The organism is Spirosoma harenae (genome assembly GCF_054776975.1).
The window spans coordinates 1-115,343 of sequence record NZ_BAAHBD010000017.1 but is presented as its reverse complement, the minus strand read 5'-3'; the positions used below and the strand labels follow the sequence as shown (position 1 = coordinate 115,343).

The following is a 115,343-nucleotide window of genomic DNA, read 5'->3' as shown; positions in this document are numbered from 1 at the left end:
ATTAACACCAACCGGAATATCAGCGGATGCTACTCGAGTACTAAGAACGTGATATTGTAGGATAGATTTCAGCAAATCGGTAGATGCAGCATTAATCGCAGCCACATCATTGTATCCTAATAATTTAAAAGCAGCATCGGTCGGCGCAAAAACAGTGTATGTACCGGGCTGGCTCAGCATTCCATCCAGACCTGCTTTTGTAAGGGCTGCTTTGAGTAAGGTAAATTGGCCACTCGTATTAAGTAAATCGCCGATTGTCGAAAGCGTTGGTGTGTTGTTTTCCTCTTTTGTACAAGCCGAAAAAAAGCTGGTCAATACGATAAGGAGTGAGAATAACAAGCCCCAGGGTTTCACAACGGACGCATGTTTTGATTTGTGCATGATGGTTACTAATTGGTTAAACGTATCCAAATCAGGTTATTTGTTTTCCAAAGAACGACAATCGACTGGTTTTGTTTGAGATTCAATCCATCCTGCTGACCATTTGCCCGTTTCAATTTTCGGTCGTTGGTTTGCAAAAAATCTCTGATTCCTGACTTATTTACTCTTTACTCAATGCCTCAGCCCAAATTTGCCCGCGAGTCTGCAACCATTATGACCGAAATGGTATTACCCAACGATACCAACACGCTCAACAATCTGATGGGTGGGCGACTCCTGCACTTCATGGACATTGCCGCAGCTATTGCGGCTCAAAAACACTCCAATCGAATTGTCGTAACAGCTTCAGTCGATAACGTTTCGTTCGCCGAACCTATTCGCTTAGGCAACATCGTGACCATAAAAGCACAGGTAACGCGCGCGTTCAGTTCGTCGATGGAAGTGTACCTTGAAGTGTGGGGCGAAGACATTCCAGCGGGTATTCGGGTCAGTACCAACAGCGCTTTCTACACATTTGTCGCCGTCGATCAGAGTGGTCGCCCGATTGAAGTACCGGCAGTTATTCCGGAAACCGATGATGAAAAAGATCGATACGCCAGTGCCTTACGCCGACGGCAACTCCGACTCGTATTGGCCGGGCGCATGAATGCACAGGATGCGACGGAGTTACGGGAATTTCTCAAAGTCTGAACCAGGTTCACAGTCAGTTCAATCACATAAATCCCGGTTCTAGTTCGGCATTTTAAACGATTGCCAGGTTACCATTTGCCATTGTGGTCCCTTCCGGACGTACACAGAAGTGTATTTTAAATGCGTATTGATGGTTTCGCCATTATTCATCGCTTTTACCATGCAGATACCATTGATAATCGCCGTATTGCCATATACGCGCACTTTCTGATCTTCGACATCAATAGCGTCATATTTCGATTTGCCATCGCGGATGGATTGAATATAAGACTCTTTAGAATCGCTGTTCCCGTTCGAATGCGTGTACACCAGATCGTTTCCCAGCACTTTATCCAGATACGCATAATCTTTACTAACCTGAGCGGCAAATCGTTTTTTCTCAGTTTCGGCCACCGTTTTTCCCTCGGCAGAGAGCGCAGCCGACGATGATGCAGCGGCTGATGGCGATACGGGCGTTTGCGCCACGGCGCAGTACATCGAGAAAAATAAGCCGAATGTCAGGAGGAATTTCATAGAAGTGAATCTGAGATTATTTAGAACTAAATCAGTATCCTTCAAAAGAACACCATCGATGCATTCTACCTTTCGGCAATGTCCATAAAAAAACCGGCCAACCAGCCGGTTTAATCAATTAAACCCCGAAGCCCGATATCATCAACATACCGGTTCAAAAGTCTTACTTTAAGGTCCCTGAAATATTACCAAGTCTGGAAATGGTCAATCCGCTTTGTAACGTTTCAGTGGTCGTATTGATCACAATCGTCTTATCAACAAACTGCCCCTGTGCTGTGTATTTAGCATCGTTAATGGTTTTACCATCAAACGTAAGAGCTTCCGTACTTTTATCGACAATAGTAAACGTCGCATTCGACAATTCAGCAGTCATCGTCTGTTTCGTAGATCCATTAAAGACTAGATCAAGTGTTACCTGATTGGCGTTCTGTGCTTTCGATACGGTCACCTGTATAGTACCGCTTTCCCGTCTGGACTCATACGAATTATTGACCAGTGTTGAGGCCTGATAGCCTCCATCATATACCCCCAAGTATTGTTCACGAGGGTCGACGTTGTCACCGCCCCCCATATTTTTACAGGATGTTACCAGACAACCAATAGCGATCAGGGCAATGAATGTAGAACGAAAGGAGCGGAAGGCGTAATAAGTAGCCATGGTTAGTTATAAGTATGGGTTGTTAATACTTACCGACTATCAAACGTCGTGCCATGTTTTTAAGTATAACCCTAGCTAAAAAGTGTGCGTTTATGGCTAAAAAACGAAGCAATTTTTTATTCCAATAGCTTATTATTGACTTTCACATTTTTGAGAATAAATCCGCTGACTACATTTTTATCAATAGCTATGTTTTTACTTTCTACTGCAAAGTTTTCGAATGTAAAATTCGAAAGTTTATCCCGCCTGGAAACTGCCACGTCAAAAAATGTATCACAATTGAGATTAATATTTTTCAGCGTCACATGGTTAGCGTAGGAAATCGGCTCGTCTTTGCGACCCTGTAAGTCGAAGAACTGCGTCCAGGGCTTTGCGTATAAAAGACTATGCGCCTGGCCTTTTATGTTTTCTACACGAATGTATTCGTATAGTTGTGGTGTATCGGGCCGCATTTTGAGCCACAACACCCGACTCGCTTCGCTGACATGGCAGTTCCGCATCACAATATTTCGGTTATGAATTGCCTCACTGCCGCACGTCAGCGCCGAATGGCAGAAACCAAATTCACAGTCTTCAATAATGATGTTCGTATTAGCACCATTGCTAGGCACCCGATCTGCCCAGGGGCCTTTGCCGCCTTTTAAGGCAATTGCATCATCATTTACCGACATATAGCAACCTTTGACGAGAACATTGGAACAGGCATCAATATCAATTGCATCAGTGCTTGGGGCTTTTACGGGTTTGTAGGGTGAATAAATATGCGCATCCAACACTTTCACATTCTGGCATTGGTAGTAATGGCTCGTCCAGAAACCCGCATTATGCAGCTTTACGTCCTGTACCTGAACGTTATTGCATTTCCAGATAAATACCAACCGAGGTCGCGAAACTTCCAGGTTCGTACAGTTCGGATTCTCTTTACGTCGTTGCCAAAAAGCTTCCCAGAAACGTAACCCATTTCCATCAATTTTCCCTTTCCCTGAAATCGTAAATCCATCGACCTGATACGCATTGACCAAAGCCGCGAAGTAATCCAGACTTTGCCCTTCCATTCGAGAAGGCAATTTTGGATAGTCAGCGATACTGTCAGAACCTTTTAGTACGGCTCCTTCTGATACGTGCAAATGGGTTTTGGGTTTAAAAAATAAAGCCCCACTCATAAATGTACCTTTAGGAATCACCACTACCCCACCGCCCTTTTCAGCCGCGGTATTGATAACTTTCTGTATGGCTTCCGTTTGCACGATGGTACTGTCGGCTTTTACACCAAAGTCCGTAATCACGTACGACTTCCCAAGTTGAGCAAGGCTTACCTTTTTGACATCTGTAAACCAGTTACTGATTGGCGCCCCATCGGGGAAAGAGGCCTTTCCTATTGTTTGGGCTACAATCTGCGCGCTTACGACAAGCGCACCCGTGAGCAAGAAGACTATTCTTTTCATTTGACAAAATTCTGGTCGCAGGATTTATGGCTGTTAAAACAGCAAGATGCACCACTTTACTGGTTCGCCCGTCCTGTACTTTCGGGTGTTTCTAAAGGTCGTATATTTTAATAAAAGTACTTGAAAGGCAGGATTATTAATATTCTAGAATAAATGAGGATTTTCTTTATGTTTATTTCTTTTAGTCGTACGATATACTCCCTTCAACACCTTTATGCAAACCAAGGAAATAACCAGTAATAATGAAGTTAGTAGTCTATACCGGAATTATGTCCTGGTGATGCTGACGCTGGTATACGTCTTCAATTTTGTTGATCGGCAGCTTCTGGTTATCCTACAGGAATCAATCAAAAAGGAGTTACACCTGTCGGACACTCAGCTTGGGTTGCTCTCCGGGTTTACGTTTGCACTATTTTATGTTACGTTGGGCATTCCAATTGCCCGACTTGCTGACAAAACCAACCGCAGGAATATTGTGGCGGCATCCCTGGCCTTATGGAGTATTATGACTGCTTGTTCGGGCCTGGTGCGGAATTTCGTCCAGTTGCTATTAGCCCGTATAGGCGTGGGCGTTGGAGAAGCCGGTGGAAGTCCTCCAGCCCATGCGATGTTATCCGATTACTTCCCGCCAGAAAAACGAGCTACGGCACTTTCAATCTACTCGACAGGCATTTATTTCGGGATATTGGTCGGCTTTTTAATGGGGGGATATTTGAACCAGCATCTTGGTTGGCGCACCGCTTTTTTTGCAGTAGGTATCCCTGGGGTTATTTTTTCAGTCCTCTTTTACGCATTGGTGAAAGAACCTCGACGTGGAGCGACGGATACGAATCCAACATTGACAGTTGAGTCGCCCTCCTTGCGTGATGTACTGAAGCGGTTGTATGCAACCAAAACCTTCGTGTATCTGGCGTTGGCTACGGGATTGCATGTCTTTTGCCTGTATGGTGTAAATAATTGGGCGCCTTCTTTTTTGGCAAGGCTGCACGGGATGAAAAACGCAGAAATAGGCGCTTTGCTCGGACCAATCTTCGGCATTGGTGGAGCCATCGGTTCGTATGCCGGTGGGGCGCTGACTGACCATTTCGGGAAAATAGATAAGCGACGGTACCTGAGAATTCCAGCTTATGCCATTATCATCTCGATTCCCTGTATAACAGGTGCTCTTTTTCTAGAAAATACAACCTATTCACTAGTCTGTCTGGGCTTAACCGCGTCGCTACAAAGTCTGTATTTGGGGCCATCCATTGCTGTTTCTCATAGCCTTGTCCCATCATCGATGCGTTCGCTTACGTCTGCAATCCTGTTTTTTGTACTCAATCTGGTTGGGTTGGGTTTCGGACCATTGACAGTTGGCATCATCAGTGATCGGCTCGCTCCGACTTTGGGTAACGAGTCATTACGATGGGCTATGTCGATCGTAATCGTTATCAGTGTTGGATCGACTACGCTCTTTTTGGCAGCGGCAAAAAAACTAACGAACGATCTCAACTTAATACGTTGACACGACAACATTACATTACTATTCCTACTTCAAAGCCATGAATCGTCACCTAATCGTTTTATTGATTCTGTTTATTGGTCTTGTTTACGAAACTGCTGCGCAAATCCAGTCAAAAGCAAAAGTCTTAACCGAAGCGGCCCCGGCGGCTGGTGGATTTTCGGCTGAACGTCTAGCCAGATTGGAGGCAAGTATGCAGGATTGGGTTAAGCAGAAGTGGGTAAACGGTTCAGTTGTATTAATAGCTCGACATGGCAAAATCGTTTTTTACAAGGCGCACGGATATAATGATCCAACCACGAAAACACCTGTCGACAAAACCGGCATCTTTCGGGTGGCTTCGCAAACGAAAGCACTCACTACGGTGGCCGTTATGATGCTTTGGGAAGAAGGAAAGTTCTCGCTGGACGATCCGGTTGCCAAGTTCATTCCAACCTTCGCCAATCAAAAAGTACTGGCCACCTTCAACGCCAAGGATACGACTTACACAACCGTTCCGGCGAAACGCCCCATCACGATTCGCGACCTGCTGACCCATACATCAGGCTTGGGCTACCCAGCTATCGGTCCTCCATCAGAAGTCGCCATTTATGCAAAAGCGAATATGACAGGCGGAGTTGGCGTCAAAGGGCAAACGCTGGCTGATGCCATGACCCGTCTAGGTACTTTGCCACTCTTTTTTCAACCTGGTGAGCAATGGAAATATGGATTGAATATGGACGTGTTAGGCTATTTGATTGAGAAATGGTCTGGTATGAACCTGGAAGAATTCTTTTTGAAACGGATTTGTCAGCCCCTGGGCATGAAAGACACCTATTTTAATGTACCTTCTGAAAAAGCTTCCCGGCTGGTCAACTTTTTCCAGGGCGATTCCGCAGGAACGATCAAAAAGCAGGCATCGGTTTTTGGCGGAGCGCTCGACATGAATTATCCGCTTCAAAAACACAGTTATTTTTCGGGCGGTGGCGGTATGTCAACCACCGTTTACGATTACGCTGTTTTCCTACAAATGTTGCTAAACGGCGGGGAATATAACGGCGTGAAGTTATTAGCCCGCAACACAATTCGCCTGATGACCATGAATCAAATTGGTGACCTGAGCCCCAATGTCGGTGACCATGCTTTGGATAATAAATTCGGGTTTGGTTTCTTGGTTATTTCTGACAATGGAAGCAAGTTCACCCCCAGCCAAGCCGGCACCTATTCGTGGGGTGGCGTGTTTTCAACTTCGTATTGGGTTGACCCTAAAGAAGATATGCTTGTGTTGATCTACCGAAATATGTGGGGACCATATGTATCCAATACCGACAAAGCTTTCAAGCCTTTGGTTTACCAGGCAATTAATGATTGATGACCATAAGTCACAAAACCACCTTCAAAATAGTTTTTTTTCATAGAAAAAATAAGACAAAAAGAATCACAATTAGTTATCTGATAATAAAAATTCGTCAGCTAACTATGAATATCGCTCGACTCTGTAGTAGCTTTCTTTTGGTGATTGTATGGCTCAGTGGTTGTCAGAAGAAAGATGACCCTCAAGCAACAAACTGCCAACCACCGACTACCCTTGTTGCCAAAGCCCCCTGCGAAAGCGGATACCAAGGCGCTCAATTAGTGGCGTCGAATTATACTGCAGGATCGTCGACTCAGTTTATCTATTATATTTTCGTTCAAAAAGATACCCTCTCTAGTGATCTGACCAAGAGTTCTTATGCCAATGCGTCCAATGAGCGAATCATTATCGATCAAACTATTCTAAAAGATGCGCCTAAGTTTGTCGTACAAGTGACGATCAATTGTAATGGAAAAGATTTACCGTCTAGATTTTTTTCCTTTGTAAAACGACCTACCGCCAATTCGGGCTGTTATGTTTGGGCCTCGCAGAATCAGTAAGCAGTGTAAGTCTAAGTAGATTGCCACTCAATTCGTTACAAAATTCTTTCTAAAAATCCCTTTATACCAGCACACCTGAACGGGCCAGATTTCCTATTTTTACCAAAGGAACAAAATCAGCTTTAATCCATAAATCTGATAAATCCCGGTTCAGATATGCAATTTTCACATCTCCACTGCCATACCCAATACTCCCTTCTCGACGGACAAGCTGACATTAAGAAGCTGATTAAGAAGGCCAAAGCTGACAATATGCCTGCCGTAGCCATCACCGATCACGGCAACATGTTCGGCGTATTTGAGTTTGTGGCCGAGTCTGCCAAACAAGGTATCAAACCCATTGTGGGATGTGAATTTTACGTAGTAGATGATCATACGCGAAAGCAGTTCACCAAAGAGCAAAAAGACGTTCGGTACCACCAATTGCTGCTGGCAAAGAATCCACAGGGCTATAAAAACCTGGCGAAACTATGCTCGCTGGGGTATATGGAAGGCTTATATGGCAAGTATCCACGCGTCACAAAAGCCCTGATTGACCAGTACAAAGAAGGGCTAATTGCGACGACCTGTTGTATTGGCGCAATTGTCCCAAAAACCATTCTTAAAAAAGGCGAAGAAGCGGGTGAAGCCGAATTCAAATGGTGGCTCGACCGCTTTGGCGAAGACTATTACGTGGAGTTACAACGCCATGAAATTCCTGACCAGATTAAGGCGAATGAAGTATTGGTGAAGTTCGCCCAGAAATACAATGTAAAAATTATTGCGTCGAACGATTCGCACTACGTAGACCGGGATGACTGGGTTGCTCACGATATTTTGCTTTGCGTGAATACGGGCGAAAAGCAGAGTACACCGTCGATGAAAGAATTCAACGACGACGAAGTAATGCCCAAAAATACCCGTTTCGCATTCTTCTCGGATCAGTTCTACTTCAAGAACACGCAGGAGATGAGCACGTTGTTTCACGACCTTCCCGAAGCCATCGACAACACCAACGAGATTGTCGATAAGGTTGAGGTCCTGAAGCTCAAGCGCGATATTTTACTTCCGAACTTCCCGATTCCCCAGGAATTTCAGATTCATACTGACGACGTTGCCAACCAGTGGGAATATCTGAAGCATTTAACGTACGAAGGAGCTCGCAAACGATACGGCGAGATCGAAAGTCACGTACAGGAACGTCTTGATTTTGAATTGTTCACGATCAAAACAATGGGTTTCGCGGGTTACTTCCTCATCGTATCTGACTTCATCAAAGCCGGCCGTGACCTTGGCGTGATGGTGGGTCCAGGGCGGGGAAGTGCCGCCGGAAGTGCAGTAGCCTATTGCATCGGTATCACCAATATTGACCCGATCAAATACGACCTCCTCTTCGAGCGATTCCTGAATCCTGACCGGAAATCAATGCCCGATATTGATACCGATTTTGACGATGAAGGTCGTCAGCGGGTAATCGATTATGTAGTCGATAAATACGGGAAACAGCAGGTTGCCGCGATTGTGACGTATGGTACGATGGCCGCGAAATCAGCTATCAAAGACGTTAGCCGGGTAATGGATTTGCCCCTTTCCGACGCCAACGCCCTTGCGAAGCTTGTGCCCGACAAGCCGACGTACAATATGACGCTCAAACGAATATTTGAGGACCCTATTGACGGACCGGGGGGCTTAGCGGGCGTTATTCAGCCAGACGAAGTTGAGAATGTGAAGCGCATGCGGGCGCTCGAAACAGGTGATCAATCAGTCGGTCGGACGATGAAATTGATCGATACGGAGAAAGTACAGAACGTGTTACAACAAGCGCGTCGGCTGGAGGGAACGGTTCGCAATACGGGCGTTCACGCGGCTGGTATCATCATCGCGCCCGACGATCTGTCGAATATTGTACCGGTTTCGACATCGAAAGATACCAACCTGATTATCACGCAGTACGAAGGGAAAGTAATTGAAGACGCGGGTGTAATTAAGATGGACTTTCTGGGGTTACGCAACCTCACCATCATCAAAGAATGTTTGCGGCTCATTAAGCAAAACTATGGTGGTTTTTATGTCAACGGTGTCGAAACCGACATTGATGATATTCCGCTTGATGATCCAAAGGCTTACGAACTGTTCCAGCGTGGTGAAACGAATGCCATTTTCCAGTTCGAATCCGACGGGATGAAAAAGCACATGAAGGACCTAAAGCCCGACCGCTTTGGTGACCTCATTGCCATGAACGCTCTCTATCGGCCGGGACCTATTGCTTATATTCCGAACTACATTGCCCGGAAACACGGTCGTGAGGAGGTCAAATATGATCTTCCCGAAATGGAGGAGTTTCTGGCGGATACATACGGAATTACAGTCTATCAGGAGCAATTGATGCTACTGTCGCAGAAGCTCGGCAACTTCACCAAAGGGGATGCTGACGTCTTGCGGAAAGCGATGGGTAAGAAAGACCGCGCCACACTCGACAAGATGAAGGGTAAGTTTATGGATGGCTGTTCGGCCAACAAACTCCCTCTGAAAACCTGCGAGAAAATCTGGACCGACTGGGAAGCGTTCGCATCGTATGCCTTCAATAAATCGCACTCGACCTGTTATGCGTTCGTTGCTTATCAGACGGCCTACCTCAAAACCTATTATAAGTCGGAGTATATGGCGGCTGTATTGACCAGCAGCTTAGGTAACATTGAAAAGATTACATTCTTCCTTGAGGAGTGTAAAAACATCGGCATCCCAGTACTCGGCCCTGATGTAAACGAATCGGAACGGGTATTTGGCGTCAATAAAAACGGTGAAATCCGGTTCGGGCTGGGAGGTATTAAAGGTGCAGGTGATGCCGCCGTCGAAGCCATCATTGAAGAGCGAAATGCTGGTGGTGCTTACAAGGATATTTTCGATTTTGCCATTCGGGTAAACCTCCGTACCGTCAATAAGAAAACCCTTGAATCACTGGCCTATGCCGGTGCTTTTGATGCGCTGGACGAATACCACCGGGCGCAGTATTTCGACGTACCGCCCACGGAAACCAGCCCGTATCTGGAAAAAATTATTCGCTACGCCAATAATTATCATGCTGAAAAAGCGGCCGCTCAACAGTCATTATTTGGCGCCATGATGGGTGGCGAACCGATGCTGGCTCGCCCAAAAGCGCCGACCGTACCGGAGTGGAACCAGATCGAAAAATTGAAATTTGAGAAAGATGTCGTCGGTTTCTATATCACCGGACATCCCTTGGATGAGTTCAAGCTTGAATTAGAGGGTTTCTGCAACTGCACCTTAGACAAAATTTACGAGATTAAGGCTCCTGAAATTAAAGTAGCCGGTATTGTCTCAGCAATGCAAACGAAGATTGCTAAAAATGGTAATCCCTTCTGTATCTTCAAGATAGAAGACTACAATACTTCCATTGAACTAGCGCTTTTTGGCGATGACTATGTGCGTCTGGGGCAATACATTGATGTAGGCCGCTTTCTGCACATTACGGGTAAAACGCAAAATCGCTGGAACTCGGATAACCTGGAATTTAAGCCAACAACGATTCGGCTATTAACCGAAATGCGTGAAAAATTCTGCAAAGAAGTCCGCGTATCACTCACATTAGATTCGTTGAATGCACAGTTAATCAGTCAAATCAATGATCTGGTTAATGCTCATCCAGGCACCTGTAATTTATCACTAAATGTGGTTGACCCTATTGAGCGAATCGAAGTCAGTCTACAGGCACGCACATTAAAAGTCTTCCCAGCTAACACGTTCCTACGGGCATTGGAAGCCATGGATGGAGTGACGTGTAAGGTGGCATAGAGAATGAACTAATCGGCTTGAAACGGGTTTATGTGGATGAAACAAGTTCAACTAATAAACTATTTTCACTCATGGCAGCAGGATCACTTGCCGTAGAAGCAACCGACGCGAACTTCAACGATCTCATAAATTCTGACAAACCCGTTTTAGTAGATTTCTGGGCCGAATGGTGCGGTCCCTGTCGGATGGTTGGCCCCGTTGTGGAGCAACTTGCCGGTGAATACGAAGGGAAAGCCGTTGTCGCCAAAATGGACGTCGACCAACATTCGCAGGTTCCAGCTAAATTTGGTATCCGCAGCATCCCAACTCTGATGATTTTCAAAAACGGTCAACTGGTTGATAAAGTAATCGGTGCCGTTCCTAAAAATGTGCTGGAGCAAAAACTGCAAGGTGCCATGGAGCCCGCAGCGATATAATTCCTGGTCTTTTCCATAAAAAAAGTGCTCCTGAATATTCAGGAGCACTTTTTTTATGCTTTTGTCATTCTGACGTCAGAATGACAAAGAAAATTATACTAACATCCGCATTGGATCTTCTAGCAATTGTTTTACTGTTTGTAGGAAAGCAGCTCCCGTTGCGCCATCGACAACACGGTGATCGCAGGAGAGCGTTACTTTCATGACGTTCGTTGGTTTGGCAACCTCACCTTCAAATTTCACGGTTTGCTTGATCGTACCAATCGCCAGAATGCAGGAATCAGGTGGGTTAATGATCGCTGTGAATTCGTCGATACCAAACATACCCAAATTAGAAATTGAGAATGTGCTGCCTTCCCAATCTTTTGGCTGAAGTTTTTTGTCTTTCGCTTTTCCAGCCAAATCTTTCACTTCGCCTGAAATTGTCGAGAGCGTTTTCTGATCGGCGTTGCGAATAACGGGTACTAATAAGCCTTCGTCAACGGCGACGGCCACACCGATATTTACATACTTGTATTTGCGGATTTTGTCACCTAACCAAGACGAGTTCACGTTCGGATGCTGTTTCAATGCCAGCGCAGCGGCTTTGATAACAAAATCGTTGAAGGATACTTTCACTGGGCTAACGGCATTAACCGTACCTCGCAATTCCATCGCCTTGTCCATGGTGATTTCCATAGTCAGGTAGAAATGCGGAGCGGTAAACAGGCTTTCGCTCAAGCGACGAGCAATTGTCTTGCGCATCTGGCTCACTGGCACATCTTCGTATTCGCCAGCTGGCGTTGGAACTTGTGGTGCAGCTGCCGGAGTTGAGGCTGGGGCTTGTGCAGGTTGTGCCACCGGTTGAGTCGGTGCAGGTTTAGCAGCCGGAGCCGTTCCAGGAACAAACGATTCTACATCGCTTTTCACGATACGCCCTTCTGGCCCCGAGCCTTTTACCTGAGCCAGATTGATGCCTTTCTCAGCCGCAATGGCTTTCGCCAGCGGTGACGCTTTTAATCGGCCGTTCGATTCTGATGCATCACCAGCAGCACCGCCATACGACAAATCCGTATCGGCATTAGCAGGTTCCGAAGCTTGTGGATTTTGCTGAGCCGTTGCGCTTCCGCCTTCGCCTGTAGCGGCTTCATTACCAGCTGGAGCGCCGGAGCCGCCTTCAAGTAATACTTTGAAATTCGCTCCTTTCTCCCCAACAACGGCAATGATATCGTCTACGGCAACGGAAGCACCTTCTTTCACACCTACGTAAAGGAGTGTTCCTTCTTCATAGGCTTCAAGATCCATCGTCGCTTTATCGGTTTCAACTTCGGCTAATACATCGCCCGATTTTACCGTATCACCTTCTTTTTTATGCCAGGCGACGATGGTTCCTTCGGTCATGGTATCGCTCATTTTCGGCATCCGAATGACCGATGCATTTACCTTCTCCGCTGGCGCTGCCGAAACGGCTTTCTGATCCGGTAGCTTAGTAGCTACTTCGCCTGATGCGCTGTTAGCGGGTGCAGGGGCTGGCTCTGGCTTAGGAGCCGCCGGAGTTTCCTGGCTTCCTCCACTTGATCCGTTGAGTAACGCTTTGTAATCTTCGCCATCGGCACCGATAACGGCAAGTACGCCGTCTACAGGCACTGAAGCTCCTTTTTCAACACCGATATAAAGCAATGTTCCTTCTTCATACGATTCGAGGTCCATCGTGGCTTTATCGGTTTCAACTTCGGCCAGTATATCGCCGGATTTTACTTTATCGCCCACTTTTTTGTGCCACTCCGCAATGACTCCTTCGGTCATGGTGTCGCTCATTTTGGGCATTCGAATTAATTCAGCCATAAGTTAGCTATGTGTATATCGGGTTATACAAAAATGTCGGCCGAACCGCTGACGCGGTGCAGGGCCAAAATTAGGAAAAAACAGTGATGAGTGATGAACGATGGGTGATAAGTGATGAATGAAAAATAAAAATGATTACAAATTACTTATCACCCATCGTTCATCACTCTACCCAAAGCACTAATCCCTTTAAATACCCCCCTTCGGGATGAAACAAACTGACAGGATGATCGGCAGGTTGGCTCAGGTGATGTAATACCCGTACCTGTCGGCCGGCTTCAATGGCAGCAGCTACAATGGTATTGTAAAACAATTCCCGATCCACAACCTGAGAACACGAAAACGTGAACAAAATTCCCCCTTTTGCTACCCGGCGAAAGCCCTCTGTGTTCAGTCTTTTATAGCCTTGAACGGCTTTGTGTCTGGCGGACAGACTTTTAGCAAATGCGGGTGGATCAAGTACAACAACATCATATTGGTGATCGTGCGCCTTTAAATAGTGCAACACCTCTTCGGCATAGGCCTCATGTCTAGTCTCGTGATCGCCAAAATTAGCGTCAACGTTCCGATTCGTTAGGTCGATGGCTTTTTGTGATACATCGACCGAATGCACCAAACTAGCTCCCGCTTTAAGTGCATAGACCGAAAATCCGCCCGAATAGCAGAAGGCATTGAGCACTTTTTTACCCTGCGCATACTGCGCTAATAAGGCCCGGTTATCGCGTTGATCGAGGAAAAATCCGGTTTTTTGACCTGTGATCCAGTCAACCAGAAACGTATTGCCATTTTCCTGTACGGCATGTGGCACAGGGGTTCGGCCAAACAGATAGCCATTAATGACTGTTGCTCCATACTCATTAGGTAACGTATCCGAACTCTTGTCATACACAGCTTTAAGTTCATCTCCAAAAACTACCTTAAGTGCTTCGGTAATTAATTCGCGTTCGCGATGCATCCCAATGGAGTGAGCCTGCAATACGGCAACGCCATTATACATATCAATAATCAAACCTGTGCATCCATCCCCTTCACCATGAACCAGTCGATAACAGTTGGTATCCCCTACCACAGTTGCTAGACGAATGGTTCGGATATGGGTTAATTTTTGGGTCCAGTAGGCAACATCAGGTATAACTGGCCCTCCTGCATTAGCCGCGAACGAAAAAATACGAACCGCAATACTGCCATCGTGGTAATGACCAGTGGCCAGGTATCGTTGCTTACTATCAAATACCTCAACTACATCGCCGTCGTTTACATGCCCTTCATATCGACTAATCGCCCTTGAGAAAATCCAGGGGTGAAATCGTCGAACAGCTTCATCACGCCCGGCCTGTAGAAATAATTTCGAAAACGTCATGCACAAAGATAAAGAGTGAAATCGGGCCGCCGAAGCGGAGCGAAAGAGCGAAAGATTGCTTTATCAACATTTTTTTCAGTCTTTCATTCTTTTACTCTTCCGCTCTTTCTTTTTCTTCATCTTTGCATTTTAAACCTGCAAACTTTTTTTCAACCTATGCAAAGACGTAGTTTCCTTAAACAGTCTGGTCTGCTCACCGCAGGTGCTTTCGCCCTCGGCCAATCTTTATCGTCGGCCGCTGATTTACTGACTAATGCACCATCTAAGGTAATTAGCCCTTTTGGCGCCCAATTATACAGTGTCCGCGATATGATGCCTAAAGACGCCAAAGGTGTTATGACGCAACTGGCGCAGATGGGGTATAAACAATTTGAAAGCTACAGCGGTCCTCAAGGCTTTTTGTGGGGTATGGAGCCTAAAGAGATCAAGTCATTCCTTGATGGTCTGGGCGTAAAAATGGTCAGTACGCACTTTAATTATCGAGGTGAGGTGGATAAACCGGACCAACTCAAGAAGAGCATCGAAATGGCACATGAAGCCGGATTAACCTATCTTCTCTGTCCTTTTTATGGTCCACAAAAAACCTGGGACGAATGGAAAAAAGTAGCCGATCAGTTCAATATGGTTGGCGAGCAGGTAAATAAGGCAGGTTTGAAATTCGGTTACCACAATCACGATTATTCCTTCCGTCCTCTTGATGGTAAGCTTCCCCAGGAGTTTCTACTGGAAAACACCGATCCCAAACACGTTATGTTCGAGCTGGACTTATGCTGGATTGATGTAGCTGGTGTCAATACAGAAGAGCACCTCAAAAAGTACGGCAAGCGCTATGAACTTTGTCATGTGAAAGATTATACTGTAAAGGATGGCAAACCTGTTCAGAACGATCTTGGGAAAGGGGCCGTAGATTTCAAAAAGACGCTACGCATCGCCATGAATAGTGGCATTAAATACTTCTTAGTAGAACAGGAACAATATCCTGAATCGTCGATTATCAGCATGAAAAATGATGCTGAGTATATGAAGACACTGAGTGTCTGAACCGGAACCGGGATTTATAGGATGTAAGGATTAAACGGATTTTGTTTTCAGCGGAAGCACTTTATTGAAGTAAAAAACAAAATCAGCGGAATCAGTTAAATCAAATAAATCCCGGTTCTAATTATTCTTCTCTCGCCGAAAACAATCGCTTCAACCAACTCTTTTTCTCTTCAACTTCTTCTCTTTGCTCATCTTCGGTGAGCTGGTATTTTGCCAATGCTCGTAAATCAGGCTGGCCAGCATCGACCCAACAAGTGTACCAGAAATCGCCGACCATTTTGATCGACGCTCGCATTTGGCGTTCCACTTGTCCTTTCAATTGCGAATGATACTGTTGCGAGAAATCAGCCGAATAAACTTTGGTTGTAATCCCATTTCGCTCTTCAAATCCGAATTTTCGGGTCTCTCCTACTTCTTCAGTAAGTTTTCTCTCAAATCTTAAAACCGAATCCAAAGCAGCATTAGCATTGAATACAGCTCGCCAGGCTGCTTTTTGCGGTGAATAGACATATTCAGCCTGCCCAACCAGAAAATCATAATCCACACTAAATAACTCTGGTAAACGTGATTCCCAAAAACCATGAATTCCCTGCTGGTTCGTCAGTTGTCCATTATAGTTGCGCGTAGTGTGTAGCGGCACGTTGGCGTCGGCAATATAATGGCCCAGGTCAGCCGCGACGCGTAGTATTCGCCGGACGTTTCGCTGTTTGAAAGCTTCTGTGAGTTGATATTTCGACAGTTGAATTTGCCAGGGTACTATGCCGTGTAGAGCCAGCGTATCAGCGCCATAGCGATCCGTTGCCTCTTTATAGTAGCGTGGTAGTGTACCTGTTGTCGTATCAGCATACGCATCTAAGTCAATAAAATGCCGGGGAGCTTCTCCAACCACAGCATACCGACGTTTGTCTGGGTTTACTGCATTATCTGTCAGGTAGTTTATGTGTTTTTTAAAGAATGGCATCATCTCAATTGGCAATGTAAAAACGGCCAATCGGTTGATCTGTTGGTGTGCGTAAAAACCCCAGGCTGGACGATGTTTCTCCGGTTTTATCGGATTAGCTAATGCACCATTTACTAAACTTTGAAAAAAAATTATGGCCAAAACTATTGACCAAATAAAACAATTGTACATTTGGTAAAACATGGTACTTTACAGACAAAATATTAAACTATTCAACTAAAGCACCATGTCATTCAAAATAAAATTCCGAAAAACAGAATAAAATCAAATAATCATGAATGCGAAGTCAAAGGGATATACCCTCATCATTGTGTTGCTGTGTGCTTTTGCTTTAACAATCTATGGTGCATACTCACCCGCTCGAAAAGCCCAGAAACAGCAGATTGTGTGTATAAAATTTAAAAAAGGGGTGGAATCGCAAGCTGTTGAACAGCATATGGGCAGTTTTGCAGCGCTAAAGCACGAAATTCCACAGATCATCGGTTATACGTCTGGCAAGACAATTATGCCAAATCAGGCCGTTTCAGACTATGACGTAGTACACTACCTTACGTTTCAGTCAATCGACGATATAAAATTGTTTGAGAAGAGTGAAGCCTATAAAGAGTTTGTGAAGCAGAACCAGGGAATCTGGGAAAAAACGTTGATTGTCAACGCTGATATCCGACAATAAAAATTGAACTTTACAAAGAATTTCGGCTGGGGCTATTGGTTGTTCCAGCCGAAATTCTTATTTTTGCGCCCTCATATCGCGACAACGATCTCATTTATATACCAATGGCAAACCATAAGTCATCAAAAAAAGCAATCCGGTCGAGTGCCAAGAAGCGGTTGCAAAACCGATATCAGCATGTAACGACTCGGAACATGGTGAAAAAACTCCGTACCACAACCGACCACGCAATGGCAGTTGAACTGTTCAAGTCGGTTTCATCGGCTCTGGATAAACTCGCTAAACGCAACGTCATCCACAAAAACAAAGCAGCTAACAACAAGTCGAAACTGGCTCGTTTGGTTAACAGCCTGAAAGTCGCTACCGCGTAATTAATTACTACTGTATTGACTACCAGCTTCGTAGTCGAAGTGATTAATTAGCCGCACTTGTGCTGAAAAGGACCCTGTGAACCTTACCTCTTTGTGGGTAAGGTTTTTTTGTGCATTTTGTCAACGAAAATCCATTCGTAACATACTTGCACTTATGAATTACCAAACTTCCGGCACGATTCAGAGTTGGGCTGAAGAAGACCGTCCCCGAGAAAAATTGATGCTGAAAGGCAAAGCTGCCCTGTCCGAAGCAGAACTGATTGCGATTTTAATTAACTCTGGCACAGTCGATCTGACAGCCGTCGACGTAGCGAAAATCATCCTGAAAAGTGTTGGCAACAATCTCAACGACTTAGCTAAACTTAGCATTAAAGACCTCTCGAAATTTCGGGGCATCGGTGAAGCCAAAGCGATTAGTATTGTCGCAGCGCTGGAATTAGGTCGCCGACGCAAAGAACAGGATCGTCCACAACGGGCACGGGTTACCTGTTCGCGCGATGCGTACAATGAAATGATCCCGCATTTGATCGACAAACCTCACGAAGAGTTCTGGATTCTGTTAATGAATCGCGCCAATGAAATTCTTCGGCCGGTTCAAATAAGCTCAGGAGGTGTAGCGGGTACAGTAGCCGATCCGAAGATTATTTTTAAACAAGCCATCGAACATCTGGCTTCGTCGATGATTCTGTTTCACAATCACCCATCAGGCAATCTAATTCCTTCACAAGCGGATAAAGATCTGACCCGTAAACTGAAAGATGCCGGACGCATTCTGGATATTCCCATCCTCGATCACCTCATCTTCACCGATAAAGCGTATTACAGTTTTGCCGACGAGGGAATTTTGTAAGGAAGCTTATTTGATACTCAGGCCACGCATGACCTCTGCCCGACTCAATTCCTGTATCTGGCCTGATTCCATACCTTCGGCAGTTAGGTTTTCGATAGCCCAACGTACCAATCGAAGCGTTGGGAATCCAACGGCAGCAGTCATTTTGCGAACCTGTCGGTTCTTCCCTTCATGAAGCGCAATAGATAGCCAGGATGTAGGAATGTTAGCGCGATACCGAATTGGCGGATTACGCTCAGGCAGAGCAGGTTCTGCAATCGATTTTGCATGAGCAGGCAATGTATGGTAGGCTTTTCCATCAACCGAAATCGTAACACCATTCGAAAGTTGTTGGCAAGCTTGCTCTGTCAACGCTCCATCCACTTGTACATAGTACGTGCGATTATGGCGAAATTTCGGATTCAACAATCGATGATTTAATTGCTTATCGTTGGTCAATAGCAACAACCCTTCGCTATCCGCATCTAGCCGACCGACGGGATATATATCCTTCGGAAAATCATAGTCCAAATCGGCTAACGTCGGTTTATCGCCCTCCCGAGAAAACTGCGACAGCATCAGGTAGGGTTTGTAGATGAGGAAGTATTCTGAACCAGGATTCATGTGATTAAACTGACTGACTATGATTTTGTAGATGTAGATGAGCGCTTCTTTGAAGCAAATACAAAATCAGTTTAATCAGTTCAATCATAAAAATCCCGGTTCAGACAATGATAACCACACCGGACAGTGATCCGCATGAACGGCGTCTGGGAGCATGCGGCAGTCAGTTATTTGGTCGCGGAGGTTATCGGTTACGGAAGCGTAGTCGATACGCCAACCTTTATTGTTTACTCGAGCGCCCGCCCGGTAGCTCCACCAGCTATAGCCTACTTCGCCAGGATGTTTATGTCGATAAGCGTCGGTTATGCCTGAACCAAACCAGCTGTCCATCCAGGCCCGTTCTTCCGGTAGAAATCCGGTTGTGTTTTTGTTACGAACAGGATCGTGAATATCAATAGCATTGTGCGCGATGTTATAATCGCCAACGACTATAAGCTTAGGTCGGGTTTTACGAAGGTTGTCGATGTACTCGTAAAAATCGCGCAGGAATTCCATCTTCACACCTTGCCGTAATTCACCTGATGTTCCTGAAGGAAAGTAGCAATTTAACAGAGTGATATCGCCAAAGTCGGTACGAAGGATTCGGCCTTCGCAATCGTAAACGGGTAATCCGCAGCCCAAAACAACATTCGTGGGCGCTATCTTCGAAAACGTCGCGACGCCCGAATAGCCTTTCTTTTCGGCAGCATGCCAATGATATTGGTAGCCCAACTGCTCAAATACGGACAGATCGACAACATCGGCGGTTGCCTTCACTTCCTGAAAGCAAAGAATATCAAATTCATGACCTGAAAGCCAGTCAATCAGGCCATTCCGCATAGCCGCCCGAATGCCGTTGAGATTATAAGAAATAAGTTGCATTCTATTTAACAGCCTATATTTTGCAGGATTCCAGCCAATATGACTTAGCAAAATATAAACGAGGTTTGGGTATATCTGGGTAAGTAATCCTGGATTCTTTAAGCCAATTAAAGACTAGGCAAAAAATCGCTCGTCAACTGACATAAGATTCCAATCGTCACAAATAGCACGAATATTTTGCGTAATCAGTGGGTCTAAATCAGTAGGAGTTAATTTAAGCTTAGAAGAATCACTCATACATTAACCAGTTCGTCTTCCTTCGCCAGCGTCGTCTTTTTGTCTGTAAATAATAGCACAAAAAGAATCAAAACAACAGCTGCAATACCCGCTGGAACGAGCCAGACTTTGAGCCAATCTTTCGTACCATCTGGACGGGTATACATATCAAGAACAATACCCGAAATTTTAGAACCAATACCCATACCAATTCCGTACGTAGCTAATGAAATAAGTCCCTGCGCCGACGATTTGATTTTTTCACCCGCTTTGTTGTCAGTATAAATCTGGCCTGTTACGAAGAAGAAATCATAGCAAACACCGTGTAGCACAATAGCAATGTAGAGCATCCATTCGGTCGAAGCGTCACCGTAACCGAAGCAGACAAAGCGCACGATCCAGGCGATTAGTCCGACAATCAGCATTTTCTTAACGCCTAATCGGGTGTAAGCCAGCGGAATCAAAAGCATAAAAATTACTTCCGATGCCTGTCCAAGCGACATTTTATTTTCTACGTTTAGCATTCCGCCATCCGTAAGCGACGGATTCGCCATAGCGTAGTAGAACGAGAGTGGAATACAGATCAATACCGACGACAGGAAGAAAATCGCAAACGAACGATCTTTAAATAGTTTGAAAGCATCTAGTCCCAAAATCTGCGAGAAGGAAGTAGACGTTGTCGCTTTGGGAGGAGTGTCGGGCAAGAAAAACGCGAATACGCCCAACACAGCCGCTGAATACATCGACAGTTGGAAAATCGTCACTTTATCACCGAAACCATAGTAACCCACAATATTCGTTACAACAATCCAGGAAACAGTACCTAATACGCGAATACCCGGAAACTCTTTCTCAGGACTGGTCATCTGTTGCATAGCAATCGATGAAGTTAGCGCAAGCGTTGGAGCAAACGTTAGGCAATACCCTAGAATTAGGTAAAAAAAGTTAGCGGGATCGGTATTTTGGGTGATAAAATAGAGTAGTACAGCGCCCAACAGATTCAGAACGCCCAATACTTTCTGAGCGGCAAAATAGCGGTCAGCAATCATACCGACGAAGAAAGGCGCAATAATCATCGCCAGCGAAAAAGCCGCATACGCATTACCGACCTGATCGCCAGTCGCTTTTAATTCGGTTAAAAGATATTTACTCATCTGACCATACCAGGCTCCCCAGACAAAAAACTGGAGGAACATCATGATGGAAAGTTTGACGCGGGTCGCAGACGACATTGGAGATATACGAATTTAAGGTTTTACGCTATGAAGGTAGAAAACGACTGTCAGCCCTGCAAGCCGATTGACCGCGAAAGTTGCCGATTGTGCAGTAAGTAATCCACATAAGAAGACTTCTTCGGATTATTGCCTGGCTAATAGAATAAACCAGGCTGGGTTAAGTAATTATAAAATTAGCCTTCGTCTGATACCAGTTGACAAGTTCTCAATAAGGGATTAGTCAGCAGCGTTAATGAAGTAGTATATAGCCAATTTTTTACCTTTGACACAGTTTCTTACTAAACTAGTTCATGAAAAAACAATTGATGACCCTCGTTGCTCTGGTAGCAATTCCGGCTTTATCTTTCGCTCAAACAGCCGACGAAATCGTTAACAAAAACATTGCGGCTGTAGGTGGTGCCGATAAAGTGGCTGCCATAAAAACAATACAGTACGATCAGAATATGAACATTATGGGCATGGACATGAACGGTAAAGCAAGCATTGTAATCGGCAAGTCTTTGCGCAATGATATTTCGGTTATGGGCCAACAGATGACGACGGTTATTGACGGTGATAAAGGCTGGTCGATTAATCCAATGCAAGGTGGCAGTTCTCCTCAACCACTTCCCGAAGATCAGGTAAAAATGCAGAAAGGCAACGCTATGATCGTTGGTACCGATTTAGCTTCGGCCAAAGCGGAAAAATATCCAGTCGAGTTGGTTGGTAAAGAGAAATTCAACGAAAAGGATGTCTTCAATCTGAAAGTGACACGACCAGAAGGTGTTGCCAATTATTATGTGGATGCAACTACCTATCAGCTTGCTGGTATGAAAGCTACCGTTAATGTTCAGGGCCAATCTGGAGAGATAAAAATCAACTATGGGAATTACAAAACAATTGATGGGCTAACGATTCCGATGTCGCTTGAACTCAGTAATCCGAGCATGCCAGGACAATTGACGATGACGTTATCAAACATGGTGTTTAATCCAACCATTGATCCGTCGATCTTTGCAATGCCTAAGTAATCGGGCTTTTTCTTTCTTCTAAAAAAAGAGACGTATAAACTGCGTCTCTTTTTTATTACCCAATTATTCACTGCAAATAGTGAGCTTTGCCAAAGCTAATAGCGATATTTGAACTTCATGCAACCTAATTTTTATGAGACAATTATCGCTACATACAACAACCTTCAGCGCATTTACTTTGCTGATGGGCGTTGCTGCGGCACAAAGCCAACCCTTATCCGGGTTCATTCCCGCCCGACAGGCCACGCAGGTTAAACTCGAGACAGAGTTTAAGAGTAAACAATCTTCCGCAGCTTTCAAGAATCACCTCGAAAAGTTAAGCAGTGTACCGCACATTACGGGCTCGAAGGAAAACGAGCAGGTACGCGACTATATCGCCGAAACGATGCGCAAAGCGGGTTGGCAAGTTGATATTTATCCGCACGATGTATTGCTGCCAAAAGGACCGGGCGAGATTGCCGTCGAACTCGTAGAGCCAATCCGGCAACCGCTGAATATTCGGGAATTTTTATTCAAGGAAGATAAATACAGTAGCGATCCTCGGTTGACTCCGGGCTACAACGCCTGGTCGGGTTCGGGTGATGTGACAGCCGAAGTGGTATACGCCAATTATGGTCGAAAGGAAGATTTTGAGCAACTGAAGTCGATGGGCATTTCGGTCAAAGATAAGATTGTGCTGGCTCGCTATGGCGGTAATTTTCGGGGCTATAAAGCGCAGTTTGCTCAAGCTGCCGGAGCCATTGGCGTTATTATTTTCACCGATCCTGCCGATTCGGGCTATATGCGCGGACTGACATTTCCCGAAGGACCGTATTATAGCGAAAGCGTAATTCAGCGCGGTTCGTTGATCACTACCCCCTACACGGGCGACCCACTCACGCCCGGCGAAGCTGCCTTGCCTTTGGACGCGAAAAACACGCCCAAACGAATGGATATAAAGGATGTGGTATTGCATAAAATTCCAGTGACACCCCTCCCCTACGGCTCTGCTACAGAGATTTTGAAGCGTATGACGGGTGTGCGACCAGTTCCAGCTGGTTGGCAAGGCGGATTGCCTTATACGTATCGGCTCGAAGGCGGATCGGCGCTTAAAGTACGGCTGATGGTAAAGCAGGAAAAGGCGATTCAACGTATTTATCAAGTCGTTGGTACGTTAACGGGTGCAGAGTTTCCAGACGAATGGATCATTGCCGGCTGCCATTACGATGCCTGGTCTTATGGTGCAACAGATCCCAACTCAGGTACGGCTATGTTGCTAAGTATGACCGAATCGCTCGGAAAATTGGCTAAAGCCGGTCAACGTCCGCGTCGTACGATTAAAGTCTGCCACTGGGATGCCGAAGAACCGGGCGTAATTGGCTCAGCCGAATGGAGTGAGCAATTTCGTGATGAACTGACGCAGAAAGCAGTCGCTTATATGAATTATGATGCTGCCGTATCAGGCCGAACCTTTGGTGCCAGTGCATCACCATCAATGAAAAAGCTGATTATCGAAGCCACGCAATCCGTGCAATACCCTGATTCAAATAAAACGGTTTATCAACACTGGATGGCTCAGAAGGCCGCTGGTAACCCAACCCGCGTAACAGGCTCATCGGCTCCAGCTATTCTGGCTGGCGAACCGACGATTGGTAATCTCGGCGGTGGCTCGGATCACATTGCACCCTACATGCATATTGGGATTCCCTCATTAAGTGCAGGTATGGAAGGCCCTACGCTCTACCATTCGCAGTACGACGACCTGTATTTCTACGACAAATTTGCTGATCCAACCTACAAAATGGGGCCAATGATGGAGCAAGTAGTCGGCACCATGACATTGCGTTTGGCGAATGCAGACTTAGTTCCTTACGATTTAGCCCGTTATCCGGCCGATCTGGAAATTCACTTGAAAGCTGCTGAAAAAGCAATTCAATCGTATGCACCCAACTATTCAATAGCCCCTATCCTGGCGACAGTCGCTGATCTGAAAAGGAATGCTGATGCTTGTGAAACGGCTCGTCAGAACTACCTAAAAACGGGGCGTACCGACAAATTGGTTGAGTTAAATAAAGAGTTGCGTCTGCTGGAACGTTCTTTCATCGATCCGAAAGGCAATGCGTTCGGCGGCTGGTATAAATCGTTATATGCTTCATCTGATCCCAACAGCGGTTACGCATCCTGGATGTTACCAGGGTTGCTGTATGAAGCTTCACTCAAATCGACAGCTAATCTGCCTGATTTAGAAGCGCGCTATAAGAAAGCGATTCAGACGTTAAGTGATAAGTTACTGGTATTATCTCAAGGAATGGGTTCACCTTCGTCTGTTGGTGGAGGGAAGTAATTTGTTTCAGGTTCTAAGTTTCATGTTTATTTAAGGAGCTTGGAACCTGAAACTGTCAAGTCTAAGCTTTAACCGGTGGTTTAGCGTGCTCAGGTTTCAGGACCACGACATCCCGAACAATACCACCCCCGTTAATTTTCTCAACCATCTTGTCCAAGAGGGGATTTGCCCAGTCGGGAATGTATTTATCCGTGGTTTGGATCAGTACTTTAGGGAAGTCGTAGAGGGCACGACCTAAACCGAATTGTACGGCCGCTCGTTTCATCGCATCGCTAATGCCGCCCTTGATCGGCTCAACGTTTGTTCGGCTGGCACCGTCCGTTTTCCGAACGATCTCACCACCCGGTAAAACAACTGTGATCGTGCAAAGGAAGCCGCTTTCTATTTCTTTGATTTCATTCTGCCAACCTTCCCAGCCAAATTGCTCATCGAAACGTTGCATCACACAACGGTTAGTAATATACGGCACCACGACAATTTTCTGGCCGTCTTTGGTCTGGCTCTGTACGCGCCACTCGATTTCCTGCGCGGTAAGCGGGGCAGTTAATACGTTTAATTCCATTTTTATTGTTGTTTACTTATTGTTTGTTTATTCCACTAACTTCAGCAATTCATTTAGTTTCAATAATGCCTCAATTGGTGTCAGGCGATTAACGTCAATCGCACGGAGCTTTTCTTTAATGGCTTCGGACTTTGGATCGCCTGCTTCGATGATTCGTAAAGCGAGTTCTCGCTCTTGCGGTACAGCTTCGCGAATCTTTTCTTTGTTCGCTTCCCGTCCGTGCGATGATTCCAGCTTCTTCAAAATCTCGGTGGCTCGGCTCACAATCTGAGCGGGCATACCAGCCATCTGCGCTACGTGAATACCAAAGCTATGCTCGGAACCGCCTTCTTTCAGCTTACGCAGGAAAATGACTTTATTACCCACTTCCTTTACGGCTACGTTGTAATTTTTGATCCGCGAGTTATCCGCAGCCAGATCGTTCAACTCATGATAATGGGTGGCAAACAAAGTCTTGGGGCGACAATCGGTTTTGTTATGCAAGTATTCCGTAATCGCCCAGGCAATCGAAACGCCATCGTAGGTACTCGTTCCGCGACCAATTTCATCCATTAACACTAGGCTTCGTTCGCTAAGATTGTTCAGAATACTAGCCGTTTCCGTCATTTCGACCATGAACGTACTTTCTCCTCTGGAGAGATTGTCGCTAGCTCCTACTCTCGTAAAGATTTTATCGACAATCCCGATTTCAGCCAGCGACGCTGGAACAAAACTACCCGACTGCGCCATCAGTACAATTAACGCCGTTTGTCGCAACAACGCCGATTTACCAGCCATATTCGGTCCGGTAATGATAATGATCTGCTGGGTTTCGTCGTCCAGATAAATATCGTTCGGGATATACGGCTCGCCTGGTGGCAGTTGCTGTTCAATAACCGCGTGACGGCCATCTTTTATAGTCAGTACTTTACTTTCGGTAATCTGCGGACGAACGTATTTATTTTTGACCGCTACTCGTGCAAAAGAAGACAGCACATCCAATACCGACAAGGCACGGGCATTCTGCTGAATAGCGCCAACATATTCACCAGCCGCCAGAACCATCTCATTGAACATTCGAGCTTCGATCTGAAAAATCTGCTCTTCGGCGTTCAGGATTTTATCTTCATATTCTTTCAGTTCAGGCGTGATGTAGCGTTCGGCATTTACCAACGTCTGCTTCCGAATCCAATCTTCTGGCACACGGTTTTTGTGGGCGTGGGTTACTTCCAGATAATAGCCAAATACTTTGTTATAGGCTACTTTCAATGAAGTAATGCCCGTCCGCTCCACTTCGCGCTCCTGCAATTGCAACAGATAATCTTTACCCGAATAAGCAATTGCGGTCAATTCATCTAACTCAGCATTAATACCTGGCTTAATCATGCCACCCTGATTTGAAAGGGCCGGTGGATCTTCGCGAAGCTCCGTTTCAATTCGGTCGAGCAGGAACGATACGGGATTGAGCTGATCAGCGTATTTTTTTAAGGCAAGTGATTCATTCTGCGACAAGGCCGTAATCAACAGCTCTTTAATTGGCAAAACATGTTGTAGCGACCGTTTGAGCTGCAACAACTCGCGAGGGCTAATCCGTCGAACTGCTACTTTGGAAACCAGACGCTCTAAATCACCAATCTGCCGCAGATGTGCCACCATTGCCTCAGATAAATCGATGTCGGCAACGAGCAAATCAACCATATTTAATCGCTCGTCGATCAGGGCTTTTTCTTTTAGCGGTAGGCTTAGCCATTTACGGAGCAATCGCGCGCCCATTGGCGTCACTGTCTGATCAAGAATCTGGATCAAAGGAACGCCACCTTCCTGTTGCGCTGCCGTTAGTTCGAGATTGCGAATAGTAAACCGATCCAGCCAGACATACCGATCTTCTTCGAGTCGGGTGACGCGGGTAATGTGCTGAAGATCTTTATGTTCGGTTTCATTTAAATAATGTAGAATTACACCGGCAGCAATAATTCCATCAGGTAGTCCTTCAATGCCGAATCCTTTCAGGGAAGTTGTCTGAAAATGCTGTTTCAGGAAATTATAGCCAAAATCATACGTAAACGCCCAATCCTCGAGGGTGTAGGTATGAAACTTGTCGCCGAAGAGCAAGCCGAACTCCTGCCGATTTCGCTTGCAATACAAAACCTCCGATGGATTGAAACTTTGCAGCAGTTTATCAACATACGCTGCGTTGCCCTGCGAAGCCAGAAACTCTCCCGTCGAAATGTCCAGAAACGATACGCCAAACTGGTCTTCCGGATGGCCGGACCCTCCTTTACCAAAATGCACCGCTGCCAGGTAGTTATTTCGTCGGGTATCGAGTACATTATCATTGAAGGAAACACCGGGTGTTACCAATTCAGTAACTCCTCGCCGAACAATTCCTTTTGCTAATGCAGGGTCTTCCAACTGATCGCAGATGGCAACTCGTTCACCCGCTCGAACGAGCTTTGGCAGGTGTGTATCAAGCGAATGATGCGGGAAGCCGGCCAACTCTTCGTTAGAGCCACCATTGTTCCGTTTCGTAAGTGTGATACCCAGAATTTTACTGGCTTTTACAGCATCTTCGCCGAATGTTTCGTAGAAATCACCGACGCGAAAAAGCAGCAGAGCGCCAGGATATTTAGCTTTAATCTGATTATATTGGCGATTAAGGGGCGTTTCGTTTTTCTTACTTTGTGGCTTTGCTGGGGTGGCGGTTTTCACTGAATTCTGCGGGTATGTACTAAACAAATATAGTAAAATTTGCCGAGAAAATGGCTGTTTTTCGCCTTATTACGCCCCATAAACTTCTAAATAAATGAATGCTGTATGATACCTTCTACCGAACCTGTATTACCCATTAAGGTCAGTTTCAATCCAATTATTCGAACCTATTTCTTACTGTATGTAGCTTTTATTCTGCTCGTTACTATTATCGGTATTGTTCTGCTTCCTATCTGGCTGCTTGGTGTGGGGCAATGGTGGAGTCGCCATTATTTTCATAATCTGGAATGTGAATTAACTGAGCGCTCGTTACGCTTCCAGAAGGGAATTCTGGTGCATGTCGAGAAAACCATTCCGCTCGAAAATATTCAGGATGTTACGTTTGTTGCGGGGCCGCTGTTGCGGTATTTCGATCTTTGTATTTTAAAATTTGAGACGGCCGGTCAAAGTCCTAACCAAGCCCACAACATGGAACTGATTGGCATCATAGATGCCCAGACTTTTCGGACGCAAATTCTCGAACAACGACAAAAATTAATCGCCACTCGAAGCAACCAATCTCATCCCGTCAATACAGATCAGGCGCTTCTTACCGAAGTCCGTGATACACTACGCGATATTCGACAATTATTACAAGACAATCTTAACCAAACCAATGCGTAAACTTTTTCTTGATGAACTGAATCGTTTATCCGTCGATGATTTTAAAGCTGCCGAAAAATTTCCCTACTGCCTGATTCTGGACGACATCCGTAGCCTGAATAACGTTGGTTCTGTATTCCGCACCGCCGATGCTTTCCGAGCCTCTAAACTTTATTTGTGCGGAATTACCGGCCAACCTCCCCATCGTGACATTACCAAAACAGCATTGGGTGCCACAGAATCAGTCGATTGGGAATACATATCTGACGTAGGCGAGTTAATAGAGCGATTGCAGGTTGATGGCTGGGTTGTGGCCGCTGTTGAACAAGCCGAAGGAAGCACATTGTTAAATGATTTCGTACCTGAATCTAACAAATCGTACGCTTTTGTGTTGGGTAACGAGGTAACGGGTGTTCGCGACGAGATTGTCCAATCGGCGGATATAGTCCTTGAAATACCTCAATTTGGAACGAAACATTCGCTCAATATTGCCGTGACTGCAGGGATAATTTGCTGGGATTTTCTCCAGAAAACGTAACAAAAATTTAACATTAGGCTTTAGTTTATCGCTAAAAATTCGTATTTCTTTGTAAATTTTTCCTACCAATCAGATGGCAAACAAAACCATAAAAACTAAGCAAAAGTCGCTGGCTTCGGAAATTGTCAGTTCAATTGAAACCAAGCTCACTGAAGCAGGAGCAGCCACCAAAAAAATGAAAAAGTCGATTGAGCGATCGGCTGACAAACTGGCCAAGAAACTCGCCAAATTGATGCATAAAGCGGAAAAGAAAGCCACAAAACCCGCAAAAAAAGTAAAGAAAACAGCCGACAAAGCGAAGAAAAAAGTAGCGAAGGCGGAAGCAAAAGCCGAACAAACAGCGGCTAAAGCAATCGACACAGTGGCTAAAACAGCAACAACAGCTGCTTCGAAAGCTCCTCGCCCTGCGGCTAAACCGGCTGCCCCCAAAACAACGGCCGCTAAAGCACCAGCCGCTCGCCCTAAAGCTACCACACCAGCCCCCCCTGCCGAAGCAGAAGCTGACAAAGCCTGAGGAAATACTAAACGAATATTCTTTTATTTATGACGAGAAAGCCTGCTTTATGTAGGCTTTTTTTATTATAATCCTTGCTTTTTAGCCTATTTTCTTATGACATTTACAAAGTTAGCCGCATCGGATTTTCGGATACATACGTATATAATCTGATACGATTCCTGAACAACCCATAATTGTCAGCGTTATGCTGCACCGTTCAACTACTTTTCTTCTCACAGCGATTGCCTTTCTACTCCTCGGCATCATGGCTGGGCTTGTATATAGTAGCTGGACTTCCACACCAGAAAGCACACAACTAATGGCCTCATCGCTACAATGGCTGGCACTCTTCGGACTCCTTTTAGTATTTCTGGCCTTACTAGGCTATCTGTTCTGGCGTCAGCGACAACAACCGGTGGCTCAGACGGAAGTTCTCCATACCATTGTTCATGAGTTCCAGACACCCATTACTGCCATCCGAATGGCTGTCGACATTCTGGATTCACCCATTGCCCGAGAACATCCTGAACGTACAGAGAAGTATGTACGTATTATTCGTGAAGAAGCGCAACGGCTTCAGCAACAGGTAGAAACCATGCTAACGTTAGCCCGTGCCGATCGGAACACCCTTATTCTAAACACCGAGCCAGTTCAAATTCATCAACTACTCCAATCGGTAGCTGAGCGACATGGTGATTATCTTACTTTGCATTTGTGTGGTACCGAAACCCACTTACTAGCGGATCGGCTTCACCTGACCAACGTATTGTATAATTTACTGGATAACGCGGTAAAGTATAGCGAGAAAAACCCTGTTATAACGTTATTGACCCAAACAGATACTGATGGCCTCACAATCACGGTACGTGATCAGGGCGTAGGTATTCCCCCTAAACAAGTTACGCAGATTTTTCAGCCCTTTTTCCGGGTCCAGGAGCGCAATCAGCCCAGTGTAAAAGGATTTGGTTTAGGGCTGAGTTATGTGCAACGAATTATCCAGGCACATAACTGGACGATCTGGGTAAAAAGTACGTTGGGTCAAGGCACCGAATTCATGATTCAGGTACCAAACACATCGATCTTACCCCCTAAGGAACATACTCATTAATAGGCTAAACTAGTTTCAGCCGGACCTTCGGAGTCGTTTAAGGTCCACGTTTCTTGTCAAGGCAACTACCTAACCCGTAAAACGTAAAACTTAAACGACTCCGAAAGCCCGGCTGAAATTAATTCTAACTCAGAACCGCCTATTTCGCGCTAATTCCCGCTCCTGTTTTCGTCACTTTCATAACGCCATTCATGATGCGCCAGTGACCTGGAAATGTGCAAACGAATGGATAATCGCCGGGAGTTTCCGGAGCCGTGAATTTGAGCCGATACGTTTGATCAGGATTCACTAAAGGCGTAGCGACAAGTACCTGAGCAATAGAAGGTACATAGTTTTTCTCAGCACCGTCTTTTGCCGTAATCATTTTATCGGCAGCGGCCCCAATGATCTCCATACTTTTGGGTTTACCGATTACCAGATTGTGCTGCATCGCGTCGGGGTTTTCGAGCACAATTTCGACTTGCTTACCGGCTGTCACTGTAAACTCCTTCTTATCGTAGCGCATTTCTTCCCGAACCGTTTTGATCCGCACCACTTCAACGTTTGGATCAACAGGCGCTTCTTTGGTAATACCCCATACTTCATACAAACGGTTGAGACGATTGCTGTTATCACCTGATACAGAACTACTCAGGCTGGCCAGGAATGATTTGTCAGCATCCCGAACATCGGCTTTCTGTTTGGGGTTCCAGCCTTCCGATACGCCTTTAACTATCGCTTCGCTTTCGGCTGAGGCCAATTTCTGTGTTTGACGGAGGAGTGCAATAACCGAATCGATTGGGGCTACGGATACATAACTGCGAGTAGCACGCTCCAGTACGTACGCACCTATGCTTTGCGGTGCCCGATAGGTCAAGGTATGCGTAGCGTTGTTGTTCTGCTCGTTTCCTTCCGCAATTTTATTCTCCCGATCGAGCATAGCAGTGACTGTATATTGCCCTGCCCGCTCAAACATCACCCCCATATCGCCAACCCACGGCCCGTTGTTTGCCTTGCTGATCGTGACGGTTTCACCTGGTTTAATGCCTGTATCGTGCGTCACACTCACAAAATCAATTTTCGCTCCGTCAGCACTTCCTTTCGGTCCTTCTACCCGAATCGACAACGGAATCGGCGTTCCTGCTGGAATCGCTACTCCGCCTGCATTCGTCACATCAACAAATAATTGCGCTCGTTCGCGTACCGATGGCGATTCGGGTGTTGTCCGAATGGCTTTAATAACGAGATCAGGTTTATCGCCAGACGGGGTAGTCGAAGCCGTTGATTTGGTTGACGCTGTGGCATCGTTGTGCGCATGGGCACTCATATCATGGTTGTGCGTATTTTGCGCTGGCGCTGCCGATGCTACCTGTTTCATATATTGCTTCAGCAAATGTCCGTTCTGAGCGGTCAGCGTGCTGGCAAACGCTTCAGGCAGCCAACGGTCGTTCACCTCGGTCGCTTTGTTTAGTCTGGCGAGAACCATTTCCTGTACTTCTGGCAATTTTACCCAATCCTTCTCTGATAGAGCCAGCAATGTATTTAATACAACTAAAGGTTCTTTATCATTTAGCAGATCATACTGTTTGATCGTATGAACGGTATTGGGGACCATTGGCAAAACCTGTATGGCTGTTTTACGGACACTCGCGCAGGGATGCTGCAAAGCTGTTTTAATACCATCAAATACAGTAATCTGCTCTGGAGTTAGCGATGTTCCCAGATTAGTAAACACTAGTCCTTTCAGGGTCCACAACGCATGAATCGCAGCTGGATTATTGCCAATTTCATCAAGCGATTGATCCTTAACTAAAGCCACCAGTTGCGGAACTACGTCTTTATTATTCCGTTCGATGAGCAGTCGCTGAGCGGTCGTACGCCAGAACATATTATTGTTTTTCAGCGCAGCCACCAGTTCTTGTGGGCGATCTTTGCTCAGGGTCATGGGCGTATAAGCTGGCGCGTTCTTGTAGCCAACTCGGTAAATCCGACCGTGGGTAAAATCGCGCAGGGGCGTTTCGTAAGCATTTCCTGAGCCATTGGTAGCTCCCTTCGGCGTAGGATTGTGCTGAATGATATAACTGTACCAATCGACAACCCAAACGGCTCCGTCTGGCCCCACTTCGGCAAATACAGGAGCAAACCACTCATCGGCACCTGCCATCAGGTTAAAGCCCTCGGTATCTTCAAAGTCGGTACCGGTTTTCTTCATCACATTTTGGTGCAGAATATGACCTGTTGGTTCCGAAACAAACGCAATGTTGTTCCAATACTTTTTCGGGAAAGCACGGGCGGTATAAAAATTATGCCCCGCTGCGGCCGTAAATCCACCGAATACATCCACCTGACGCACTTTTTCCGTAATTGGCTTCATGTCTTTGTGCGTATCAGTACTTCGGCTTCCGTTTTCGCGCAAATGAGGAGCGCCATGAAAATACTGGTTCGGAATGGCCATGTACCAACCATGCGAGTTATTCGCAGTAGAACCGAAGATGTCGCCGGTTTCGGTGAAACCCAATCCCCAGGTATTGTTCGATGTAGCCGTTACGTATTCCAGTTTCGATCCGTCGGGCTTGAATCGGAAAAAGCCCTGGCCAAATTTAACGCTATCGGCCCCAACTTTTCCTTTGAAACCCGAATACCCAACGCTCCCCCAAATCCAGTTATCAAATCCGTAATGCAGGTTGCTTGGCCCAGCGTGGGTATCGAACGTGCCGAAACCTGTAAAAACAATTTTCTTCACATCTGCTTTGTCGTCGCCGTTTGTATCCTGTAAAAACAGCATGTGGGGGGCCTGCGATACGTATAAACCGCCGTTGGCAAAGGCCATGCCCGTAGGAATGCTCAAGCCTTCGGCAAAATTGGTGAACTTATCCGCCTTGCCATCTTTGTTTGTGTCTTCGCAAATGACGATATAATCCGAACCGCCTTCCGGTTTACGCTCGTTAGGATAGTCCTTGGTAATCAGCACAAACAGTCGACCACGCTCATCCCACGACATAGCAATCGGGTGCATGACATTGGGTTCGTGCGCAAACAAGTCCAGCGTAAAATCGACTGGAACCTGAATGTGCTTCATCGATTCCTCCGGAGAAAGGGGCTTCTGCTGCAATTGGGCGCCAGGGCGTTTTTCATAGTTCGGAAGTACTGCTTCCTGATAGGCAAAAGCTTGCGGTTTCAGGTCGTCATGGAGTTTTTTAACCTCGTCACCAACGGCCCATAAAATACCCCGTTCCAATAGTTGCTGAAAACCGGGCTGGCTCCAGGTCCGTTCATCGTGTCCATACGCTGTATAAAAAACCCGCCCTTTTCCGTATTGACGCGTCCAGGTGTAGGGTTCTTCTTTCTGGTCGGGTTTATCTTTTGCCTGATCCGCTTTGATTTCGCGAACAGCCAGCACATTGTTATCTGCCTGAAGATGACTATGCAAATAGGTTTCGTCGAAGGCTTTAAACGACTGCAAACCCATCATAATCGGATGGTTAGGCTGCGTAGTCCGGGTTTGAATCGTATCCATGCGGTGCCGCCAGAACTGACCGCCTACTACTTTATCAACGTATTCAGCCGAGTTGCGGAAACAGTACGATGCGCAATGGACAGGAATCAGGCCTTTACCCGATGCAACATAATCCAGCAACGCTTTCTCCTGCGGCTTGGGAATACTATCCCAGTTGGCAAAAATCAACAATCCATCGTACTTATTGAGATTGTCAGCATTCAGGTCTTCCAGCTTATCCGTATAGGTAAAGTTGATTCCTTTATTGCCTAAAGCTGCCATAATTTGCGGCACACGCTCGATGGGTCGATGGTGGCCATTATCGCCCAAAAACAGGATTTCGATCCGGCGTGGATTAGCCCTGCCGGTACTTACCTTGCTAGCTTTTCCGCTGGTCTGACTAACTGATGTTTGTGAGCCTGATTGACGGGCACATTGGGCGTAAAGGATCGTTAGCCCAATGAGTATGAGTAGTTTTTTCATAGCCTTATTCCGGCCAGCAAGGCCGGTTATTCCTACAGGTTAAAATCTGGCAATTGTATCAATTTCCCCCCCTGAAGCGCCGATTCATGCGCCAGAATACCCACGCTTGTCCAGTTGGCCGATTGAGCCGCATTAGGGAACGGATCACGGTCTTCTACAATTGCCGATATGAATTCATTGACCATGTGCGGGTGTGAGCCTCCATGACCTCCGCCCTGCGTGAAAGACAGGTGCTGTGTCTCATCAGCATCGTACACGCCTTTGGTTGTAAATCGCTGAATGGGTTCGGGCAATAGATGAGCGTAATCCGGAACCGTTACTTTTTCGGGAATTTCTGGCTCTGGTTTTTTAGCCGTATGAATTACCGGTTGCTCATCTTCAATCAGTTGCCACTCAAACGATTTTTTATCGCCGTACACTTCAAAACTTTCGCGGTATTGCCGCGCTACATCAAATAACGACCGATACACATAGGCCGATAAATCGCTGTCTTTAAATTTAATATGCGCTGATTCAACGGCAAACGGTGAGTTGTGAATCTTCGCCAGTTCTTCCCGAATAGTTCCCGATCCAAAACACGATACATAATCAGCCTGAAGTTTCAGCAATCCAGCAACGGGGCCGACACAGTGCGTGGCGTAGTGCATCGGTGGCAGACCGGGCCAATAATCAGGCCAGCCGTCCATGTCCTGCTGGTGGCTCGCTTTCAGGAACTGTACTTTACCCAGTTCTCCCTTCTCATACAACTCCTTGACAAACAGAAACTCGCGGCTATACACCACCGTTTCCATCATCATGTATTTTTTTCCCGACTCCTTTGTTGCTTTCACAATTTCCAGGCAATCTTCCACACTCGTAGCCATCGGCACCGTGCAGGCAACATGTTTCCCGGCCCGCAACGCTTTCAGGCTCTGTTCGGCATGATTAGGGATAGGCGAATTGATGTGTACCGCATCGACTTCTGGATCAGCTAATAGCTCGTCGTAATTGCTGTAGCGTTTTTCAATTCCATACGCATCGCCAATCTTATTCAGGTTCTCGACGTTGCGCTGGCAAATAGCATACATGTTTGCGTCTGGGTGACGCTGATAGATGGGAATAAATTCGGCCCCAAACCCGAGACCCACGATGGCAATGTTAATCATAAATGATTGAATTGTTGAATGATTGAATTACGATCCGCCGTAGCGGTAAATGACTGAGGCTGAACGATTACGAATTCAATCATTCAACAATTCAATCATTCGGCTATTTATAAAGGCCAGCCCATCCACCGCCAGCTGTTCGGGCGATTGGAACATAGGCCGGAAAATATGGGTGGCAGCGGCTAGTGACGGCGGATTGGGTCCGAAGGCTTCAATGGCGATTGGCCCTTCATATCCCACTTCCTCTAATACGCTGAATACTTCATCAAAATTGATATGGCCTTGACCCGGTGTAGAACGGTCATTTTCTGAAATCTGAACGTGAACCAGATAGGGGGCGCACAGTCGGATTGCATCGGCTATATTTTTCTCTTCCATGTTCGCATGAAAGGTATCGAAAGCTGCCCGACAATTTGGGTGATTGACCGCCTGTACATAACGAACCAGATCGTCGGTGCAGGTGAGCAGGTAAATTTCGAACCGATTCAGATACTCAACGGCTAACGTAACGTCTTTTGTCTGAGCATATTCGGCGATTTCACGCATGGCGGTGACCGACCAGTTCCATTCTTCAGTCGTCGCCGGCTTACCCGTAAACGTTTTAAAACCAGCGTACATAGGTCCCATCAGAATGCGCGCACCAACGGCGGCCGCTGAATCAATAATCTGTTTAAGGTACACAATACCTGCCTTCCTTACTTCTTCATCAGGACTAATCAGGCTAACTTCGGGTGCGCAAATGGTACAGGCCTGAACGCCTAACTCCAGTTCGGCTAGTTGTTTGCCCAACTGCTGCCACTTTTCCAGATTGCCTCCACTGATGGGTACTTCAACAAAATCAAACCCACTTTTTTTTAGGAACGATAATGTATCAGCTAAATCTTCGTCCATCGTCGCCGTCCAGACGAACATGTTCATTCCTATCTTATTCATATTATGTCTCTAAAAAATCAAACAAATTTAAACAGTAGTACCGTTACGAGTCTAGCTTTTATTGGCTAATACTAACTCTATTTTCACATAAACTGGATAGCATAATCGTTTTTTGTGTTAAAAAGTAGTAGTTGAATGAAACAGCCCCTCCGAAAAGATATCGAACCCGTTGCGGCTTCCTTTACCGTAAAAGAACTGGTCGCTCCTCACTTCGACCCGAACTGGCATTTCCATCCGCATTACCAGTTATTTTTGGTTGAAGAAGGACGCGGGACGCGCTTTATTGGCGATTCGATTAAACCGTTTGGTCCTGGTGATCTGGTTTTTCTGGGTCCTAATCTCCCGCATCTCTGGCGCAGCGATCAGGTTTATTTCGACAAGCAGTCGGGGCTTACCACAAAAGGGATTGTCGTATACTTTACGGATGATTTTCTGGGCGAGAGTTTTTTCCAAAAGCAGGAAATGCTTCCCTTGCGGCAATTGCTGGATCGTGCCCGGCAAGGGCTGGAATGGACAGATCCGATTCGTAGTCGGGCTCAGCAAGCTCTGAAAAATCTGGCTATACAACCCGTTACGTTCGACCGTGTACTTAGCCTATTGACGTTGCTCAATGATCTGTCAAATGCGACTGATTACCAGTATCTGACTAGCTCGGGATATACGAATACGGTCAAACCAACGGAAACCGACCGTATGCAACTGGTTCATGACTATGTCCTTAGCCATTTTGCTGACGAAATCAGTCTGGATCGTGTGGCGGATCTGGCCGGGATGACCTCACCCGCTTTCTGTCGATATTTCAAAGCGCGGGCGAATAAGACGTTCTCCGAATTTGTCTCAGAAGTACGCATTGGCCATGCCTGCAAACTACTCATGAGCGGCAAGCTCTCAATCACGCAGATTAGTTTTGATAGTGGTTTCCGTACGCTATCGAATTTTAACCGGCAATTCAAGGACATAACTGGTCAAACCCCTTCCAATTATGTAAAAACGTATCGCCAATTTTAGTAACACCTGTTAGCTGTTTCAGGCATTCCATTAAATAACAACGACCCACTTTCACCTGAAAGTGGGTCGTTGTTATTTAATTCAATTAGTTAATAAGCAACTCTCGTGCTTTCTGTTTGGCCTACGGATACACCCTCCTGAACGAACGAAATTAAGTCTTCATTCAGGCGATCTTTTGACGTTACAAATAATCCATGTGGCTCTCCTTCGTAGACAATATATTGCGCTGTTGGCAAGGCGTTGGCTGTCCGTTCGCCCGATGCTTCAATGGGCACCGTTTTATCGGAATCACCGTGAATAATTAGAGCTGGCACCTGAATCTGAGCCAGATCATCTCGGAAATCGGTTGTGGAAAATGAGCTAGCACAGTCCAGTGTGGCTTTGTGCGAGGCTACATAGGCTCGGGCAAAATCGCCGTCAAGGTGGGCCTGGCTAACTGGCTGGCTAACCAGATTAACGCCATAAAACTGTTTGCCAAACGTTTTTAGAAAATCAGCCCGATCTTTCCGTAGGTTGGTTTCAATTTCGTCAAAAACTTCCTGATCTACGCCATCTGGATTATCGTCCGTTTTCAACAGATAAGGAGTCACGGCACTGACAAAGGCAACTTTTGCCACCCGAGCCCCTCCGTGTCGACTCATATATCGAGCCACTTCACCCCCACCCATCGAGAAACCTACCAGAGTTACATTTTGCAGGTCTAATTCGTCGAGGACAGCTTTCAGATCATCGGCAAGCGTATCATAATCATACCCATCCCAGGGCTGAGACGACTTGCCAAATCCACGACGGTCGTAAGCCACCACGCGAATACCATGAGCAGGTAATTCGGCTAATTGATAATCCCACATTTCATGAGCCAAGGGCCAGCCATGAATTAATACAACAGGTGTTCCTCTGCCCAGATCCTGATAAAAAAGTTTTACGTCATTACCTGACGCATCCGTGCCCGCTTTGATGTAGCTCATAACGTGATCAAATTTGTTGAGTTAAACTTTGTCTGTTTATTCGACTTATTTAGTAGAGAACTTTAGGTACGGAGAATAGTTTGTAAAGGATTTTTGAATTACCCATTTTTAACATAAAATTATCACTTGGGAATGAAGCAGTCCTTAGTCAATCGGTTAACCAATCAGCCGGGGGCTTTACCACATCTGCTAGCCAACTTGACGGAAGCGCAAATTCGCCAACGTCCTCAATCAGATAAATGGTCGATTTTCGAGAATTTAGCCCATCTTGGCCGGTATCAGGAGGTTTTTATGGAACGACAGCAACGTATCCGTACAGAAGATACGCCTTTCTTCGATCGCTACATTGCTGATAATGATCCGGATTTCCCCAGTTGGACGCAACTCCCTTTTTCCGTCGTAGTAGATCAATTTCACAAGACGCGAACAACACTTAACAAATTTCTAGGTGAGTTACCAGCAGAAGAGCTGAATCGTATTGGATTGCATCCGGCTTTTGGTCCAATGACTGTAGAAGGCTGGACCGAATTTTTCCTGCTCCACGAAGCCCATCATTTTTTTACGATTCTGAAATTGGGAGGTCCCTTACGGCCGAAGCAATTGCCGATGGGGTTGTAATTCTCCTTACCCCTGCCCCTTTCTTACAGCGGGAGGAGGGTGTTCTTCTGCTACTTATTCACCATCTACCGTTCGATGTCACTCCGAAAATACCTATTTCGGGGTATTGTGCCACTCTCGTTCAACGACCAACTTTGCTTCGTTTCTGGTTCTAATCCACAAATGGAAATTATCGGCACAATACCCGATGAACACTTCTATTCACACCATTTTTTACTCTTATTCGTCGATTAACTTTTTTCATAATCGGTTAGAGGACGTATGACAAACAAGTGTTTGTACTTACGTAGAGTATTAGATAAGGCAACCTTCCTATTTAATTAGGTAATCTTTGTCGAAAACCTAATCTCGAACTCTCTGTATGTTTCTTTTCCCGAAAATCTGCCAATCAGCGGCTCGTTCGTCTGGATTGCTGTTGATTGGATTGATCGCTGGGTCTACTCTGTTTGCCCAGCAGCCCAAAGCAAATGATTCGACCACTCCACTGCATCTACTGAAGCCGGATTATCCAACACCATACGGTCAACCCAAAATCGAAGAGGTAACGACTGTATTGCGCCGAATCCATAATTATCTGGATGCGAATACGCCTACCCAACTCATTGATAAAGAGACGAAGAAAGACATTCCATCGGGAGGCACATTTAATCCAAACGCCATTTTCAAACCGGGTGATTTTCGGCTGATTAGCTACGAGTGGGGGGTTACATACATGGGTATGCTGTTGGCCAGCCAGGCAACGGGCGACGGGCGCTATGCGGATTATACGACCAAACGGATTCAGTTTATTGCCGACCAGTTGCCTTATTTTCGGGCGCAGGTAATGGCTGATCCACAGGCGAATACGCCTATGCGTTCGGTGCTGGCTCCCCATGCCCTCGACGATGCCGGAGCCATGTGTGCCGCCATGATTAAAGCAAGTCGGGCAGGCGGTGTGAAAGCCGACCTGCGCCCAATGATCGACAATTACATCAATTACATTCAGACGAAAGAATTTCGGCTGACCGATGGTACACTAGCCCGTAATCGCCCTCAGCCCAATACACTTTGGCTCGATGATTTATTTATGAGCGTTCCGGCGCTGGCGCAGATGGGTAAACTTACCGGCGAACGAAAGTACTACGACGAAGCCGTAAAACAGGTCACCCAGTTTGCTAAACGAATGTTCAATCAGCAGAAAGGGCTTTACATGCACGGGTGGGTCGAAGGCATGACGGTTCACCCCGAATTTCACTGGGGCCGCGCCAATGGCTGGGGAATTCTGACGGCTGTTGAATTATTGGATGTGTTGCCAGAAGACCATCCAGGTCGTCCGGCCATTCTGGAGTTACTAAGAGCACACGCAAAAGGATTAGCCGCGCAGCAGTCGGGTTCGGGTTTCTGGCACCAGTTGCTCGACCGGCATGATTCGTATCTGGAAACCTCAGCAACAGCGATTTATACGTACTGTTTTGCACGAGCAATCAACAAGGGTTGGCTCGATCCGCTGGCTTATTCAGCGGCTACGTTGCTGGGCTGGAACGCCGTAGCCACGAAAGTGAATACTACTGGTCAGGTAGAAGGGGTTTGTGTCGGTACGGGGATGGGTTTCGATCCGGCTTTTTATTACCACCGACCTATTAATCCGTATGCAGCACATGGCTATGGTCCTGCTTTACTGGCGGGCGCAGAAGTAATCAATATGCTGAAAAAACATACGTTCGAAATCAACGATAGTTCGCTGCAATTGCTTCAGAAGAAATAAGGGAATCGTAGGAATCATTGCCAAACTTTAAAATGGTTGATTCCAACACTGATCGACTGGCCATCGGGGTGAATTCCGCCCCGATGGCCTACAATAATACCAATTTTACCTTTCCTACCTGATTCAACGGATTTATCAAAAAGAATCCGGCCATTCACGCAGACTTTTAAGCGCTTACCAAATCGTTCAACGCGCAGTAGCTGATTATTTTCGCTAGAAATGAATCCGCCCAGACCGAATCGCTCTTTATCATACGCTTTTACATACAAATGATTGGGCGACGAATAAGCTGCTTGATAGTATGCAGGATTCAGATTACCGGCTGGTTTGACGTCCCAACAAATCCCAGCGTAGGCAATATCCCCCCAAATTCCAATCTGGATTTCCGCTATGAAATCATTAAAATCTTCAGTAGATGTGATAAAGTACTCCTGTGGATTCTGGCTTCTATATACTGTTCCGGAGAAATCAAGTTTGTTCGTTTCAAAGTTGAAGTACCTGACAGTCGGGTAATTAAAATCAAGTTTTTCAAAACCTTTGCGGGCAAAGTCCTCATCAATAACGAGTTTCATACCTGATTTTTCATGCTCGATTTCGTCATGGAGTATGGCTTGTTCTCTAACAAGTGCGGCTTGCGTTTCCTTATCCTCAACTTTTCGGGCAGCATCCATAGCGCGTTTCCTCTTTAATGCTTCCACATTCTCTGGCTTGTTCGCCCATTGGACAAACAAATAGCCAAAAACGAGGATCACCAGGAATGCGATTGCAAAAATTTTCATGATGAAACAGAACAGTCAACTGTGAATGACGAAACTCAATTGCACTCGACTTTTAAACAGGCTATGACTGCCTGCGGAATCCCTTTCAATTTTTTGCAGGCGTAGTCGCCTTCCGACAGCGCAATCATTTTCCATTTGCCCTTGCCTAATTTCAGTATCTGCCCAGCCCCTTGTGCCGTTTCCTGTTTATCTCCGTTCAACAGATTAAGACTTACTTCGGCATAATTGCCACAAATTCCACCGCCAGTCACCTCCGCCTTCCGTTGGCTGACAACCTTAGTCGTTTTGAGTTCGGCCATGTATTCGACTTTCCCAATTTTGACCAATAGGTAAACGTCATCATCTGTATGCGCACCGGGCTGACTTGCTTCTTTGACAAGATGAGTAATCAACAACGATTCGTTGGGTGTCTGCCCCTGCCCTGTTGTGCGAAAACCGAGAATTAATGCGAGAAATAAGCTTATTGTACAAACGCAAAAGGTAGTTTTCATTGGTTTTCTGATCACATTATCCGTGTACTGGCTGTTGACGAAATTGAAGCTCGAGGATTGACTGAAGTTGGCGAAGCTGGCTCAGTCGCCGGGACAATACTTCTGACGAAGGGATTCCGTTTACCGTTGTTAATTGAAAAAAATGATTATCTGCCGTAAACAAGGCAACCGTCCGCTGGGCTATTTCGATGTGTGTAATATCCTTATTGTCAAGAAGAAACTGCTGAAGGGAGGGCGTCAGCAATGTTCGAAAATCAACTTCAGAATGCGCCGTTATTCGAAATGCCTGATCCAGTTCGATCTGGTTCGTTTTAAATACGTGTTGGTTAGTCGGTGTGATCGGGCCAAACAGGATCTGCCGGGTATAGATACAAGTTGTAGGATGAGAACTGGAAAGTGTGGCCATCAATACCAAAACAGGATGCGTGGCTCTCCCTCTTCGTTCGCTATAAACAAGGGCTGACACCGTCGTATGCGCTTCTTTTTTTGAAGCGGCATAAACAGTCTTTTCAATGCCAGTGTTCTGGCAAAATTCTGGCAAAAACCGATACGATTCGTGGAGAGTTGGGTTGGTAAAGATGCGTAGCCCTGCCGCTTGCAGCACTGATGGAAACGTCTTTATCTGCTGCAGTTTAGAGCGACTTCGCCAACTGGTATACACGAAAACGCATATAAGGGCGACGGCCGCCAAGATTATCCAGGTTGTCTTTAAAGTACTTTCATCCATTGGTTTACAGCGATTTCAGAGCCATTGGCTTTAAGCAACTGGCATCAGAACGTAAACCTATAACTTTCCTAACGTCAGCACAGGGCTTCTTTACGTCGGGCGGGTTTGGATTTATAATTGGCGAATGTAGATTACTCAGGGAAAATTCCGAGACCGGAGCTGTAGGAAAAGAGGTAACCTTACTTATTTGACAATCAGGCAGGTGAGTTCAGGAGAGTTAACTAAAAAATACGTACTTATTTTGTATAATACGTTTTATCATAGGTTTTGCAGGATAAGCCCACCAGACTTCTGATGGGCTTATTTTTTGCCCATACTCTAGATTTTTACCGCTTGCCGGGCCAGTAATTTCCAGCTGCCTTTCTGCTTAATCCAGACTAGCAATACCGATAATTTTACCTGACCAGGTTTTCCTTTATCTAGTGTTTCGCCCACTAGTTTATGGCGCACCAGCGCTGTATTATCCGTTACTGAAATCGTCTGATCGGATAATTCAATACTAACAAAATCAGACGCGCCACTTACAAGAGCATCAACAAACGCATTTTTGTCTTCGATTTTTCCAGCCGAATGACCATAACTTAACTGATCCGCAGCCAGCGCTTCCAGTTTCTCCTTATCAGGCGAAATCATAAGCTGTCTTAACTGTTCAACTGCCTGAACGACAGCATCCTGATCTTTGGGTTGTGTTAAACTAGTTAATGAGAACGTACCGCAAAATGTAATAATAGCAAGCGCAATAAACTTCATAAGCATTGGGGATTTTGATTAATCACATTGGTAAAACGGTTAAGAGGATTATGGGCAGATACAATCAAAATGGTACTGTGAGAACATTTACTTTAAGTAGGTATGGAAGCTTATGGAGGGATTCGCTGAGTCAATCGCCGGTTGCCGGGATTGTTTTGGGGGGCAAAATTAATTAAAATTCTCCTTCGCCCGGCTCTTTCATTTTCTTTTTAGCCTGACGCAGTCGGTAATTAAACGTCAAATTGAATTGTCGAAGTCGCCCTTGCGAATTGCTTTCGGTGTAAAAGTTAGCTCCCTGAGTAATAGAGCGGTATCGACGGGAATTAAACACATCGATTACATTAAATACGATGGTCGCATTATTTTTCAAAATATCCCTGCTGAACGAAATATCAAGTGTCGCAATTGCCTGGCGAGTGCCTTGCGGGGTCTTCTGAGGAGCTTCATAGTTGCCTCTTAACTGAGCCTCCGTATTTTTCCAGAATGTAAACCGTGACGACATGCGAGTAAACCAGCTGTAGGTATCGCTCTGGTAGCTGGCATCCAGATTACCTCCATTCGTAATGGCTCGAAAAAAGTTAATACTCCCATCGAGTTTCCACCATTTATAGAGTGCATACGAACCGGCAAATTCAGCACCGTACGAATCCTCCGTGGCTAAATTTTCGGGTCGCGTAGTTGAATATCCTTGATCGTTCACACGTCGGATCCGGATGATTTTACCTGTAGTATAGCGATAATAAATCGACGAGCTGAGCGAGCCTTTCTCAACGTACTTTACATGCCCCAGCTCAAACGCATCGGTGAATTCAGGATTCAGATCGGGATTACCACTGAAAAAATTCCGACTGTCGCTAAACGTCATGAATGGACTCAGGTCATTGTATTGCGGACGTCGAACCCGACGGCTATAGCTAATCTGCAATGCATGTTGGTGCGGTAGATCATAAGTTGCATGCACGCTTGGGAACAGATTGGCATAGCTTCGCGGATTTACATCGTTCGTCTGTTTGAGGGTCGTAGTTACGTCAGTCCATTCTGCACGCAACCCCATTTGATAGGAGAACTTGCGAATCTTGTTTCCTACAATTCCGTACAGCGCATTGATCTTTTCCTGATACAGAAAATCATTGGTCAGATTAGGCAATTGAAACCAGCTTCCATCCGAATTCTGCTGCGTAACCGTGTAATCGTTTGTCATATCACGGGTACTGCTCCGTAACCCTGCTTCCAGCTTTCCGTCTTTGCGAAAGGGCCGCACATAATCGATTTGTACCAGCAATTGTTTTTCCGTTTCGTCGTTAACGGCGCGTTGCAGCTGGTTCGGAATACCCGATGGAGCGCCATTGGCTAAAAACGTTTGCTGCGTAAAATACTGATCCGATTTTTCCCAGTTGTCCAGATACCGTATATCCGCTGTCAGTTCGTGTCCTTCGCGCGCAAATGTCTTTTTATAACTTAACACATATTCCGAATTGGGTTCGGTTTCCGTTTCATCCTGTGTTCGGTTCGTCCGGCCGGTCGGGTTGGAGAGATTTTTTAGATAGTCCAGATAATGAATATCCGAAAAGCGTTTTCCTTTGCTGATTCGCCAGGTGTAGGAAGCCGTCAGGATACTTTTGGGGCTGAAAAAATAATCGATACCGGCGCGGGCATTATTGTTTTCTCCCTTCAATTGGCTAGTTGAATTTTGTTGCGAAATAAAGGTTGAATCGTTGCGGTAAACTTCCTGATAAATAGAATTTCGTCCGGGCGTATTCCGGTAAGAAGCCGTGTAATTCACAAAGAAATTCAGGTTTTTTCGCCGATAATTGACATTGGCAGCAGCCCCAAAATTGGCCGGATACCCCGTAATGACATCGAACGATCCATTGAATCCTTCTTTGCGTTCCTTCTTCAACACGATATTAATGATACCGCCCATGCCCTCAGCTTCGTAACGAGCCGATGGATTGGTTATCACCTCAACCCGCTCGATCATGCTGCCCTGTAATTGCTGTAAACCAGCCCCACCTTTAATACTAACCAGGCCAGAAGGTTTTCCGTCAATTAGAATGCGAACGCTGTTACTACCTCGCAAACTAACATTTCCATCACCATCGACGGCTACGGATGGAATGTTTTTCAAGATATCCGATGCTGTTCCACCCGCATTGGCAAGGTCTTTTCCGACATTGAAAATGCGCTTATCCAGTGATACTTCCATTTGGCTTTTCTCGCCAACAACTACTACTTCATCCAATCTTTTTGTGGTAGTTTTCAGCGTCGATGGCCCAAGTTGCAAATCCTGATCAACGACGTGTATATCAGGAATAGTCTTCTCCTGGTAAGATACAGCACTGATTTTCAGATAGTAACTACCCGGTTTAACGGCTATTTCAAATTTACCCGCTTCATCAGATACAACACCCGATACAGGTGTTTTCCCGGAAGCCTGAAACAATGCCACTGTAACAAAAGGAACAGGTTTATTCTCATCATCCACAAATGTCCCCCGAATCCGGTGTTGATGTTCCGTTTTAGAAGTTTGCGCAAAAACCAGCGAAGGAAATAGGACAAGAAAAATGCAGAATCGAAGAAAAGTTGAAGGCATAGTTAAGCAGTCGTGCTCAGGCTTTCCTCAGGAAAACTTGAGTATAGAAATCAGACAAGAAATTGACGATTGAAATTGTAGGTACTACACAAAGGAATATCTTCCGGTTATCTACCAGTCGCAAATAGGATTTTTCCAGTTTACTTACGGAAGGATATAGACGATCAGCGAACGGGCACCGTGCGCTCCGATAACCAGACTTTGTTCAATATCAGCCGTCTTAGAAGGCCCACAGATAAAGGTGCCAAAGCCCGTTGTATCGACTTTCAATAATTTGTATGCATCATGCATATTCGCCACCATCGTCGATTGCCGGATCACCATCACCAGATACTGCGTAATCATTGGAGCGACCCGTTGCGGCAATTGATGTTCATCGACCCAAATCGCTCCATTCTCAGCAACGGGCAAGGCTCCTTCAATAATCGCCAGATTCAAATCAGCCAATTCGTGTGGATCGACAACATCTAGCGTTCGATCAGCTAGTTCCGATAGTTCGGGAATGGTAGTCGCTACGCTCGTCATGCCGGGATAGTGTTTTGCTAGGTCGGCTTTAATCGCTTCGTAATCTGGAACGATGACCGCCTTTCCGCCCACAAACGTCAGAATATCAATAAACTGCTGCGTCAGATCGGGAAACGTAGAGGTAAACGTAAACTGAGTTGGTTGTGGTCGTAGCTCTGGTTGGTTGGCCTTAATATTTGCCAGAATTTTTTCGCGGGAGGTCATGACTTCTTATTGTTGATATACCAATCGCGGAAGCTTTCGGCGGGTGGTTCGGGCATTTCGCGTTGGTTGTACCAAGGATTAAATCGATTTTCAGCAACCGCAGGTGTAAACCGCAATACTCCGCGACCTACTTTTCCTGCGATCCGAAACAATCGGGGCGATTCCAGTACGGTAGCCATGGCTTTCATCGCTGCGCCTTTTCCGCTGGTTCCGTAGCCGTCTTTCATCAGCACCTGCCGCCATTTATAGAGCTGGTCGTGAATATCAATTTTCACCGGACACACATTGGAACACGAGCCGCAAAGCGTTGATGCAAAGGGCAGATCGGCATTCAGTTTCATATCCAGATTCGGTGCCAAAATCGAACCGATTGGCCCGGCTACAGCACTATGATAGCTATGTCCACCTGATCTCCGATAGACTGGGCAGGTGTTCATACAGGCAGCGCAACGAATACATTTGAGCGAATTACGAAAATCCGGTCGCCCAAGTTGACGACTACGCCCATTATCGACAATCACGATATGCATTTCCTGACCGAGTCTTGGCTGATGGAAATGGCTGGAGAAGGTTGTAATAGGTTGCCCTGTTGCCGAACGCGCCAACAGACGGAGGAAAACGCCTACATGCTCGGCCAGCGGAACGATCTTTTCAAAACCCATAGCGGCAATGTGTACGTCGGCCAGATGCGCACCCATGTCGGCGTTTCCTTCATTCGTGCAAACGACAAAACCACCCGTTTCAGCAATCGCAAAGTTGACACCCGTCAGGGCAACTTTGCGGGTCAGAAACGTTTCGCGCAGGTGTTGGCGAGCGGCTTCGGTCAGGTATTGCGGATCCGTCGCGCCTTTTTCCGTACCCAAATGTTCGTGGAAGGTTTCCCCTACATCGGCCTTGGTGAGGTGAATGGCGGGCAGAACAATGTGCGAAGGCGGCTCTTGTCGCATCTGCACAATTCGTTCGCCTAAATCGCTATCAATCACTTCAATACCGTGCCGAATCAGGTAATCATTCATGTGGCATTCTTCGGTAAGCATCGACTTCGATTTCACCATCCGAGTTACCCCAGCTTTCTGGATAATTCCGTGAATGATCTGGTTATGTTCGTCGGCATCAGCAGCCCAGTGTACCGTAATGCCATTGCGTTTGGCATTTTCTTCGAACTGCACCAGTAAATCGTGCATGTTCGATAATGCATAATTTTTTATTTGCGAAGCAGCTTCACGCAACTGCTCCCATTCCGGGATTTGATTAGTGGCTCGATCCCGCTTCGTTCGAACAAACCAAAGCGTTTCGTCATGCCAGTCAACCCGTGGCTCATTTTTATTGAACTGTTCCGCAGCCGTCGCGTGATCTAAATTGAGCTGATTCATATCTGTTTCAACTTGAAACACCAAAAACGTTTATACCGTTGCCGTTAGAATTTCGGCTATGTGTTTTATCTGTACGTTTGAATTGGCACGTTTTAGAATGCCTTCCATATGCATCAGGCACGACACATCGACGCCTGTAATGTAATTGACGCCGTGACGAAGGTGATCCGCCACACGATCTTTCCCCATTTTCGCCGATACGGCTTCTTCCGTTACGCAAAACGTACCGCCAAATCCGCAGCATTCGTCTCGTCGATCCAGTTGCACCAACTCCAATCCATCAACCATATTGAGTAACTGAACAGGTTTAGAGAAAGGCGCAGCGACTAATTCCGACATTTGCGCCAGTCCCAGTCCGCGTTGTCCGTGGCAACTTTGGTGCAACCCAACCCGATACGGGAAAGTGGCCTCTAATTTCGAGACTTTTACGACGTCGGTTAGAAATTCAGTTAGTTCGTAGATGCGAGAGCGGATCGCCGAAGCTTCGGTTTCATTTGACGAGTGCAGGTGATGCTTGATGTGTAGCGAACAACTTCCCGATGGCGAAACGATATACTCATAGCCAGCAAAATTGCGCACGAAATTGTCATTACAGCCGCCCGTCAGATGTTCGTAGCCTGAATTAGCCATTGGCTGGCCGCAGCAGGTTTGCTGTAAAGGATACTCAACGTCGCAGCCAACTTTTTCCAGCAATTTCAGCGTGGCAATCGCCACATGCGGATAAAACTGGTCGATGTAGCACGGAATAAATAAGCCAACTTTCATAGATAAATCAAACAATAGCCAGGCTCTTCGCCCTCCCTTTCGGTACAACCGATGGATACTAAACGAATAAAGTCGGATTCACTACAAAAGTACCGCTCTTACAACGTAAAGCCTTCCTGTACTGTCCTATAAATGTTTTTTTAATGACTTAGCTAAAAAATAACGTAGAATAGCAAAAGGTGCCGTCTTTTCATAAACTTGCAGGTAGATTAAAAATTAGTAAGCCCTACATCATACATGATCAATCTATTCCCAACCAGAGCCGTGACGTTCAGCCTCATAGTGCTGATAACTGCCAGCTTTGGCGCAGCTGATACGTCTGTCTTTTCGCCCGACTATATCAAAAGTACTATGTTGAAGGTGGTCGATTGGCAATTGAAGCATCCGAAACATAAAGCCAACGACTGGACAAATGGCGCTTTTTACGCGGGTGTCTATGCCGCCTACGAAACCACAAAGTCGCCTGTCGTATTGGATTCGCTGATGGCGATGGGTAAGCGGATGAAATGGCAGCCCGGTTCGCGCTTCGATCATGCCGACGATATTGCCATTTCTCAGACGTATATCAACCTCTACCGTCTCAAAAAAGACCGCCGGATGATTCAACCGACGATTGATACAGTACAGAAAATGAGTCGGTTCCCTGGGCGAGAAGTGGAGCTTCATAACATTACGTGGTGGTGGTGCGATGCCTTATTTATGGCCCCACCCGTGTTAGCTAAATTAGGAACAACCCTAAAAGATCCTTCCTACTATACGCTGAATGATAGCCTGTTCCGGCAAACTTACAAGCTCCTCTTCAACCCAGAAGAACATTTGTTTGCCCGCGATGCGACGTATTTGTGGAACACGGCTGGTCAGGGGAAAAAAGAAAGTAATGGCAAAAAGCTTTTCTGGTCGCGGGGAAATGGCTGGGTTATGGGCGGACTTGTTTTGCTCTTACAGGAACTTCCTAAAAACCACCCAACGCGCGATTGGTACGTGGATTTATACAAGGAAATGGCCGCTCGGTTAGTATCTCTTCAACAAGCAGATGGCCTCTGGCGATCAAGTTTGCTCGATCCCGATGCGTATCCAGGTGGCGAAGGCAGCGGTTCTGGTTTCGATTGTTATGCGTTGGCCTGGGGAATCAATCAGGGAATTCTGGACAAGAAAACGTATTTACCTGCCGTTCAAAAATCATGGGTAGCACTCAATACGCTGGTTTCGCCCGAAGGTCGGGTTGGTTGGGTTCAGCCAATTGGGGCCGATCCGCGTCGAAATTTTAGTGCCGATAGCTGGGAAGTTTATGGGTCAGGGGCTTTCTTGCTGGCCGGATCGGAAGTTATTAAGATTCGGGGCTTGCGAAAACTCTAAATCTCTGATAAATACAAAATCTCAATGTATTACTCATTAAAAATTTTGTGTGTAAATCAACCATAGGCGGTAGTTTACCCTCATTTTTTAATCTGAATTTTAACTTAAATAATTTTTGGTAACGTTCCCGAGAACGTTTGCATAGAAAAAGTTAGATTATTTCTTCTTTATGTCTACTTTTTTTTAGAAGCTTATGAATAGATTGGATCATAGGTAATTAGCCGCTGCTTAGCCAATACCTGTGAAAAATCCACTAATTATGGAAGTATGGTAGCTAAATTTTCTCCCTCCGCCCTAACGAAACGTCAACCACAGGATGGTTTCGTGGATATCTATCGTAACACATCCGTTCCGACCTACAAACTTCAGTTTAACCCGAAAGACAAAACCCCTAAGTATAAACAGATTGTCCAGTCAGTAATTACCGATATTGAGCGAGGGGTCTTAAAAAATAATGAGCAGCTTCCATCAATCAGCGAATTAAGTGTGGAATACTATCTGGCGCGCGATACGGTGGAGAAAGCATACCGCGAACTTCGGGAGCATGGCTACATCATATCGGTGCAGGGAAAGGGCTATTATGTGCAGACGAATACGACGCCCAAACTAAAAATCCTGCTGATTTTCAATAAACTTAGCTCGTATAAAAAGATCATTTATTACGCGTTCCTGAAAGCCCTCGGCGATAAAGCGACCGTCGATCTTCAGATTCATCACTATAGCGCGTTTCATTTTCGGGAAATCATTGAGAAGAATCTGGGCAAGTACAACTATTACGTAGTGATGCCCCATTTCACGCAGGATCTGGACAAAGCGGATTACATGCGTGTGCTGGAAACCATCCCAACCAATGAGCTGGTTTTGCTGGATCGCGACGTTCTGGAGTTAGCCAACGCTCCGTTAACCGTCTATCAGAATTTCGACAAAGACATCTGTGAATCGCTGGAAAACGCACAGGATTTGCTGGCGAAATATCAGCGAATGGTATTGATCATGCCGGGTGATGGAAACCATCCAATTGAAATTGCGCACGGTTTCCGCTCATTCTGCGTGAACTACAATAAAGAGTTTTCTATTAAAGAGAGCGCCTGTCATGAGAGACTCCAGTCGGGTACGGCTTATGTTGTTATTGAGGAAACGGATTTGTCGGAAGTGGTGAAGAAAGCTCGTCAATCGAAGTATGAGCTAGGTAATGAAATTGGCATTATTTCCTTTAATGAAACAACGCTAAAGGAGTTGCTAAACATTACAGTCGTCACGACAGATTTTGAAGCGATGGGGTACACAGCCGCTTCTCTCCTGCTTGATAATAAGCGCATTAAAGTAAAAAACCCATTCTACATGATCCGGCGCGGATCGTTGTAATTAATTAGTGAATGAGTGAATGAGTATACCGGATGGTATTTACTCATTCGCTCATTCACTAATCCTTCCATACACGACAAAGGCGCACAGCAATAAGACAACTAGATTGAGCAGCACATTCTGGGATTCATGACGACGGTAATGAATTACACTTGCTGGCAGCATAATAGTCCCTAAACAAAGAGCTGCTATTGGTGTCAGCAAGGGCATTATCCACGTATACCACGGAATGAGTAAACCCAATACGCCAATCAACTCTGAAATACCAATAAATCGAATGACGGGGATGGCGAGATGCTCAACACCCGTTTGCCCCATCGCTACTAATTGCGAAGCTGTTCGGGTCGATTTCATCCAGCCTGAGTATGTAAAGACAACAGCTAAAAACCCCTGAGCAATCCAAAGCGCAGTATTCATAATCGCGTTCAATTTTTTGTTAACAAAACTGAACATCGCCAGGAAGCAATCCTTTGATAATTATCAAAAAAGGACCGGGATTTTTGGGATTGATTTGATTACACAGATTAGTCCAATCCGTGTTCTACATTCTAGAAAAGTACTTTCCCTTATGCTAAATCTGCGCTCGCATCCGGCTCAGGGTTTCGGGCGTCATACCTAAATACGAAGCTATCATGCCTAACGGCACTCGTTGTATGAAACTGGGATTGAGACTCATCAGCGTTTGATATCGTTCTAAAGCAGTCGCAAAATGTAACTCGTCGAAGCGTTGTTGTACTAGCAATAAACCATGGCTAACCAGCAATCGCCCTAACCGTTCAATTTCATGATATTGCGAATAAAGTCTTTCCAGATCTGTATGCGGAATCGCCCAAAGTACCGACGGTTCCAGCACTTCAACAATACGGCGGTCGGGTTGCTGGGTAATGAAACTACTGATCGAAACGGCAAACTGACCCTCGGCGCTTAACCAATCAGTAACGTCTTTCCCATTTTTGTAATAATAAGTTCTTGTCAGGCCAGTTTCGATAAAATATACGTATCGGCAAATGGTATTCGCCTGAATCAATATATGGCCTTTCGGAAATTCGAATCGACGAAGAACGTTCCGCAAAGCTTCCTGCCCAGTTTCTGACAAGGGCGTGAATTGACAAACAGCTTCGAGAAACGCATTCCGTTCCATAGAACTTATTGAAGAATAAAGAAATCGTACAAGGTTCGGGTTACTTCAGCAATCGTCCGTTCGCGAGTGGGACCGTCTTTTTTAGACGATTTCACAAAAACAGAAATAGCTAGATGCCCCGCATTTCCGGGCAACGTAATAATACCGACATCGCTGGCAGTCAGGCCAATTGTACCTGTTTTGTGCAGCACTTCCGTATCCGGTGGAAGCGCTCCTTTTAATCGGGCAAAGCCTGTTTCGCAGCGTTTCATGATGTCTAGAATCAGGGCTTTGCTATCGGGTTTGAGAATGGGTTGGGTATACAATTTCGTTAACAAAAGTGTCATTGCTTCGGGTGTCGATGTGTCTCGAATATCATTCTCAAACGCAACGTAGCTGGCTTCGCGCGTTTCAGGCTTGCTCAGTTTAGCCAGTGAATCATACCGTGCAGGCGACCACCCCTGATTCATATCCATCGGAATACCTACGCAATCTGCAATGAGCCAGGCCGTTGGGCGATCTACCCGCAATCCTTCGATACCCAGTCGCTTCAGACAGGCATTCACAGCCACTGGCCCACCCGCCAATCGCAGACAAATATCAGTTGCACTGTTGTCGCTAATCAGCAGCATCAATTCCATTAAACTTCTGGCTGATAAGGCAACTCCCGGACTAGTCGAATTGGGCCAGTTGAACCGATCCGTCAACATGCCGCTTCCGGGGTGCAAATCATTTTTTGTCAGCGTAACAAGCTGATCGAGATTGAGGCTTCCACTATCGACACGGGTCAGGAGCTGTGTCGCAATGGCTACTTTATACGAGCTGGCCATCGGAAAAGGCTCTTTCCCATTCTGCTTGACCGTTTTGCCACTTTCAAGATGCACAGCGCAAATACCCACTTTTCCCCCTGATAATCCGGATAACCGTAGGAGTTCCTGCTCAAGTTTTGCCGGAACCACAAACGCGGTTTCTGTAGTAGCTGGTTTTGTCGATTTTTGCTTTTGCGCTATCGACAGGTGAGCGGAGAAAAGGAGAAGAAGAGGAAGAAGTTTTGTAGAATAACTCATTGATAAGTCGGCTGTATTGGCTTTGTATGGCTCAATATAGTATTTTGATGAGTTTTGCACAATTGCGCGATCTTGCCCTTAACGAGTCAAAATTACCCCAAAGGTCATGCCTATTCATATTCGTCATGAACAGCCAAACGATGTAGATACGATTGAAAAGCTTACCCAAGCGGCATTTTTATCGGGACTGCACTCAGATCATACTGAACAATTTATTATCAATGCCTTGCGACGTGCTGGACAATTGACAATTTCTTTAGTGGCCGAAGAAAATGATGTAATTCTTGGTCATGTAGCCATTTCACCCGTTACAATTTCGTCAGGAGCTACAGGCTGGTACGGTTTAGGGCCAATCTCGGTATGGCCTGACCAACAACATCAGGGTATCGGATCTACATTGGTAAACGCAGCGCTTACGGAATTGCAGCAATTGGGCGGAGCTGGTTGTGTATTGGTAGGTGACCCGGCTTATTATAGGCGATTTGGATTCAAAACCAATGCTGATCTTGTACTGCCAGGAATCCCTGCCGAGTATTTTCAAGTTCTATCTTTCAGGGAAGAAGTACCTATCGGGACAGTACGCTACCACGACGCATTTAATGCTCAGGAATAACTACTCTAAATAACTATCTGTAACAGAGCTCCTAAGAATCACAACCGCTGGACGATTATGGTTATTTCTTTGAAAATCGGGGAAACTATAATTCACCCCGCTTCACCTCGAATAGCGAAAACAGCCCCTTCCAATGTTTCGTTGACGCGAATCTGACACGCCAGTCGACTGTCGGATTCGGCAGCGGGCAAGGTATCGAGCATATCTAATTCAGCGTCTTGTGCAGGAGGTAAAGCCTCTAATCCAGCCAAGACCTGGACGTGGCAGGTCGCACAGAGGGCCATGCCGCCACAGGTCGCCAGAATGTTATAGTCCGAGGCTTTCAGCACTTCCATCAGGCTCAGGTTAATGCCTTCGGGAATTTCCAGGTTTTTCCGCTCTCCGTTGCGGTCTTCAATAGTGAATGTAATCATGGTAAAAAAGTCGTTAGCCGACTGATTTTAAAAAGTCGGAACTCCGTTTACAGTCGTGTATTTAAAGCTTAGTTTCTGATTGGGATACACGTAGTGAAAGGCGCTCTGGCACATAAGTGCGGCTTCGTGAAATCCGCACAGAATTAGTTTAAGCTTGCCGGGATAGGTATTGATATCGCCAATTGCGTAAATGCGCTCGACGTTGGTAGAATAATCAGCTGTATTAACCTGAATAGCAGACTTCTCAATTTGTAGTCCCCAGTCAGCGATTGGTCCCAGTTTTGGCGTCAATCCAAATAGTGGAATTAAGTGATCGGCGGGGAGCGTAGTTACCGATTTATCTTTAGCCGTAATGCTGATTTCTTTCAGGTGGCCATTGCCATTAATGCTCGTAATATTCGATTGTAGCAATAGCCGAACACGGCCCTGACGAGCTAATTCTACTACTTTCTCCGCAGAATCAGGCGCTCCCCGAAACGAATCGCCCCGGTGAACCAGCGTGATTTCCTGCGCGATATCGGCCAGAAAAATAGTCCAGTCGAGGGCAGAATCTCCACCGCCAGCCAGCACAACCCGACGATCGCGGAAGGCTTCGGGGTTCTTAACCATATAGGCAACACCCTTTCCTTCAAACCGTTCCAGGTTGATGATTTCAGGTTTGCGCGGTTCAAAACAGCCCAGTCCACCCGCAATAACGACGACTTGAGCATGTACAGCCGTACCGTCGTTGGTTGTAATAATAAGCGAATTATCCTCCTGTCGTTCCAGCGTCTCGACTCGTTCGCCCAACGTGAAACTGGGTTTGAACGGTGCAATCTGATCCATTAAATTATCGACCAGTGTTTGCGCTTTAACTTCTGGATAGCCCGGAATATCGTAAATTGGTTTCTGTGGATAAATTTCCGAAAGTTGCCCGCCTACCTGCGGCAAAGCGTCGATCAGGTGGCAGCGCATTTTCAATAAACCCGCTTCAAAAACGGCAAACAGCCCCACTGGCCCTGCCCCTATGATGCAAATATCCGTCGTTATCATGTCGTCTTTACCCTAATTAAGTTCGTCTCTCATCCGGTGTTCAAGGCAACCGTGTGAAGGACTGATGCTGGGGCAAAAGTAGAGGTAAACGATTGGTCACTTACATCATAAATCGTGATGCAGTATAACGAAACGGAATGGATTCGAGAACAAATCTATAAGGTCTTCAGCGACCTTATAGATTTGAAAATTACCGTGTCATGCGATAAATCATCAGGGCAGCACGCTGAATGAGGAGGGGAAATTCTTTTATGTTCATCGTTTCTTCGATGCTATGAGCGCCCTTGCCTGATGCACCCAATCCATCCAGACAAGGCATGTATTTGGCAACGAACGACACATCGCCAGCCCCCCGCGCTCCCGGATCAAAAGCCGACACGGGACCAAGTCCCATATCCCGGCTAATTTTATCGACCTGTTTTCGCAGTTCGTCATTCGCGGCCGTTGGTTCCATACCAGGAATACCGTCGGTAAACGAGATCGTTGCTTTGGTCAACGGCAGGCTCTTCTCCACAATTTCGCGCATTTTAGCGCGGGCTTTTTCTTTCTGATCTTCCGTCAAAAATCGTAAATCTCCTTTCACTAAAGCCGTACCGGCTACAATATTTGTTTTTCCATCAACCGTAGCTTTCGCCGTTTTTTCGTCATATTTCACTTCGGCTCCGCCCACAATCAAACCGGGATTGAAAGTCAGGTATTGCTCCTGCCCCAGTGTTCGTCGGAACTCGGTCAGAATACGGGCGGCTTCGTAAATAGCACCGTAACCCAGGTCGCTAAAAATTCGTGAGGAATGACCAGAACGCGCTTTTACGTTCAGTGTCCAGCCACTCGCTCCCCGTCGACCAGTAGTAACGCTGCCAAGTCCCTGTGCTGTTTCGAAAGCTAAGGCTACATCGCATTTTCTGGCGCGTTCAATGAAATCCCGGCGGCTCTCAGGCCCGCCCGAACTTTCCTCATCGCCTGTAAAATAGATGGTAATTGAGGTGTCGTCGAGCAACTTCTGTTCATGCAACGCTTTCAAAGCAGCGATCACGACGACATCGCCCCCTTTCATATCGTTCACGCCCTGCCCCGTAACGGTCGTATCGTTGACACGTTTGTAGGGCTCCATCGGCAGGCTTTTTTCAAATACCGTATCGAGGTGCCCGATCAAGAACAGTTTCTTTCCTTTTTTACCCTGGCGAGTTGCTACCAAGTGACCAGCCCGATTAAGCGAATCTGGTAATGTAACCCACTCCGTTTTGAAACCCAGTTTTTCGAACTCATCAGACATAAGTTTGCCAACCTGCCGAACGCCTTCTTTATTCAGTGTACCACTGTTGATGTTGACTACCTTTTCCAGAAAAGCTTCGGTCTCTGACATTCGGCTTTTTACACTGTTTATAACAGCGGTTTCAACCTTGGAAAGCGACTGTGCTGAAGCGCTAAAACTGACAATAAGTAAGACGAGGAAGATCTGTTTCATAGCGAATTAATTACGGAGAACGCCTAAACTATGAAAAATTTCTTCTCGAAAATTTGCTCATTTAGTTTAGTCCAACTTTTACTTTGTTCCTTTCTACGAATTACGTGACAACTACTGATATTAGCCTATAAGCCAGCATTTCCTGTGGAGTTTAGAGCCATTCTACCTATATTCGATGCGCAAATCGATCATTCTCCAAATGATCATTTCAGCTCACTCATCAAACCGTATTCATGAAAAAAGCTTTCCTCGCAATGACAGCCGTGTGCCTGGCAACTGTCAGTTTGTACGCGCAACCTACCCAAAAACCAGCGGCTACCGAAAAGCCGGCCGCCAAAGAAGACAAACCATCGGCTTCCTCTCGAAGCTTAACCATTGACACGCAAGTTGTTACCAATGGCCAGGTAACAATCAAAGGGCAAAAAGTGCCTTATAAAACAACGGCGGGTACCCTTCCCGTTTGGGATGAAGAAGGTAAAACCGTTGCAGGCGTGTTTTTCACGTATTTCGAACGGTCAGACGTTACCGATCGGTCGACACGTCCACTCGTCATTTCGTTTAATGGTGGCCCTGGCACAGCGTCGGTATGGATGATGATTGGTTATACAGGGCCGCGCATTCTGAAAGTCGATGATGAGGGCTATCCCATTCAGCCTTACGGGATCAAAGACAATCCAAATTCCATTCTGGATGTCGCTGATATCGTGTACGTTGACCCTGTCAATACCGGCTTTTCGAGACCTGCGAACAAAGATGTTCCAGCGCCTAAACTGTTCTTCGGCGTTAACGCTGACATTAAATATCTGGCCGACTGGATCAATACGTTTGTAAGCCGTTATAACCGCTGGGCATCACCAAAATATCTGATCGGCGAAAGCTACGGTACTACGCGCGTATCCGGCCTGGCGCTGGAATTACAGAAAACCCACTGGATGTACCTGAACGGCGTTGTTCTTGTTTCGCCAACGGGTCTGGGTATTGAGCGGGATGGGCCGGCACAAGGGGCCCTGAAACTCCCTTATTTTGCTGCTACGGCCTGGTATCATAAAGCGTTACCAGCTGATTTACAGAAGAAAGATTTGACTGAGGTATTACCTGAGGTCGAAAATTTCACCATTCAGGAATATTTGCCAGCGTTGGCAATGGCCGGTTCCTTAACCGATCAGAAACGGAAAGAAATTGCGGCCAAAGTAGCCCGCTACTCAGGCTTGTCGGAAACGTCCGTGATGCAACAGAACCTCGATGTGCCAACGAATTTCTTCTGGAAAGAGCTTCTGCGAAGCAAAGGCCAGACCGTTGGCCGTCTGGATTCGCGTTACCTGGGTATGGACAGCAAAGATGCGGGAGTTAGCCCTGAATATAATTCAGAATTGACGTCATGGCTGCACTCATTTACGCCCGCCATCAACATGTTTATGCGCGAGGAGCTTAATTACAAAACAGATCTGAAATACTACATGTTCGGCCCGACGTTCCCGTGGGACAATACGAACAACCACACAGGCGAAGATCTGCGTCAGGCAATGGATCAAAATCCATATCTGCATTTGCTGGTTCAATCGGGCTATTACGACGGCGCCTGTGATTATTTCAACGCCAAATACAGCATGTGGCAGATCAACGCCAGTGGCAAGCTGAAAGATCGGATGGATTGGGAAGGCTACCGGAGCGGACACATGATGTACCTCCGCAAAGAAGACCTGGCCACCAGCAACGAAAACCTGCGGAAATTCATCCAGAAAAGCATCCCAAAAAACAGTGCTCCTGCTAAATATTCTGGTAGCAAGTAGGCTTGTTTATAAACTATGAATGTCGAATCAACTTCCCGAAGGTTTGCGCTTTCGGGAAGTTTTGATTCTAACCAATCCTTTCATCATGAAACGATTTAAGAAAATAGCGATTGCCGTGGTCATGATGATTGTCTGGTTAGTGATGTTCGTTATGGTTATTCCGATGAAAAGCAGCAGAGGCCAAGTGGCAACTGTGCTGATTTGCCTATTGATTAATAGCGCATTAGGGATTTACTACAGTTTGATCGACAATCGGCCGACTACCTTTCGGGAATGGCTTAAACACTAAAAATTAATTTACTGGCAGGACTTTTATGCCCATGTCGTCGGAAAGCATCGATACATTCATTCGGTTTCGGCACGAGCTGCACCAACATCCGGAAGTCTCTGGTAAGGAAATTGAAACGCAAGCGCGAATCAAGGCCTTTGTGCGGCAGTTTGCCCCCATTTCATTAGTGGATGTGGGCGGAACCGGTGTATTGCTACAATATGGTACAGATGATAACGGCCCCGTTACGCTGATTCGGGCGGATACGGATGCGCTGCCAATTCAGGAAGTCAATTCATTTGAACACAAATCCCAGAATGAAGGGGTTTCCCATAAGTGCGGTCACGATGGACATACTGCGATTCTCGCTCGGCTGGCGTCGTTATTGGCTCAAAAACCTATTCTGAAAGGAGTCGTTTATTTGCTCTTTCAACCCGCCGAAGAAACTGGAAAGGGCGCCGAAGCCGTACTCAACGACCCTGCTTTCGCTGGTATTCGTCCCGATCAAGTGTTTGCTCTGCACAATTTACCCGGCTATGAAGAAGGCATTATCGTGTGCAGACCTGGTCCCTTTACAGCCTCTGTCCTTAGTGTAATCGTTACATTTACCGGCAGAGTTTCGCACTCAGCCGAACCCGAAAAAGGCATAAATCCAGCCTATTTAATGGCCGACTTCATCCTACGTTCGCGGCAATTACAACACGTTGATCCAAAGGCAGACGATTTTACGCTTATCACGCCGATTTACACGACAATGGGTGAAAAATCGTATGGCGTATCGGCAGGATATGGCGAAGTTCATTTAACCCTACGCACTCGAAACGCCAAACGGATGGAATGGGTGACGGAGGAATTACAAACGTTACTCGCGAAGCTTTCCGAAGGTACTGGAATTGAGATAGCTACATCATATACCGAAGCGTTTTTCGCCAATGAAAACGATCCTGACTGTTTTGAACACATTAAACAGAGTGCGCAGAAACTAGGCTATCCATTTATCGAAAAACAGGAGCCGTTTAAATGGGGTGAAGATTTTGGACTATTTACTCAACATCACAAAGGAGCCATGTTCGGCATCGGCAATGGAATCCTCTCTCCTGCCCTGCACAACGACGACTACGATTTCAACGATAACCTGATCGAACCAGCCGCGCGACTATTTTTAGAATTAATTGATAATCAGCTTACTCAGTAATCACTTCCTCTCCTAAGAATATGACCTCCATATCGCTATCCAGGAATCCTGCTGTATCAATCTGGCTCATCGCCTTTCTGCTGCTCATCAGTAAAAGTTGGGCACAATCGATAAACGCCATTCCAACTGACAGTATCGATGCCATCATCAAGACACACATGGATAAAGATCATATTCCGGGCGTTTCGATTGCCGTAGTCAGGCAAGGAAATGTAATCTTGTCAAAGGGATATGGAATGGCTAATGTCGAGCTGAATGTACCGGCGAGCCCGCAGAGTGTGTATGCCATTGCGTCGGTCAGCAAGCAATTTCTGGCAACGGGAATTATGATTCTTGCCCAGGAAGGGAAACTGAAATTAGACGATGATATTCATAAATATTACCCCGACGCGCCCGAAACCTGGAAGGGAATTACACTGCATCATCTCTTATCACATACATCCGGTATTGTTCGGGAGGCACCAGCGTTCGATCCTGCGAAAATCCAGCCTGATTCGGTTGTTGTCAAATCTGCTTTTCCATTACCATTACAGTTTCCAATTGGTACGAAGTGGCAATACTGTAACGTAGGCTATTTTGCCCTCGCTGACATTATTCGAAAAGTATCGGGTCAGTCCTGGGCGACGTTTCTGAAACAACGTGTGTTCACGCCCACAGGCATGACTGCCACCCGCACAACGACTCTCAGCGAAGTTATTCCAAATCGGGTTGACGGCTACGAATGGGAAAAGGATCATTTTCACCGGGCGATTCCGTATCGAGCATTGCGGCCTAGCGGTGCTTATCTGTCAACGATCGTGGATTTAGCGAAATGGGATGCGGCTCTGAATTCCGATAAAATTCTGACCGAAGCCAGCAAGAAACAGATGGTAACACCTTTTGTCCTAAAAGACGGCACACCCTACCCGTATGGATTAGGCTGGCGAGTCGATAAACTATTAGATACCCCCTGGATTCATCACGGCGGCTCATTGCCCGGTTTTAGAACGGAATATGCCCGTTTTCCGCAAGCAGGTTTATCCGTTATTGTCCTGACTAACAGCGACGATGCAAAGCCTGAAGCGATCGCTAAAGAAATTGCTACATTATACCTGGCTCCTCGTCTGGAAAAGCGGTGAGTGGCAAGTAATCTTGTCAGTAACCCATCCGGTCGAGCGACCTGTGAGGACACAGGTCGCTCGACCGGATGGGTTACTTTGGCTGACGCATAAGTGGACTGTGAGGACACAGTCCACGGGGATGTAATAAGTCTCACGCTCAGATCGATTCCATAACAATCATAACTGGCGTCATACCGCCCGCCTTCTCTTTTATTGACGAATCATTCACCGCTTTCCGGGCGTATATATAGTACACTTGAGGATTCCAATTCATCGGCATGACCACTGTAGCTGCGGGTTCGAAAAGGTTCTTCAGCTTTTACAAAGCCCGTTCGATCATAGCGGCTGTAATAGAGTAAGATGCCTTCTTCAGTCAGCGTTTGAGCTGCTGTAACCAGCGCTGGTGTTGTACTAACGCCAATGTTGACGATATAAAATCGTTTCGGTCCATACGCAGCCAAACTTCGTACGATCTGGACAACTGTCGCCGTAGCCGTTTCAAAATTGATACTGGTCGAGCCGGGGTACTTGAGGAAAGCCGGATAAAATCCGTAACTCACAATGGGAGTTATAAGCACTTTTCGTTGACGGACAATTTGCTTCGTTAGGGCTTCTGCCTGTAAGTAATCGGTCAATAAAGGTAGATGCGGGCCGTGTTCTTTTGCTCCTGCACCCAGCGGAATCACTATCACAGCATCGGGTGTCAGCAGTGTTTGAGCCGTAGTCCAGCTAATGTCTTCCAGATAAATTGCTTTGTTGGCGGGGTCGCGTTTCTACGCAATTCCATTCCAGGCAATCAGTAAAAAGAAATTAGTACACAGTATTTCATTATTATCGGGCTTATGGCGGTGTACGTCAACAGACCCAAAATACAAACTTCTGCTCATAATCAGCCTTCTAACTACATCTTCTTCCCTATTCGTTCGGATATAGGCTTTTCATGTAGCTCACAGATTTAGCGATCATTTGGTTGAGCACATCCTCATCAACATCGCTCAGTTTTTTTAGATAAATGCATCCCTTACCGGTTTTATGCTTGCCTAATTTTTGTACTAGTTCGTCGCGCTCTGCGAAGCTGGAAGCAAGGTAAAGGGTGATGGCATTCGCTCTGGGCGAGAAACCAACTAAGGGGGCATCCCCTTCGCGGCCGCTGTCATATTTGTAATGATACGAGCCAAATCCGATGATGGCTGGCCCCCACATTTTGGGTTCGAATCCGGTTTGCTTTTCCATTAGCTCAGCGATCCGAAAACAATCGTTCCGCTTCGTTTCATCCGACACCGAATTGATAAAATCAGCAACGCTACTTGTTGTTTCAACTGTTTTATTCTGGGCCATACATTAAAGGGGTAAAGGGTAGGTTGACTTTGAGGTTATTCCGGTGAATCTGTTCGAAATTTTTCCTTTTTTATCCTTAACTAAATGGTACGCTTTTGTCACTCCAACGACAGAATGCTTCATTCGTTAAGGCGCTGGCGTACACCTGCCTTTCACTGCGCGAGGAACTATGTTTTACGGGCGTACGGAGTACGGTTGAGTGCAAACGTAGCCCATCAAGCCACTTTTCGAGCGAAGCGAGGTCAGCGGTTTTATGCTTGCTTGCATCGATGACTTCGAAGGCCCACACTAACCCACATCTTCCCAAAGCTCAATGTTATTCCCTTCAGGATCAAGAATATGAACAAATTTACCGTAATCATAAACGGCTATTTCATCAACGATGGTCACACCTTCGCTTTTTAGCTGCTCAACCAGCTCTTCAAGATGCTCGACGCGGTAATTGATCATGAAGTCCTTTTTGGATGGCTCAAAATAGGTGGTGTTTTTGTCAAAAGCACCCCAAACCGTCGACCCTTCTTTACTCGGATCATCGGCATCGCGCCATTTAAACTGCGTACCGTACGAATCCATCGGTAATCCCAAATGTTGAGCGTACCAGTCTTTCATTTTCTGAGGGTCGTCGCATTTAAAGAAAATACCGCCTATTCCGGTTACTTTTTTCATATATCTGATTTTAAAAAATTGACATAACAACTGCTCATCAGCCCAAACCGCTAGTTTGCTTCAGCTGACAGGAATTCTCTTTTCCGCAACAAACCAGCACTGATCAGGGTGATAATGAGACCAACCGGAAAAATTTCCATAAAGGTCATATCGAATCGAATCACCGGGTTCTTGTAAGCTTCGGCGCTCTGCTGAAACTCGGCCATTTTTTTAGCAATGTCTACGGCAGAAGCGCCACTAGTTTGTAAAGCTTTCTGCATATGACGACCATACAATACCATAAAATCGGAAAAGATGGTATTGTAGCAAATTTCCCAGGTGATGCAGTACAGCAACGATGCAATCAGGGTAATAAAAAGGCCTATTTTAAATGCCGTTCCAAACGAAATAACTCCGCCCAGATGATTGTCGCGATAGGACTTTATCCCGAAGAAAATCAGGGATAAGGCGATAACCATGGTCGTATACCCTACCCATATGCTATTGTCGAATGTAATGACCTCGCTTTGCCAGAGGGGAATCGTAACGGCAAACATACCGCTCTCAATAATACCGGCGATCAGACCGTATGTTAAGACGTTTTTTCTCATGTTTTTTTTCGTCAAAGCAAGCGAAACGCCCGTTCAGTCGGCTCACCCGAAAGTATGATTTTGGGATTGAGGCCACAAATCACACTTTCGGACTAGGGAAGTAGGCCCAATTCTTTCGCTTTCTGGACCGTCTGGGTTCGGCGTTTCGTATCGAGTTTGAGAAACAGATTTGATGAGTGCGTTTTGATGGTATTCAGCGAAACAAACAGTGTATCAGCAATTTCCTGATTCGATAATCCTTTCGCCATTAGTTCCAGCACTTCATATTCGCGTTTGCTAATGCCTGCTTTTTCAAGAGTTTTTGGATTGAATTGAAAATCAGATTGGGTAACGATCATCGTTTTTGTTCGGGTCAGTTTTAATCCTGCCCATACGCCGAGAGCTGTAAATAAAATAGCTACGGTTCCTAAATACATTTCCACAGGTAACGCCTGAACAAGAAAACGGTACTCCAACAGTTTGAGCGCAATAACCAGGGCGGCAAGTGAGAGACTGTATAAAAGGATTGTCCGTTTCATGAATCAAATGGTTAGCTTTGTCAGACAGATCTCATGCCACAAACCTCATGCAATTTACTGCTATTTTGCGCCTAAAAACGTCATCAATACCTACCGTGAAAATCCTCTTTATTTTCCTGCTACTGGCTCCGATACTTGCCCTCGCGCAGTCGATTCAACCCGCCAATCCATACCCATACACCCCCGCTCAGGATTCGGCGTATACGCGGGAAAACTATCAGAAAACGGAGTTCATGGTGCCCATGCGTGACGGGACGAAGCTTTTCACACAGATTTATGCGCCCAAAGATCAATCGGTAAAACATCCGATTATCATGCAACGGACACCGTATAGTTGCTCACCGTATGGAGTCGATATCTTCCGTCGGCGTGTAGGACCAAACCCATTTATGTTACGCGACAAGTATATTGTTGTCTATCAGGACGTTCGAGGCCGCTGGGCATCAGAAGGAACGTTTGTTGAAATGACTCCGCACATCGACAACAAGAAAGGGACAGCCGATCATGACGAAGCGTCTGATACGTACGATACGATCGAATGGCTGCTGAAAAATATACCAAATCACAACGGTAACGTCGGCCAATGGGGCATTAGTTATCCCGGTTTTTTTACGTCGGCGGGCTCGGTTTCGGGTCATCCGGCGCTGAAAGCATCCTCACCACAGGCACCTATGGCCGATCTCTGGCGCGATGATGCGTTTCATAATGGGGCGTTCCAGATTGCGGCCAACTTCGGATTTTATACGGGCTTTCAGGAGCAGACAGCCCCAACGAAGCAACGACCAACTCCGCTATTTCGGATCAATGATCCCGATGGGTATCATTTTTACCTGAATATGGGGCCAACGGCGAATTCGGAAACGAATTATTACAAAGGCCGGAACAAATACTATCACGAAAATTTCGAGCATCCTGACTACGATGATCACTGGAAAAAACGGAATATTCTTCCGCATTTGAAAGGTATTAAACACGCCGTTATGGTTGTAGGCGGCTGGTACGATGAACAGGATTTGTACGGAACGTTCAATACTTACAAAGCCATTGAAAAGCAGAATCCGGACATTCAGAGCATTTTCGTGGTGGGTCCTTGGGTACACGGTGGCTGGGCTGGCCCATCGGGACAAACGCTGAATGATCTGGATTTTGGGTCGAAAACGTCGCCATATTACCAGGAAAATATCGAAGCAAAATTCTTCAAACACTACCTTTTCAACGAAACGACGCCTTTAACGCTGCCCGAAGCCAGCTTGTTTGAGACTGGCACAAATCGCTGGCGATCGTTTGATACCTACCCGCCGAAAGGAACGCAGCAAAAGCAGTTGTATCTGCAGGCTGGCGGCAAACTTGGTTTCTCAGCCCCAACAACGGGAGCTACATTCTCCGAATTCCTGTCCGATCCTGCTCATCCGGTGCCGTTTGCCAGCAAAATCAACGATGGTTTTTCAGCAGAATATATGGTTGACGATCAGCGATTTGCTTCCGCTCGACCCGACGTATTGACGTTCCAAACCGAGCCCCTCACTGAAGATTTAACGTTGGCGGGCCCCATTCTGGCGCAACTTACGGTATCAACCACGGGTACCGATGCCGACTGGATGGTGAAAGTAATCGACGTATATCCGCCTGATGCGCCGGAAAACCCACAACATCCAGATGTGGTCTACGGTGATTATCAGCAGCTTATTCGTAGTGAGATTATCCGTGGGCGCTATCGAAACAACATCAGTAAACCGGAGGCCTTCAAACCTAATCAACCAACACCGGTAAATGTCGAGTTACAAGATGTGCTGCATACATTCAAAAAAGGGCATCGATTGATGGTGCAGGTACAGAGTAGTTGTTTCCCTTTGGCCGACCGAAATCCACAAACGTTTGTTCCGATTTTCAGCGCGAAAGAGTCGGATTATCAAAAGGCAATGCACCGGGTTTATCACGGCAAATCAGGGGCAAGTTTCCTAAAAATCGGCGTTCTGGCTCCGTAATGTATCAAATACTATAGTTTTTTGTCATCCTGACGACAGGAAGGATCTCAGATTATCCTTACTTATGTGCCAGGGAATATTGAGATTCCTCCTATCGTCGGAATGACAAAAAACGATTCAATTTCAATTCTATGCGTCTCCTACTATCCGTTTTTGTCGCAATTCTCTCCTATTCGGCTCTGGCTCAGTCGGCAAAGAAACCAAAACTCGTTGTTACCCCACTCAATGATAAGGTATATGTACATATCACCTATGGTCTTTACCAAAACGAAGCGGTACCATCTAACGGATTGATTATTAAGACCAATGATGGCGTTGTGCTCGTCGATACGGGCTGGGATACGGACTCTATCGCCGATAATACCCAGCAATTGATCCAGTGGGTAAAAGACAACCTACACCAACCGATTCGGCTTTGCATCGCTACGCATGCCCACGGCGACCGGGTGGGCGGTACGGGTGCGCTTCGTAGGGCGGGAGTTCGAGTCGTCAGTACGCCATTAACGGCGAAAAATTCGGTTAAAGAAGGTTATCCAGCTCCCGAAGGCATTTTACCGTCAGACACCACATTTACTATTGGTGGGGAACCGATCCGCTGTTACTTCCCGGGCGAAGGCCATACGAGAGACAACATTGTGGTTTATCTGCCGAATCAGCAGATTTTACATGGCGGTTGTTTAGTTAAAAGCGTCGCAGCTTTTGGTATGGGATTCCTTGGCGATGCCAATCTGGCCGAATGGGGTAACACGATTCGAAACGTAAAGACCCGGTTCGGTAAAGCCAAAATTATCGTTCCCGGTCATGAAGAATGGAGTGATGCGAAATCGTTAGATCATACGTTGAAACTTATTGATAAATACCTGGCTACCAAAAAGTAACCACCTTAATGGTTAATTCTCTACGCGGACAGCCTTGGCAAGTCCAAAAATTGGAAACAAGGTAAACTGGCGTTGCCGCGGTTTTAAGTACTCAGTAGCATAATCCATTGGATTGATGTTAGCCAGCAATTGAAAGTTGTAAGGAGCTAAAAAAGTCGGTAGCGTATCCGATGCCAGTCCCGACTGAAAGCTCTCTCCCCGATTATCTAAATAGGTACGCATTCGTTTGGGATACCCTACCTGCGTCGATTGTTGAATGAAGGACTGCTGGATGTAGCTAAACAGAATTTCGCTGCCCACAGGAGCCAGTTGAGCTAACTGAGCAAATAACTTCTCTACATCGGTTAAGGTCAAATAGCCCAACAGCCCCTCCAATAAAAAAAATACCGGTTTATCAAACTGGGGCAGGCAGTCAGCCAGGTTCTTCTGATTGGCCAGATCTACCGGGATAAATTGATGGGCATGGCGCAGAGAAGACCCTAATAAAGCCTGCTTACGACCTTGCGTATCGGGATGATCAACCTCGTATACCGTACAGTTCTTCAGGCAAGTCAGCCGATGCGCCCGCGTATCGTAGCCTGCCCCAATAATAACCAGTGTGTCAATACCCTTCGCTACAGCCTGTTCAATGTGTGCGTCGATCCAGGCCGTCCGACAAATAAAATCAGCGACAACCGTCGGGAAATAACGGTCCAGCGCCCACGTCAACCCGCGTTGAATCGTTGGCACACGTCTGCATACCCCCAGGATCGTTTGCAGATACGGTTTTACAAATTGAATGGCGTAAGAATCATTCGAAATGCGTTTCTGCGCCGGAACGGTCGATTCCAGTGCCCGAATGAACGCTCCTGCGTGGGCCGTATCGCTGGCTCGATTGGTTTTCATGGTGCCAGCGTTTCTTGTTTATGGTTATTGACCGTCATTTTCAGTACATACAGCAGGGGCTTAAAGAGCCACTTTTTGAAGTGTAGTGAATAATAGGTATCCCGAGAAGATGCACCGATCCGGCGTTTGGTCTCGTAGGTATTTGCTCCAAAATCGACATAATGAGCGCCATGTCGAAGGGCTTCCGCAATGAGTTCATAATAGAGATTGAAATAAGCCCGTACGGCTGGGGCTCGTTCATAATCCAATCCGCAGATCTTAAAAAACCAGGCGCCATTACTTTCAACCATAATCCCAAAACCGATCATGGTTTCTTTTTGCCAGATTGTCAGCACTTTTTTTCGGAGCGTTTTCACCTGATCCAGCGCATCAAAATACGACCGACCAATAGAAATTGGCACTTCCATTTCGTCCCTTTTTGCATGGTGAGCACAGGTTGAATCATACAGTGCCGTAATTTCTGCCGCAAACGGCGCTACGGTATCATGCCACTGGAAAGAACAGCCAGCCTCTTCAAAGGTCCGTTTGTTCCGTCGAATGGTGTAGCGGGCGTTTGTACTTCGCTGTTTGACATAGTCTTCGAAGGTATCGAAGGGCAGTTCCATTGCCATATTCGCCAGAAACGGAATCGTTGCCAATCCATCAATCTCCCGGTCATGTGCCTTTTTTACGCACAACAGGTCGTACGAGCAGTTGGCCATCAACCAATTCACGATAAATGATTCGACAACATCCTGCGCTTCGGGCGTTAGGTCCACCGTAAACACAATGCCCGGACGGTTGGCCAGTGGAATTTCGGCGAATAGAATTGTCAGGTAAAAGACCGACAGGCCCATCTGCTGAAGTCGCAGAAAAAAGGATTTCAGCGATGACGGGAAATACCGTGCCAGATTCAGATTATGAAGCGTATGTGTTACGACAAAAGCGATAGGTTCATCCTGCCTATACACCTGATAATACGTTTGCGTAACCTGCGGAATCCGAGCCAGTTCCAGTGCCTGACACCAATCGGCCATGGCGGCTCCAAACGCCTTGTCAGCCCCCGTCGTAACGGCCTCGTAGGGCGACGTAAGTTTGACAAGACGCAGTTCCGACAAGTTAATATCGGCTAATTCTTTCGGCTTAGGAGGTTGCTGACTTACCATACGATGAATGAAGCTAGGATAAAGATTGCCACGCAGAATAGCTGCGCTTCCGAAAACCGTCCGTAACGCGGCCGGGCGCTGCTCACCCGGAAAAAATCAATTCCAAATCGAAGGGGACAATAAAATAGAAAATATACGCATAGCGCTGTACCGGGAACTAGTTTCTGCTCAATGTGTAAGTAGAGCAGACAAAATCCGATAAATAAACTGAAAATCGCTTCGATCAACTGAGTTGGCAAAACCCGGTCGCGGGGAGGGTGGGCTGCTTTAAAGTGCCGACATCCGTGTACATCCCTAAAGTGATCGGCTGAGTACCAGACGCCAAAGGGTGAAGGCAATCCGTAACAGCAGCCACTAACGAAACAGCCCAGCCGGGAAAAAAACAGGTAAAAGGGAACAATCAGGGCAACCAGATCGAATGCTTCGGCCAGGTCGGCCCGAACGACCCACCGGATTATGGCGTAATAGGTAGGCAGAATGATCAGAACGGTATCCTGAAGAAACGAGCGAGAAGCCGTGCCAAACCATACTTTCACCCGATCGCGCACCACTTTGTATATGACAAAAACGGCCCCAAAAACGCCCAGAAATGTATAAAAGGGAAACGACGAGGAGTCGTGTAAATACCAGAACGCAATCCCAAGCGACACCAGACGCCCTAGATCCGTCAACATAAAGTATGGATGATAGGTATAGGAGAAAACCTTCATCGGCTTAACTCCATTGGCCAACGTATCCATATGGCCCTGAAGTGATTCGGGGAGTAAAGTGTTCATTATGAGCTAGCCGGTTTGGTTAATGTAGGAGTAGGAAATTAATCAACCAGCCCCAAAATTTAATTTTTGATACCTGGACAAGAATTCAAATTATTGATTATTAAATCATTACATGCGACATATTTACTCTTATCCATTATTTCTTTCCTTCATAAATTTTACCGGCGTTTAAAATTCAACGGGACAAAAATGGCTCCAGAGTCTAACGTGCTACCTTTGTTCAAGCATTTATCTTATACTACACCATGCGTACTACGCTTCTGATGGACCATGACGGTGCCATCGACGACCTTCTGTCGCAATTGCTGGTTTTGACCATGCCTGATGTTGACCTGATTGGCGTGACCGTAACTCCCGCCGACTGTTACATTGAGCCAGCTCTTGAATCGGCCTATAAGTTACTTCAGTTGATGGGACAGGATTCGATTCCATTGGGGAGGGGTGACTACTACGGCATTAACGCATTCCCAAGCGAATGGCGGGCTAGACCTGAGATTATCAACGCCCTGCCTATGTTGATCAATCTGCCAAAATCGCCTGATCCGTATAGCTATCTGAGCGCCCCGGACCTGATTGTCAAAACGTTGTCGGAAGCTACCGATAAGGTAACAATTCTGATGACAGGCCCCTGCTCGAATCTGGTATCAGCACTGGAAAAAGCACCGGAATTAAAAGAGAAAATCGAGTCGATTATCTGGATGGCTGGCGCGTTTCGTACTGCGGGAAATGTGCAGACATTTCAGCACGATGGTAGTGCCGAATGGAATGTGTTCTGGGACCCAATCAGTTCGCAGAAACTGGTTTCGTATGAATTGCCGCTAACCCTGATTCCGCTGGATGTAACGAATCATGTTCCCGTTACGAAGTCGTTTTTATCGGCATTAGCGAATCAGATTGACTATAAACTCTCGAACCTAACCGGTCAATTTTGGGCGCTAACCCTGGATACAATTCCAAGTTACCATTACACCTATTTCATGTGGGATATTCTGGCGACAAGTTATCTGGCGATGCCTGAGCAATTCACCACCGAAACAATTAAAGCTAACGTCAGTACACGACCTCCCAACGCAGGCCAAACCTACTTTGATCCGAATGGGTACAAATTAACTATAGCTACGAATGTCAATACGGATTATTTTTATGAATATCTGCTGAAGCAATTCAAGCAATAATTTTTGATAATTATCTTCTTGAGAATAAATAAAAAAGAGCTGTTTGTCATGCTGACGAAGGAAACATGACAAACAGCTCTTTTTATACTATATTTTTTAGTTAAGCGAGAATGCTTCTTTATTGTATTTATTACGGTAATCGAGTGGAGATAATCCAGTAATTTTTTTAAACGTTGTTCGAAACGATTTTGTATCGGAATAACCAACATCGAACATCACTTCAGCTACATTTTTTCGATTCGTTTCAAAGTGTTTTTTAGCGGCTTCAATTTTAACGCGCTGAATATATTCAATTACGGTATTACAGGTGGCTTTTTTGAATCGCCTTTCCAAACTTCGCCGACTAACTGATACTAAATCAGCTAGTTGATCGATGGTAATTTTTTCCTGAAAATTAGTTTCAATAAATTCCTGCGCTTTTTTCACGGATTCGTCCTCATGAGCCTTCTGCCCCTGAAAAATTGTGAAGGGCGATTGGCTATCCCGCTCTATTTCAATAGCGAACACTTTCGCCGACAAAACGGCAACTTCGCGACCAACATATTTTTCAATAAGATACAAAATCAGGTTCAGGTATGAAAAAGCGCCACCACTTGAATAAAGCCCCTGTTCATCAGTGATAATCCGCTCCGTAACCAGATTCACATCTGGAAATAACTGCCGAAATTCATTCGTTGCCAACCAATGTGTAGCGCATTGACGACCTTTTAATAGCCCCGTTGACGCTAACAAAAAAGCTCCTAAACAAAGGCTGGCAACTTCGGCTCCCCGATTGTATTGTTTTACAATCCAGGGAATAAAATCTTGATTCACTTCCAGTGCTTTTTTTATGTCGCCATCAAGCGCCGGAATAATTATTAGATCGGTTTTTTTCACCTCATCGATCAAGCGATCTGCATGCGCAGTAAATGAACCACCACTCAACGGAATTTCGTGCGACAGGCCCACTAATTGCACAGTAAACAAAGGTTTAGCGCCTTGATTTTTCGCAAATTGATTTACCTGCGTAAGAAGCTGTCGAGATCCTTCCAAGCTACCTAAAATAGCCCCATTTGGAACGAGTATAGATATGTGTTTCATGAACCAAAAATACAGATATTATTTGTCGCAATCAACCCCAAAACTGGCGCAAGTCAACCTCAAAAACAGATGTATAGTCTCTACCTTTGTTTAGTAAACAACGGTAATAAGTAACAACTAATTTTATCAAAATGAGGAAGTTAATTTTATTCATGCACGTATCGCTGGACGGCTTTGTGTGCGGCCCCAATAATGAACAGGACTGGATGACGATAAACCAGCCGGAGATGGGAAAACTCTTAACGAACGAATTCCGGGAAACTGTTGATACAATGCTGATTGGCCGGGTACTTTATGAAGGTTTTGCCAGCTTCTGGCCAGCTGTACCCACCAACCCAGCCACTCCTCCTGACCTGGTTGACTTCGCTAACTGGATGATCAATACGCCTAAAATTGTCTTCTCTAAAACACTAAAAACCGTCGACTGGACAAATTCGCGCTTAGCTCAGCACGATCTGGCCGACGAGATTGCGCAGTTAAAGCAACAACCCGGTGGCGACATCATTGTATTTGGTGGAGCCGCTCTGGCCGCTGAGCTTACGGCGCAAAATTTAATTGATGAGTACCGTATCAAACTGGAACCGATTGTTTTAAGGGCGGGCAAACCTCTGTTTACACACGGAAAAGAGCGGGTTAAGCTAAAGCTAACAAAGTCTCTGGCGTTCAGTTCGGGAGTCGTGGCACTCTACTATCAGGTTGACAACTAATTCAATCTCACCCATACAACAACTACAATGACTCAGATTAACCCTTATCTGAATTTCAACGGCAACTGCCGCGAAGCCATGACGTTCTACGAAGAATGTTTGGACGCTGAATTGAGTTTGGAAACCATCGGCGAATCACCCATGGCAAATCGAATGTCGGATAAACCCAAAGACGCCATTTTACACGCGGGTCTAACCAAGAATGGGCAGTTGTTATTAATGGGTTCCGACATGCTTGGGAACCAGCTTATTCCGGGCAATTCAATTACGCTTTCGGTTAATTGCAGTAGCGAAGAAGAAATTTATCGATTGTTCAACAAACTGGCCTCAGACGGGGAAATTCAGGATCCGTTAGCTGATATGGTTTGGGGCGCCATGTTTGGTGCCCTGACCGATAAATTCGGCCTGAACTGGGTATTGAATTACACTAAAAATTAGAGATGACCTCACCCCCGACCCCTCTCCTAAAACAGGATAGGGGAGATTTTCGCGCTAAGCTATTTTCCTGAAAATCAGGAATAAACAAATCAAAAAAAGCCCCTCTCCTAAACAGGAGAGGGGTTGGGGTGAGGTCAGCCTATCTTAGTTTCCACCACTCGATTTTGTCCCGGTACCGACTTTCGCTTCGGCGGTTGTAGTAGACGTAGTTGGCGTATCAAGGTGATTCCAATTGATCAGTACATTCCAGACTAACGGTGCGTCGTGGTGGTTCAAAAAGCGGTGTAACGGATCGAAGGTAAAAGCCACCAGACGACCCGCTCCTACCGGTACGTTGAAAGCCACCCCATGACCAATGATGGCTTGCTCATTGCGCACCATCCCCGATAATACATAGGGTTCCTCTTTCTTCGGCGTTGCTGGCTTGGCGGCTTCTTTCGCCGGTTTTTTATCGGGCATTCCCATAATAGTTCCTTTGTACTCTTCTTCGTCTTTGAGCGGTTTGGTTCCGTACTGCAACACCATCATATCACGGTTCGACCTTTTCGTTTGCAGCAATGGTGCGATACCTCGAAAAATAGAGAACGTTTCCGGGAAACCATACATAATCGGGCTATCGGGTTTGCGGTTTTTTACCGTCACAATCGAACCTGGGTGGAACAGCGTTGGCGCATTAGCCTGATCCAAATCGCGGGTAATTCCCGTTTCGGCAATCATCAGCGAAGAGTTATCCAGCGTAACCAGCACACCGCCCTGCTCGACAAATTTTTTCAGATGTTCAACTCCTTCAAAACCTGGCCCTCCCGTAATATCAGCCGTTGCATCAGGAAAACCGTGCGATGGAAATTCGGGTGTTTTCGTGTAGGGTAACGGACCGAATCGGGAATCGATCTCGTGAATAAAATTGGTCGAAGAACCGCGCAGTCGGGGCACCAGAATTACGTCGAATTTTTTACGCAATTCACCCGCTTTCAGATGGTCTTTATTGATCGAGGTGTATGGAATTCCGCGCTGCTCGAAGGTGTAACGCGCCCAGCCTTCATCCTGCGTATTATACCAGCTGTGGTAAATAGCTACTCGGGGCAAACTCACCTCGTGTTGTTTCAAACCCTCAACATTAGCTTTTGTTGCCTGTAAATCAAGGCTGAACTGCGAAGCCAGCTTTTTCGATTGATCGACGGTTAATCCTTTAAACACAACCGCACCAGCCGTCAACGTATCCTTGATGCCTTCCAGCGTATTTTTCGACTCCAGTACGATGGCTTTTGCCTGTTTCCCCTGCCCTTTCATCCAGAATAGTGCGGGCAAGAGGTTGTTCTGACCTTTGTAATTCAGCACATAATTGACACCTTCACCATCGACTTTACCGCCATATTTCACGTTTTCGCTGATCATTTTCAGATCACCCGCTGCGTATTTGACGCTATCTTCCGCTTTTACATCGACGCCGTACAGATAGCCTAACGTCCAGGCAATGTCGTCGTAGGGTGGAAACTTCGCTTCTTTCGGATAATTCTGTTTTGTCAGGAGCGAAACGGCCAGATTGCGGTATGGTTGATTCAATAAAACGACGTAATCACCCTGATTTTTACCCGATTCGGCCTTGTGTACTTCAATATCCTGCGCCCGTAATTGGTTGACCAGATAAGCTGCCATGGCCGGATCGCGCTGGTCTTTCGAGATGACAAACGCACGTGGTTTTTCTTCGGTCCCTTTTCGAATGTTATTCAGCCCTTTCTGGTAAAAATTCTTCAACAGCATTCGGCTGTTCGTAGCTCCGTAAGACAGCGATGCCAGTACACCCGCCTGCATATAATTAATACCGTTTCGATACGACCAGTACACTTTTTCGGTAGCCGGATCAGGGCGATACCATTCTTTCGAGGTTACATCATCACCGGCATATTTCTGATTGGCCAGATCGCGCAGGTACGTATTGGCTCCCGCGTTTCCGAAGGTTTCGTAGAATCGGCCGGCGGCATTGTGGTTGTTGGAGATCCAAAGCGCATACCCCGGATACCAACCATCATAAAACGCCCAGGTGAACACACCCGGAATTCCCTGAGCCGCCAGCGACGTGATGTCGTGATTGGCCATCGTTTGCCACTCGCCAATGGTAATCGGGTCGATGGTTTCGTTATAAGGGCCTGTTCCGGTCGAGATGTAGAGCAGCGGGACAGATTCGTGTAAATCAAGGCTAACGGTTGGGTGCCAATCGTAGTAGATTTTAAACATCGCCTTTGTGATGGCCTGCGATACCTGCAATCCATCGCGGTTATTGTCGTGGTAGACATACTTACCCCAGTACGGTGGCGATTTCGGAAAGCCATCATCGTATTCTTTACGCGCTTTCGAGTAGCGGTAATACCAATCGACCTGCTTATCCCAGCCGTCCGGCTCCGATACGGGATTGATTATCACGATGATATTGTCGCGAATCGTTTTGATTTCTGGCGTCTGGCTGGTTACCAATCGATACGCTAACTCCATCAGCATCTCCGGCGAGCCCATTTCCGGCGAGTGTAATCCACCGTTCAGGTAATAAACCAGCTTGGTATCACCCAGAATTTTCTCAATGTCCTGATTACCTACTTTGCGCGGATCAGCCAGGAGCGCGAGTTGGGCTTTGTAGTGATCCAGCCGTTTCATAGCATCCTCACTGCCAATCGCCACTACCTGAATTGGCCGACCTTCTTCAGTCGTGCTCACCTGCTGCATCGTGATGTTGGGCGACGACTGCGTTAACTTCTGATAGTAGCCGTAAATCTCCGGGGTTCGATGAATGACACCTGGCGTACCTACAATCTGCCCAAAATGTTTGAGGGGCGACGGAACCTTCGGATCGTTGGGAAGATTCAGGACCGACGCAGGTAAAAATCGCTTATCGGTTGTGTATTCCTTGATTTTCTGATTGTACGTCTCATCAATCTGTTGCGCCCGGAGCGATACACTACCCAGTGTAAGACCTGCCAGCAGCATCGATCCAAGCTGTCGTCGGTTGATAAAGGTTTGCATGAGTTAGTTTGTAGTTAAGAAAAGGTTGACCCTTAGAAACAATCCTATTGTCTCGGCTTCATGAGTTTGCGTTTAAAATAATCGGCGGTAGCGTTGCCCATTTTTAGAGCGTTGGTATGTTTCATCCAATGGTGGGTATCGTCGGGAATGACGAGCGTTTCCATCGAAACACCTTGCTTATCCAGTCGCCGAACGAGATCGGTGCTTTGGGTAAAACGCACGTTGCGATCATCGTCGCCGTGTATGACCAATACAGGCGATGTCCAGGTACTAATCGAAGAAATTGGAGAGGATTGATAGACAATTTTACTGGCAGGTTCAATATCCGGGATTTTTTCATACCGCATGGCGCTAGGTGCTTCTCCCCCTCCGGCTCCCCGTTGCTGACTCCAATCGTGCACACCGTGGATATCGACGCCAGCGGCAAAAAGCTTCGAGTCGCGAGCGAGTGCCAAAGCAGTCAGGTAGCCGCCGTACGATCCGCCATAAATACCAATCCGGGCGGGATCGACCTGCGGCTGTTCAGCCAGCCATTGCGCCCCCGTCTTAACATCCTGATATTCAGACGCTCCTAAAGCTCCTCCATTGGCGGGCTGGTGGAACTCATATCCATAGCCAATTCCCAGCCGATAGTTCACGGAAAGCACCACAAATCCCTGACTAGCCAGGTATTGGTTGAGCGCGTATGAATTGGCGTAGTAATCCGAGTAATTCCAGCCCAGGAGCATCTGACGAGGAGGGCCACCATGCACGTAAATAATTGCCGGTTTCTTGGCTGGCCCACCCGTTGGCTCAAACAACTGCCCGTGCACCGTCATACCGTCTGGAGCTTTGTACACTACCTGTTTCGGCGTTACTAACTGATTTTGAGGAAAATTAGCAGGTACTAAATTCTGCGCGAGCACTTTGGGCGTGCCTTTTGTAAAGGCCATGACTGTCGGTAATGGCGGGCGTTGAGCCGTTGCGCTGAACATGGCTACTGTTGATCCATCACCCGTCACAATCGGCATCCATTCCAAACCAGTACCGGGAGTCAATACTTCCATAGCGGCTTTATCGATAGGTACACGAACGGCATGTCGGCGATCAATATCGAGTTTGTCGGGCCCGGTATTTCCGCTAAACAAAAGCCATTTTCGGTCGTGGCTCAGGGTAATATGCTCGGCCATAAATGGCGTGGGTGTTAGTAGCAGGGGCGTCCCACCTGTTGAAGGTACAGAATATAGATGCGGCCAGTTGTCCTGGTACGACAGGAAAACAATCCGGTCGCCAGCGGCCCAGTGCAGATTATAGCCGCCATGTGTAGTCGGTACGGAGCCTGCCAACGTTTTTGGCGCCTGCCAAATCTGTGATGCCAGACCAGAGGCAACATCGGCTGTCCAGATCGACCAGGGACGATGACGACGAGCCAGAATGGAATCGGGGGCGCCCCCTGCACCGGGTGTTCGCACAAAAACGATCTTTTTTCCATCTGGTGACCAACGTGGTGAATCGTCTCTGTAGAACGACGGAGCTATCCAACTGATCGATGTTTTTTCATCGGTAAATACGCCGATAAACGCATGGTCTCTCCGGTCGCAAACGAAAGCCAATTTTGATCCATCCGGCGACCATTCAATCGAACTATTCGTACCCTTCGCGTTGAAAAAAGCCTTAGCCGCAGTCGATGCATCGATCGGCGAAATCCAAACCTGCCCACTTTTGATAAATGCCACCCGATCACTATTGGGTGAGATAACCGGCTCATCTCCTTCCGCAATGGCTTTGGGTTCGCCACCCGCAAAAGGTACCGTCCATATCTGCATTTTAGGCGCTACCGGCGATGCCATTGTGTTGACCGGCAGTTCGTCATCCCAGTTTGATCCGTGATCACCACCACGGACATAAACTACCCATTTCCCATCATCAGAAATCGACAGGCTGGTAATTTCCTGCCCATCGTCTTCACTATAATTGGTCAGCTTACGAGGTGCAAAGTCAGGCCCCTCGGCCACGTAGACATTGCGTTTTCCCTGTTCATCGAATGCCCAGGCAAGTTTGGAACCCTTTGCCGAACTGGTTAATCCTGTCGGAAATGGATAACTTTTAACGGCCTCCAATGAGAAAGTTTGCGCTTGTGAGAACTGTGTCTGGTAAGCAAGGAAGCCCAGTATTAAGGCGAAAAAGGTAAACGTTTTCATCAGCTTGGGGAAGGGAAAAATAGAGACTCTGTGAGCGTAAGAAACGATAGTCAAGTAAGCATTTTATTTTCTACTTCTGATTATTTCACGAATAAAATTCTAACAATCAGCCAGATTATACCATTTCCCTTGTCTCATACGCAATTATGAAATAAGCCCAAAAACAGGTTGTGTAAATTAACCCTCAACCATCTTCGACTTTAATGCCAGTTTATTCGTAACCTCGTTAGGTTAGTTAGCCCTGAACAAACATACCTGGACAATATGCCTACATCGGTTAATCTGAAAGATGTACGAATTGAAACAGCTCGGTTGATTCTTCGTGAATATCGACCGAGTGATTTGGCATCTATACACGACTATGCGTCTCAACCGATCGTTGTCCGCTATCAAAACTGGGGACCAAATGACTTCGCCGACACGGAGGATTTTTTACAACTGACCCAAGCTACCCGACAACTCAATCCCAGGCTCGTTTACGAATTAAGCATCGAGCAGAAATCAGATGGTCGGCAGATAGGCGGTTGCGAACTAGCTATAAACGAAGAAGATAGATCTCTAGCTATGATTGGCTATCTAATCAATCCGCTTTTCTGGAACCAAGGTTATGCCACAGAAGTAAGCCGATCTCTCCTGGATTTTGGTGTAAACTTTTTGGCGATATCAACTTTTCGAGCCACCTGCGATAGCCGAAATATAAGCTCGATCAGGGTACTCGAAAAAAGTGGATTTCGCCTGGAGCAAATCCTACCAGATGATTTCCGTCAAAAGGGTGAGATGCGCACCACGTGTGTCTACAGATATGAAATAGGAGCGCATTAGGTGTTTATCTTATCAGCAATACTGCTACAATCGGCTCACTCAATCGTCGGTTTACTACGGTTATGCTCTGGTCCGTTACCGAACAAACCGACCTATACAGGGTTAAGAAACTGTGGTGCGAGTCCTGTTTGATGCTATCTTTTCAATCAATAGAGTAATCCGTTCCCAACCCAATCAATCCAATGGAAGAATTTGTTGTCAGGAAAACAATCCGTCTCAACGCTACCCCTGCGGAAGTCTGGGATGCGCTGACTAATCCCGCCAAAACGAAGCACTATTTTTTCAATTGCGAAGTATTTTCCGATTGGGAAGTGGGAAGTACGATTCTGTTTACGGGCCGACTTTTTCTGATCAAAAAAATTGAGATGAAAGGGCAGATTGTAAAAATCGAACCTGAGAAACTGCTGCAATACACGCTCTCCAACGGCGACGATTCAGACGATACCGACAATTTCTCAACCGTAACTGACGAACTGACCTACGAAAACGGGCAAACCATTCTGTCTATCACCGACGATGTAGGCCAAGGCAAAGGTGCGCAGGATCGTTATGAACGATCGGTAAAAGGTTGGGATAATATCCTAAAAGGACTTAAGGAATTGGTGGAGAAGCCAGAGGCAGGTTTAAATTAATGCGGCACTTTTTCCTCGTAATTTTTCTGCTTTTTACTACTCATTCAATGAGTTATGGGCAGCAAAACCGGCTGAATGATCGTAATTCGCTGGCCTGGTTTGTTTATACAGGCGACCACCCGATTGCTTCAAAATGGGCGCTGCATACGGAATATCAATGGCGTCGGGCAAATTGGATACATGAACCCCAACAGCACTTAGCGCGGTTAGGATTAGTGCGTACGCTCACTGATCGAGTGAAACTGAGTGGCGGTTACACGTATTTTCAAAGTCACCGCTACGGCAACTATCCCGAGGTTGTCAAACGTCCCGAACCCGAACATCGAATCTACGAAGACATTACCTTAACCGATCAACTGGGCTCGTTAGGTCTGGAGCATCGTCTCCGGCTGGAACAGCGCTGGCTGGGTACACGCGATGAAACCGGCGAAGAGCCTGTTCAGGAATGGATGTATCAAAACCGCATCCGTTACCAGCTTACTTTAGAAATTCCCTTGCAAGGCCCCAAAATTGACGATGGCGAATGGTACCTAAATGCGTTCGATGAAGTATTTATTGGTTTTGGTCGAAACGTGAATAACAATGTCTTCAACCAAAATCGGCTATCAGGTGGCTTGGGTTATCAGTTTACCAATGATGCGAAACTAGAACTGAATTACCTGTATCAAATAAGACAACACGCTGACCCAGACCCTGTTTCGAGCCAACCAGTCGTTGAACTCAACCATGGTTTTCGGCTGAATATTGTGTATAATCTGGCACTCGGTAAGACCTCCAAGGATTAATTTACTCCTATCGAAATCTGGGCTCCCAAACTAGGTTCGTATAATAAAGTCCACCCACAGCCGGTCCGCCGATAAACGTATAATACGGTTGATTGGCAATGTTCGTACCACCGATTTTCATTAAAAGATTGGCCGCCTGAATACGATAACTTACTTGTGCATCGACCGTATTGATAGCTGATACCATACCCGTTGCCAGTTCCGACTGCCATAAAAACGCATCCTGATGTTTGTAATTGACAGAAAAACCCAGATTCTTCCAGAGATTGCTGTTCGAGACGTTCAGGTTTGTAATCCAGCGGGGGGTGTTGAACGAACTCTCCAAACCGTCACCATTATCGGCCCGGTCGAGTTGGGCAAATGACGCATTACCACCTACTGACCAGAATTGCCCCAGACTATACCGAAGTCCTAAACTGGCTCCGTAATTGAAAACCCGCGTTTGGGAATTGGTCCAGAGCCGATAGCGATCCTGCGTATTCGATGACGAGAAATAATACGCCAGTGAATCTGGATTGGTGCCCTTTGCCAGGTTGGCGTTTACCTGTGCAATGAAATTTTTATAGGCTGAGTAATATACATCCGCGTCGATATAAAGTCGATTGTGGAACAGCAACCCTCTATAACCCAGTTCAAAACTATTTACCTGTTCGGGTTTTAAGTACGTATAGGGGCTTTGTTTCAACAATCCTTTATTCTTCTGAATGGCCTGATCGGTAGTGAGTTTGTTGGTATTCACATCCGTGGAAATAGCAGCCTGAAAGGCGTTGATCGAGGTAACCAGGTACGCATTTTCGTAAATCCCCTTCGACATGATCGGCAGGCCGCCAACCCGTTTTACTCCACCCGAGTTGATATTTGTAAATCCCTCAAACAAGGAGGGGAATCGATAGCCATTCTGATATGACAGGCGAATAGTATGCGCATCGGTTGGCGAGTATACTATAGATAGTCGTGGATTAAGTCGGGCGTCGAAATAGGTGTTTTTGTCGAGCCGCAACGAGCCAGCTACTTTCAGCCGATTATCCAGAAACGCGCGGCTTATCTGAACAAACCCGCCCGTTTTTCCATACACTAAATTATTCCCTGGCTCAGTTGGGTTAATAAAATAATTACCATCGGGGTAAACGACGTATTTCCGAAAATCGAATCCGGCCTGGATATTTATGCCCGTTTGCTGCCGGAATCGCTGCCAGAGAACACGCGTTGGTTCGACCTGACCTTCAACATGATACATCCAGGATTGCACGCGCAAAGCGGCACCAATATCCCAGTTATTAATGTCGCGAAGTTTGGTAACCAGGTCGTTGAAGGGTTGAGAACCGGGCACCGGACGACCATTGTCGGCTACAGAACGCGCATCGCGTAGGGCATCTGTTACGGGCAATCCAGCCTGTGTATCCCTGTTAAACTGAGCAGTAAAATCCGTAAACCACTGATTATCCGTCTTGAATGTCCTGTCAATATTTTCAGCCATTGATCGGATATTGTACGAATTACCCGTGTTTTCATGGCTCCGGTAGGCACGAATTTGTATCGAAGGCGTTGTTAACATTAAACTGTGTTGATCGAGTCGGTAGTTATCGAGTCGAAAGCGATTGGTACGCTGATACACATTATCTAACATAGCACCCTGATACGCATAAGCGAGTTCAACCGTCGGTGAAAATCGATAATGGAGGGAGAAATCACCCCGCAGGTTTTGTAATCGGTAATCGGTAGCATCCTGTTCGTAATACCCGGTTCGGCCAATGCTATAGCGCTTCCCTCCCAGCATAATTGTTCGACGATTTGCCGATTCATTTCCGTAGCCATTTACCGGATCGTAAGCGGGATTATCGGCGCCAAATAAATTCAGTGATGCATTGCCATTCGGGTTCAAATCCTCCCGATTGTCCGCTATCCAATCGTAGCCACGCTGATACACCAGGTTTACTTTGAAGGCAAATCGATTACCAATTCGTCGAGCATAGCGAATACTACTTTCTGAATAGAGTTTTGCCGATACAGCCGCATCACCTACCTGATTAACGCCTGTTTTTTGCCCAATACTAAGTCCTTCCGAATCGAATGGATTGCGCGTCAGGATGTTGACCAGGCCATTTAGCGCATTCATGCCGTAAAGCGCCGATGCTACGCCCGGCACGACTTCCACCTGTTGAATATCTAAATCAGAGGGCGCCAGTGCGCTGGCAATGGGCGCTCCAATGTGCGGAGCCTGATTATCGCGTCCGTCAACAAGTTGCACAAACCGAACATTGGTCGTATTGGCAAAACCGCGCGTGTTGTACACTTTGAAACCAAGGCTGGACGTGAGCAACTGAATTCCCTTGAGATTTTCAATCGCATCAAAATAAGAAGGTTGTGCAGACAAGCGAATACGTCGGGCATCAATGGTTTCGATACTAACTGGCGATTTTAGTATGTTTTCCGATACTCTTGAGGCCGATATGACTACTTCGTTAAGCTGAATTTTTCGAAGCGAATCGCTGGAGGTAGCGGTTCGCTCAGACTGAGCAATTGCCTGTATAGTTGAGCAAATGAGGGTAAATCCTACGAAAAAGTGTTTCATAAAAGCGCTATGTATGAGCAAATATATCGCATCGTTATATTCACTCATACATAGCGCCCTTAAAAAGCTATTCTGCGGGGTGTTTTAAATAGGTAAGGGGTAGAATGACAAGTCCATTATCACGATAATGGACTTGTCATTCTACCCCTTAACACAATCTAAACCTCTAAACTAATTAGTGTGAAGCCTAACTATTTGCCAATGGTAATTTCCTTTTCTTTATAGCCACCTCGTGTAGAAAGCAGTTTAATTTTCGCTTTCACTGGTCCTGGTTGAGCCAGTTTTACGTGGAAAACAGCTTCTTTTTTCTCGCCGACATTCGTGTATCCCGCATAGATCGTCTTATCAAATAAGGCTGGTTGCGAAATCACGACTTTGGCATCTTTATCGCCTTGAAGCAGTTTTTTGTCAATGTCCAGCATCACACGATCTTCCTGGACCATTTTCACGCGCTTCGCCTGCTCCAATGCTACCGGTAGCTTACCCGAATTGACCCAGCTCGCTTTAATTTCGTATTCATTATTCGCTAATGCTTTGACTGTTACATCGGTTAGATCAATTTGAGGAAGTTCCTTCGCCATGGCCAGATTGAACTTCGATTGTCGCGAAATCCAGTAATCCAGTATCCAGGCGGGGCCATTCTGCGAGAAAAATTTAGGGTTAAAACCGCCAATTTCTACTTCGCCGAGCTGTGGATGCGTCATTTTGGTCCAGAGCTTGAAACCGCGTTTCTGGTTTGCTTCATCGTCCCACATCAGGGCGTCGTATTCATCCCGATCGCCGTCACCATCGTAATCTTTCATGGCGCCGTTGTTCCAGAGTTCATCGCCATACCAAACCGCACCGTATTGGAAATAGCCAAAATCAGGGCCATGTCCGAATAGTGGCTGCGGTTTCGATGGGTCGCCCGTTAAACGATTGACTTTGTTGCGGGTATTGTATACCTCATACACATCACCCGCCCACGGATAATTTGTAAATGATAAACCCAGACTATCCATGTGTTTGTAAATGGCCAAATCGGGCGGAAACATACTTTCGATACTACTCGATGTGGACGGTGGTCGTAAGTGCATCGGTACACTCGTATCCATCGAGTTCACGACGGTGATGTTCGGATGACCCATCAACCAGACATAAGTTGCCCGCGTTTCGGGTTCGCTGAGTGGATATTGGCTGGCTCCTCCTTGTGAATAGCCACGGCCTGTGAAATCACCACCCTGATCAGGACGCCAGTTTTCGGGATAATTCCGGTGATTATCTAGCCCACCGATACCGTCCTCATTGAATTTGCCATCGCCGTCATTATCAATACCTTCCGTATAGACATTGTACGTTCCCTTACCCGCCTGAACCCGTTTCATTAATCGACCGGATTTATCTTTTGGATCGATCACAAAATCAGCTTTCTCCAGTTCTTCTTTCGTGACGGCTTTTTTACGAATCTGGTAAATCACGCCATCACCATCCAGATCGTCCTCCGAATCTTCGTCCAGTAACCCATCCCGGTCGTTGTCGTCGGGACGCATAGAGCTTCGGTTTCGCTGAGCCGTAAACAAATACATCGTTGCGCCATCCGGGTTGTTTTCTGGACGTAGATAGATCGACTTGGTGTCCAGCAGTTTCGTGATTGAGGGGTCTTTGCCGTAGTTGTCGAGTAGATGCTTTGCCAGCCAGAGAACCGCTTCGCTACTGGTTACTTCTCCACTATGGCGTCCTCCTTCAAAATAGGCAGCGGGTTTGTCGGTGTGTTTGCCCGTTTTTTTGTTGGTGAGTGTCATCTGCAAAATCGGACGACCTTCGTAGCTCTTCGCCACTTCGTACAGGTCGACTAAATCCGGGTATTGCTGCGCCCATTTCCTGCACCAGCTATACATCACATCGGGTGTATGGTAGGTATCGAAGGTTAGTGTAGCGCCGGGCGTGTACTGCACATCCTTATGCTTGAATTTTTTGAAGAAACTGACACCATGCCGTTCGCCTTTTACGGTGTAGAATTTACTGGCAGTGTCCTGTTCAGGCCATTTTTCTTCGGTGCCATAATAGGATCGTTGGGCCAATGTCGCAGTCGAAACGACCAGACAGAGTAATAAGGTACTAGTTTGTCGCATAGAGGATTGGGTGTAAAGAAGATAAGTTAAGTTCCGCTGGCATAGGCCAAGCTCATGCTGAATCGACTATTTTTAGGGAGTACATCCAAGCAGGCAAGTTATTGATCATTTCGCTATTATCGAAAACCAACAAATAATCTATCCCTAAATTGGCCACATTCCCGATTAAACTACCAATAAAAATCGATTTCGTACCAATTTGATCATACTCGTCAGATGTTAACCTGCTCTACCACTAGCTAAGTCGCAGACTCGTTCTTTCTAATTTTTTAGCCTAGACTATCATATTTGCAACCGTATCACCTAACATGTATGAAGCACATTTTCCTCCTTGCCTTCTCCCCTCTTTTTTTTCTGAGCTGTTCCGATAAATCGGAGAAAAATATGAGTCAGAAATCAACTGAATCTGATCCGTTCAAAACAGGTCAGGTAGCTTATGAGGGCTCCGAAACCGCATCGTTCCAATTGCTGAAAAAAGACAGCACGCGAGGTTGGCAATACCGGACTGATGAAACGACCTATAAAGTGATTTATGCCGCCTTGAAGGGAAAAGATACGCAACATTATCTGGCTAAATATCAGGCCATAACCGACGGAGCAACAGGGCTGGAAGGTCAGACCCGAACCATTCAGTTTAGCGTGAGTCCATTGGAGAATCCAGAAAAAATCCTTCTCACGGCCAAACACGATTGCGATGAATTAACACCCAACTGGCAAAATTTCCAGACGGTCAAACATGGCTGTTGCGGTAGTCTGGATCAGGTAAAACTATATGATTATCAAAACCGACTGATCATTGAGGGCGAGAATAAACTTATTGCCGCCGAAATACCGAACCAGTTTACGTTTTATATAGGCTTTCAGGCTGGAGGCTCAGATACAACGACGATTGGCACAATACAATTGAGTTACAGCAGTAGTGAAATGTATCACATCCAGATCAAAGCTCCGAAACCCGCTTCGGAAAACTGCGGGCCTGTCGTTCCGACGCTGACGATACGCACAGCCAGTAAAAAAGATGAGTACAATGAAGCAACCAATCATTACGATCTCTGGTCGCTGGAAAAGAGTTCAACACCCCGTCAGATAACCGGCATCACCCTACGCGCCAATTTCGATTGCGATCCAGCTATTGGCGTCGTCGATATTCCTATCATTAATGGCCGTCCTTTTGGCAAGGAAGACACCAATCAGGTGTATCAGGTGAAGAATAAATAAAACCCTGGGCGATAGTTTAGTATATTTACTCTTGTCGTTCGACAAACTTATTTCCTAAATCCCGATGAAACGCCCTCTCCTATTTATCCTTATTTGCCTGATTAGTCACCCGATGTGGGCACAACCGGCGGTACAGAAACGCTATCAGACTCAGTTCATTATGGCGGATGATGGCAGTACGATTGACCTTGACCAGGGCACGTTCACCTTCACCAGTACTTTATCGCTTCAGGATAAAAAACGGATTGTGATTCGCGGGAAAGGCATCGACAAAACCATCCTTAGTTTCAAAGGACAAACCGACGGAGCCGAAGGGTTACGTGTATCCAATGGTGAAGAAATTGTGATCGAAAATATGACCGTTCAGGATTCTAAAGGCGATGGCATTAAAACCATGAACGTCAAAGGCATAACATTCCGAAACGTAAAAGTGGAATGGACAGGCTCACCTAAAGCAGAAAATGGGGGTTATGGACTTTATCCGGTGCAGTGCGATAATGTTGTGATTGATGGTTGCACCGCTATTGGAGCGTCAGACGCCGGGATTTATGTTGGGCAGTCGCGCGGGATTGTGGTGAAGAATAGCAAGGCTTATCACAATGTAGCCGGTATCGAAATAGAAAATTCGCGCGATGCGGACGTTTTTGACAACGAAGCGTACGACAACACGGGCGGTATCCTGGTTTTTGATTTGCCTGATCTGGTACAGAAACAGGGAGGCAATGTGCGTATATATAACAATTACGTACACGATAACAATCTGCCCAATTTTGCACCCGCCGGAAATATCGTTGCGAGCGTATCCGACGGAACGGGCTTGATGATTCTGGCTGCTAACGGTGTCGAAGTCTTTAACAACCGATTTATCCGAAATCAAACGTTAGGGACGGGCATTATCAGTTATCTACTCACAGAGCGCCCCATTACCGATAAGGCCTATTATCCATTTGCAACGGCAATTTCAATTCACGACAATATCTACGAACGGAAGCCGGGGCCAGCCAGTCCACGTGGTCGCTACAACAAAATTTTCGATAAAGTGCTGAAACCTGGTCAGGATGTACCCCATATTATTTACGATGGTATTGTCGACCCCAACACATTAGGTAAAGACGGAAAACTCCTACCGGATAAGCGAATCTGTCTGCATAACAACAAGAATCAGAGTTTTATCAACCTCGATGCCGGGCGTGGTTTTCAGCAGGTTTCTCTCAACGCTGCCCCTTTCGACTGCCAGTTGGACCCTCTGAAAGCAAACGTAGGTAAGACTCGCTAAACCTATGCGTTACTGGCTATTTTGGAGCTTGATATTATCTTGCCTCGGGCTGACACTGGGCAGTTGGCAAACGGTGGCCGTTCCTGAAAAACTATCGGAGTACGGATTATTCAAAGGGCCAATGGCAGCGCAGGAGCCAGCGAATGGCGTCGTTCCGTATGCGCTGAATACGCCATTATTTTCGGATTACGCTGAAAAATTACGCTTCGTACAATTACCTGCTGGTCGATCTGTTGCTTACAACGATACCGCAGTACTGGACTTTCCGATCGGCACGACGCTGATCAAAACGTTTTATTATCCAGTCGATTTTCGTGATCCGTTCAAAGGGCGTCGGTTGATGGAAACCCGTTTATTGATTCGTCAGACCGAAAACTGGAAAGCGTTTACGTACGTCTGGAACGACGAACAAACAGAAGCGGTGCTGGAAATAGCAGGCGATACTAAAACAGTGCGTTATGTAGATTCTAATGGGCAACCGCATGAACAGGCTTACACCATTCCCAATCTGAATCAATGCAAGGGATGCCACAACCGAAATGAGAAATTGGTTCCAATCGGTCCATCCGTTCGGCAACTGAACGGTGATTTAGCTTATTCATCAGCCTCAAAATTAGAAAACCAGCTTATTCACTGGCAAAAAACGGGGATGATCTCCAGTATGCCTGCGCTGGAAAAATGCCCCAAAACGCCCGTCTGGAACAAACCTGAAACCGGCTCTCTTACCGAACGAGCACGGGCCTGGCTCGACATCAATTGTGCTCATTGCCACAATCCCAAAGGCCCGGCTATGACATCGGGGCTCAATCTCAGCGCGTCAGAAACGGATCCAACTGCCCTTGGCATTCAGAAAACACCCGTTGCCGCCGGACGTGGTTCGGGTGGCCGTCCGTTCGATATTGTGCCCGGTAAACCCGACGAATCCATTCTCGTCTATCGATTAGCCACGACAGATCCCGGCGAAATGATGCCCGAACTCGGTCGAAAAACGGTGCATACTGAAAGTCTCGAACTCATTCGGGAGTGGATCAAAGCTATGAAGTAATCGATAGGTTGCTACCCTCTCGACAATTCAGTATGTTAGCAGAATTGAACATCAACCTGTGTATGAAACAAGTTCTCTCTTTACTCCTTCTGGCAACGTCTGTGGCGATTGCTCAGCCAGCCAGGAATCGCGAAGTCGCACATATAGCTACCTACAAACCAGCCGCTTTTGCTGATCCCGACCGAGCTAAAAAACTGGAAGCTGCGTTTCCCATCGTCGAAAAAATTTACAAAGACGCTGCTGAAAAACGGCACTTTCCGGGTGTTGCGTTTGGGATTGTACTGGATGGGAAATTGGTCTATTCGGGTGGAGTCGGCTATACCAATGTAGCTAAAAAAACACCAGCCACTGCGAAATCGCTCTTTCGGATTGCATCGATGACCAAGAGTTTTACAACGATGGCGATTCTGAAACTTCGTGATGAAGGTAAACTCCGACTCGATGATCCGGCTGAACAATATATTCCGGAACTGAAAAATCACAAATACCTCACAGCCGACGCTCCCCGCATTACTGTCCGCAATCTGATGACGCATACAGCCGGATTTCCAGAGGATAATCCGTGGGGAGATCGTCAGTTAGACGACTCCAAGGCCGATTTACTAAAACTGATCAAAGATGGTATTTCCAACTCGAACGTGCCCAGTTTCAGCTATGAATACAGCAATCTGGCTTTTGCCATGCTTGGTCAGATCATTAACGTGGTTTCTGGGAAACCGTATCAGCAATACATCAACGAGACGATTTTTAGGCCATTAGGCATGAACGATACGCAGTGGGAATACACGCGTGTACCAGCCGAAAAACTGGCCTTGGGTTATCGCTGGCAAGACGAAAACTGGCTGGAAGAAGCCTTACTTCACGACGGTTCGTATGGGGCAATGGGCGGATTGATTACGTCGATTGAGGATTTTAGCAAATACGTTGCCCTGCACCAATCAGCCTGGCCCCCGCGTTCGGACGATGACAATGGCCCGATCAAACGAAGTTCGATTCGGGAAATGCAGCATCCCTGGGTCATCTCCAGCTTTGCGTCACAGGCTAAAAATTCGGCAGGTCAGCTTTGCCCGGAAATCAATGGATATGGCTACGGTTTACGATGGGCGGAAAACTGTAAAGGTCACAAAGGCATCGGTCATACAGGTGGTTTGCCTGGTTTCGGAAGCCAATGGCGAATCCTGAATGATTATGGCATCGGTGTCATTGCTTATGCGAACCTGACATACGCTGGAATGGCTACTATCAATGCCGCCGTACTCGATACGCTGGTTGCTATTGGTAAGCTGAAACCGCGTCAACTCCCCGTTTCCAACATACTGGCCCAACGAAAAACGGAATTGGTTAAACTGTTGCCAGACTGGACGAACGCGGAGAAAAGCGGGATTTTCGCCGAAAATTTCTTCCCCGACAAATCCGTTGCGATCCGTCGGAAAACTGTTCAGGAGTTATACACCAAAGCAGGTAAAATCAGTCGCGTTGGTGAACTCGTCCCTGAAAATCAGCTACGGGGCCATTTTCTGATAGAAGGCGAAAAAGCAAACATTGATGTATTTTTCACCCTGACGCCTGAAAACCCAGCCCTGATTCAACAATTGGATTTCAGGGAAGTAGCTCGATAGCTTTACAAACGAGTCTGCAATTGACGGCCTATTGCCGTTCTGGCCATCTTATTTGTCAACTTTTACTTCATTTTAGTATCCATCGACACTCAACGTATATAGAAAAATAGATTTTCGTTACTATCAGTGGTTACTTCTACGGGTTTCACGGTCTAACCCTAGCGTACCATTCGCCACAAATCGTAACCTGTATGTTTATTAATGAATTCATTTCTACGGCTAGTGAACAGGATATTCCTACCCTGGATCAATTAGTCAATGGCGCTTACCGCGGTGAGCGCTCAAAAAAAGGCTGGACAACTGAAGCTGATTTGCTTGGGGGTATCCGCATTGATGAGCGCGGTTTGCAGAAAATGTTTAGAAATCCACAGGCAACCATTCTGAAATATGAAGAAGTGGGCGAATTACTAGGCTGCGTATTTCTTGAAACAAAAGCCGATGAGCTGTATTTGGGCATGCTCACAGTTTCGCCCGAAGCACAGGCAAAGGGGATTGGACGAAAACTGCTAGAGGCCGCTGAACTATATGCTGCGGCTAGATACTGTCGGTCAATTACGATAACCGTAATAAAGATTCGCCATGAACTTATTGCCTGGTACGAGCGACGTGGCTATCAGGCAACCGGCCAAACCAAGCCATTTCCTAATGATCCCAGCTTCGGGATTCCGAAACAACCGCTTGAATTCATCGTTATGGAAAAAGTACTGGAGTGATTGTGTTAGTTTATTCCTTTTAAGCCGATTCAACTAATCAATCTGCTGTATTTTGAGGTGACTTGCCAATAGATAGGTAAAAGATGGGCTAGACGAATATTCGACCGCAAGCCATTTTGCGTTTGCCAATTTAACTCTATAATTTCACCGCATTAATTGAAACCACGATCTCCAAACATATTATGTCAGTTTCCAAACGCGTCCTGATTGCCGAAGATAGCTCTGTTATCCAGAATCTGGCCCGCAAAATTCTTGAGTTTCAGAACTACGATATCACCGCTGTTAAAAACGGTGAGCAAGTACTGCAAATTCTGGACAAAGAAGATTTCAGCATCTTATTGTTGGACATCAACATGCCGTTAATGGATGGGATGGAATGTGTTCGGCGCGTTCGGGCATTACCCGATCAAACGAAAGCGAGTGTGCCCATCGTAGCGATCACTGGCAATGCCAAAAACTACACCGAAGAGGAATTTAAAACCGCCGGTTTCAACGACGTTCTCGTAAAACCACTCAACTTCGACCGCCTGGTAGAAGTCGTTAATCAACTTACAGAATAATTAATAATTGAATGGCTGAATGATTGAATGATTGAATAAGTGCTTAGGACCACAAGTCAATGATTCAATCATTCGATCACTCAATCATTCAATCATTATGATTATTACCCTGCTCGGTACAGGAACCTCATCGGGAGTGCCACTGATTGGGTGTCAGTGCGATGTGTGCCGATCAGTCGATTTTCGGGACAAACGACTTCGGACATCGGTTCATATCTCGGTCGAAGGTCGAAGCTTTGTGATCGATACGGGGCCTGATTTTCGGCAGCAGGTACTCCGCCTGAATCTTCTGCAACTCGACGCCGTTCTGTTTACGCACGAACATAAAGACCATACGGCCGGTCTGGACGAAATAAGGGCCTATAATTTCCGCTCAGGGCATGATATGCCGGTATATGGCCGCCCAACAGTGCTCGCTCAGCTCCAGCGCGAATTTGCCTATATTTTTGCCGAACATAAATATCCCGGAATTCCACGGGTTATTCTCCACGAAGTCTATAACGAACCCTTCGATATATTGGGTGTTCAGGTAACACCCATTGAGGTGATGCACCACAAATTGTCTGTATTCGGCTATCGCATTGGCGATTTCACGTACCTGACCGATTTGAATTACATTTCAGAGGAAGAGCTGGAAAAAGTGTATGGCTCCCGCGTTCTGGTTGTCGATGCGCTTCAGCGACAGGCACATATCTCCCATTTCACCCTCGATCAGGCGGTTGCACTTGCCCAGCGCATTGGAGCCGATCAAACGTATTTCGTTCACATCAGCCACAAACTGGGCCTGCATAGCGAGGTAGAGAACGAACTTCCTCCCTCCATTCGATTGGGCTACGATGGCTTACAGATTAAACTATAAGTTCTTTTTTGCGCCTTTCATTTACTTTGGTAAGGTTATGAACTCGTTGACATTGTCCTTCGTAATGCGGAGTAAGCCTGTGTTGACTGACGTTGGGACATTAACGATTCCGGCCTTAGAATCGCTGGCTGACAATTTATTGGTCTGGTGGACCATATCATACAGAAATTGAGCGCCATACCACGTAAACAGTTCACGCTTCTGCCCAGCAAGCATCTGAATAACGCCTTCCCGGACAAGCTGCAAATGCTCAGGTTCCCAATCGACTGTCGTAACTTTTACTTTACCGACTCGACCCGCTTCTTTGACGGCCAGCCCAATACCGGGGCCGGAATTTGAGTCGAAACCGCACAGGCCAGCTAAATCAGGGTGGGCCGAAAGCAGATCCGATGTGATGCGAGCGGCTTCTTCTACATTCGATTTGTCATCAAATTTACCAACCACTTCAATACCCGGATAATTTTTCACGACATCCAGAAGTCCCCGAAAACCAGCTTCCATGCTGTTTAAACCCAGAATACCCATGTATGCAATTTTGCCTTTTCCACCTATCAAACGTACCATTTCTTTGCCCTGCATTTGCCCAATTTCATACCAATCGGTGCCGAGAAATGCGTGTCGTTTGGAGTTTGGAATATCCGAATCATAAACAACCGTTGGAATTCCAGCTGCTACGGCTTTGTCGATAACCGGGCCAATAGCAGGGTCGGTACCATTAATGAGTAGTCCGGTTGGGCGTGTGCCGATCACTTCTTCAATCACATTAATTTGAGCCGGTACATCCCATTCGGCAGGGCCAAGAATGGACGTTTTAACCCCTCGCTCACGACCCCAACGCAGAAACGTTGCCTCATCGTGATGGATATACATAGGCATGGTAACAGCCGTAGTTACCATTACGTATTCTTCGTCGGCGATGGATTTAGTGGAGTCGGCAATCGTAGTAAGTGCCGTGCGAGTGGTATTCTGACGAGGGGGAAGCTCGCAGGAAACAAAAGCTAGTAAGCTAAGAATCAGAAGTTTTTTCATGCCAGTGCACCCCGTTTTTGAAGCGCTTTATCGGTCCAGACGGCTGCAATCAGAATAAGACCCAGAATAATTTCCTGCCAATAACCCGATACGCGTGCCAACACCATTACGTTACTGACCAATCCCATAAAGACGGTTCCCAGCAGAGCGCCAATAATTTTACCGTGTCCGCCCGACAAACTGGCTCCCCCCAAAATTACCGCAGTTATTACGCGTAGCTCCAATCCCCGACCCGCCGTAGGCAATGCCGTTCCGAGTCGGGAGGCCAACAAAATACCGGCTATACCTGCCAGTACGGATGTTAATAGATACCCATACAACTTCATGTTCCGCACGCGAATACCTGACAAATCAGCTGCTCGCTCGTTGCCACCGATGTAATAGTATCGACGAAAAAAAACGGTTCGATTCATCAGGAAAGCGAACGTAGCCACAATTAGCAGCATATACCAGACCGGCATCTGAATGCCTAGCAACCGCGATTGACTGATGGCATTGAACCAGTACGGTAGATTCTGAATACCAGCTCCACTTACCAGCAAGGCTCCCCCACGCACAATACCCATTGTAGCCAGCGTTTGAATCATGGGATTAATACCCTGATAAGCAATCAGATAACCATTAACCAGGCCAACTACACCAGCTGCTGCCAGTGCTAAAAGCAGAGCCAGTGGGATGGGTATTCCGAGTGTAATCATGGCATAGGCGGCTACCCCGCCCGAAAACGCGACTACCGAACCAACCGATAAATCGAAAACGCCCGATACGAGCAGGAGCATCATACCGACGGCTACAATGGTGTCGATGCTCAGGTTCAGTAGCAGCTGACTCCAGTTGCCGAAAGTTGGAAACGTCTGAGGGAACATAATGGCCGCACCCATGCCAACCAGTAAAATGGTCAACGTCAGGGAATAGGTTCGTTCCTGCAAGAGTGATCGCATAGGGAGAGATGAACGATGAGTAACGAGAGATGAGCGATAAGTGATAAACGATGAGTTTAGCATAACAAATAATTCACCACTCATCACTTATCGTTCATCTCTCGTTACTATTTAAAAGGGTTGATAATTCTTGGCAGTATCGTCCAGCACCAGCACCCAATCGTGGCCGTATCCTTTTGTGGGAGGGGTAAATTGCTGCGCTTGTTGGTTATTAAATGTACCGGCTGATTGGGTTTTACCTGTGCGTGGATCGTACCACGTAGCCGTAATGCTTTTGCCCGAAATCTTGCCCGGATTAACCGTAAACGGCTTACCTACTGCCGAATACACGAAGGCAAAATCTTTACCGCGCGTAGCCTGAATCCGTTCGCCAGACGCCAGGTTGTTTTCAACGATCAGAGATTGATCGGGAACGCGATCGAGTAATGGGCGAGCTGTGATCAGCTTTCGAACGTGACGCATCTGATTGGCACCGGGCAGATCCAGCGCTTCCGGCCAGAAAATGTGCGGGCCGTTTACGGCAGGCCGTTTTGAACTGTACATCTGCCAGATGTCATGGCAACCGTAGGTATGTCCATGAGCGCCAGCGAATAGGTCCAGATACGCGTACACCCGTACGTCATACGCATTCGACGTACCTAAATCTTTGACGTTGAAACAAACCGGATGGTCTTCGTAAATCGGTTCTGCATCTATAGTTGGCCGGATTGGCTGACGGTTGTATGACACTGAAATCTGGTCATACATAGGCGTAAACCGGCAGTGGCCATTCTGGTGCATGTTGAAATCGAACCAGGGTTCGTTATTAAACCATTTCGATGAGCCGCCATCCATACCGTTTGGTTGCGGGTGATACGAAATCAGTGCTTTGTCGGCACCGCCAACGGCCTCCTGAATACCCTCGGCCATCGCCCGCCAAACCGCTACGTCCTGCGACCCATCCCGCGGATTCCGGTCGCCACCCAATATCCAAACGATGTTCTCGCGGTTTTTGTAACGATCACCCACGTAGAGACCATAAACACGGGCATTGGTTGGATTAAAAATCTCCGGACCATTACCCCAGGTGCTTTTAAACAGTTTATCCCCCCAGGTTGGCAAAAAAGCGATCACAATACCGTATTGAGCGGCTCTATCGACAATGTAATCGACATGTTTGAAATAAGCTTCATTAGGTTTGGTTGGATCGTTATCGACTAATGGCGTTTCATTATACGGATTCGGTTCTTTCAATCCGTCGAACTCAGCTAGGGCAACTGCCTGAACAACCGTAAAACCTTGCTCGGCCCGTTTTTTAAGGTATTGATCGGCTTCCTCGCGGTTCAATCGATGAAACAATTCCCAGGCGGTATCGCCCAGCCAGAAAAAAGGCGTACCATCCTGATGAACCAGATAGCGTTTATTATCGGAAACCTTCAGGCGGCCATGCGAAAAGGGCTGTTGAGCCATCGCCAGGCTTTGCCAAAGAAGCAGTGCAAACAGAAAGCTGAATTTATTCATAAAGGTTTAGGGAAGTCAGTTATTTATCGAGCCGTAATATCTTTTACCTGCTCGCGAATGTCGTCCATCTCGAAAATGCGTTGCCATCCTTCCTGGAAAAGAATCGGTTTGGCTCGTTTCGATATTTTATAAGCCGCATCGGAGAACGTACCGTTAACTTCTTTAAACAAGACCGCAATCTGGATGCGAAGGTGTCCCAGCACAAAATCGCGGGCAGCGGCTTCGGGCACGCCCAACGTAACGATACGGTCGTAGCCCTCTTTTACGACTTCCATACAGGTCTGCGCCAGCGTTTCCACCATAGCGGGTTCCAGAATCGCCATTTGCTCCAGCGTAATGCGGTGTGTTTTATCGATGGGCTGATACATATCCTGTGCTATTTTTTCACCCAACTGATAATGCGCTTCGTTACCCGACATCAAGGCGACCACAATTGATTGTTTAGCCGAAATACCGCCGTAAAAGTCCCGGAAAGCCGCTTCGGTTGGTTCCCAGTTGAAAACTGATGGGTGACACGGATGCGCAATGACATAACCCAGATCGTCGCGATGGGCGATAACACCATCGAGCGGAGCGGCAGGGTCGAGTGTAAGTACCAGTGCACCCGATTTCATTTGTGGAATGATTTGCTCCGAGAGTTTTCCAATCGCTACGTCGGGCAGAGCCAGAATCACTACGTCGGCATCGGCAACGGCGGCAGCTTCTTCACTCACCGATACACCCCGCAGCCGAAGATTTTCGATGCCTTGTGGGGCTATTTCAAGATAAGAAACGTCATAATCAGGTAACTTCAGGAAGTTATCGGTAAGGCGGCACCCCATTTTGCCGCCTGCACCCACTAACGCAATTTTAGTCATATCAGATAAGGGTTATACGCTCGTTGGTCAAATTAAATAGCTGAGTGTTTTTCAGATAATTGATGCTTTCTCTTGCCCAGACTTCTTCCTTTCGAATACTCTCGGCCAATGTTACTTCTGGCACAACCCATTGTTCCAGAATCGCTGTCTGACAGCGCCCATACGGAGCGACTTGTTCAACCAGCCAGGGAATATTCAGCATTCCCTGGCCCGCAATCCGACCATCGATCTGAAAGCCCATCAGGTGGAGAAGTCGCTGAATACCAAAATCTTTCAGGTGCAGATTGACCGTATACGGCGCTAGCGTATGGACAACTTCGGCCAAACCTTCGCCCGCTCCCATTGAGTTGACTGAGTCCAGGCAAATACCAACATTCGAGCTACCAACCCGGTCCATTATTTCAGCAAACTCAGTTGACAGCAGTCGGTCGTGATTCTCAATTCCTAACGTTATCCCTGCTTTTTCCAGAACAGGAATCGCATTTTTTAGTATGCCAACTACCTGATCAACAGTCGGTCGATACGTTCCTTTATCAATCACAAATCGTAATAAACGACTTTGCAGACGGGCACTTAATTCAATATAGTGATCAAGATGCTCGTCGGTCAGGCTGCGGGCGCCAACCTCTAGTTGCACACCTGATCGCGTCACTTCCTGTTTAAAGGCATTTAATCGCTGAGTCGATAATTCATGTAGCGGCCAGTTATCGCCAAACTGCACCAGCGAAACGCCCAACTCTTTCGCCCGACCGAGTAAAGCCAGTTCGTCCATCGGTTCCGGTGGCTGATGATTACCTGGATCGCCAATTGCCCAGCCGTAGGTGTATGTACTGATGCCTAACTGCATAGTTTACAGTGAGTTTCTCAGCGTTAGTCCGCCTTGGTTAGCTAGTTTATCGCGTCGGCGTTCGGCCAGAAGTTGCCCGGCGGTCTGGCCCATCAGGGCAAAATCAGTAGAAATAACACTGATGCCTCCCGACAGAATCTCTTTCATTGGCGTATCATCGTACGAAAGCAGGCCGACCTGCTGACCAAGTGTTAAGTCAAGCCGATGAATGTCTTTCAGAAAATCAACCAGATCGCGATCGGCAAAAATCAGGAACACCTCGCCCGGCTCTATCAGTTTACTGGAATAGGTATCGACAATACGTGTTGGGAAATTGAAATCCTGCCCGAATCGCTCAAATCCGGCTAAAAGGCTGGCAGGTACGTACTGAAACCGATCTTTCGATAAGACCAGCGTAATGCGCTGGTAACGTTTCAACCGCTCAAAAGCCGATGAAAGTGCGTCGTAAATATCCCGCTCAAAGTCCTGGTACACAGCAGAGAAATCGCCCGCAAGGTCAGGTAGATTTTGATCGAGCAAAAGCAGCTTTTCAGGCGGAATCAGCGCGATAATCTCTGATATATCCGTATCGAAATGGGGCATTACGACGTACGCACTAAATCGGCCCAGGTTGTTACGGATCAGGGTTTCGAATACCGTTGGGTTATAATGATGAAAGAATACACTCAACGTAGCATCGCCGGGTAAAGCGGCTTTAAAGGCATCGTAAAGTGTTTCTTTATAGGCATTTAGCGTATCGAAAATGACCAGTACGTTCAACGACGTACGAACATTCGTACTCGCTACATAAAAGCCTTTGCCGTGTTGCGAACGTACCACGCCCCGTTGCCGAAGGTCTTCATAGGCTTTGGCAACCGTGACTTTCGCGACCCCCTGCTTATTGGCCCACTCACTAATCGATGGTAGCTGCTGACCGAGTTCCAGAGTTCCTTGTTCAATATTCAGTAACACCGTTTCGATTAACTGCTGATACTTAGGCTGGTTGGCCGACTGATCGATGAGACTTTCCTGCATTGAGTATGAATAGTTGACAAACGAACGCTAACGTATTGTTTCTATGACTTTTCCTATAAATTCTTGCAGATAAGTCAAAAGAAATTACATTTGCTTTATAAACAACAATACAGTAGAGTACAGTATAGTTAATGACAAATGTACTGTCTTTTTGAAATAGTCAAACAAAATCATCTAAAAATCAAAAATATTCGATTCGCCCACTTTTAGTTATTCACCAATACTCTTCGATCCGATGTCACGGTTCTATCTAAAAACATGCTAAAGTTTGCGGTTATCGGCACGGGATTCTGGGCTAATTATCAGATCCCGGCCTGGCAGGAACTGCCTGGTGTTGAATTAATTGCGGTTTATAATCGAACGCTTACCAGAGCAAAAGAAATTGCCCAGCGATTTAATGTACCGAACGTCTACGATAACGTTGATCAACTTTTTGATAATCATGCTTATGAACTCGATTTTGTGGACATTATCACCGACGTCGATACGCACCCTATTTTCACGGCTAAAGCGGCCGAACGGGGCATTGATGTGATCTGTCAGAAACCGATGGGGCCAAACCTGGAAGCGGCCCGGCAAATGGCTGACACCTGCCACCGAGCGAACGTTCGCTTATACATCCATGAAAATTTTCGCTGGCAAACACCTTTGCGTCGGCTGAAAGCCATTCTGGATTCGGGAGAGATCGGTACACCTTTTAAAGCGAAAGTGAGCTTTTGTTCGGCCTTTCCGGTCTTTGATAATCAGCCGTTTCTGGCTGAACTCGATCAGTTTATTCTGACCGATATTGGCTCACATATTCTGGATGTATGTCGGTTTTTATTTGGCGAAGCCGAATGGCTTTCGTGTCAGACCATACGCGTTAACCCAGCGATTCGCGGTGAAGACGTAGCGAATGTACTGATGAAAATGCGGAGTGGTCTGAGTTGCTTTGCCGAAATGTCGTATGCTTCGTTACTCGAAAAAGAAGCCTTCCCACAAACGTTGGTGCAAGTGGAGGGTAATGCTGGCTCGGTGGTGCTTACGCATGATTTTCAGCTATGTATCACAACAAAATCAGGAACGTATCAGATAGATGCTACTCCGCCTTATTACCCCTGGGCTGATCCGGCTTATTCGATTGTCCATGCGTCAATTGTGGCCTGCAATCAGAATTTACTGGCTGATTTAGAAGGGAAAGGAGGAGCAGAAACAACCGGAGCCAATAATTTCGAGACCATCCGGCTCGTATATGCGGCTTATGATTCGGCCAAACGTAACGAAACGATTTATCTATGACGCCTTTTCTCCAACTCACTGGAATCAGTAAACAATTTCCAGGCGTAAAAGCACTGGACAACGTATCGTTTGACGTACAATCGGGCGAGATTCACGCCCTTTGTGGCGAAAATGGCGCGGGTAAAAGTACATTAATGAACATCCTAACGGGCAACCTGTCGCCTGATTCGGGTGAGTTGGTGCTACGTGGTAAACCGATTCGGTTGAGCGGTCCCGCTGAAGCAACGCGACAAGGCATTGCGATTGTGTACCAGCAGCTTAGCCTGGTCGATAGTCTATCAGTAGCTGAAAATATTTTTGCGAATCGCCAACCCCGAAACTCGCTGGGGTTAATTCGATATAAGGAATTATATGCGGCAACAGCCTCGCTGCTGAATCGCCTGAATTTAACCGATCTACAGCCGCAAATGCTGGTTGGAAATCTATCGGCTGGGCAAAAGCAAATGGTCGAAATTGCGAAGGCGTTATCGCAGGAGCCTGATTTACTGCTACTGGATGAACCCACCGCTTCACTCACCGAACGTGAAACGCAAATACTCTTTCGACTGATTACGCAACTTCGGGAATCGGGTAAAGCGATTATCTACATTTCACACCGGCTTCACGAAATTTTTGCGCTCGCCGATCAGGTATCTGTGCTGAAAGATGGACGTTATCAGGGTACATTACCCGTTCGTGATACGAATCCGACCGAACTAATCCGGCGGATGGTTGGGCGCGATGTAGTGGTTTCCCGGCAACCGTCGATGGCTACGCAGGAAGCTATTCTTGTGGTTGAAAATCTATCGGGGCCGGGTTTTACCAACGTAAGTTTTCAGTTGAACCGGGGCGAAATTCTGGGGTTGGCTGGATTGATTGGAGCGGGTCGCACTGAGATTGCGCGCGCCATTTTCGGCGCAGCTCAACCGAGTTCGGGAACCATTCGGCTACGGGGTCTGGCCGTTTTTCCAGCTCATCCGGCTGATGCAGTAGAGCTAGGCATCGGTTATTTGCCTGAGGAACGTAAAACGCTGGGATTGTTCGGCGACCAGACCATTACACAGAATATTGTTGCTATTCATTCGCCCAAAACAAGGACAGGTTTGTTCAATGCCTCAGCTAGTCAGGACATAGCCGAAGAGTATCAAAAAAGATTAGCCATTCGAACGCCGTCAGTGCGCGAATTGGTTGGGAAATTGAGTGGCGGCAATCAGCAAAAAGTAATGCTGGCGCGCTGGCTTCTGACCAGCCCTGACGTATTACTGGTTGATGAACCCACCCATGGTATGGATGTTGGCGCAAAAGCCGAAGTCTACGCGTTATTACGTCAGTTGGCCGCTGAAGGAAAAGCCATTCTACTCATTTCGAGCGAACTCCCTGAACTCTTAGCTTTATCGGACCGCATTCTAGTCATGTCCGCAGGGCAATTGACCGGCGAATTACGCGGAGATGAAGCTACCGAGGAACAGCTTATGGCGTTAGCCACTCACTAATCGCACAGGTTTATAAACCTTAACTTACTAACACAAAGGAGTGCACTATAATCAATCGATTGATTATAGTGCATACTCACCCCTACGCCGGGGTTAGCACGAAATGCGCACTACCTAATCACCAGCACACTCAGGCCGAGCTTATCTGGCTGGATTGGCTCGCCCATACTCCCTTCGAGGCTCCTTTTGTGGGCAGGGCTCCTTTTGTGGGCAGATGCTGCCTAATTCCAACAAGTTGGCTGACCACTCAAGACTTGCCACACTATATACTCCTCGACATTGCAGGAGGTATTACGGTGCATCGGTTACGGGGGCCTCCTTTCCCATGTCCTGCTATTGATTAGTGACTTCAGCAAGTTGTTGCTGAGTGCAATTTTAGTATATCCGGCAGCCTCGCGCGTACTGGATATATAAGCTATGGCTTTGGGCCAGCGCTATTCGCCAATTCATCTGTTTCCTCTTATAAAATTTTATACATCCTTGCTGGCCATTCTATTGGCCACTTCTTCTCTTATATATGCACAGGCAGGTACAGTCACTGGAGTTGTCCAATCAGACGATAAGCCAGTTTCCTATGCGTCTGTCGCCCTGATAAAAACCTCTTTTAGTACTCAGACCGATTAGCCACATTATCGGCCCGTTATTATTACGAAGACCGCTGGGGAGGGCAAACGAACTGGGAGCGGAAGTACCGAGGTGGCGACCAGGTATATGGCGAAAGCATCTTCACCAAACGCTTTGAGTTGATCGGTGGATATCAGTTGCCTACTACCCAGAAACTAACCCTGCAGTTTTCCTTCAGTACACACAATCAGAACTCCTACTACGGCACCACGCCCTACATGGCGGATCAGACCATTGCGTTTGCACAATTGCTGTGGGACAAAACAGCTGGTCATCACAGCCTGCTGTTTGGTTTACCATTCCGCTACACATACTACGACGACAACACACCGGCCACCATGGGTACAGATGGACGAAATCAGCCTGATCGCATTCGCCTTCCAGGCCTTTTTGTGCAGGATGAGATTACCATAGGCAAGGGTAAGTTGCTGCTGGGTGCACGCTACGATTATAATTCTCGGCATGGTAGCATCTTTACGCCACGAGTGGCTTATAAATATAGCCTGAACCAAACCGACGTGTTGCGGCTGAACATTGGCCGGGGATACCGGGTAGTGAACTTGTTTACCGAAGATCATGCGGCTTTGACAGGTTCCCGTGAGGTGGTGCGAGAAGCCCTACGACCTGAGCAGAGTTGGAATGCCAACCTGAACCTGGTAAAGAAAATCGTGACGGGCAACTCATTTATTGGTTTCGACGGATCACTGTTCTACACCTACTTCTCCAACCGAATTCTACTCGACTATGACACCAACCCCAACCAGATTATCTACGATACCTTACGCGGATATTCAATCTCACGGGGAGTGAATCTGGATCTGGATTTTAACTTTTCAATTCCGCTGAAGATCATTGCCGGAGGTACGTTTGCCGACAACTACTATATTGAGAATGGCGTTCGCACCCGCCAGATCCTGGCCGAGCGGCTGTCGCGGGTGGCCACAATTTCCTACGAGTTTGTCCAGGCGGGCCTTTCGATCGACTACACAGCTAATGCCTACGGCCCCCATGCGCCTACCTCTGCTGAGCGAAGATGATCCTCGACCGGAGTATTCGAGTTACCTATTCCTTGCAGAACATTCAGCTACGCAAAACATCTCGCAACGGGCTGGAAGTGTTACGATCAGGGCGCAGAGTACTTCACTGTCACACCAAAATGGACCAGGAAAGTTCTCCGCTTATCTATAGCATTTATTATCAAATTATCTATTGCTGTTGCCTATCCCTTTCTTCCACACAGTAGATAGTAGCCAACCTGATACCAATCATTATTTTTTTGGTTCGTATTGATGAAATATTAGATCTGCAAACGCTACCCAACGGGCCGCTGGTCATGATTAATTTTATCAGTTTCAAATGTCAATCAATTGCAGATCGAGACTAACCCATACTAAGCGATGGCTCTACTTTAGACCTACTATTGATTGCGCAGATAAATGCCAGCAGCCATCTGCAGACTAGCCTGCCTGTAAGGTCAGTAGTGCAATTTATTAAGCACGATTACTTTCCGATACAGAATGTAATCAATGCATATAACACATTAATAGTCAAACAATTAATGTGTTATATGACTATAAAAGGTACAAATAGTGATCAAAAACAGAAAGTTTACTAAGAGATGGTATATTTCACTCACTATCCTCTTCTTGGATTTCTTCTATATTTAGACAGTGCTTGTAACTACTTGAATCAGGAATTAACCTTTCGAATGTACCAGATAAGCTCAACGATTTCAGGTTAATTATTTTCCTGTAAGATTCAGTTTTACAGATTCTTTGAATACTATGCCCCCTTGTTTGACCATCATTAGGCTGCTACAGGTTCCATTTGTGTTTAATACAGGCTTAAAGGGAACATCGCCTGGAATGATGACATTAGTAAACTCATCAGGAACTATACCGCAACTCCAGTTGGCTGGATTATGCCAGCTCTCTCCGGCGATGCCTAGCCAGCTTGAAGAAAATTTGAGTTTTCGTACTGGGCTATAGCTAACGTTGCCGCCGATTGTAATTTGACACCTGTATTGGTAACCCGAATAGGTACTAGGCGCTGAATTGATCGTAAGCTGAACACTACTAGCTCCTGAGTAGATAGCATTATTGGAAATATTAACAAAACCTGATCCCGAATTTACCTGCCATTGATACGTAGCTCCCGAGCCCGCATCAGTAGCGCTCAAATTGATACTGGCACTCGGGCAAACCACACTGGAAGTAGTAGGTACTTTAATCGTTACAATCCGATCTCCTACTAACTTGGCTGTTTCCTGATTACCTGAATTATCGGCTGCGCGTGTGTAGAAAGAAAGCGTGGTACCTGGCTCTCCCGTTAACTGTTCGGTGGTGGTTGTAAGATTGTCTTTATAGAGCGTGAAAGGTCCATTGTTTTTGGATACGTATAGCACATAATCTTTTAGCCCCGACCCTGTTGGATCATCTTGACCTACCCAGCTAATCGTAAATACACTATCTACAAGTGTGGCCAATGCATTGATATTTGAGAATGGCGGAACCGCATCAACTGTATTAACCCATTTATTGGTTTTGATTGACTCTTCGGCATCGAAAATAATAGTGGCTTGAGCGGTTACTGTATCTCTGGTTTGGGCTGAGGATAAAGATTGTAAAGTAAAGGTAACATAACCTTCACCCTTATGACTAATGCTATCATTGACGGGTAAAAAACCCTTATTTACAGGCAAAGTGGCGGCTAAACCTGTAGCTGGGTCAATGCTCTGCAAAACCCAGAACGCTCTTCGATTCTCGATGTCCAGACCGGCTGTAATGTCCACAAAAACACCGAGGCTATCCCGCACATCCAGCCGGTTGCTATAAATGCTGGTGTTTTCTGGCACATCGAAACTAAAATTACCGAAACCAAACTCACTCAGGCGTAAGGAGGCCGGGTTCAGCTTAGGGTGAATCGGTACATAAATCGTTACTTTTTGAGCAGGTGCTGTAGCGAAATCAGGGTCATTTTCGAATAAAACTTTGTAAGGCAATGTCTGCTTGATGGATACCCATTTTAAACTATCATAGCCTGCTGGGCCGACTAATTCATTTGGGTCATAAGAAATTTGTGGAGTTACACCAACAATTGGATTTTTTAAACGATCTAGGTTAGGTTTTTCATTTTTACCATTTCCACCAGGTGGATACAAACAATCTTTAGCATTAGATGGGGCATTAAAATACTTCTGCACTGCTCCCTGTGCAATGCATCTTAGCAAGTCAGCTACACTAGCTTCCCCTTCGTTTTTCTTATGGTCGAATTGATTTATATAGTCTCTTTCAAAGTCTCTATTGTTAGGATCCTGTTTATATCTATCATTAATTCCTTTATCGTGCTCATCAACTGCATTCCTTACTTCTTTTGTACTTTCTCTTACTGAATCGTTAATCTTTTTTATCTTTTCTGCAATTTTTGTTGCTTTTTCAATCCCTTTTTCGCCTGTAACTTTTGCGATGTTTTTTATGACTTTAAGCACATTATCACCACTAATATTGAAACCTTTTGGATCATATTTGGATTCACCTGTATTATCAATATAATTGACAGGACTATTCTCAACATAATTATATCTATTTAAGCTTAAGGGAACTATTTGATCCCCCCATACATCATCCTTATTAATAAATCGACCAATTTCTGGAGAATAAAATCTATTTCTAAAATCAAACAATTTTGTTAAAGAGTCAAAAAGTCGTCCTGTATAAAGGACTGAATTATCTACAGTTGAATTTTGAAGGATAAGATTTCCATAAACATCGTAATTATATTGACTAGAAATTAGAGCATTCTGATTTGATATTTCAACTATACTATTCAATCCGTCTTTATGATAAAAATAGTTGTTGCCATCGATTTGGATACTTAGCCAACTATCCATTCCAATACTGGTAGTATACAAGCTTTGTGTTGTGTTATCTATGCTTAATTCACCTAGCATATTATCACCATCATATATCATACGAGTGATGACAGACAGTGTATCCTGCTTTTCAATCTTATCACCAAACGGATCGTACTTATATTGAACTTTGCGTTGAGGTTTTATCATAACCTCAGATAAGCGATTTTCACCATCATATTTATATGTTCTCTGACTGCTATCGTTTTGACCAATAGTATTGCCATTAATATCAATTGTGAAACTACGAGGGCCTGCCGTTTGAATTTGGTCCGCAGCATTATAGGTGTAATTGGTTGCTACACCATTTTTTGTACGCTGGGTACGATTACCTGTTCCATCAATGGTGAAATTTTCTGTATTTCCATCAGAATAAGCGACGTTAACTAGTCGGTATGCAGCATCGTAGGTATAGGTATTCATTCCTCGCTTATCCTGCATGGTTTTGCGGTTGCCATACTGGTCGAACGTGTAATAGAAAAAAGAGATTTTTTCAGTGCTGTTTTTCCAGTTAATCAGGCTGTCCAAACGCCCTGCTAAATCGTAATGATAGGTTGAAAAAGTTCCGTTGCCATTTGTCTGTTTTTTTATTCGGCCACCCGCATCGTAGTCAAATGTTGTTGTCAGATTGGCTGGATTCGTCAGTTTGATTAATCGGTTATTGCTATCATAACTGTAGGTCGTTAGTCCTCCATCATGGTTCGTCATCGTTTTGCGGTTTCCTATAGCATCGTATGTATAGGCTAACGACTTGTTCCATGTTAAAATATTCTTTTTGAGCAGTCGGTTCAGGTCATCATACTCAAAGTTGTAGGCAATATTTTTGTTATAGGCACTAACCAGGTTACCCACCTCATCGTAGCTATACTTATCTGTATCCTCGTTATAACTTTTCTCAATCAATCGATTTAGCCCGTCATATTTATAATTCACGACATTGCCATTGGGGTCGCTACGCTTGCTCAGATTCCCATTCACATCGTAACTATACCCGACACTATGACCCAGCGGGTCGGTTTCTTTGATAAGCTGACTATTCTTATCATAGGTATACTTCGTGATGTGACCGTTCGCATCGGTCATTTTCAGCAGATTCCCCAATCCATCATAGTCGTAGGACCAGGTGCCTACGGGGAGTTTAACTCGAATCAGTCGGTTCAAACCATCATAACTATACTCTTTACTATTGCCGTTAGGGTCTATCTCTTTAAGTACATTACCGACTGCATCGTAATCATAACTGACTGTGTGGCCTTGGGCATCTTTCACCGTCTTAGTGCGATTGAGCAGATCATACGTCATTTCCAGTGTAGTCCCATTGGCATCCGTTATTCTGCTCACATTACAGCAGTTACCATTATACTGGAACTGAATATTGCCAATTGGAAGCTGTATTTTGGTCAGATCACCATCGGCATTATACTGATAACTCGTCGTTCCATTATTCGCATTGGTTGATGTTAAGCGTCGGCCTGCATTGTCATAAGTAAAGGCGCTGGTTAGCCCACCGGGTTGTACAATACCGGTCAGATTACCTTTGACATCATAGTTGAGGGTGGTCATACGCCCTTTTGCATCTTTCAGGCTGTTGAGATTGTTAAAAACAGACTCATAGCCATATTCCGTTGCATTACCTGTCGGATCGATAAGCGTGATTAGATTTCCTTTTTCATCATAGGTAAACCGGCTCACTGTCCCATTAAAGTCCTTCTGTGTTATCAGGTTGTTCCGGTTATCATAGGTAAATTCGGCTTTATTGCCATTCGGATCAGTTAGCATGGAAAGCCGGCCAGCCGTATCGAACCCGTAACTGATAACTGAATTACCGGATTCAGTTTTTTGACTTACAAAGCTCTTCCGTTCCGTATCCAGAAAGGTGAAGCGTTGTTCCGTATTACAGGACGTAATTTGCTTGACTCGACCTCCAGTGCCCACGTAGTAGATCACGACCGGATTATTATTTTCATCTCCTAGTCGCACCAGGTAATGATTCGAATACACAAAACTCTTTCGACCTTGCAGGGGGTCGGTGACCGCAATCAGTTCTTTCGAGCTACTATATGAATAGGTAAACTTTTTAGAAGGGTCCGTCCCATTAACTGCCTGGGTCAACAGACCGTTGGTCCAGGTCAGGAGGAGGAAACGCCCAGACGAGTTCGTTATTTTGATCGGATTTCCGTTGGTATAGTCAATCGTAATAAAGTTGCCATTAACGTCCTGAATGCGCGTTAGCTTTCTATGGGTAGCATCACCAAAAATACGCTGTTCACCATTTTTTGCGGTTAATATAAATTGGTTACCATTTTTGGTTAAGGTTTCATAAACACCAGCTGGCGCCTGATATCTACCCGATCGCAATAGAAACGTATCTTTTCGGGCATCGGCTCTCTGAATAAAGACTGTATCACCTAATGCTCTATACGAAATATGATAGTAAAATGACCATCCTCGACCGTAACCTTCGTTCAATGTATCCTGGGCAGAGTTATAATAAAACGTCTGATAAATGCGGTACCCTGTACCTCGAAGGCTTTGCTCGTTCCGTTGATAAAAAAGATTACCCGTGTAGCTGTTTACGGATAGGCCCTGAGGCCCCGGAATGTTGGGACGGGGAATAACCTGAGCCCTGACCGATAGGGCTAGCAGGAAGTATAGCCAAAGAAAGAGTAGTCTGGTTTTCATCGGGTGTGGGTTTATTGGGTAATGGTATATAGTAATGGACCAGGCTGGGTGACAATTGCTTTCGAGTAAATAGTAATGAAACCCGACGAGCCCGCTCGCAAAATGTCTGGTGGTCCATCTTTTTCAGTCAGCTCAAGAACTAGTTCGGAAAGAGACTTATTAAACTCAGGGGAAAAATTGATGGGAGCCCCCGACAGACTTAGGAATATTCTGGATTGAGCCGGAATATCTACGTTGCCTCCATTCGTATAGGTGACACTCATTTTAAAAACTGCGTTTCGTCTCGCAACGGCCGGGTGCACAATGACCAAATCGATATTTTCATCAAAACCGATATTCTGAATCGTACACGTAAATAATTGTAGAGCCCCATCAACGCCACCTGGTGTACCGGAGATAATGGTAAAGCTATTAGGTAACTGGGCAGATACACCACCTGCTTTTGTTACGTTAACAGTATAGTTGCCCAAAACAGCACCCGCTAAATTGAATGTAGCAAAGAGTTTGGATGGGTCACTAAAATAGACGTTGGTTGCTGTATAGGTTTGAGAACCGATCAGGGTAACCGTCATGCCAGATTCAAATTTAGCTCCGGTAAGTTTAATGGTTACTAGACCTGTATTCCCACCTTTGTTGGCATCGACCGTCGATATTCGGAAGGGAATTATATTGGCCAATAAGGTAATCGGCTGGCTGGCGCTGGATGTATTCGTACCTAAGGCCATCAGGTAATACGTTCCTGCCTGTAAGGCGGGTATAATAATCTGCTGATTAGCCTTGAAAGCCGCTAAACCGACATACGTATATTGGTTAGCTGTAGGGACACTATCTTTCCGAATAAACAATCGATTGATGGCATTATTGAGCGAGTCACCTTTTAACGTGAGGGATAAGGTTTCTCCGGCTAATCCCTCCGGGATCACTAGGCGATAGTAGAGTGTAACATCCTGTCCCAGGGTTGTTGCTGTCAACACATTCAGGGGTAACTCTCGGACATTAATGATGAGTTTTCCAGTCGATATGGTCTGATTATTAGCTTCGTTCTGCTCAATGATATTGTTGAGTATATCGGTCTTGACGATTACATAATATTCTCCAACAGCCAGGTTTGCCAAGGGCTTTTCCAGGGATCGTGTTTCAGAAGCTTGCGAGGCTAGATAGGTCGTTTTATCTACGGTACCAAATAGGATGTCTCCTGCATCGAGTATAGCATCTTTCGATAAATAAACGGCCTCCCGTAAGTAACCATTCACGGGATTGGCCCCTATATTGGTTAATTGCCAACTAATAGTCGCTGAACTGCCAGCATATTGTTCCGTCAGAGGAAGATCGATGTGCGATACGGTTAAATCGCTGGGCAGTTGTGGGTTAATAAAGATATTGGCAAAGGCAACGTTGTTTTCCTCGTTGTTTCGCTCATAGACATTGTTATAGGCATCTGTCTTGACAAGTAAGACATAGTTTCCTAATACGTTTGAAGGGATAAACACCTGTTCGGTTACTACATAGGATGCTCCAGGGGCTAACGTACTCGTATGGGCAAACGTGCCCAATACAATGTCGGTAGCAGCCTGTGGTTGAGTACCTGTCGCTAAAATCACCTGATCATACCAGTAACTGGATGCTGTAGGACTGGTACCCGTATTTTTTACCGTAAACGTAATATTAATGGGTTGTGAGAGTGTTCCTTGAGTTGGGCTGACTAGTGATAGTGGAACCAGATCTGCTGGTGGCGGAACTGTAACGGTTATCGATTGGCCATTATTAAGCGGTAGCACATTGTTTTCCCGGTGATCATCTTGGTTATGATTATCTTTATCGACGTTGACCAGTAAGTAGAGTGTACCGGAAGCTTCATTAGGAAGAACAATTGTTTGTGTTTTTGTATAGGTTCCTCCAGCGGCTAGCGGCCTGTCGTTATAAACTGGCGCCAACAACACATCACTGGCGTCGAGAATCGGATTAGTGCTTAAATAGATACCGTCATACCAATAAGGCGTAATCGTAGACGATGAACTATTATTTTTAACCGTCCACTGTACTGTCAGCGTCCCCCCTGCAATAGCCGAACCACTTAGAATAGTCCCTGTTGTGGCTGCTAAATCAATAGCAGGTAAAAATGATATAGCAGTGGATGTTGATGCCACCGTTGTGTTATTGGCTTCACCAGTACTCTCAAAAATTTGATTATTGAAATCGGTCTTTATTACTACATAATAACGCCCTGGCAATAAATCAGCCGGGAGTGCAACCGATGCGGCCTGAGTAAAGGACTGACCACTGGCCAACGACCGGCTCTGAAAAGTATTACCTACATATATCAACGTAGCATCATTGACTATGCTGGTTGGAGATAGGTATATGTAGTCAAACCAGTTTTTTTGATCAATCGTACCGGCTCCTGTGTTCTTAATCGTATATTGTAATGTAAGCGCTGTGCCTACCGTATCAGTAGCAGGAACAGCTATCGTTGTAGTTTGCAAATCTGGCCAAGGAGCCAGTGTGATCGTGATGGGTACGGCCTGACTATTATTATCTTCATGCTTTTCCAAAACATTATTATCGGCATCACTTACCAATAAAAGGTAATAGTTGCCAGAAACGCCAACGGGTATTGTAGCTGTGGTCTGCCGAGTATATTCATTACCTGCGGATAGGAGTTGGTTTAAGGTACTACTAGCTAGTACGATATCAATACCAGGTTCATATGTAGAATTTGCCGATAAGTAAACACGGTCAGTCCAATTTCGATCATATAAACTTCCCTGTCCGATATTTTTGACTCGCCACTGAAGGGTAATCGTTTGCTCGGAAATGGCGTTTGCTGGGGTCGTTAGCTGAACAGGTGATAAATCGGGATTCTGGACATGGATAACAGCAGAAGGTGCTGATAAATTGTCGTTTTCATTCTCGTTTTCAAAAACCAGATTACCTACATCAGTTTGTACGAACAGATAATAATTTCCTTCCGCCAGATTATAAGGTAATATCCCTATTTGTTGCGTAGTGCTGGACCCAAGTGATGGTATCGACTCAGAACGTGTTAAGGCTAAAATACTAATGTCATCATAGATACTAAAAGTTGTATCCGCTGATACATATACCTGCTCTACCCATGATGGTTGTGCTTGAAACGCGCCCGAATTCTTCGTATCCCACTGGATCGTAATGGGCTGATTATTGCTAACTGCTGTAGTGCTCACCAGTAGATTACTAACAGTCAAATTAGGCGTTGGCCGTTGTATGACATTCAGGGCAAGGCTATTTCGACTATTATTCTCTTCCTTGTTATATTCGTAAACTTGACCATACTGGTCTGTAAGTACGTGAATGTAATAGGTACCACTGATGCGAGCAGGTAATTTTACTTTTGTGTTAACTGTATATTCGCTATTAGCAGTTAGAGGTTGACTGCGTTGTGTACTGAACAGATAGGCATCAGAACTCACATTCATCGGTTCATGTGAGCTTATGGATATGTAATCGTACCAAAAAGGGTTTGTCGTTGGCCCATCACCTGCATTTTTTACCGTGTAACTAATCGAAACCGAATCCTCCGAAAATACATTGAGAGGGTTGACTACCACATTGGTAACTTGTAAGTCAGCGGGAGGGGCAAGCGCAATTGTGATTGGTTGACTCACACGTTCATTATTGGCTCCATTTACCTCTTTCAGATAGGCATAAGAATTGGACCTGACAATAACATAATAAGTCCCCAGAGCACCTTGCGGAATCCGAAAACTAAGATTCGTTGCCAGATAAGATTGACCTGCATCAAGAGCACTAAGATTTGGAATACTTCCGATAAAATAGTTTTCGTATCCGGCATTCAGTACAGGCTGATCACATAAATAAACCAGATCTGTCCAGCCTTGATTTAATGTCGAGCCTGCACCCTGATTGGTTACTTTCCAGTTAATAATCAGATCGGTCTCGGAAGTAGCGGTAGCCGGTACATTTATTTGTTCAACGACTAAATCAGGCAAGGAGCGGGTGGTAAATGTTTGTATAAGGGATTCGGTTCGACAGCTTATTCTACGAGCCACTACCTTCCATTTGTAGGAGATACCATAGTCTAGAGTGGGTGTATAAGAAATCTGCGCTAGGTTACTGGCTATGGGCTGACTTGGTTCGGTATCTGTAGATTTCCAGATATACAGGTCATAAGATGTTGCACTATCAACAGCTCCCCATGTAAACGGAGCAACGGCATCGACATTAACGACCTGGTTAAATGGAGTAAGATTAAGCGGGGCACCAATCGCTGAAAGATGCTGGATACCAGTCCTAGTAGTATCATTGAGTCGAAGAGTATCGCTAACCAGTGAAGTAAAAGCACTAATGGTAAAGGAGGTTAGTGCTGACAAGTCTGCTCGCTGGATAAACGTGTATGCTTTAGTCTGTCCTGGTAACAAAGGACTATCCGTAACCAATTCTGTTATGACTGGCCCTGTCCCGATTCGATAGGATACCGGAAAACCTGACAGGCTTACATTCCCGTAATTACGTATCTGCACCCGAACACTGTCTGCTATTGTATGATTGCAATCTGTAATAGGTGTCAATAGCGCACTAACCCCAATGTCTCGGATCTGGCCATTCTGGGGTTGTTGAGTATACGGATTGATTTTTACCCGGTCTGATACTTTATTACCCGTTCCAAAAGCGTTTAGGGCTGGGTGATAAGGCCCCGAAGGTGTTCCCCAGTAACAATTGCGGGCATCAACAGTATCGACAATGGCGGTGCTTACGTTATTAATGCCAAAGTCCGTATTCGAATAAATATTACATCGATTGAAAATGGGACGACCACTTACAACATGAATACCTACTTTATTGTGAACGAAACTGGAGCCGGAAATGATTGAAGTCCCAACATTGGTGCATCTAACACCAGTACTTAACGCATTAGAAACCGTAATGTTCGCTATGGAAAAACTAGCTGATTCAAGTACCAGAGCCGCGTTTCCATCCGCTGTTCCCAACTTGTCCATTCTTACGAAATTTAGAATGGAGTTGGTACTGGTTGCACTTAAATAGACCCGACCATAATAAACATTCGCTGTCGTATCCTGCTGCCTGGTCAATAGGATTGGAGCGGCTTCTGTCCCAATGGCCCGTAATGTACCCTCTACATACAAATCGCCAGACTGCCACCCAAAATCAACCAATGACCCGGCCCCAATAGACAAGGTATAGTTTTGCTGAATGTGCACCTGCCCTGTAAGCAGATAAAAGGAATTGAGTCCTGGATAAGGCCACGAAACATTTGAAGCAACACTACCTCCATTTAAGATAATTTTAGCGTTTTGATTATTAGATATTCCACTACAGGCACCCGGATATGCATTAATAGCAATTTCATTGTTCTGGAATTTGTTATTCTGAATAACTGGTGAAATAACAGAAGGCCCAATGAGAATTGCCAATTGCTCGGAATTTCGAATGGTAGAGTTTTTAATGGTACAATTAGAAGCAATATAAACAGCTCTTCCCGAGCTACTCACGTCGCCCATCTGATCAATCGAGACATACTGCAAGATCGAACTACTGCTTTCAGAGTTAAAATAAATGGTTCCTCC

Annotated in this window: 95 protein-coding genes and 1 pseudogene (1 of these 96 running past the window's edge); 45 read left to right on the top strand and 51 right to left on the bottom strand. The window is 46.1% G+C overall.

Going from position 1 to position 115,343, the window contains the following annotated elements:
• Positions 1 to 381, bottom strand: the 5' end (the start) of a protein-coding gene (locus ACYVE4_RS21855) for a fasciclin domain-containing protein (RefSeq protein ID WP_461042373.1). 627 nt of this gene lie to the left of the window's left edge; the window shows 381 of its 1,008 coding nt (coding positions 1-381); the start codon lies at positions 379 to 381; the stop codon falls past the left edge of the window.
• Positions 382 to 555: 174 nt separating this feature from the next.
• On the opposite strand from ACYVE4_RS21855, the gene ACYVE4_RS21850 reads away from it, so the two are divergent.
• The gene (locus ACYVE4_RS21850) at positions 556 to 1,071 is read left to right on the top strand and encodes an acyl-CoA thioesterase (protein ID WP_461042372.1); all 516 of its coding nucleotides are present in this window, start codon (positions 556 to 558) and stop codon (positions 1,069 to 1,071) included.
• A 39-nt stretch (positions 1,072 to 1,110) separates the two neighbouring features.
• Here ACYVE4_RS21850 and ACYVE4_RS21845 read toward each other — a convergent pair whose 3' ends face one another.
• The 3 genes from ACYVE4_RS21845 to ACYVE4_RS21835 all read right to left on the bottom strand — a co-directional run bounded on the left by ACYVE4_RS21845 (position 1,111) and on the right by ACYVE4_RS21835 (position 3,687).
• On the bottom strand, positions 1,111 to 1,584 hold the full coding sequence (locus ACYVE4_RS21845) for a nuclear transport factor 2 family protein (protein ID WP_461042371.1): 474 nt from the start codon (positions 1,582 to 1,584) through the stop codon (positions 1,111 to 1,113).
• 163 nt (positions 1,585 to 1,747) lie between these two features.
• Positions 1,748 to 2,242, bottom strand: coding sequence for a hypothetical protein (locus ACYVE4_RS21840; protein ID WP_461042370.1), 495 nt, complete (start codon positions 2,240 to 2,242; stop codon positions 1,748 to 1,750).
• A gap of 116 nt (positions 2,243 to 2,358) precedes the next feature.
• Positions 2,359 to 3,687 (bottom strand): rhamnogalacturonidase, encoded by a 1,329-nt coding sequence (locus ACYVE4_RS21835; protein WP_461042369.1) that lies wholly within the window; start codon positions 3,685 to 3,687, stop codon positions 2,359 to 2,361.
• 214 nt (positions 3,688 to 3,901) lie between these two features.
• Between ACYVE4_RS21835 and ACYVE4_RS21830 the strand changes: the two genes are divergently transcribed.
• The 5 genes from ACYVE4_RS21830 (at position 3,902) to trxA (ending at position 11,289) form a co-directional block, all read left to right on the top strand.
• A complete protein-coding gene (locus ACYVE4_RS21830) occupies positions 3,902 to 5,191 on the top strand; it encodes a spinster family MFS transporter (protein ID WP_461042368.1) in 1,290 nt (429 codons plus the stop codon).
• Between the two features lie 37 nt (positions 5,192 to 5,228).
• Entirely contained in the window at positions 5,229 to 6,539 is a 1,311-nt protein-coding gene (locus ACYVE4_RS21825; protein ID WP_461042367.1) for a serine hydrolase domain-containing protein, read from the top strand.
• 107 nt (positions 6,540 to 6,646) lie between these two features.
• Positions 6,647 to 7,081 carry a hypothetical protein gene (locus ACYVE4_RS21820; RefSeq protein ID WP_461042366.1) on the top strand — a complete coding sequence of 145 codons (435 nt, stop codon included), beginning with the start codon at positions 6,647 to 6,649 and terminating at the stop codon, positions 7,079 to 7,081.
• A 156-nt stretch (positions 7,082 to 7,237) separates the two neighbouring features.
• A complete protein-coding gene (gene dnaE, locus ACYVE4_RS21815) occupies positions 7,238 to 10,873 on the top strand; it encodes a DNA polymerase III subunit alpha (protein ID WP_461042365.1) in 3,636 nt (1,211 codons plus the stop codon).
• Positions 10,874 to 10,944: 71 nt separating this feature from the next.
• Complete coding sequence (gene trxA, locus ACYVE4_RS21810) at positions 10,945 to 11,289, top strand: thioredoxin (protein WP_461042364.1); 345 nt, start codon at positions 10,945 to 10,947, stop codon at positions 11,287 to 11,289.
• 93 nt (positions 11,290 to 11,382) lie between these two features.
• Here the strand turns inward: trxA and ACYVE4_RS21805 are convergent, their stop codons facing one another.
• Positions 11,383 to 13,113, bottom strand: a complete 1,731-nt coding sequence (locus ACYVE4_RS21805) for a pyruvate dehydrogenase complex dihydrolipoamide acetyltransferase (RefSeq protein ID WP_461042363.1) — start codon at positions 13,111 to 13,113, stop codon at positions 11,383 to 11,385.
• Between the two features lie 163 nt (positions 13,114 to 13,276).
• On the bottom strand, positions 13,277 to 14,473 hold the full coding sequence (locus ACYVE4_RS21800) for a class I SAM-dependent rRNA methyltransferase (RefSeq protein WP_461042362.1): 1,197 nt from the start codon (positions 14,471 to 14,473) through the stop codon (positions 13,277 to 13,279).
• A gap of 156 nt (positions 14,474 to 14,629) precedes the next feature.
• Here ACYVE4_RS21800 and ACYVE4_RS21795 point away from each other — a divergent pair, with 156 nt between their 5' ends.
• Complete coding sequence (locus ACYVE4_RS21795; protein WP_461042361.1) at positions 14,630 to 15,514, top strand: sugar phosphate isomerase/epimerase family protein; 885 nt, start codon at positions 14,630 to 14,632, stop codon at positions 15,512 to 15,514.
• Positions 15,515 to 15,635: 121 nt separating this feature from the next.
• On the opposite strand, the gene ACYVE4_RS21790 is transcribed toward ACYVE4_RS21795, so the two are convergent.
• Positions 15,636 to 16,658, bottom strand: coding sequence for a zinc dependent phospholipase C family protein (locus ACYVE4_RS21790; RefSeq protein WP_461042360.1), 1,023 nt, complete (start codon positions 16,656 to 16,658; stop codon positions 15,636 to 15,638).
• Between the two features lie 91 nt (positions 16,659 to 16,749).
• Between ACYVE4_RS21790 and ACYVE4_RS21785 the strand changes: the two genes are divergently transcribed.
• The 3 genes from ACYVE4_RS21785 (at position 16,750) to radC (ending at position 18,369) form a co-directional block, all read left to right on the top strand.
• Entirely contained in the window at positions 16,750 to 17,148 is a 399-nt protein-coding gene (locus ACYVE4_RS21785; protein WP_461042359.1) for a Dabb family protein, read from the top strand.
• Between the two features lie 104 nt (positions 17,149 to 17,252).
• Positions 17,253 to 17,519: a 30S ribosomal protein S20 gene (rpsT, locus tag ACYVE4_RS21780; protein WP_461042358.1), complete on the top strand. Its 267-nt coding sequence runs from the start codon at positions 17,253 to 17,255 to the stop codon at positions 17,517 to 17,519.
• 154 nt (positions 17,520 to 17,673) lie between these two features.
• Positions 17,674 to 18,369, top strand: a complete 696-nt coding sequence (gene radC / locus ACYVE4_RS21775; protein ID WP_461042357.1) for a RadC family protein — start codon at positions 17,674 to 17,676, stop codon at positions 18,367 to 18,369.
• A 6-nt stretch (positions 18,370 to 18,375) separates the two neighbouring features.
• On the opposite strand, the gene ACYVE4_RS21770 is transcribed toward radC, so the two are convergent.
• The 3 genes from ACYVE4_RS21770 to ACYVE4_RS21760 form a co-directional block, all read right to left on the bottom strand.
• Complete coding sequence (locus ACYVE4_RS21770) at positions 18,376 to 18,972, bottom strand: pseudouridine synthase (RefSeq protein ID WP_461042356.1); 597 nt, start codon at positions 18,970 to 18,972, stop codon at positions 18,376 to 18,378.
• A gap of 84 nt (positions 18,973 to 19,056) precedes the next feature.
• The gene (locus ACYVE4_RS21765; protein WP_461042355.1) at positions 19,057 to 19,833 is read right to left on the bottom strand and encodes an exodeoxyribonuclease III; all 777 of its coding nucleotides are present in this window, start codon (positions 19,831 to 19,833) and stop codon (positions 19,057 to 19,059) included.
• Between the two features lie 233 nt (positions 19,834 to 20,066).
• Positions 20,067 to 21,281 (bottom strand): nucleoside permease, encoded by a 1,215-nt coding sequence (locus tag ACYVE4_RS21760; RefSeq protein WP_461042354.1) that lies wholly within the window; start codon positions 21,279 to 21,281, stop codon positions 20,067 to 20,069.
• Positions 21,282 to 21,574: 293 nt separating this feature from the next.
• On the opposite strand from ACYVE4_RS21760, the gene ACYVE4_RS21755 reads away from it, so the two are divergent.
• Both ACYVE4_RS21755 and ACYVE4_RS21750 read left to right on the top strand, forming a co-directional pair.
• Positions 21,575 to 22,294: a DUF4292 domain-containing protein gene (locus tag ACYVE4_RS21755; protein WP_461042353.1), complete on the top strand. Its 720-nt coding sequence runs from the start codon at positions 21,575 to 21,577 to the stop codon at positions 22,292 to 22,294.
• Between the two features lie 133 nt (positions 22,295 to 22,427).
• Complete coding sequence (locus tag ACYVE4_RS21750; RefSeq protein WP_461042352.1) at positions 22,428 to 24,617, top strand: M28 family peptidase; 2,190 nt, start codon at positions 22,428 to 22,430, stop codon at positions 24,615 to 24,617.
• Between the two features lie 61 nt (positions 24,618 to 24,678).
• On the opposite strand, the gene ACYVE4_RS21745 is transcribed toward ACYVE4_RS21750, so the two are convergent.
• Together ACYVE4_RS21745 and mutS are read right to left on the bottom strand one after the other, a co-directional pair.
• Positions 24,679 to 25,179, bottom strand: a complete 501-nt coding sequence (locus ACYVE4_RS21745; RefSeq protein WP_461042351.1) for a Rad52/Rad22 family DNA repair protein — start codon at positions 25,177 to 25,179, stop codon at positions 24,679 to 24,681.
• A gap of 27 nt (positions 25,180 to 25,206) precedes the next feature.
• Positions 25,207 to 27,867 (bottom strand): DNA mismatch repair protein MutS, encoded by a 2,661-nt coding sequence (gene mutS / locus ACYVE4_RS21740; protein WP_461042350.1) that lies wholly within the window; start codon positions 27,865 to 27,867, stop codon positions 25,207 to 25,209.
• Positions 27,868 to 27,972: 105 nt separating this feature from the next.
• Between mutS and ACYVE4_RS21735 the strand changes: the two genes are divergently transcribed.
• The 4 genes from ACYVE4_RS21735 (at position 27,973) to ACYVE4_RS21720 (ending at position 30,651) form a co-directional block, all read left to right on the top strand.
• The gene (locus ACYVE4_RS21735) at positions 27,973 to 28,530 is read left to right on the top strand and encodes a PH domain-containing protein (RefSeq protein WP_461042349.1); all 558 of its coding nucleotides are present in this window, start codon (positions 27,973 to 27,975) and stop codon (positions 28,528 to 28,530) included.
• Positions 28,523 to 29,047 (top strand): TrmH family RNA methyltransferase, encoded by a 525-nt coding sequence (locus ACYVE4_RS21730; RefSeq protein ID WP_461042348.1) that lies wholly within the window; start codon positions 28,523 to 28,525, stop codon positions 29,045 to 29,047. The genes ACYVE4_RS21735 and ACYVE4_RS21730 overlap by 8 nt, the downstream gene beginning before the upstream one ends.
• Positions 29,048 to 29,120: 73 nt before the next feature.
• Positions 29,121 to 29,561, top strand: a complete 441-nt coding sequence (locus ACYVE4_RS21725) for a hypothetical protein (protein ID WP_461042347.1) — start codon at positions 29,121 to 29,123, stop codon at positions 29,559 to 29,561.
• Between the two features lie 187 nt (positions 29,562 to 29,748).
• Positions 29,749 to 30,651 (top strand): sensor histidine kinase, encoded by a 903-nt coding sequence (locus ACYVE4_RS21720; RefSeq protein WP_461042346.1) that lies wholly within the window; start codon positions 29,749 to 29,751, stop codon positions 30,649 to 30,651.
• Positions 30,652 to 30,790: 139 nt separating this feature from the next.
• Here ACYVE4_RS21720 and ACYVE4_RS21715 read toward each other — a convergent pair whose 3' ends face one another.
• The 3 genes from ACYVE4_RS21715 to ACYVE4_RS21705 all read right to left on the bottom strand — a co-directional run bounded on the left by ACYVE4_RS21715 (position 30,791) and on the right by ACYVE4_RS21705 (position 36,687).
• The gene (locus ACYVE4_RS21715) at positions 30,791 to 34,609 is read right to left on the bottom strand and encodes a PVC-type heme-binding CxxCH protein (protein ID WP_461042345.1); all 3,819 of its coding nucleotides are present in this window, start codon (positions 34,607 to 34,609) and stop codon (positions 30,791 to 30,793) included.
• A 32-nt stretch (positions 34,610 to 34,641) separates the two neighbouring features.
• On the bottom strand, positions 34,642 to 35,754 hold the full coding sequence (locus tag ACYVE4_RS21710) for a Gfo/Idh/MocA family protein (protein ID WP_461042344.1): 1,113 nt from the start codon (positions 35,752 to 35,754) through the stop codon (positions 34,642 to 34,644).
• A gap of 75 nt (positions 35,755 to 35,829) precedes the next feature.
• Positions 35,830 to 36,687 (bottom strand): sugar phosphate isomerase/epimerase family protein, encoded by an 858-nt coding sequence (locus tag ACYVE4_RS21705; protein ID WP_461042343.1) that lies wholly within the window; start codon positions 36,685 to 36,687, stop codon positions 35,830 to 35,832.
• Positions 36,688 to 36,822: 135 nt separating this feature from the next.
• On the opposite strand from ACYVE4_RS21705, the gene ACYVE4_RS21700 reads away from it, so the two are divergent.
• Positions 36,823 to 37,695: an AraC family transcriptional regulator gene (locus tag ACYVE4_RS21700; protein WP_461042341.1), complete on the top strand. Its 873-nt coding sequence runs from the start codon at positions 36,823 to 36,825 to the stop codon at positions 37,693 to 37,695.
• A gap of 89 nt (positions 37,696 to 37,784) precedes the next feature.
• Here the strand turns inward: ACYVE4_RS21700 and ACYVE4_RS21695 are convergent, their stop codons facing one another.
• Positions 37,785 to 38,663, bottom strand: a complete 879-nt coding sequence (locus ACYVE4_RS21695) for an alpha/beta fold hydrolase (protein WP_461042340.1) — start codon at positions 38,661 to 38,663, stop codon at positions 37,785 to 37,787.
• Between the two features lie 132 nt (positions 38,664 to 38,795).
• Here ACYVE4_RS21695 and ACYVE4_RS21690 point away from each other — a divergent pair, with 132 nt between their 5' ends.
• The 3 genes from ACYVE4_RS21690 to ACYVE4_RS21680 all read left to right on the top strand — a co-directional run bounded on the left by ACYVE4_RS21690 (position 38,796) and on the right by ACYVE4_RS21680 (position 41,025).
• Positions 38,796 to 39,281, top strand: coding sequence for a DinB family protein (locus tag ACYVE4_RS21690; protein ID WP_461042338.1), 486 nt, complete (start codon positions 38,796 to 38,798; stop codon positions 39,279 to 39,281).
• Between the two features lie 75 nt (positions 39,282 to 39,356).
• Entirely contained in the window at positions 39,357 to 39,515 is a 159-nt protein-coding gene (locus tag ACYVE4_RS21685; protein WP_461042337.1) for a hypothetical protein, read from the top strand.
• A 127-nt stretch (positions 39,516 to 39,642) separates the two neighbouring features.
• Entirely contained in the window at positions 39,643 to 41,025 is a 1,383-nt protein-coding gene (locus tag ACYVE4_RS21680) for a glycoside hydrolase family 88/105 protein (RefSeq protein ID WP_461042336.1), read from the top strand.
• A gap of 14 nt (positions 41,026 to 41,039) precedes the next feature.
• Here ACYVE4_RS21680 and ACYVE4_RS21675 read toward each other — a convergent pair whose 3' ends face one another.
• From ACYVE4_RS21675 to ACYVE4_RS21640, 8 genes are all read right to left on the bottom strand, one after another.
• Entirely contained in the window at positions 41,040 to 41,804 is a 765-nt protein-coding gene (locus tag ACYVE4_RS21675) for a hypothetical protein (RefSeq protein WP_461042335.1), read from the bottom strand.
• A gap of 35 nt (positions 41,805 to 41,839) precedes the next feature.
• Positions 41,840 to 42,295: a hypothetical protein gene (locus ACYVE4_RS21670; RefSeq protein WP_461042334.1), complete on the bottom strand. Its 456-nt coding sequence runs from the start codon at positions 42,293 to 42,295 to the stop codon at positions 41,840 to 41,842.
• Between the two features lie 16 nt (positions 42,296 to 42,311).
• Positions 42,312 to 43,022, bottom strand: coding sequence for a hypothetical protein (locus tag ACYVE4_RS21665; protein ID WP_461042333.1), 711 nt, complete (start codon positions 43,020 to 43,022; stop codon positions 42,312 to 42,314).
• Between the two features lie 318 nt (positions 43,023 to 43,340).
• Positions 43,341 to 43,772, bottom strand: a complete 432-nt coding sequence (locus tag ACYVE4_RS21660; protein WP_461042332.1) for a nuclear transport factor 2 family protein — start codon at positions 43,770 to 43,772, stop codon at positions 43,341 to 43,343.
• Between the two features lie 172 nt (positions 43,773 to 43,944).
• Positions 43,945 to 46,365: a TonB-dependent receptor gene (locus tag ACYVE4_RS21655; RefSeq protein ID WP_461042331.1), complete on the bottom strand. Its 2,421-nt coding sequence runs from the start codon at positions 46,363 to 46,365 to the stop codon at positions 43,945 to 43,947.
• 144 nt (positions 46,366 to 46,509) lie between these two features.
• Positions 46,510 to 47,094, bottom strand: coding sequence for a LutC/YkgG family protein (locus ACYVE4_RS21650; protein WP_461042330.1), 585 nt, complete (start codon positions 47,092 to 47,094; stop codon positions 46,510 to 46,512).
• On the bottom strand, positions 47,091 to 48,467 hold the full coding sequence (locus ACYVE4_RS21645) for a lactate utilization protein B (RefSeq protein ID WP_461042328.1): 1,377 nt from the start codon (positions 48,465 to 48,467) through the stop codon (positions 47,091 to 47,093). The genes ACYVE4_RS21650 and ACYVE4_RS21645 overlap by 4 nt, the downstream gene beginning before the upstream one ends.
• Before the next feature lie 30 nt (positions 48,468 to 48,497).
• The gene (locus ACYVE4_RS21640) at positions 48,498 to 49,232 is read right to left on the bottom strand and encodes a (Fe-S)-binding protein (RefSeq protein ID WP_461042327.1); all 735 of its coding nucleotides are present in this window, start codon (positions 49,230 to 49,232) and stop codon (positions 48,498 to 48,500) included.
• Positions 49,233 to 49,469: 237 nt separating this feature from the next.
• On the opposite strand from ACYVE4_RS21640, the gene ACYVE4_RS21635 reads away from it, so the two are divergent.
• Positions 49,470 to 50,588, top strand: coding sequence for a glycoside hydrolase family 88/105 protein (locus tag ACYVE4_RS21635; RefSeq protein ID WP_461042326.1), 1,119 nt, complete (start codon positions 49,470 to 49,472; stop codon positions 50,586 to 50,588).
• A gap of 267 nt (positions 50,589 to 50,855) precedes the next feature.
• Positions 50,856 to 51,953 (top strand): GntR family transcriptional regulator, encoded by a 1,098-nt coding sequence (locus ACYVE4_RS21630; RefSeq protein ID WP_461042325.1) that lies wholly within the window; start codon positions 50,856 to 50,858, stop codon positions 51,951 to 51,953.
• Positions 51,954 to 52,004: 51 nt separating this feature from the next.
• Here the strand turns inward: ACYVE4_RS21630 and ACYVE4_RS21625 are convergent, their stop codons facing one another.
• The 3 genes from ACYVE4_RS21625 to bla (ACYVE4_RS21615) form a co-directional block, all read right to left on the bottom strand.
• Entirely contained in the window at positions 52,005 to 52,370 is a 366-nt protein-coding gene (locus ACYVE4_RS21625; RefSeq protein ID WP_461042324.1) for a DoxX family protein, read from the bottom strand.
• Between the two features lie 154 nt (positions 52,371 to 52,524).
• The gene (locus ACYVE4_RS21620; protein WP_461042323.1) at positions 52,525 to 53,094 is read right to left on the bottom strand and encodes a Crp/Fnr family transcriptional regulator; all 570 of its coding nucleotides are present in this window, start codon (positions 53,092 to 53,094) and stop codon (positions 52,525 to 52,527) included.
• A gap of 5 nt (positions 53,095 to 53,099) precedes the next feature.
• Positions 53,100 to 54,140, bottom strand: a complete 1,041-nt coding sequence (bla, locus tag ACYVE4_RS21615; protein WP_461042322.1) for a class A beta-lactamase — start codon at positions 54,138 to 54,140, stop codon at positions 53,100 to 53,102.
• 106 nt (positions 54,141 to 54,246) lie between these two features.
• On the opposite strand from bla (ACYVE4_RS21615), the gene ACYVE4_RS21610 reads away from it, so the two are divergent.
• Entirely contained in the window at positions 54,247 to 54,753 is a 507-nt protein-coding gene (locus ACYVE4_RS21610; protein WP_461042321.1) for a GNAT family N-acetyltransferase, read from the top strand.
• Between the two features lie 92 nt (positions 54,754 to 54,845).
• On the opposite strand, the gene ACYVE4_RS21605 is transcribed toward ACYVE4_RS21610, so the two are convergent.
• The 3 genes from ACYVE4_RS21605 to ACYVE4_RS21595 all read right to left on the bottom strand — a co-directional run bounded on the left by ACYVE4_RS21605 (position 54,846) and on the right by ACYVE4_RS21595 (position 57,663).
• Complete coding sequence (locus ACYVE4_RS21605) at positions 54,846 to 55,166, bottom strand: 2Fe-2S iron-sulfur cluster-binding protein (RefSeq protein ID WP_461042320.1); 321 nt, start codon at positions 55,164 to 55,166, stop codon at positions 54,846 to 54,848.
• 27 nt (positions 55,167 to 55,193) lie between these two features.
• The gene (locus tag ACYVE4_RS21600; protein WP_461042319.1) at positions 55,194 to 56,198 is read right to left on the bottom strand and encodes an NAD(P)/FAD-dependent oxidoreductase; all 1,005 of its coding nucleotides are present in this window, start codon (positions 56,196 to 56,198) and stop codon (positions 55,194 to 55,196) included.
• Positions 56,199 to 56,388: 190 nt separating this feature from the next.
• Positions 56,389 to 57,663: a M20/M25/M40 family metallo-hydrolase gene (locus ACYVE4_RS21595; protein ID WP_461042318.1), complete on the bottom strand. Its 1,275-nt coding sequence runs from the start codon at positions 57,661 to 57,663 to the stop codon at positions 56,389 to 56,391.
• A gap of 233 nt (positions 57,664 to 57,896) precedes the next feature.
• On the opposite strand from ACYVE4_RS21595, the gene ACYVE4_RS21590 reads away from it, so the two are divergent.
• Genes ACYVE4_RS21590 through ACYVE4_RS21575 form a run of 4 tightly spaced genes read left to right on the top strand, consistent with a single transcriptional unit; the run spans position 57,897 to position 62,034 of the window.
• Complete coding sequence (locus ACYVE4_RS21590) at positions 57,897 to 59,453, top strand: S10 family peptidase (protein ID WP_461042317.1); 1,557 nt, start codon at positions 57,897 to 57,899, stop codon at positions 59,451 to 59,453.
• Between the two features lie 19 nt (positions 59,454 to 59,472).
• Positions 59,473 to 59,742 carry a hypothetical protein gene (locus tag ACYVE4_RS21585; RefSeq protein WP_461042316.1) on the top strand — a complete coding sequence of 90 codons (270 nt, stop codon included), beginning with the start codon at positions 59,473 to 59,475 and terminating at the stop codon, positions 59,740 to 59,742.
• 25 nt (positions 59,743 to 59,767) lie between these two features.
• A complete protein-coding gene (locus ACYVE4_RS21580) occupies positions 59,768 to 60,916 on the top strand; it encodes an amidohydrolase (RefSeq protein WP_461042315.1) in 1,149 nt (382 codons plus the stop codon).
• 20 nt (positions 60,917 to 60,936) lie between these two features.
• Positions 60,937 to 62,034 carry a serine hydrolase domain-containing protein gene (locus tag ACYVE4_RS21575; protein WP_461042314.1) on the top strand — a complete coding sequence of 366 codons (1,098 nt, stop codon included), beginning with the start codon at positions 60,937 to 60,939 and terminating at the stop codon, positions 62,032 to 62,034.
• Between the two features lie 203 nt (positions 62,035 to 62,237).
• Here the strand turns inward: ACYVE4_RS21575 and ACYVE4_RS21570 are convergent, their stop codons facing one another.
• The 5 genes from ACYVE4_RS21570 to ACYVE4_RS21550 form a co-directional block, all read right to left on the bottom strand.
• Complete coding sequence (locus tag ACYVE4_RS21570; protein ID WP_461042401.1) at positions 62,238 to 62,750, bottom strand: creatininase family protein; 513 nt, start codon at positions 62,748 to 62,750, stop codon at positions 62,238 to 62,240.
• Between the two features lie 181 nt (positions 62,751 to 62,931).
• Entirely contained in the window at positions 62,932 to 63,354 is a 423-nt protein-coding gene (locus ACYVE4_RS21565; protein WP_461042313.1) for a DUF1801 domain-containing protein, read from the bottom strand.
• A gap of 288 nt (positions 63,355 to 63,642) precedes the next feature.
• Complete coding sequence (locus tag ACYVE4_RS21560; RefSeq protein WP_461042312.1) at positions 63,643 to 64,020, bottom strand: VOC family protein; 378 nt, start codon at positions 64,018 to 64,020, stop codon at positions 63,643 to 63,645.
• 50 nt (positions 64,021 to 64,070) lie between these two features.
• Positions 64,071 to 64,610, bottom strand: coding sequence for a DUF4199 domain-containing protein (locus ACYVE4_RS21555; protein ID WP_461042311.1), 540 nt, complete (start codon positions 64,608 to 64,610; stop codon positions 64,071 to 64,073).
• Between the two features lie 92 nt (positions 64,611 to 64,702).
• Positions 64,703 to 65,128, bottom strand: a complete 426-nt coding sequence (locus ACYVE4_RS21550) for a response regulator transcription factor (protein ID WP_461042309.1) — start codon at positions 65,126 to 65,128, stop codon at positions 64,703 to 64,705.
• Positions 65,129 to 65,223: 95 nt separating this feature from the next.
• On the opposite strand from ACYVE4_RS21550, the gene ACYVE4_RS21545 reads away from it, so the two are divergent.
• Together ACYVE4_RS21545 and bla (ACYVE4_RS21540) are read left to right on the top strand one after the other, a co-directional pair.
• On the top strand, positions 65,224 to 67,113 hold the full coding sequence (locus ACYVE4_RS21545; RefSeq protein WP_461042308.1) for a CocE/NonD family hydrolase: 1,890 nt from the start codon (positions 65,224 to 65,226) through the stop codon (positions 67,111 to 67,113).
• Between the two features lie 131 nt (positions 67,114 to 67,244).
• A complete protein-coding gene (gene bla, locus ACYVE4_RS21540; RefSeq protein WP_461042307.1) occupies positions 67,245 to 67,991 on the top strand; it encodes a subclass B1 metallo-beta-lactamase in 747 nt (248 codons plus the stop codon).
• 12 nt (positions 67,992 to 68,003) lie between these two features.
• Here bla (ACYVE4_RS21540) and ACYVE4_RS21535 read toward each other — a convergent pair whose 3' ends face one another.
• From ACYVE4_RS21535 to ACYVE4_RS21525, 3 genes are read right to left on the bottom strand one after another with little or no spacing between them, the layout of a single operon-like run.
• Positions 68,004 to 68,876: a class I SAM-dependent methyltransferase gene (locus tag ACYVE4_RS21535; RefSeq protein WP_461042306.1), complete on the bottom strand. Its 873-nt coding sequence runs from the start codon at positions 68,874 to 68,876 to the stop codon at positions 68,004 to 68,006.
• Positions 68,873 to 70,021, bottom strand: a complete 1,149-nt coding sequence (locus tag ACYVE4_RS21530) for a GNAT family N-acetyltransferase (RefSeq protein ID WP_461042304.1) — start codon at positions 70,019 to 70,021, stop codon at positions 68,873 to 68,875. The genes ACYVE4_RS21535 and ACYVE4_RS21530 overlap by 4 nt, the downstream gene beginning before the upstream one ends.
• A complete protein-coding gene (locus tag ACYVE4_RS21525; RefSeq protein ID WP_461042303.1) occupies positions 70,015 to 70,797 on the bottom strand; it encodes a prolipoprotein diacylglyceryl transferase family protein in 783 nt (260 codons plus the stop codon). Before ACYVE4_RS21525 ends, ACYVE4_RS21530 begins: the two co-directional genes overlap by 7 nt.
• A gap of 245 nt (positions 70,798 to 71,042) precedes the next feature.
• On the opposite strand from ACYVE4_RS21525, the gene ACYVE4_RS21520 reads away from it, so the two are divergent.
• Positions 71,043 to 71,972: a nucleoside hydrolase gene (locus tag ACYVE4_RS21520; RefSeq protein ID WP_461042302.1), complete on the top strand. Its 930-nt coding sequence runs from the start codon at positions 71,043 to 71,045 to the stop codon at positions 71,970 to 71,972.
• A 96-nt stretch (positions 71,973 to 72,068) separates the two neighbouring features.
• On the opposite strand, the gene ACYVE4_RS21515 is transcribed toward ACYVE4_RS21520, so the two are convergent.
• Positions 72,069 to 73,052 (bottom strand): GlxA family transcriptional regulator, encoded by a 984-nt coding sequence (locus ACYVE4_RS21515; protein ID WP_461042301.1) that lies wholly within the window; start codon positions 73,050 to 73,052, stop codon positions 72,069 to 72,071.
• 131 nt (positions 73,053 to 73,183) lie between these two features.
• Between ACYVE4_RS21515 and ACYVE4_RS21510 the strand changes: the two genes are divergently transcribed.
• Both ACYVE4_RS21510 and ACYVE4_RS21505 read left to right on the top strand, forming a co-directional pair.
• Positions 73,184 to 73,759, top strand: a complete 576-nt coding sequence (locus ACYVE4_RS21510; RefSeq protein ID WP_461042300.1) for a dihydrofolate reductase family protein — start codon at positions 73,184 to 73,186, stop codon at positions 73,757 to 73,759.
• Between the two features lie 27 nt (positions 73,760 to 73,786).
• Positions 73,787 to 74,197, top strand: a complete 411-nt coding sequence (locus tag ACYVE4_RS21505; RefSeq protein ID WP_461042299.1) for a VOC family protein — start codon at positions 73,787 to 73,789, stop codon at positions 74,195 to 74,197.
• Between the two features lie 144 nt (positions 74,198 to 74,341).
• Here ACYVE4_RS21505 and ACYVE4_RS21500 read toward each other — a convergent pair whose 3' ends face one another.
• Entirely contained in the window at positions 74,342 to 77,212 is a 2,871-nt protein-coding gene (locus ACYVE4_RS21500) for a M14 family zinc carboxypeptidase (protein ID WP_461042298.1), read from the bottom strand.
• A gap of 44 nt (positions 77,213 to 77,256) precedes the next feature.
• Complete coding sequence (locus ACYVE4_RS21495; protein WP_461042296.1) at positions 77,257 to 79,392, bottom strand: S9 family peptidase; 2,136 nt, start codon at positions 79,390 to 79,392, stop codon at positions 77,257 to 77,259.
• A 264-nt stretch (positions 79,393 to 79,656) separates the two neighbouring features.
• Here ACYVE4_RS21495 and ACYVE4_RS21490 point away from each other — a divergent pair, with 264 nt between their 5' ends.
• The 3 genes from ACYVE4_RS21490 (at position 79,657) to ACYVE4_RS21480 (ending at position 81,631) form a co-directional block, all read left to right on the top strand.
• Entirely contained in the window at positions 79,657 to 80,214 is a 558-nt protein-coding gene (locus ACYVE4_RS21490) for a GNAT family N-acetyltransferase (RefSeq protein ID WP_461042295.1), read from the top strand.
• 182 nt (positions 80,215 to 80,396) lie between these two features.
• A complete protein-coding gene (locus ACYVE4_RS21485) occupies positions 80,397 to 80,846 on the top strand; it encodes an SRPBCC family protein (RefSeq protein WP_461042294.1) in 450 nt (149 codons plus the stop codon).
• Positions 80,846 to 81,631 carry a DUF2490 domain-containing protein gene (locus ACYVE4_RS21480; protein ID WP_461042293.1) on the top strand — a complete coding sequence of 262 codons (786 nt, stop codon included), beginning with the start codon at positions 80,846 to 80,848 and terminating at the stop codon, positions 81,629 to 81,631. Before ACYVE4_RS21485 ends, ACYVE4_RS21480 begins: the two co-directional genes overlap by 1 nt.
• Positions 81,632 to 81,638: 7 nt before the next feature.
• Here ACYVE4_RS21480 and ACYVE4_RS21475 read toward each other — a convergent pair whose 3' ends face one another.
• Positions 81,639 to 84,203, bottom strand: coding sequence for a TonB-dependent receptor plug domain-containing protein (locus ACYVE4_RS21475; RefSeq protein ID WP_461042292.1), 2,565 nt, complete (start codon positions 84,201 to 84,203; stop codon positions 81,639 to 81,641).
• 191 nt (positions 84,204 to 84,394) lie between these two features.
• A complete protein-coding gene (locus ACYVE4_RS21470) occupies positions 84,395 to 86,314 on the bottom strand; it encodes a M14 family metallopeptidase (RefSeq protein ID WP_461042291.1) in 1,920 nt (639 codons plus the stop codon).
• A gap of 312 nt (positions 86,315 to 86,626) precedes the next feature.
• Here ACYVE4_RS21470 and ACYVE4_RS21465 point away from each other — a divergent pair, with 312 nt between their 5' ends.
• From ACYVE4_RS21465 to ACYVE4_RS21435, 7 genes are all read left to right on the top strand, one after another.
• The gene (locus ACYVE4_RS21465; protein WP_461042290.1) at positions 86,627 to 87,532 is read left to right on the top strand and encodes a hypothetical protein; all 906 of its coding nucleotides are present in this window, start codon (positions 86,627 to 86,629) and stop codon (positions 87,530 to 87,532) included.
• Between the two features lie 64 nt (positions 87,533 to 87,596).
• Positions 87,597 to 88,808, top strand: a complete 1,212-nt coding sequence (locus tag ACYVE4_RS21460) for a parallel beta-helix domain-containing protein (RefSeq protein WP_461042289.1) — start codon at positions 87,597 to 87,599, stop codon at positions 88,806 to 88,808.
• A 4-nt stretch (positions 88,809 to 88,812) separates the two neighbouring features.
• Positions 88,813 to 89,853 carry an SO2930 family diheme c-type cytochrome gene (locus tag ACYVE4_RS21455; RefSeq protein WP_461042288.1) on the top strand — a complete coding sequence of 347 codons (1,041 nt, stop codon included), beginning with the start codon at positions 88,813 to 88,815 and terminating at the stop codon, positions 89,851 to 89,853.
• A 62-nt stretch (positions 89,854 to 89,915) separates the two neighbouring features.
• Positions 89,916 to 91,472: a serine hydrolase domain-containing protein gene (locus tag ACYVE4_RS21450; RefSeq protein ID WP_461042287.1), complete on the top strand. Its 1,557-nt coding sequence runs from the start codon at positions 89,916 to 89,918 to the stop codon at positions 91,470 to 91,472.
• A 191-nt stretch (positions 91,473 to 91,663) separates the two neighbouring features.
• Entirely contained in the window at positions 91,664 to 92,185 is a 522-nt protein-coding gene (locus ACYVE4_RS21445; RefSeq protein ID WP_461042286.1) for a GNAT family N-acetyltransferase, read from the top strand.
• A 182-nt stretch (positions 92,186 to 92,367) separates the two neighbouring features.
• The gene (locus ACYVE4_RS21440) at positions 92,368 to 92,745 is read left to right on the top strand and encodes a response regulator (RefSeq protein WP_461042285.1); all 378 of its coding nucleotides are present in this window, start codon (positions 92,368 to 92,370) and stop codon (positions 92,743 to 92,745) included.
• Positions 92,746 to 92,842: 97 nt separating this feature from the next.
• Positions 92,843 to 93,604 carry an MBL fold metallo-hydrolase gene (locus tag ACYVE4_RS21435; RefSeq protein WP_461042284.1) on the top strand — a complete coding sequence of 254 codons (762 nt, stop codon included), beginning with the start codon at positions 92,843 to 92,845 and terminating at the stop codon, positions 93,602 to 93,604.
• Between the two features lie 21 nt (positions 93,605 to 93,625).
• Here ACYVE4_RS21435 and ACYVE4_RS21430 read toward each other — a convergent pair whose 3' ends face one another.
• The 6 genes from ACYVE4_RS21430 to ACYVE4_RS21405 form a co-directional block, all read right to left on the bottom strand.
• Positions 93,626 to 94,633: a substrate-binding domain-containing protein gene (locus tag ACYVE4_RS21430; protein WP_461042283.1), complete on the bottom strand. Its 1,008-nt coding sequence runs from the start codon at positions 94,631 to 94,633 to the stop codon at positions 93,626 to 93,628.
• Complete coding sequence (locus ACYVE4_RS21425) at positions 94,630 to 95,574, bottom strand: ABC transporter permease (protein WP_461042282.1); 945 nt, start codon at positions 95,572 to 95,574, stop codon at positions 94,630 to 94,632. Before ACYVE4_RS21425 ends, ACYVE4_RS21430 begins: the two co-directional genes overlap by 4 nt.
• Positions 95,575 to 95,685: 111 nt before the next feature.
• Positions 95,686 to 97,074: a glycoside hydrolase family 140 protein gene (locus tag ACYVE4_RS21420; protein ID WP_461042281.1), complete on the bottom strand. Its 1,389-nt coding sequence runs from the start codon at positions 97,072 to 97,074 to the stop codon at positions 95,686 to 95,688.
• A 23-nt stretch (positions 97,075 to 97,097) separates the two neighbouring features.
• A complete protein-coding gene (locus tag ACYVE4_RS21415) occupies positions 97,098 to 97,931 on the bottom strand; it encodes a phosphogluconate dehydrogenase C-terminal domain-containing protein (protein WP_461042280.1) in 834 nt (277 codons plus the stop codon).
• Between the two features lies 1 nt (position 97,932).
• Positions 97,933 to 98,778 (bottom strand): sugar phosphate isomerase/epimerase family protein, encoded by an 846-nt coding sequence (locus ACYVE4_RS21410; protein ID WP_461042279.1) that lies wholly within the window; start codon positions 98,776 to 98,778, stop codon positions 97,933 to 97,935.
• A 3-nt stretch (positions 98,779 to 98,781) separates the two neighbouring features.
• Positions 98,782 to 99,792: a GntR family transcriptional regulator gene (locus ACYVE4_RS21405; RefSeq protein ID WP_461042278.1), complete on the bottom strand. Its 1,011-nt coding sequence runs from the start codon at positions 99,790 to 99,792 to the stop codon at positions 98,782 to 98,784.
• A 258-nt stretch (positions 99,793 to 100,050) separates the two neighbouring features.
• On the opposite strand from ACYVE4_RS21405, the gene ACYVE4_RS21400 reads away from it, so the two are divergent.
• The 3 genes and pseudogenes from ACYVE4_RS21400 to ACYVE4_RS21390 form a co-directional block, all read left to right on the top strand.
• On the top strand, positions 100,051 to 101,070 hold the full coding sequence (locus ACYVE4_RS21400; protein WP_461042277.1) for a Gfo/Idh/MocA family protein: 1,020 nt from the start codon (positions 100,051 to 100,053) through the stop codon (positions 101,068 to 101,070).
• A complete protein-coding gene (locus ACYVE4_RS21395; RefSeq protein WP_461042276.1) occupies positions 101,067 to 102,542 on the top strand; it encodes a sugar ABC transporter ATP-binding protein in 1,476 nt (491 codons plus the stop codon). The genes ACYVE4_RS21400 and ACYVE4_RS21395 overlap by 4 nt, the downstream gene beginning before the upstream one ends.
• Positions 102,543 to 103,240: 698 nt before the next feature.
• Positions 103,241 to 104,203 (top strand): annotated as a pseudogene (locus ACYVE4_RS21390) (TonB-dependent receptor plug domain-containing protein); the annotation flags it as partial.
• A 704-nt stretch (positions 104,204 to 104,907) separates the two neighbouring features.
• Here the strand turns inward: ACYVE4_RS21390 and ACYVE4_RS21385 are convergent.
• Together ACYVE4_RS21385 and ACYVE4_RS21380 are read right to left on the bottom strand one after the other, a co-directional pair.
• Positions 104,908 to 109,758, bottom strand: a complete 4,851-nt coding sequence (locus ACYVE4_RS21385; RefSeq protein WP_461042275.1) for an RHS repeat-associated core domain-containing protein — start codon at positions 109,756 to 109,758, stop codon at positions 104,908 to 104,910.
• Positions 109,759 to 109,769: 11 nt separating this feature from the next.
• Positions 109,770 to 115,301 carry a CARDB domain-containing protein gene (locus ACYVE4_RS21380; protein ID WP_461042274.1) on the bottom strand — a complete coding sequence of 1,844 codons (5,532 nt, stop codon included), beginning with the start codon at positions 115,299 to 115,301 and terminating at the stop codon, positions 109,770 to 109,772.
• Positions 115,302 to 115,343 lie beyond the last annotated feature (42 nt).

Excerpts from the sequence above, each read along its gene's own strand:
- ACYVE4_RS21765 (WP_461042355.1), bottom strand. The coding sequence starts at position 19,833 with ATGCAACTTATTTCTTATAATCTCAACGGCATTCGGGCGGCTATGCGG.
- ACYVE4_RS21665 (WP_461042333.1), bottom strand. The coding sequence starts at position 43,022 with ATGGATGAAAGTACTTTAAAGACAACCTGGATAATCTTGGCGGCCGTC.
- bla (WP_461042307.1), top strand. The coding sequence starts at position 67,245 with ATGCGTCTCCTACTATCCGTTTTTGTCGCAATTCTCTCCTATTCGGCT.
- ACYVE4_RS21630 (WP_461042325.1), top strand. The coding sequence starts at position 50,856 with ATGGTAGCTAAATTTTCTCCCTCCGCCCTAACGAAACGTCAACCACAG.
- ACYVE4_RS21830 (WP_461042368.1), top strand. The coding sequence starts at position 3,902 with ATGCAAACCAAGGAAATAACCAGTAATAATGAAGTTAGTAGTCTATAC.
- ACYVE4_RS21405 (WP_461042278.1), bottom strand. The coding sequence starts at position 99,792 with ATGCAGGAAAGTCTCATCGATCAGTCGGCCAACCAGCCTAAGTATCAG.
- ACYVE4_RS21505 (WP_461042299.1), top strand. The coding sequence starts at position 73,787 with ATGACTCAGATTAACCCTTATCTGAATTTCAACGGCAACTGCCGCGAA.
- ACYVE4_RS21650 (WP_461042330.1), bottom strand. The coding sequence starts at position 47,094 with ATGACCTCCCGCGAAAAAATTCTGGCAAATATTAAGGCCAACCAACCA.
- ACYVE4_RS21605 (WP_461042320.1), bottom strand. The coding sequence starts at position 55,166 with ATGATTACATTCACTATTGAAGACCGCAACGGAGAGCGGAAAAACCTG.
- ACYVE4_RS21420 (WP_461042281.1), bottom strand. The coding sequence starts at position 97,074 with ATGAATAAATTCAGCTTTCTGTTTGCACTGCTTCTTTGGCAAAGCCTG.
- ACYVE4_RS21820 (WP_461042366.1), top strand. The coding sequence starts at position 6,647 with ATGAATATCGCTCGACTCTGTAGTAGCTTTCTTTTGGTGATTGTATGG.
- ACYVE4_RS21480 (WP_461042293.1), top strand. The coding sequence starts at position 80,846 with ATGCGGCACTTTTTCCTCGTAATTTTTCTGCTTTTTACTACTCATTCA.
- ACYVE4_RS21600 (WP_461042319.1), bottom strand. The coding sequence starts at position 56,198 with ATGATAACGACGGATATTTGCATCATAGGGGCAGGGCCAGTGGGGCTG.
- ACYVE4_RS21825 (WP_461042367.1), top strand. The coding sequence starts at position 5,229 with ATGAATCGTCACCTAATCGTTTTATTGATTCTGTTTATTGGTCTTGTT.
- ACYVE4_RS21705 (WP_461042343.1), bottom strand. The coding sequence starts at position 36,687 with ATGAATAAGATAGGAATGAACATGTTCGTCTGGACGGCGACGATGGAC.
- ACYVE4_RS21475 (WP_461042292.1), bottom strand. The coding sequence starts at position 84,203 with ATGAAACACTTTTTCGTAGGATTTACCCTCATTTGCTCAACTATACAG.
- ACYVE4_RS21455 (WP_461042288.1), top strand. The coding sequence starts at position 88,813 with ATGCGTTACTGGCTATTTTGGAGCTTGATATTATCTTGCCTCGGGCTG.
- ACYVE4_RS21645 (WP_461042328.1), bottom strand. The coding sequence starts at position 48,467 with ATGAATCAGCTCAATTTAGATCACGCGACGGCTGCGGAACAGTTCAAT.
- ACYVE4_RS21565 (WP_461042313.1), bottom strand. The coding sequence starts at position 63,354 with ATGGCCCAGAATAAAACAGTTGAAACAACAAGTAGCGTTGCTGATTTT.
- ACYVE4_RS21495 (WP_461042296.1), bottom strand. The coding sequence starts at position 79,392 with ATGAAAACGTTTACCTTTTTCGCCTTAATACTGGGCTTCCTTGCTTAC.
- ACYVE4_RS21510 (WP_461042300.1), top strand. The coding sequence starts at position 73,184 with ATGAGGAAGTTAATTTTATTCATGCACGTATCGCTGGACGGCTTTGTG.
- ACYVE4_RS21500 (WP_461042298.1), bottom strand. The coding sequence starts at position 77,212 with ATGCAAACCTTTATCAACCGACGACAGCTTGGATCGATGCTGCTGGCA.
- ACYVE4_RS21620 (WP_461042323.1), bottom strand. The coding sequence starts at position 53,094 with ATGGAACGGAATGCGTTTCTCGAAGCTGTTTGTCAATTCACGCCCTTG.
- ACYVE4_RS21685 (WP_461042337.1), top strand. The coding sequence starts at position 39,357 with ATGTCACTCCGAAAATACCTATTTCGGGGTATTGTGCCACTCTCGTTC.
- rpsT (WP_461042358.1), top strand. The coding sequence starts at position 17,253 with ATGGCAAACCATAAGTCATCAAAAAAAGCAATCCGGTCGAGTGCCAAG.
- ACYVE4_RS21850 (WP_461042372.1), top strand. The coding sequence starts at position 556 with ATGCCTCAGCCCAAATTTGCCCGCGAGTCTGCAACCATTATGACCGAA.
- ACYVE4_RS21530 (WP_461042304.1), bottom strand. The coding sequence starts at position 70,021 with ATGGTAAGTCAGCAACCTCCTAAGCCGAAAGAATTAGCCGATATTAAC.
- ACYVE4_RS21805 (WP_461042363.1), bottom strand. The coding sequence starts at position 13,113 with ATGGCTGAATTAATTCGAATGCCCAAAATGAGCGACACCATGACCGAA.
- ACYVE4_RS21770 (WP_461042356.1), bottom strand. The coding sequence starts at position 18,972 with ATGAATCCTGGTTCAGAATACTTCCTCATCTACAAACCCTACCTGATG.
- ACYVE4_RS21440 (WP_461042285.1), top strand. The coding sequence starts at position 92,368 with ATGTCAGTTTCCAAACGCGTCCTGATTGCCGAAGATAGCTCTGTTATC.
- ACYVE4_RS21450 (WP_461042287.1), top strand. The coding sequence starts at position 89,916 with ATGAAACAAGTTCTCTCTTTACTCCTTCTGGCAACGTCTGTGGCGATT.
- ACYVE4_RS21485 (WP_461042294.1), top strand. The coding sequence starts at position 80,397 with ATGGAAGAATTTGTTGTCAGGAAAACAATCCGTCTCAACGCTACCCCT.
- ACYVE4_RS21715 (WP_461042345.1), bottom strand. The coding sequence starts at position 34,609 with ATGAAAAAACTACTCATACTCATTGGGCTAACGATCCTTTACGCCCAA.
- ACYVE4_RS21710 (WP_461042344.1), bottom strand. The coding sequence starts at position 35,754 with ATGATTAACATTGCCATCGTGGGTCTCGGGTTTGGGGCCGAATTTATT.
- ACYVE4_RS21790 (WP_461042360.1), bottom strand. The coding sequence starts at position 16,658 with ATGTTTTACCAAATGTACAATTGTTTTATTTGGTCAATAGTTTTGGCC.
- ACYVE4_RS21695 (WP_461042340.1), bottom strand. The coding sequence starts at position 38,663 with ATGAGCTACATCAAAGCGGGCACGGATGCGTCAGGTAATGACGTAAAA.
- ACYVE4_RS21735 (WP_461042349.1), top strand. The coding sequence starts at position 27,973 with ATGATACCTTCTACCGAACCTGTATTACCCATTAAGGTCAGTTTCAAT.
- ACYVE4_RS21515 (WP_461042301.1), bottom strand. The coding sequence starts at position 73,052 with ATGAAACACATATCTATACTCGTTCCAAATGGGGCTATTTTAGGTAGC.
- ACYVE4_RS21750 (WP_461042352.1), top strand. The coding sequence starts at position 22,428 with ATGAGACAATTATCGCTACATACAACAACCTTCAGCGCATTTACTTTG.
- ACYVE4_RS21670 (WP_461042334.1), bottom strand. The coding sequence starts at position 42,295 with ATGAAAACTACCTTTTGCGTTTGTACAATAAGCTTATTTCTCGCATTA.
- ACYVE4_RS21745 (WP_461042351.1), bottom strand. The coding sequence starts at position 25,179 with ATGGAATTAAACGTATTAACTGCCCCGCTTACCGCGCAGGAAATCGAG.
- ACYVE4_RS21795 (WP_461042361.1), top strand. The coding sequence starts at position 14,630 with ATGCAAAGACGTAGTTTCCTTAAACAGTCTGGTCTGCTCACCGCAGGT.
- ACYVE4_RS21755 (WP_461042353.1), top strand. The coding sequence starts at position 21,575 with ATGAAAAAACAATTGATGACCCTCGTTGCTCTGGTAGCAATTCCGGCT.
- ACYVE4_RS21785 (WP_461042359.1), top strand. The coding sequence starts at position 16,750 with ATGAATGCGAAGTCAAAGGGATATACCCTCATCATTGTGTTGCTGTGT.
- ACYVE4_RS21595 (WP_461042318.1), bottom strand. The coding sequence starts at position 57,663 with ATGAAACAGATCTTCCTCGTCTTACTTATTGTCAGTTTTAGCGCTTCA.
- ACYVE4_RS21585 (WP_461042316.1), top strand. The coding sequence starts at position 59,473 with ATGTCGAATCAACTTCCCGAAGGTTTGCGCTTTCGGGAAGTTTTGATT.
- ACYVE4_RS21680 (WP_461042336.1), top strand. The coding sequence starts at position 39,643 with ATGTTTCTTTTCCCGAAAATCTGCCAATCAGCGGCTCGTTCGTCTGGA.
- dnaE (WP_461042365.1), top strand. The coding sequence starts at position 7,238 with ATGCAATTTTCACATCTCCACTGCCATACCCAATACTCCCTTCTCGAC.
- ACYVE4_RS21490 (WP_461042295.1), top strand. The coding sequence starts at position 79,657 with ATGCCTACATCGGTTAATCTGAAAGATGTACGAATTGAAACAGCTCGG.
- ACYVE4_RS21660 (WP_461042332.1), bottom strand. The coding sequence starts at position 43,772 with ATGAAGTTTATTGCGCTTGCTATTATTACATTTTGCGGTACGTTCTCA.
- ACYVE4_RS21425 (WP_461042282.1), bottom strand. The coding sequence starts at position 95,574 with ATGCGATCACTCTTGCAGGAACGAACCTATTCCCTGACGTTGACCATT.
- ACYVE4_RS21525 (WP_461042303.1), bottom strand. The coding sequence starts at position 70,797 with ATGAACACTTTACTCCCCGAATCACTTCAGGGCCATATGGATACGTTG.
- ACYVE4_RS21550 (WP_461042309.1), bottom strand. The coding sequence starts at position 65,128 with ATGAAACGGACAATCCTTTTATACAGTCTCTCACTTGCCGCCCTGGTT.
- ACYVE4_RS21840 (WP_461042370.1), bottom strand. The coding sequence starts at position 2,242 with ATGGCTACTTATTACGCCTTCCGCTCCTTTCGTTCTACATTCATTGCC.
- ACYVE4_RS21835 (WP_461042369.1), bottom strand. The coding sequence starts at position 3,687 with ATGAAAAGAATAGTCTTCTTGCTCACGGGTGCGCTTGTCGTAAGCGCG.
- ACYVE4_RS21610 (WP_461042321.1), top strand. The coding sequence starts at position 54,247 with ATGCCTATTCATATTCGTCATGAACAGCCAAACGATGTAGATACGATT.
- ACYVE4_RS21730 (WP_461042348.1), top strand. The coding sequence starts at position 28,523 with ATGCGTAAACTTTTTCTTGATGAACTGAATCGTTTATCCGTCGATGAT.
- ACYVE4_RS21800 (WP_461042362.1), bottom strand. The coding sequence starts at position 14,473 with ATGACGTTTTCGAAATTATTTCTACAGGCCGGGCGTGATGAAGCTGTT.
- ACYVE4_RS21415 (WP_461042280.1), bottom strand. The coding sequence starts at position 97,931 with ATGACTAAAATTGCGTTAGTGGGTGCAGGCGGCAAAATGGGGTGCCGC.
- ACYVE4_RS21590 (WP_461042317.1), top strand. The coding sequence starts at position 57,897 with ATGAAAAAAGCTTTCCTCGCAATGACAGCCGTGTGCCTGGCAACTGTC.
- ACYVE4_RS21385 (WP_461042275.1), bottom strand. The coding sequence starts at position 109,758 with ATGAAAACCAGACTACTCTTTCTTTGGCTATACTTCCTGCTAGCCCTA.
- ACYVE4_RS21625 (WP_461042324.1), bottom strand. The coding sequence starts at position 52,370 with ATGAATACTGCGCTTTGGATTGCTCAGGGGTTTTTAGCTGTTGTCTTT.
- ACYVE4_RS21430 (WP_461042283.1), bottom strand. The coding sequence starts at position 94,633 with ATGAAAAAACTTCTGATTCTTAGCTTACTAGCTTTTGTTTCCTGCGAG.
- ACYVE4_RS21640 (WP_461042327.1), bottom strand. The coding sequence starts at position 49,232 with ATGAAAGTTGGCTTATTTATTCCGTGCTACATCGACCAGTTTTATCCG.
- ACYVE4_RS21535 (WP_461042306.1), bottom strand. The coding sequence starts at position 68,876 with ATGAAAACCAATCGAGCCAGCGATACGGCCCACGCAGGAGCGTTCATT.
- ACYVE4_RS21720 (WP_461042346.1), top strand. The coding sequence starts at position 29,749 with ATGCTGCACCGTTCAACTACTTTTCTTCTCACAGCGATTGCCTTTCTA.
- ACYVE4_RS21655 (WP_461042331.1), bottom strand. The coding sequence starts at position 46,365 with ATGCCTTCAACTTTTCTTCGATTCTGCATTTTTCTTGTCCTATTTCCT.
- ACYVE4_RS21560 (WP_461042312.1), bottom strand. The coding sequence starts at position 64,020 with ATGAAAAAAGTAACCGGAATAGGCGGTATTTTCTTTAAATGCGACGAC.
- ACYVE4_RS21725 (WP_461042347.1), top strand. The coding sequence starts at position 29,121 with ATGGCAAACAAAACCATAAAAACTAAGCAAAAGTCGCTGGCTTCGGAA.
- ACYVE4_RS21675 (WP_461042335.1), bottom strand. The coding sequence starts at position 41,804 with ATGAAAATTTTTGCAATCGCATTCCTGGTGATCCTCGTTTTTGGCTAT.
- ACYVE4_RS21470 (WP_461042291.1), bottom strand. The coding sequence starts at position 86,314 with ATGCGACAAACTAGTACCTTATTACTCTGTCTGGTCGTTTCGACTGCG.
- trxA (WP_461042364.1), top strand. The coding sequence starts at position 10,945 with ATGGCAGCAGGATCACTTGCCGTAGAAGCAACCGACGCGAACTTCAAC.
- ACYVE4_RS21845 (WP_461042371.1), bottom strand. The coding sequence starts at position 1,584 with ATGAAATTCCTCCTGACATTCGGCTTATTTTTCTCGATGTACTGCGCC.
- ACYVE4_RS21635 (WP_461042326.1), top strand. The coding sequence starts at position 49,470 with ATGATCAATCTATTCCCAACCAGAGCCGTGACGTTCAGCCTCATAGTG.
- ACYVE4_RS21520 (WP_461042302.1), top strand. The coding sequence starts at position 71,043 with ATGCGTACTACGCTTCTGATGGACCATGACGGTGCCATCGACGACCTT.
- ACYVE4_RS21435 (WP_461042284.1), top strand. The coding sequence starts at position 92,843 with ATGATTATTACCCTGCTCGGTACAGGAACCTCATCGGGAGTGCCACTG.
- radC (WP_461042357.1), top strand. The coding sequence starts at position 17,674 with ATGAATTACCAAACTTCCGGCACGATTCAGAGTTGGGCTGAAGAAGAC.
- ACYVE4_RS21555 (WP_461042311.1), bottom strand. The coding sequence starts at position 64,610 with ATGAGAAAAAACGTCTTAACATACGGTCTGATCGCCGGTATTATTGAG.
- ACYVE4_RS21395 (WP_461042276.1), top strand. The coding sequence starts at position 101,067 with ATGACGCCTTTTCTCCAACTCACTGGAATCAGTAAACAATTTCCAGGC.
- bla (WP_461042322.1), bottom strand. The coding sequence starts at position 54,140 with ATGAGTTATTCTACAAAACTTCTTCCTCTTCTTCTCCTTTTCTCCGCT.
- ACYVE4_RS21410 (WP_461042279.1), bottom strand. The coding sequence starts at position 98,778 with ATGCAGTTAGGCATCAGTACATACACCTACGGCTGGGCAATTGGCGAT.
- ACYVE4_RS21445 (WP_461042286.1), top strand. The coding sequence starts at position 91,664 with ATGTTTATTAATGAATTCATTTCTACGGCTAGTGAACAGGATATTCCT.
- ACYVE4_RS21575 (WP_461042314.1), top strand. The coding sequence starts at position 60,937 with ATGACCTCCATATCGCTATCCAGGAATCCTGCTGTATCAATCTGGCTC.
- ACYVE4_RS21465 (WP_461042290.1), top strand. The coding sequence starts at position 86,627 with ATGAAGCACATTTTCCTCCTTGCCTTCTCCCCTCTTTTTTTTCTGAGC.
- ACYVE4_RS21690 (WP_461042338.1), top strand. The coding sequence starts at position 38,796 with ATGAAGCAGTCCTTAGTCAATCGGTTAACCAATCAGCCGGGGGCTTTA.
- ACYVE4_RS21760 (WP_461042354.1), bottom strand. The coding sequence starts at position 21,281 with ATGTCGTCTGCGACCCGCGTCAAACTTTCCATCATGATGTTCCTCCAG.
- ACYVE4_RS21580 (WP_461042315.1), top strand. The coding sequence starts at position 59,768 with ATGCCCATGTCGTCGGAAAGCATCGATACATTCATTCGGTTTCGGCAC.
- ACYVE4_RS21460 (WP_461042289.1), top strand. The coding sequence starts at position 87,597 with ATGAAACGCCCTCTCCTATTTATCCTTATTTGCCTGATTAGTCACCCG.
- ACYVE4_RS21700 (WP_461042341.1), top strand. The coding sequence starts at position 36,823 with ATGAAACAGCCCCTCCGAAAAGATATCGAACCCGTTGCGGCTTCCTTT.
- ACYVE4_RS21400 (WP_461042277.1), top strand. The coding sequence starts at position 100,051 with ATGCTAAAGTTTGCGGTTATCGGCACGGGATTCTGGGCTAATTATCAG.